Consider the following 115,343-nt stretch of genomic DNA (forward strand, 5'->3'; position numbering starts at 1 on the left):
ATCGCCTTGGCCGCGCCTTCTCCGAGCAGTTCCACGGCCCGCTCGGCGGTCAGCCGTTCGGTGCCGGCCGGTCCGGGCTCGGCGGAGAGCGCGGGGGCGGGGAACCAGGTGTCGAGGACGGTGCCGTCCTCGGTGAGGGTGGCGAGGCCGGCGGCGACGGCGCCGGTGGTGCGAGGGGAACTGGGGGAAGACGTGTCGGTCATGCTCCGAACTTAACGGTCCCGGCGGGGCGCGGGCGAACCGGTCCCAGGTGACGGGCGCGCGGAGGAAACACTCACGCGCTCGGCCTACGGCGGGATCGGGACCTGCCGCCGGGTTCGCCGCCGTCATCAGCCGCCGGGTTCGCCGGCGTCAGCAGCCGTCGGGATCAGCCGCGTCAGCATCTCGCGCGTGTACTCGACGTCGTACACCGCGTCCGTGAGCAGCACCTGAAGACAGATCCCGTCCAGCAGCGCGACCACCGCCCGCGCGATGTCGGGATCGGTGCGCCCGGCCACCTCGTCCCCGAGCGCGGCACACCACTCCCCGGCGACCGGGCGCAGCGCGGGCCGCCGCAGCGCCGCGAGATACAGCTCGTACTCCAGCTCCACGCCGGTACGGTCCCCGGCCAGCCACTCCCCGGTGATCCGGGCCAGCTCACCGGCGATGTCGCACCCGGGATCCGCGAGGGCGCCGCTCTCCCGGACGGCCGCCGCGAAGCTCTCGTTGGTCTGCCGCAGCGCGGCGATCAGCAGTTCGTCGAGCGAGGCGAAGTGGTACGTGGTGGAGCCGAGCGGCACATCGGCCTCGGCAGCGACGGTGCGATGGCTCAGTCCGGCGATACCGCCGCGCCCGACCACCCGGATCGCGGCGTCGATGATCCGCTGGCGCCGTTCGGGGTCGTAACGACGGGTCATCAGTGGGCTCCTCCGAGGTTGAGCACGACGACGCCCGCGATCACGAGGGCGATGCCGATCAGCTTCGTCGGCGCCATCGACTCGTTCATGAAGACCATGCCGATGGCGGCGATGGCCGCCGTGCCGACACCGGCCCAGATCGCGTAGGCGGTGCCGATGGAGATGGTCTTGAGGGTCTGGGCGAGCAGCGCGAAGGCGATGACATAGCCCAGCACGGTCACCAGCGAGGGCCACAGCCGGGTGAACCCCTCGCTGTACTTCATGGCCGACGTGGCGGCCACCTCCGCCGCGATCGCCGCGGCCAGCAGTCCGTATCCCATGCGTACAAGGGTACACATCGATGTGTACAACCGTACACACCCGCTGTCCACACCCACCGGTTACGGTGTGCCGTCCGGATCGGAGCGGCGGGGAGCGGGGCAGAGCGGTGGCGCAGGGCACGACGGGGTGGGGCGGCGGTGGCGGGTACGGAGGCGGACCCGGCGGACCGTACGGAGGCGGACCGTACGGAGGCGGGCCCTACGGCTGGGGCGGCTGGACGCCGCCCCCGCCACCCCCCCAAGCCCGGGGTGATACCCCTCGGCCCGCTCGGCCTCGGCGAGATACTCAACGGCACGTTCGCCACGATGGGCCGCTACTGGAAGCAGCTGTTCGGGGTGGCCGCGGTGGTGTACGGCGCCGCGACGGCGGCCGTCGCGATCGCGCTGGCCGTCGCCTATGCCACCGTCGGGGACCGGCTGCGCGAGGTCATCGACACTCCGCGCGGCGTGGATCCGTCCTGGACCGATGTCCGGCCGCTGCTGATCGCGTTCGGCTGTGTCTGGCTCTTCGGCATGGCGGTGCTCGTGGCATCCAACGCGTTCGTCCAGGCCACCTGCCCCTCGGTCGTGCAGAGCGCCGTCCTGGGCCGCCCGACCACCTTCGGCGCGGTCTGGCGCCGGGCCCTCGCCCGGTTCCCCGCGGTTCTCGGCGCCGTCCTCCTCAGCGGGCTGATCGCCGTCCTGCCGGCGGCGCTGTTTCTCCTGGCCTTCGTCGTCACACTGATCACCTCCATCACCCTGGACGGCTCCCCCGACCAGCTGTTCTGGCTGATCCCGCTCGGCTTCCTCGGCGCTCTGGCGCTCACCCCGCCGGCGATCTGGCTCTGGGTCCGGCTCAGCCTGGCCCCGGCGGTCGCCGTCATCGAGTCCCGCGGCCCGCTCGCGTCCCTGCGCCGCTCGGCCGACCTGGTACGGGGTTCCTGGTGGCGGATCTGCGGCATCTCGCTGCTGGCCTTCGCCATGGCGGCCTTCGCCGGTCTCGTCCTCCAGCAGCTGGTGAACGCGGTGACGGCCGTCGGGGGCCTGCTGACCCCGTCCACTCTCGGCGGCGACCCGACCGTCGGACAGGTCCTGGTGGCCGTGAGCGGCTATCTGGTGCTGTTCATGGTCGCCCAGCTGATGACGCAGCTCATCACGACGACCTTCCCCCAGCTGGTGCTGAACCTGCTCTACGTCGACCGGCGCATCCGCACCGAGAACCTGGCCCCCACCCTCGCCGAGGCCGCCCGTACACCGCCCCAGGGCTGAGAACCGCCCGTGGAAACACGAGAGGGCCCCATGATCCGGCCGGGATCACGGGGCCCTCTCGGGCGGTCCGACGCTCAGACGTTGAAGCCCAGCGCGCGCAGCTGCTCGCGGCCGTCGTCGGTGATCTTGTCAGGACCCCACGGCGGCATCCAGACCCAGTTGATCTTGAGCTCGCTGACGATGCCGTCCGTCGCCGCCTTCGCCTGGTCCTCGATCACATCGGTCAGCGGACACGCCGCCGACGTCAGGGTCATGTCCAGGGTGGCGATATTGGAATCGTCGATATGAATGCCGTAGATCAGACCGAGGTTGACGACATCGATACCCAGCTCGGGGTCGACGACGTCGTACAGCGCCTCGCGGACCTCGTCCTCCGAGGCCGGCTTGATCGTCAGGGTCTCGTTCTCGCTCATGCCGTCTCCTTCGTCGCGCTGTCGCCCAGGGCCTGGGCCGTCGCGTCCTTCCACGCCATCCAGCTCAGCAGCGCGCACTTCACGCGGGCGGGATACTTCGAGACACCGGCGAACGCGACCGCGTCCTCCAGCACCTCTTCCATCGCGTCGTCGGGTTCGAGCTGCCCCTTCGACTGCATCAGCTCCAGGAAGGTGCCCTGGATCTTCTGCGCCTCGGCCAGCTCCTTGCCGACCAGGAGGTCGTTCAGTACGGATGCGCTGGCCTGGCTGATCGAGCAGCCCTGGCCCTCGTACGACACATCCGCGATCCGCGAACCCTCGTACCGCACACGCAGCGTGATCTCGTCACCACACGTCGGATTGACGTGGTGCACCTCGGCGTCGCCGTCCCGGAGACCGCGCCCGTGCGGGTGCTTGTAGTGGTCCAGGATGACGTCCTGGTACATCGAATCCAGCTTCACGAACTGCCCTGCCCCTCAGGTCCTCATCCGAAGAAGTTACGGACGTGCTCAAGCCCTTCGGCCAGAGCGTCGACCTCGGCCGGAGTGGAGTACAGATAGAAAGACGCTCGTGTGGTCGCGGGAATTCCGTACCGCAGGCAGACCGGGCGGGCGCAGTGGTGGCCGACCCGGACCGCGATGCCCTGTTCGTCGAGGACCTGGCCCACATCGTGGGGGTGGATGTCGCCGAGCGTGAAGGAGATCGTGGCGCCGCGGTCCTCGGCCGTCTCCGGGCCGATGATCCGCAGGTCGGGGACCTCCAGCAGCCGCTTCACCGCGTACTCGGTGATGGCGTGCTCATGCGCGGCGATCTTGTCCATGCCGATCGCGGTGAGATAGTCCACGGCCGCGCCGAGGCCGACGGCCTGGGCGATCGGGGGCGTACCCGCCTCGAACTTGTGCGGCGCCGGGGCATAGGTCGACGAGTGCATCGACACGGTCTCGATCATCTCGCCGCCGCCCAGGAACGGCGGCAGGTCCTCCAGCAGCTCCTGGCGGCCCCAGAGAACGCCGATCCCCGTCGGGCCCACCATCTTGTGGCCGGTGAAGGCGACGAAGTCGGCCTGGAGCGCCTGTACGTCGAGCACCTGGTGCGGGGCCGCCTGCGAGGCGTCGACGCAGACCAGCGCGCCGACCTCCTGCGCGCGCCGGATGATCTTCTCGACCGGGTTCTGGGTGCCCAGGATGTTGGAGACCAGCACAAAGGAGACGATCTTCGTCTTCTCCGTGATGATCTCGTCGATGTTGGACAGATCGAGCCGGCCCTCGTCGGTGATGCCGAACCACTTCAGCTTCGCGCCCGTGCGCTGCGAGAGCAGCTGCCAGGGCACGATGTTGGAGTGATGCTCCATCTCCGTGATGACGATCTCGGTCTCGTGGTCCACCCGGTAGGGCTCGTCCGCCCAGCCGAGCATGTTCGCCACGAGGTTGAGCGACTCGGAGGCGTTCTTGGTGAAGATCACCTCGTCGCGGCTCGGCGCGTTGATGAAAGCGGCGACCTTGTCACGGGCGCCCTCGTACAGCGCCGTGGCCTCCTCGGCGATGGTGTACACGCCGCGGTGGACATTCGCGTTGTGCCGCTCGTAGTACGCGTTGAGCGCGTCGAGCACCTGGCGCGGCTTCTGCGAGGTCGCCGCGGAGTCCAGGTACACAAGCTTCTTGCCGTCGTGGATCACCCGGTCGAGGATCGGGAAATCCTTACGGATCGCCTCGTCGAGCAGACGGTCCGATGCTGTGAGAAGGCCCGGCAGCTGTGTCACGCGGTGACGCCACCCTTCGCGTATGCCTCGTAGCCCTCGTTCTCCAGCTTGTCCGCCAGCTCCGCACCGCCGGACTCGGCGATCCGGCCCTGTGCGAAGACATGCACGAAGTCGGGCTTGATGTAGCGGAGAATCCTCGTGTAGTGCGTGATCAGCAGGGTGCCGACCTCGCCGCTCTCGCGGACGCGGTTGACGCCTTCGGAGACCACGCGCAGCGCGTCGACGTCGAGACCGGAGTCGGTCTCGTCGAGGATCGCGATCTTGGGCTTGAGCAGTTCGAGCTGAAGGATCTCGTGCCGCTTCTTCTCACCGCCGGAGAAGCCCTCGTTCAGATTGCGCTCGGCGAAGGAGGGGTCCATCTGAAGACGCTCCATGGTCTCCCGGACCTCCTTCACCCAGGTGCGCAGCTTGGGGGCCTCGCCGCGCACGGCGGTGGCGGAGGTGCGCAGGAAGTTGGAGACCGAGACACCGGGGACCTCGACGGGGTACTGCATGGCGAGGAAGAGCCCGGCGCGGGCGCGCTCGTCGACGGTCATCTCCAGGACGTCCTCGCCGTCCAGGGTCACGGTGCCACCGGTGATCGTGTACTTGGGGTGGCCCGCGAGGGAGTAGGCGAGGGTCGACTTGCCGGAGCCGTTGGGGCCCATGATGGCGTGCGTCTCGCCCTGCTTGACGGTCAGATCGACGCCCTTGAGGATCTCGCGGGGGCCGTTCTCCGCCTCGACGGAGACGTGCAGGTCGTGGATTTCAAGCGTTGCCATGGGTGACTCAGGACTCCTGGGTGACGGAGACGAGCACATCGTCCCCTTCGATCTTTACGGGGTAAACGGGGACGGGGCGCGTCGCGGGCAGGCCGGACGGCTTTCCGGTACGGAGGTCGAAGCTGGAGCCGTGCAGCCAGCATTCGATCATGCAGTCCTCGACCTCGCCCTCCGAGAGCGACACGTTCGCGTGCGAGCAGATGTCATTGATCGCGAACACCTCGCCCTCGGTACGGACGAGGGAGACGGGCGTGCCGTCGAGTTCCACCCTCTTCGGGGTGTCCTCCTCCAGCTCACCAAGCCCACAGACTCGGACGAAGGCCATCAGACTGACGCCTCCAGCTCCGCCTCGATCGAGGCCATCAGACGTTCCTCGACATCCGGCAGGCCGATCTTCTGGACCAGCTCTGCGAAGAAGCCGCGGACCACCAGCCGGCGGGCCTCGGTCTCCGGGATACCGCGGGCCATCAGGTAGAAGAGCTGCTCGTCGTCGAACCGGCCGGTGGCGGAGGCGTGCCCGGCGCCGGCGATCTCGCCGGTCTCGATCTCCAGGTTCGGCACCGAGTCGACCCGGGCCCCGTCCGTGAGGACCAGGTTCCGGTTCATCTCGTAGGTGTCGGTGCCCTCGGCCGCGGCGCGGATGAGTACGTCACCGATCCATACGGCGTGCGCGTCCGCGCCCTGGAGCGCGCCCTTGTAGGCCGCGTTGGACTTGCAGTGCGGGACGTTGTGGTCGACGAAGAGCCGGTGCTCCTGGTGCTGGCCGCGGTCGGTGAAGTAGAGACCGAACAGCTCGGCCTCGCCGCCGGTGCCCGCGTACCTCACATGCGGCTGGAGCCGTACGAGATCGCCGCCGAAGGTGACCACGACCGACTTGAACGAGGCGTCGCGGCCGACCAGCGCGTTGTGCTGGGCGACATGGACGGACTTGTCGTCCCAGTCCTGTACGGAGACGACGGTCAGCTTGGCGCCGTCCCCGATGAGGAAGTCGACATTGGCGGCGAGCACTCCGTCGCCGGTGTGGTCGATGACCACGACCGCCTCGGCGAAGGTGCCCAGCTCGATGATCTGCTGGCCGTACGAGACCCCGCCCTCGCCGCGGACGGCGATCCGGATCGGCTCGCTCAGCACGGTCTCCTTGGGCACCGAGACGACCGAGGCCTTCTCGAACGAGGAGTACGCCTGGGCGGCGACCCGGTCCACCGGGATCCCGGCCTTGCCGATCCGCGCGTCGTCACGGCCGACGGTCTCGACGATGACGCCCTCGGGGGCGGTCACCTCGACCGTGACGCCGCCGTCCTGCGCGACGGCGGTGCCGTCGTGCAGACCGCGCAGCCGTTCCAGCGGCGTGAACCGCCACTCCTCCTCGCGGCCGTGCGGGACGGGGAAGTCCGCCACGTCGTAGGAGGGGGGCGCGCTCATGCGCGTGGCGACGGTCGACTCGGCGGCCACCGCGATCGAACCGGCGGTCGTGGAACCCGCCGGAATGTTCTGAGCCTCAGCCATGGCTGTCGTCGTGCTCTCTCTCTGCCTCTGCGTAAGGGATTACGGGCGCTGCTGGTCGGGCGAGGGCCTGGCGGCGGTCAGCCGACGGACCCCTCCATCTGCAGCTCGATCAGCCGGTTGAGCTCCAGCGCGTACTCCATGGGCAGCTCCTTGGCGATCGGCTCCACGAAGCCGCGGACGATCATGGCCATGGCCTCGAACTCGGAGAGACCGCGGCTCATCAGATAGAAGAGCTGGTCCTCGGAGACCTTGGAGACGGTCGCCTCGTGGCCCATGGACACGTCGTCCTCGCGGACGTCCACGTACGGGTAGGTGTCGGAGCGCGAGATGGTGTCCACCAGCAGCGCGTCACAGAGCACATTGGACTTGGAGCCCTCGGCGCCCTCGCCGATCTCGATCAGACCGCGGTACGAGGTACGGCCGCCACCGCGCGCCACCGACTTGGAGACGATGTTCGACGAGGTGTGCGGGGCCATGTGGACCATCTTGGCGCCGGCGTCCTGGTGCTGGCCCTCGCCCGCGAAGGCGATGGACAGGGTCTCGCCCTTGGCGTGCTCGCCCATCAGGTAGACGGCCGGGTACTTCATGGTGACCTTGGAGCCGATGTTGCCGTCGACCCACTCCATGGTCGCGCCCTCGTAGGCCACGGCGCGCTTGGTGACCAGGTTGTAGACGTTGTTCGACCAGTTCTGGATCGTCGTGTAGCGGCAGCGGCCGCCCTTCTTGACGATGATCTCGACCACGGCGCTGTGCAGCGAGTCCGAGGAGTAGATCGGGGCGGTGCAGCCCTCGACGTAGTGGACGTAGGCGTCCTCGTCGACGATGATCAGCGTCCGCTCGAACTGGCCCATGTTCTCCGTGTTGATACGGAAGTAGGCCTGGAGCGGGATGTCGACGTGCACACCCTTCGGCACGTAGATGAACGATCCGCCGGACCACACGGCCGAGTTCAGCGAGGCGAACTTGTTGTCGCCGACCGGGATGACCGTGCCGAAGTACTCCTGGAAGAGCTCCGGGTGCTCCTTGAGCGCGGTGTCCGTGTCCAGGAAGATGACGCCCTGCTCCTCCAGGTCCTCACGGATCTGGTGGTAGACGACCTCGGACTCGTACTGGGCCGCGACACCGGCGACGAGGCGCTGCTTCTCCGCCTCCGGGATGCCGAGCTTGTCGTACGTGTTCTTGATGTCCTCCGGCAGTTCCTCCCAGGAAGCCGCCTGCTTCTCGGTGGAGCGCACGAAGTACTTGATGTTGTCGAAGTCGATGCCGGACAGATCCGAGCCCCAGTTGGGCATGGGCTTCTTGTCGAACAGGCGAAGACCCTTGAGCCGCAGCTTCAGCATCCACTCCGGCTCGTTCTTCTTCTCCGAGATGTCGCGGACGACGGCCTCGGACAGCCCGCGCTTGGCGGCGGCGCCTGCGGCGTCGGAGTCGGCCCAGCCGAATTCGTACGTGCCCAGGCCCTCAAGCTCAGGGTGGGCAGTCTCCGTGGGGAGCGTCATGCGGGGTTCCTCCCGGCTGTGCTTTCAGAAGCGTGATGAGTGGTCTGTGGGGGTTGCTGTGGGTGCTGTGGGTGTTGGCTGGCGCGGGGAATGAAGGTCGTGCAGACCCCGTCGCCATGGGCGATGGTGGCCAGCCGCTGCACATGGGTCCCGAGCAGCTGGGAGAAGAATTCCGTCTCCGCCTCGCACAGCTGGGGGAACTGCTCGGCGACGTGCGCGACCGGGCAGTGGTGCTGGCAGAGCTGCTCGCCCTGTCGGTTCGGCGCGCTACGCGCCGTAGCAGCGTACCCGTCGGTGCTCAGCGCCTCGGCGAGTGCCTCCGTACGCTTCTCCGGCTCGGCGGCCTCGACCGCCTGCCGGTAGCTCTCGGACTGGCCTGCGATACGGGCGCGGGCGAAGGCGGCGACGGCCGCCTCACCCCGCTCGCCACCGCCGGCGGCGGCCGCGATCCAGCGCAGGGCGTCGGCGGCGAGCTGGTCGTAGGACTGGTCGAAGGCATCCCGGCCGCAGTCCGTCAGGGCGAACACCTTGGCCGGCCTGCCGCGCCCGCGTGAGCCGTAGACCCGCTGGTCACGTGGCTCCACCACGGAATCGGCCGCCAGTGCGTCAAGATGGCGCCGGACGGCCGCCTGGGTGAGCCCGAGGCGTCCTGCCAGCTCGGAGACCGTGGACGGGCCGTGGTCCAGGATGGAGCGCGCGACCCGGTTGCGAGTGGAGTGCTCGCCGGTCGCGAGTTCCTCCTGGGAAGCCTCGCCCACGTATTTCACAACGCCATTGTTGCGTAATTCATCCGGCCCTGACAACCGAGGTGGAAATCGGCTTCCGGTGCCCTTCGTCACTAAGGGTTACCTTATTTTTAGGGCTCGGTTCGCCTCCGGGAAGGCGGCGCCCGGTGGCCGGGGCCTCCGGATGGCGTGGAACCGCCGTTTCGCCCCCGCGGGATTGAGGCCCCTCCCGGCTGCCTAGACTTCCCGGCATGTACAGCGACTTCCCGGGTGACCGGCTGCCCGAAAGCGGCTCCGCCGCGGGCCGGACCTCCGGAGAGCCGGTCGTCGAGGTACGGGGCCTGGTCAAGCGGTACGGGGCCAAGACCGCGGTGGACGGCCTGGATCTCGCGGTCGGCGCCGGTACGGTCACCGCCGTCCTCGGCCCCAATGGAGCCGGCAAGACCACCACGGTCGAGATCTGCGAGGGGTACCGCGCGCCGGACGCCGGGACCGTACGCGTCCTCGGTCTGGACCCCGTCGCGGACGCCGCCCGGCTGCGCCCGCGCATCGGCGTGATGCTCCAGTCCGGTGGCGTGTACTCCGGTGCGCGCGCCGACGAGATGCTCCGCCACATGGCCCGACTGCACGCCCGCCCGCTCGATGTGGACGCGCTGATCGAACGGCTCGGCCTCGGCGGCTGCGGCCGTACCACCTACCGGCGGCTCTCCGGCGGCCAGCAGCAGCGGCTCGCGCTGGCCCTGGCCGTCGTCGGCCGCCCCGAACTGGTCTTCCTCGACGAGCCGACCGCCGGTCTCGACCCGCAGGCCCGCCGCTCCACCTGGGATCTCGTGCGCGAGCTGCGCTCCGACGGGGTGGGAGTGGTGCTGACCACGCACTTCATGGACGAGGCCGAGGAGCTGGCCGACGATGTGGTGATCATCGACGCGGGCCGGGTCATCGCCCAGGGCAGCCCCGAGGAGCTGTGCCGCGGCGGCGCGGAGAACACCCTGCGTTTCACCGGGCGCCCCGGGCTCGACCTCGGCTCCCTGCTCAAAGCCCTGCCGGACGGCACCACCGCCGACGAGCTGTCCTCGGGGGTGTACCGGATCACCGGCGGAGTCGATCCGCAGCTGCTCGCGACGGTGGCCTCCTGGTGCGCGCAGCACGGCGTCATGGCGGACGGCATCTCCGTGGAGCGGCACACGCTGGAGGACGTCTTCCTCGAACTGACCGGCAAGGAGCTGCGTTCATGAGCACCAGCACGAGCGGTACGAGTGCGCGCGGCGCCTGTGCGCGGGGTGCCGGCACCTACGCCCCCGCGCCCGGCGCGGCCCCGCTGGCGCGCATGATCGCGGCACAGACGGCGTTCGAGACGAAGCTGCTGCTGCGCAACGGCGAGCAGCTGCTGCTGACGGTGATCATCCCGTCGCTGCTGCTGGTGCTCTTCTCGACGGTGGACATCATCGACACCGGCGCGGACAGGGCGGTGGACTTCCTGGCCCCGGGCGTGCTCGCGCTGGCCGTGATGTCCACGGCGTTCACCGGCCAGGCCATCGCCACCGGTTTCGAGCGGCGGTACGGGGTGCTCAAGCGGCTCGCGGTGTCCCCGCTGCCGCGCTGGGCCCTGATGACCGCCAAGACGCTCTCCGTGCTGGTCACCGAAGTGCTCCAGATCGTGCTGCTGACCGTGATCGCGTTCGCGCTCGGCTGGTCTCCGGAGGGCAGCCCGTTCGCCGTGCTGCCGCTGCTCGTGCTGGGCACCGCCGCGTTCTCCGGGCTCGGGCTGCTGATGGCCGGCACGCTCAGGGCCGAGGCGACGCTGGCCGCCGCGAACCTGGTCTTCCTGCTGCTCCTGGTGGGCGGCGGGGTGATCGTGCCGCTGGACGAGTTCCCGGACGCGGCGCGCTCGGTGCTCGGGCTGCTGCCGATATCGGCGCTCTCCGACGGACTGCGCGAGGTGCTCCAGCACGGCGCCGCGCTGCCGTGGGGCGACCTCGGGACCCTCGCCGTCTGGGCCGCGCTCGGCCTCGGCGCGGCGGGCGCGTTCTTCCGCTGGGAGTAGCCGGGAGCAGCTGGGAGCAGGCCGGAGCGGGTGACCGGGACCGCCGGGAAGCGGCATACGTACCCCTCGTGAAAAGCTGCACAAGCTCCGTCCTACGATGGTGGCCGTGTTGACCCCCCTCGCGTATATCGCCCAGCGCTGGACGCCCTCACCCCGTACGCTCCAGCGCGCCGCGCTCACCGCCGTCGTGATGAGCGTCGTCATCGTCGTCACCGGCGGCGCTGTCCGGCTGACCGGTTCGGGCCTCGGCTGCGACACCTGGCCGAAGTGCACGGACGACAGTCTCTTCGCCACACCCGAGCAAGGGCTGCACGGCGCGATCGAGTTCGGCAACCGCATGCTGACCTATGTGCTGTGCGCGGCGGTCGGCTGGGCGATCATCGCGGCGCGCTCCACCAAGCCGCGCCGGCGCGGGCTGACCCGGCTCGCCTGGTCGCAGTTCTGGATCGTCATGGGCAACGCCGTGATCGGCGGGATCACGGTGTGGATGGACCTCAACCCGTGGACCGTCGCGGGGCATTTCTTCCTCGCCAACATCCTGCTCACCGTCACCACGCTGACCTGGCTGCGTACCCGCGAGGGCGACGGCACCCCCCGGCCGCGCGTCCCGCGCCCGGTGCGCAAGCTGTCCTGGGCGCTGGTGGGCGCCGCCGCGGTACTGATCGCTGCGGGTACGGCGGTGACGGGCTCGGGTCCGCACGCGGGCGACAGCAGCGATGTGCCCAGGATGCCGTTCGACTGGGCCACCGCCGCCCATGTGCACGCGGTGTTCGCCTGGATCGTCTGCGCGCTGGCGGTGGCGATGTGGCTGGTGCTGCGGGTGGTGGACGCCCCGGCCGACACCCGGGCGCGCGCCCGCGATCTGCTGCTGGTGCTCCTCGCGCAAGGCGGCATCGGCTACGTGCAGTTCTTCACCGACCTCCCCGAAGTCCTGGTCGGCGCCCATATGTTGGGCTCCTGCCTGGTGTTGATCTCCGTACTGCGGCTGGCGATGAGCCTGCGCGAGCGGCCGCGGACGGCGACGGAGATCCCCGCGCAGTCGGACCCCACGCTGTCGGCGGTCTGAGCGGCGTCGGCCATCTGAGCGGCCGGACCGAGAGACACAACTACGGAGCACAACTACGGAGCGTCCGGCAGCCCGTAGAGCCGGTGGGCGTTGCCGGCCGCGATCATCCCGGCGACGCGCTGGGCGTCCCGTAACGCCCACGCGCCGTCCCCGACCCAGCCGCCGAGGACCCGCTCCACCGCCTCCCGGAACACCTGGGCGCCCACCACATGCAGCTCCGGCAGCCCGCGCGCGCCGCTGGAGAAGAGCAGCTTCCCGAACGGCGCGAGCTCCAGGATCTCCGCGAGCACGGACGCGGCTCCGGGCCCGGTCCGTGCGAGCACGGGCCCCAGATCCGCGTACACATGCGGGAAGACGCTCGTCAGATGGGCCGCGTGCCGGTGGTACGGATAGCCGTTCAGCAGGACGAGATCGGTGCCGAGCCCGGCGGTGGCCGCCGCGAAGCCGGTGAGCGCCCCGGGGTCGGCGTGGCTTTCCGGCGGATATGTGTCGGCGCCGCCGCAGGCGTGCAGTTGCAGCGGCAGCCCCGAGCCGACCGCCGTCCAGAGCAGATGGCGCAGCAGTACGGGATCGGTGAGCGGACCACCGGCCCGGCGCCCGGCCAGCCAGCGCCCCGCGGCGCCCCGTACCTCCCCCGCTCCCGGTGGCTCGGGCGACGCGGCGAGGCCGGTCCTGGCCCCGGCGACGGAGCTGAAGGCGACGGCCGAGTCCGCCGCGGCGTGCACGGATTCGGCGAGACCGGCCAGGAAGGTGCCGGCTCCCCCCGAGACATCCGCGACCCGTTCGGCCAGCGGTTCCAGCCGGACGATCTCCCGCGCCTCGGCCGCGCCCGTCGCGGCGATCTCGGCGGGCCCGGTCAGATCGCCGGGCAGTCCGGTGTCCACCAGATAGGTGGAGATCCCGGTGGAGCGCAGCAGCCGTCGTCCGGTTTCGAGTACGCCCAGCTCCCGGCGGCGGGCGAGATAGCGGGCCGGTGGGCAGTGCGGTTCCAGATCGAGCAGCGGCGGGCACCAGCGCCGGACGGCGAACCCGGTCTGGGTGTCGAAGAACGTGGTGCCCGGCGCGGGCGCGCGCGCCGCCCCGCCGAGCTGGGCCTCGAAGGTGGCGAGGCCCAGCTCCGTACGGAGCACGCCGTGGCAGTACTGGTCCACCAGGGACGCTGTTTCGATCATCGGGTTTCCCGTCGTGGACCGTACTCCTACTGTCCTAACGGGTAACTCGCGCCCGGGTGGCGCCTGCCGGGAGGCGCGCTGGAGGAGTGAGCCGGTCCGGTCCGGGCTCTCAGATCTCGCGGCCGCCGAGCTGGAGTCCGGCCATCCGCTTCCATTCGTACGGTCCCGTGCGCACCTTGGCGGCGAACTCGCCGTCGAAGGATTCGTGCAGCGTCAGCCCCGCCTTCTCGGCGGCGCCGCTCGCGATGGCGTGCGAGGGAGCGACGAGATCGCCCCAGCCGCCGTCCGCGCCGACCAGCACGATGCGCGTACCGGCCTGTCCGAGATACGCGAGCTGCCCCTCGGCGCCGCCGTGCCGTCCGGCGAAGGCGCCGATCTGCTTCGCCAGCCGGGCGGCCCGGCGCTCGTCGCGCGCCTTCCGCCGGGCCAGGGCCCTGGCCTCGTCGGCGTCGTCGCTCTGCTCTGTCTGCTGGGTCTCTGCCATGAACGGGATGCTACCCACGGGTAGCCCAACCGACGACGGGTGGGACGCGTGGCCTTGACCACGCGTCCCACCCGTCGGTGGAGCGGACAACCCCTCAGCAGGGCCGGGGAAGCGCCTCGGCGCTCAGCGCAGGAAGGGATCCACGGCCACGGCCACGAAGAGCAGCGACACATAGGTGATGGACCAGTGGAACAGCCGCATCTCCTTGAGCTTGGCGCCCGTCTCACCGGCCTTGGCGCGCGACTGGAGTCCATGCGCCTCCCAGAGCCAGTAGCCGCCGGACACCAGCGCGACCGCCGTATAGAACCAGCCGGTGTATCCCAGGGGGGTCAGCAGCAGCGAGACCGCGACCATCACCCAGCTGTAGAGGACGATCTGACGGGCCACGACCTGGTTGCTCGCGACGACCGGGAGCATCGGGACACCCACGCGCGCGTAGTCGTCCTTCACCTTCATGGAGAGCGGCCAGTAGTGCGGCGGCGTCCAGAAGAAGATGACGAGGAAGAGGATGACGGCGGCCCAGGACACCGAATTGGTGACCGCCGACCAGCCGATCAGCACCGGCATACAGCCCGCGATACCGCCCCAGACGATGTTCTGCGAGGTACGGCGCTTGAGGATCATCGTGTAGACGATGACGTAGAAGAGCAGCGCGCCCAGGGCGAGGCCCGCGGACAGCCAGTTGACGAGAAGTCCGAACCAGAGGGTCGAGACCACCGTCAGCGTCAGGCCGAACACCAGCCCCTCGCGCGGCGAGACCATGCCGGTGACCAGGGGGCGCTGCGACGTACGGTCCATCAGTGCGTCGATGTCGCGGTCGATGTACATGTTCAGCGCGTTGGCGCCACCGGCGGAGAGATAGCCACCGACACAGGTGGTGAGCACCAGCCACAGATCCGGCACGCCTTGCGCGGCCAGGAACATCACCGGAATGGTGGTGATGAGCAGCAGTTCGATGATCCGCGGCTTGGTCAGCACCACGAATGCCTTGACGCGGGCGCCGAACGGCCGATGGCCGCCCGAGCTCGGAGTCAAGGCGACCCCTGCGGGTCGGGACTCGACGGCCGTCACGCACACCCCTGACAGAGAAATCCCAGCAAGCTCCGGGCGTGAAGGCCCGGTAAAGACTTGCGCGTACCACGCCACTCTAGACGTTGCCCATACGCCGATCTCCGCGGGGGTCCGTCGCGCGAAACCGGGTGGAAACACCCTCCCGGAACGGTCCCCACGACCTGCCGGAAGGTGAACTCCCGAGCGCCGGGAGGCGAACTCTCCGGGCGCACCGCACCCTGGAAACACGCTCGGAAAGATGACTGTCGCTGCGGGTAGGCTCGACAGCGAACCGGTGCGCCCTCAGACACCGGAATTCGATCATGTGGAGAGGAGCCCTGACTCAGGGTGAGCACCAAGCCGACCACCACAGACCTCGAGTGGACCGAATCGGACCGCCGGGCAGTCGACACCGCCCGCGTCCTGGCCATGGATTCCGTACAGAAGGTCGGCAACGGCCATCCGGGTACGGCCATGAGCCTGGCCCCCGCCGCGTATGTGCTCTTCCAGAAGCTCATGCGGCACGATCCCGCCGACGCGCAGTGGACCGGCCGAGACAGGTTCATCCTCTCGGCGGGCCACTCCTCCCTGACCCTGTACATCCAGCTGTACCTGGCCGGATACGGAGTGGAACTCGAAGACCTGGAGTCCTTCCGTACATGGGGTTCGAAGACCCCGGGCCACCCGGAGTACGGGCACACCGTCGGTGTGGAGACCACCACCGGTCCGCTCGGACAGGGTGTCGCGAACGCGGTGGGCATGGCGATGGCCGCCCGGTACGAGCGCGGTCTGTACGACCCGGAGGCCGCGCCCGGCACCTCCCCGTTCGACCACACCATCTGGGCGATCGCCGGTGACGGCTGCCTCCAGGAGGGCATCTCGGCCGAGGCGTCCTCGCTGGCCGGCCACCAGAAGCTGGGCAATCTGGTCCTGCTCTGGGACGACAACCACATCTCCATCGAGGGTGACACCGAGACCGCGGTCTCCGAGGACACCCTCAAGCGGTACGAGGCGTACGGCTGGCATGTGCAGCGCGTCGAGCAGCTGCCCAACGGCGACCTCGACCCGGCGGCTCTGTACGAGGCCCTGAAGGCGGCGCGGGCGGAGACCGGGCGCCCCTCGTTCATCGCGGCCCGCTCGATCATCGCGTGGCCCGCCCCGCACGCGCAGAACACCGAGGCGGCGCACGGCTCCGCGCTCGGCGACGAAGAGGTCGCTGCCACCAAGAAGGTGCTCGGTTTCGACCCGGAGAAGTCCTTCGACGTCTCCGCCGATGTGCTCGCGCACACCCGCGAGGCGCTCGACCGCGGCCGTGAGGCGCGTACCGAGTGGGAGAAGACCTTCGCCGCCTGGCGTACCGCCAACCCGGAGCGCGCGGCGACATTCGACCGGGTCAGGGCCGGCGAACTGCCCGCGGGCTGGGAGGAGAAGCTTCCCGCCTTCGAGACCGGCAAGTCCCTCGCCACGCGCGCCGCGTCCGGCAAGGTGCTCCAGGCGCTCGGTGAGGTCATCCCCGAACTGTGGGGCGGCTCCGCCGACCTCGCGGGTTCGAACAACACCACCATCGACAAGACGTCGTCGTTCCTCCCGGTGGGCAACCCCCTGCCGGAGGCCGACCCCTACGGCCGCACGGTGCACTACGGCATCCGCGAGCACGCCATGGGCTCGACCATGAACGGCATCGCGCTGCACGGCAACACCCGTATCTACGGCGGCACTTTCCTGGTGTTCTCCGACTACATGCGCCCGGCGGTGCGGCTCGCCGCGCTGATGCGGGTGCCGGTCACCTATGTCTGGACGCATGACTCGATCGGTCTCGGCGAGGACGGTCCGACCCATCAGCCGGTCGAGCACCTCTCCGCGCTGCGGGCCATCCCGGGTCTGAACATCGTCCGCCCCGCCGACGCCAACGAGACGGCGATCGCCTGGCGCGAGATCCTCAGGCGACACGACAAGGGCGCTCCGCACGGTCTGGCGCTGACCCGCCAGGGTGTGCCGACGTACGACGCCAACGACGAGGCGGCCAAGGGCGGTTACGTCCTGTTCGAGGCCGAGGGCGGCGCTCCCCAGGTCGTGCTGATCGGCACCGGCTCCGAGGTGCAGCTGGCCGTCGAGGCGCGTGAGCTGCTTCAGTCCGCCGGTATCCCGACCCGGGTGGTCTCGATGCCGTCGGTCGAGTGGTTCGACGAGCAGGACCAGGAGTACAAGGACAGCGTTCTGCCGCCCGCCGTCAAGGCGCGGGTGGCGGTCGAGGCCGGTATCGGGCTCACATGGCACCGCTTCGTGGGCGAGGCCGGACGCATCGTCTCGCTGGAGCACTTCGGCGCTTCGGCCGACGGCAAGGTCCTCTTCCGCGAGTTCGGCTTCACCGCGGACGCGGTGGCCGCGGCAGCACGGGAATCTCTGGCGGCTTCGGCGCGCTGACGCCTTTATACGAACAGTAGGAGATGCAACTCTCATGACAGACGCACTCAAGCGCCTCTCCGACGAAGGCGTCGCGATCTGGCTCGACGACCTCTCGCGCAAGCGGATCACGTCCGGCAACCTGGCCGAACTGCTCGATCAGCAGCACGTGGTGGGCGTCACCACCAACCCGTCGATCTTCCAGAAGGCGATCTCGGGCGGCGACGGATACGAGAGCCAGCTGACCGACCTCGCCGCCCGCAAGGTCACCGTCGAAGAGGCCATCCGCATGATCACCACGGCGGACGTCCGGGACGCCGCCGACATCCTGCGTCCGGTCTTCGACGCGACGCAGGGCCAGGACGGCCGGGTCTCCATCGAGGTGGACCCGCGGCTGGCGCACCACACGAAGGCGACCATCGCCGAGGCCAAGCAGCTCGCCTGGCTGGTGGACCGTCCGAACACCCTGATCAAGATCCCGGCGACCAAGGCGGGCCTGCCGGCGATCACGGAGACGATCGGCCGGGGCATCAGCGTCAATGTCACGCTGATCTTCTCGCTGGAGCGCTACCGCGAGGTCATGGACGCCTACATCGCGGGTCTGGAGAAGGCCCAGGCCGCCGGCCTGGATCTGTCCAAGATCTACTCGGTGGCGTCCTTCTTCGTGTCCCGTGTGGACACCGAGATCGACAAGCGGCTCGACGCGCTGGGCACGCCCGAGGCCAAGGAGGCCCGCGGCAAGGCGGCCCTGGCCAACGCGCGGCTCGCGTACGAGGCGTACGAAGAGGTCTTCGCCACCGAGCGCTGGGCGGCCCTGGACCGGGCTCAGGCCAACAAGCAGCGTCCGCTGTGGGCCTCGACCGGCGTCAAGGACCCGGCGTACAAGGACACGCTGTACGTCGACGAGCTGGTGGCTCCGCACACGGTGAACACCATGCCGGAGGCCACGCTCGAAGCCACCGCGGACCACGGCCGGATCACCGGTGACACGGTGCGCGGTACGTACGACCAGGCGCGCGCGGACCTCGAAGCCGTCGCGAAGCTGGGCATCTCGTACGACGAGGTCGTCCAGCTGCTGGAGGACGAGGGCGTCGAGAAGTTCGCGACCTCCTGGAACGACCTGCTCAAGTCGACCGAGGCGGAGCTCAAGCGCCTCGCCCCTTCGGAGGGCTGATCCCTTGACCGCAACCCACGGAGCGAATCCGCTCCGTGACGCCGCGGACCGACGGCTCCCGCGTATCGCGGGGCCGTCGGGCCTGGTCATCTTTGGCGTCACGGGCGATTTGTCCCGAAAAAAGCTGATGCCCGCCATCTACGACCTGGCCAACCGCGGTCTGCTGCCGCCGGGCTTCTCGCTCGTCGGCTTCGCACGCCGTGAGTGGCGGGACGAGGATTTCGCGAAGGAGGTGCACGACGCCGTAAAGGAGCACGCGCGCACGCCGTTCCGGGAGGAGGTCTGGCAGCAGCTCATCCAGGGGATGCGCTTCGTCCAGGGCGACTTCGGCGACGACGACGCGTTCGAGAACCTGAAGGCGACGATCGCCGATCTCGACAAGTCGCAGGGCACGGGCGGCAACTTCGCGTTCTATCTCTCCGTGCCGCCGAAGTTCTTCCCGCAGGTCGTCCAGCAGCTCAAGAAGCACGGGCTGGCCGACCAGACGGAGGGCTCCTGGCGGCGCGCCGTCATCGAGAAGCCCTTCGGGCACGACCTGGCGTCCGCGCAGGATCTGAACAAGGTCGTCCACGAGGTCTTCCCGTCCAACGAGGTCTTCAGGATCGACCACTATCTGGGCAAGGAGACCGTCCAGAACATCCTGGCGCTGCGGTTCGCCAACACCCTCTTCGAGCCGATCTGGAACCGGTCGTATGTCGACCATGTCCAGATCACCATGGCCGAGGACATCGGTATCGGCGGCCGGGCCGGCTACTACGACGGTATCGGCGCCGCCCGTGACGTGATCCAGAACCATCTGCTCCAGCTGCTCGCGCTGACCGCGATGGAGGAGCCCGCCTCCTTCGACGCGGACGCGCTGGCCGCGGAGAAGACCAAGGTGCTGGGCGCCGTGCGGCTGCCGAAGGATCTCGGCGAGGGCACGGTGCGCGGGCAGTACGCCGCGGGCTGGCAGGGCGGCGAGAAGGCCGTCGGCTATCTCCAGGAAGACGGCATCGACGCCAGGTCGAAGACCGACACCTATGCCGCGGTGAAGCTCCAGATCGACAACCGCCGCTGGGCGGGCGTCCCGTTCTATCTCCGTACCGGCAAGCGGCTCGGCCGCCGGGTCACCGAGATCGCGGTGGTCTTCCAGCGCGCGCCGCACTCCCCCTTCGACCACACGGCCACGGAGGAGCTGGGGCAGAACGCCCTGGTCATCCGCGTCCAGCCGGACGAGGGCGTGACCATGCGATTCGGCTCCAAGGTGCCCGGCACCTCGATGGAGGTCAGGGACGTCTCGATGGACTTCGCGTACGGCGAGTCCTTCACGGAGTCCAGCCCCGAGGCGTACGAACGGCTCATCCTCGATGTGCTGCTCGGCGACTCGAATCTCTTCCCGCGCGTGGAGGAGGTCGAGCTGTCCTGGAAGATCCTCGACCCGATCGAGGAGTTCTGGGACACGCACGGCAAGCCCGCGCAGTACGAGTCCGGGACCTGGGGTCCGGTCGAGGCGGACGACATGCTCGCACGAGACGGACGGAGCTGGCGCCGGCCATGAAGATCGACCTTACGGACACCACGTCGAGCAAGATCAACAAGGCGCTGGTGCAGGGGCGGAGGGCGATCGGCACCCCCGCCGTCGGCATGGTCCTCACGCTGGTTCTCGTCACCGACGAGGAGAACCAGTACGACGCGCTCAAGGCCGCCAACGAGGCGTCCCGCGAGCACCCGTCGCGCAAGCTGGTCGTCGTCAAGCGTGTCTCGCGCTCGCCGCGCGACCGGGCCAAGGCCCGGCTCGACGCCGAGGTACGGGTGGGCGCGGACGCGGGCACCGGCGAGACGGTCGTCCTGCGGCTGTACGGCGAGGTGATGGACCACGCGCAGTCGGTGGTCCTGCCGCTGCTGCTGCCCGACGCACCGGTCGTCGTGTGGTGGCCGGTCAGCGCTCCGGTCAACCCGGCCAAGGACGCGCTGGGCAGGCTGGCGCAGCGCCGGGTGACCGACACGTACGCCGCCGAGAATCCGGTGGCGGAGCTGTCGGCGCGCGCCGACGCCTACACCCCGGGCGACACGGATCTGGCCTGGACCCGGATCACGCCGTGGCGCTCGATGGTCGCGGCCGCCCTGGACCAGGTGGCCTGCGATGTCACCGCGGTGGAGGTGGAGGGCGAGGAGCACAACCCGAGCTGCGAACTGCTCGCCATGTGGCTCGCCGACCGGCTGCACGTACCGGTCAAGCGCAGTATCTCCAAGGGTCCAGGGCTCACGGCCGTACGGATGGAGACGACCTGCGGGCCGATCAAGCTGGACCGCGCGGACGGCTCGCTGGCGACGCTCTCCATCCAGGGGCAGCCGGACCGGGCGGTGGCGCTGAAGCGCCGGGAGACCTCGGAGCTGATCGCCGAGGAGCTGCGCCGGCTGGATCCGGACGACACCTACGCGTCGGCGCTGCGGTTCGGCGTGGACCGGCTCAGTGATGTGACGGGCTCGTCGTCGAAGACGGCCGGTGCCGGCGCTACGTCCGGTTCGAAGCCCGCCACCACGGCCACGCCTGCCGCCATGCCCAAGAAGGCGGAGTCGAAGTGAGCGCTCCGCAACTGGTCGTCCACCGCGACAAGGAGCTGATGGCGCAGGCCGCGGCGGCCCGGCTGATCACGAAGATCGTGGACGCCCAGGCCGCCCGCGGCTCCGCCTCCGTCGTTCTGACGGGCGGGCGCAACGGCAACGGTCTGCTGGCCGCGCTGGCCACGGCGCCCGCGCGCGACGCGGTCGACTGGGCGCGGCTCGATCTGTGGTGGGGCGACGAGCGGTTCCTGCCGGAGGGCGACCCGGAGCGGAACATCACCCAGGCGCGGGAGGCGCTGCTCGACTCGGTGCCGCTCGACCCCTCGCGGGTGCATGTGATGCCGGCCTCGGACGGCCCGTACGGCAGTGACGTGGAGGCGGCGGCCGCCGCGTACGCCACCGAACTCGCCGCCGCGGCCCGCCCGGAGGACCACGGTCCCGTGCCGACCTTCGACGTTCTGATGCTGGGGGTCGGGCCCGACACGCATGTGGCCTCGCTCTTCCCCGAGCTGCCGGGCGTACGGGAGACCGAGCGCACGGTGGTCGCCGTGCACGGCGCTCCCAAGCCGCCGCCGACCCGTATCTCCCTCACCCTGCCCGCGATCCGCGCGGCGCACGAGGTGTGGCTGCTGGCGGCGGGCGAGGACAAGGCGAGGGCGGCGGAGATCGCCCTGTCCGGCGCGGGGGAGATCCAGGCGCCCGCGGCGGGGGCGTACGGCCGCAGCCGCACGCTGTGGCTGCTGGACGCGGCGGCGGCCTCGGCGCTGCCCCGCGCGCTCTACCCGCCGGCTTCCGCGTAGGTCATGACCTGGGGCCCGTCCGGCGGATCTTCGCGGGACGGGCCCCAGGGCGTGTCCTACGTTTCGCGAGGCGTCCCGTACTGGTCCGGTTCCGGTTGCGGCTCCGGTTCCGGTTCCGGTTCCGGTTCCAGGAAGGGTGTCAGCAGGCCCGGGACCGCCTCGTCCGCGAAGGACAGGCCCTCGTCGCGCGCGGCGTCGTACACGTGGTACGCGCCCTCGCCCGCGGCCGTGGTCGCCGTCAGCGTCAACAGGCCCGCGCGGCGCTGAAAGTACGACTGTCTGACCGTCCAGCCGATCACGCCGCCGCGCTGAAGGGCGACCGTCGTCCTGCGCAGTGTGCCGGAGCGGGCCACGAGATAGCCGCCGCTGAGGCCATGGCCCAGGTTGCGGTAGGCGTCGAGGGCGAACACCACCGCCACCGGCAGCGATATCACCGCACAGACCGCCGCCACGGCGAGCAGCACATCGGTCAGCAGCAGGCCGAGGACGGCCAGGACGACGACCGGGAGCAGCGCGTACGCCAGGGACCAGCGCAGCCGGCGCCCGCGCGCGGCACGCGGGTGCGGGCGCAGGGTCACGCTGCTGGTCGGGGAGACGGGCTCGCGCAGGACCCGCGCCGCCACCGCGTCGGCCAGCGCCCGGGGCGCGGCGGGCAGCAGGGTCTTCTTGTCGCTGCGCATGTCCTCTTCCTCCTGGGCGAAGCCGGTGGCGACCGCGTCGACCCTGGCCGCGCCGGCCATCCGGACGCCGAGCGGCTCGACCAGCTCCACACCGCGCAGCCGGCGCTCCTCGATGGAGACGGAGCGGGAGGTCAGCAGCCCGCGGCGGACCCGGAGCGTACGGCCCGGCTCCCGCTCAAGGCGGTAGTTCCACCACATCTCGACCCACAGGCCCAGCGCCCCTATGGCGCCCGCGAGCGCCAGCACGACGAGCAGGACCAGGCTCCCCCAGAGGATCGAGACGGCCCGGAAGTAGTCGCCCAGCCAGGCGAACAGCCGCAGCTGCACACCGAACCATTCGCTGAGCTGCACCAGCCCTCCGGCCGCCGAGGCGCCGAGCAGCGGCGCGGCGAAGGAGAGCGGTGCGTAACGGATCCACCGCCGGTCGAAGGAGGCCAGCGTGGAGTCGTCGTACGCCCCGGGCTTCCCGGGTGCCCGGTCGAGCAGTTCCCTTCTGAGCCGCTCGCCCTCGGCGCGGGTGACGGGGTCGAGTTCCAGCGTGGATTCCCCGGCGCCGGTCTGCTCGCCTGTACCGATCCGGACCTTGACCAGTCCGAGGACCCGGAGCAGGGGATGGGCCGTCAGATCGACGCTGCGGATCCGCTCGCGGGCCAGTGACCGGCGTCTGAGCAGGAAGAGCCCGGTGTGGAGCTCGGCGCGCTCGGGCCCTATTCGGTAGCGGGTGCGGCGCCACCGTATGTAGTCCCCGCCGGTGCCGCAGACGATCAGCAGCGCGGCGCCGGCCGACACCCAGCCGACCGACTTCAGCGGCCCCATCCCGCCGGCCATACCGACGGCGGCGGGCACACCGGCGCCGATGACGACCCCGGCCATGATCACCGCGGTGACCAGGAGCGTACGCCGGTCCAGCCGCCGCCACTGAGCCACCGCTTCCCCGTCCGCCTCCGCGGGCCCCCCGAGCCCCGGCGGCTCACTCATGTCGCGTCCCCCGGAGTGGCCTGTGTGATGTGTGTCAGCCGCTCGGCCAGCCCGGCGGCCAGCTCATGGTCGAGTCCTTCGATCCGCACGGCGCCCTTGGACGACGCGGTCGTGACGATCACCGTGGAGAGCTTGAACAGCTGCTCCAGCGGACCGCGCACGGTGTCCACGGTCTGGATCCGGGACATCGGCGCGATCCGCCACTCCTGCCAGAAGAAGCCGGTGCGGACATAGACCGCCTCGTCCGTCACCTCCCAGCGGTGGACCCTGAACCACCACGCGGGTATCAGGGCCGCACAGGCCAGCCCGAGCACCGCCAGCACGACGGCGGGGACCAGCAGCCAGACCCGTGCCGGGGAGATGAGCACCGCCAGCAGGGCCAGCACCCCCACCGGGCCCGCCGTCAGCAGCAGCCACTGCGTACGCCACCAGCCGACGGCGCGTCTGTCCAGCGTGTTGTTCGGCGGCCGCAGCCGTCGGGCCCCCTCCCCCGTCATCGGCTCAGCGCCCCCGCAGCGAGCGGTACGCCTCGACCAGCGTGGACGTCGAGGAGTCCAGTCCCTCGGCCGGCTCGTCGCCGGTGAGGACGGGCTCGATCTTCTTGGCGAGGACCTTGCCCAGCTCGACGCCCCACTGGTCGAAGGAGTCGATGTTCCAGATGGCGCCCTGGACGAACACCTTGTGCTCGTAGAGCGCGATCAGCTGGCCCAGGACGGACGGGGTGAGCGCCTCGGCGAGGATCGTGGTCGTCGGGTGGTTGCCGCGGAACGTCTTGTGCGGCACCAGCTGCTCGGCCACCCCCTCGGCCCGTACCTCCTCGGGTGTCTTGCCGAAGGCGAGCGCCTGGGTCTGGGCGAAGAAGTTGGCCATCAGCAGATCGTGCTGCGCGACCAGCCCGGGCGCCAGATCCGCGACCGGCCGGGCGAAGCCGATGAAGTCGGCCGGGATGACCTTCGTGCCCTGGTGGATCAACTGGTAGTACGCGTGCTGCCCGTTGGTGCCCGGCGTGCCCCAGACCACGGGCCCGGTCTGCCAGTCGACCGGATTGCCGTCGCGGTCCACGGACTTGCCGTTGGACTCCATGTCCAGCTGCTGGAGGTAGGCGGTGAACTTCGACAGATAGTGGCTGTACGGGAGGACCGCGTGCGACTGGGCGTCGAAGAACGCCCCGTACCAGACGCCCAGCAGGCCGAGCAGCAGCGGCGCGTTGGCCTCCGGCGGCGCCGTGCGGAAGTGCTCGTCGACGAGGTGGAAGCCGTCGAGCATCTCGCGGAACCGGTCGGGGCCGATCGCGATCATCAGCGAGAGCCCGATGGCCGAGTCGTACGAGTAGCGCCCGCCGACCCAGTCCCAGAACTCGAACATGTTGGCCGTGTCGATACCGAACTCGGAGACCTTCGCGCTGTTCGTGGAGAGTGCCACGAAGTGCTTGGCGACGGCTTCCTGTCCGGCCCCGAGGCCACTGAGCAGCCAGTCGCGCGCGGAGGTGGCGTTCGTGATGGTCTCGATGGTGGTGAAGGTCTTGGACGCGATGATGAACAGCGTCTCGGCCGGGTCCAGGTCCCGTACGGCCTCGTGCAGATCGGCGCCGTCGACATTGGAGACGAACCGCACCGTCAGCGCGCGGTCGGTGAAGGACCGCAGCACCTCGTACGCCATGGCGGGCCCGAGGTCGGAGCCGCCGATGCCGACATTGATCACGTTCTTGATCGGCCGGCCGGTGTGGCCGGTCCACTCGCCGGACCTGATCCGGTCGGCGAAGGCGCTCATCTTGTCGAGCACGGCGTGCACCGCCGGTACGACATTCTCGCCGTCGACCTCGATGACGGCGTCACGCGGGGCGCGCAGCGCCGTGTGCAGCACGGCGCGGTCCTCGGTGGTGTTGATCTTCTCGCCCCGGAACATCGCGTCCCGCAGCTCGGCGACCCCGGTGGCGGCGGCCAGCTCGCGCAGCAGCGCCAGTGTCTCGTCGGTCACCAGATGCTTGGAGTAGTCCAGGTAGAGGTCGCCCACCTGGAGGGTGTAGCCGGCGCCGCGCGCCGGGTCGGCGGCGAACAGCTCCCGCAGATGCGTCTGCCCCAGCTGTTCCCGGTGCTTGCCCAGTGCGTCCCACTCGGGCGTCCGGGTCAGCCTCGTACGGCGTTCCGCGTTCATCTCGGACATCAGCCCACTTCTTCTCGTGCCTGCGTGCGTGCCCTGTTGCCCGACCAACCTAATTGATCAGGGGACCCAAAGACGCGGCGCCGAGCGCGAACAGCCCGGCCGCCAGCAGAGCGGGGGTGTTGAGCCCCCAGCCGGCCGCCGCCGCGCCACCGAGCAGCGCCCCGAGCGGGGCGCCGGCGACGGCGAGCGTACGGAACGCCGCGCTGATCCGGCCCAGCGTCTCGCCGGGGCCACGCTGCTGTATCAGCGTCGCCTGGCTCACATTCCACACCATGCCCATGACGCCGAAGACACCGAGGCAGACGATCGCCACCCAGGTCTCGCGCACCGCTCCCAGCGCGACCAGACAGCCGGTCTGGACGGCCCCCGCGAGGAAGACGGCGCGTATGCGGCCCGTCCGCTCGGCGAGCCTCTTGGCGAGCAGCCCGCCCACCACGCTGCCGGCCCCGTAGGCGGTGAGGGTCCCCGCGTAACCGCCGTTGCCCGCGTCCAGCCAGCCCGTGACATGCAGGACGAGTGTCGCGATCATGGCGCCCATCCCGATATTGCAGAACGTCGTCGCCAGACACAGCCCGCGCAGTGTGCGATCCCGCCACAGGGCGCGTATCCCCTCGGCGATCTCGCCGCGCAATGTGGAGCCCGCCTTCCGGCGCCCCCGCTCCGGCGGCTCGGCCCGTAGCGTGGCGATCAGCAGCGCGGCCACCCCATAGGTGAGCGCGTTGGCCGCGTGCGGTGTCGCGACGCCGACGAGCAGCAGCGCGGGCACCAGCGGCGCCGCGAGAAAGCCGCCGGCGATCTGCTGTCCGGTCATCAGCCGGGCATTGGCACTGCCGAGCGACGGGCGCGCCACCAACGACGGCAGCAGCGCCGTGGCCGCGTTGTCGAACAGCGTCTGGAGCGTGGTCAGGACGAAGGCGAGCGCCAGCAGCAGCGCGATCGACGCCTGGCCGAGGGCGACGGCCGCCGCGAAGGCCGCCATCAGCACGCCCCGCACCAGATCGACGCTCCACATCGCCCGCCGCTGGTCGACCCGGTCGGCGAGCGCGCCGCCGAGCAGTCCGAACAGCAGCCACGGCACATAGCCGCAGGCCGTCACCGAGGCGATCAGCAGCGGATCGTCCGTGAGCGAGGCGGCGAGCAGTGGGAGGGCGGCCGTTCGCAGCGCGTCACCGAACCGCGAGACGACCGCGGCCGACCACAGCCGTCCGAAACCGCCGCGCCACGCGGGCGCCGTCGCGTCCACAGCTTCGAGCGCCGTCACAACTCCCCCTTCCGGTCGGCTGATTCAGACCGTAGGCGGTGCCACTGACAACGCGACCACGTCATCCAACACCCCGGAAGGGGGCAAAGCAGGACAGAAACGGTTCGGCCGGACACCTGTTGGGTGTCCGGCCGGAATAGCTGTCTAGATCTCGCCGCGCAGTTTGGCGAGCGCTTCGGCGAGGATCGCTTCGCCGTCCGCGTCGCTGCGCCGTTCCCGTACATAGGCGAGGTGTGTCTTGTACGGCTCGGTGCGCGGCGGGTCCGGCGGATTGTCCCGGTCCTGACCGGCCGGGAATCCGCAGCGCGGGCAGTCCCACGTCTCCGGAACCTGCGCGTCACTGGCGAAGCTCGGCACCGTCTCGTGCCCGTTCGAGCACCAGAAGGAGATGCGCAGGCGGGGCGCGGACTCGCCACGCTCGGCCTCACCCATCGGCCCCGCTCCGACCCGGCTTCCCCGGATCGCGTTGCCACTTGCCACGGTCGTAACTCCCTGCGTGATGGTGCCGCAAAGCATCGAGAGGCAGCTCCGCTGCCGGGCGCCCCAGTCTACGTAAGGCCCAACGCGCGTCCAGTGAAGGGAGTTACCCCCCTGCCGACGGGCGCGGAACCCATGATAGGCCGCGCCCGCGCCGCCGTACCGTGCGTACGGTCAGCTGTCCAGCTTGAGCACCAGACCGAGAACGACAATGCACGCGAACCACAGCAGACCGACAACCACGGTGATGCGGTCGAGGTTACGCTCCGCGACGGAGGAACCACCGACGGACGACTGCATTCCGCCACCGAACATGTCGGAGAGGCCGCCGCCCTTCCCCTTGTGCATCAGCACCAGCAGCATCAGCAGCAGGCTGAAGACGATGAGGGCGATCGAGAACCCCATAACCACGGCTGGACCAACTTCCTCGGACTGACAGGACCGACAGGACTGAAAACGAACCACTGAGAACGAACGACACAGGACGAACAGAACGAACAGCACGAAACGTACGACGGGGACCGACCGGCCGCCTCCGATACGCATGGTCGCGCCACACATATACGGACGGCGTCCATTCGGCCCCCGCCAGGGTACGACGGATCCGTGCTACCGCATACTTACTGGTCGCGGAAGCGTACGATCTTGACGAACTCGTCGGCGTCCAGCGCCGCCCCGCCCACCAGGGCACCGTCCACATCGGGCTGCGCCATGATCGCGGCCACGTTCCCGGACTTCACCGAGCCGCCGTACTGGATACGGACCGCGTCGGCCAGCTCCCGCGAGTACAGCTCGGCCAGCCGGCCGCGGATCGCCCCGCAGACCTCCTGGGCGTCCTCCGGGGTGGCGACCTCGCCGGTGCCGATGGCCCACACCGGCTCGTACGCGATCACGACGGACTCGGCCTGATCGGCCGGTACGTCCTTGAGACCGCCGTCGAGCTGGCTCAGGGTGTGCTCGACCTGCTGACCCGCCTTGCGGATGTCCAGGCCCTCGCCGACACAGAGGATCGGGGTCAGACCGTGCTTGAACGCGGCCTTCACCTTGGCGTTGCAGATCTCGTCCGTCTCGGCGTGGTACTGCCGTCGCTCGGAGTGGCCCACGGCGACGTAGGTGCACTTCAGCTTCGACAGCATCGGGCCCGAGATCTCACCGGTGTACGCGCCGGAGTCATGCGCCGAGATGTCCTGGGCGCCGTACTTGATCTTGAGCTTGTCGCCGTCGACCAGGGTCTGTACGGACCGCAGGTCGGTGAAGGGCGCCAGGACGGCGACCTCGACGGCGTCGTAGTCCTTGTCGGCCAGCGCGAAGGCGAGCTTCTGGACATGCGCGATGGCCTCAAGGTGGTTGAGGTTCATCTTCCAGTTGCCCGCCATCAGCGGGGTCCGGCCGGCCTTTTCGGATGAAGCAGTCATACGGGGGTCAGTCCTCCAGTGCCGCGAGGCCGGGGAGCGTCTTGCCCTCAAGATATTCGAGGCTCGCGCCGCCACCGGTCGAGATATGGCCGAATGCCTTCTCGTCGAATCCCAGGATCCGGACGGCGGCGGCGGAGTCGCCACCGCCGACGACGGAGAAGCCCGGGGAGTCGACGAGCGCCTGGGCGACGGCCTTGGTGCCCTCGGCGTAGTCGGGGTGCTCGAAGACGCCCATGGGACCGTTCCAGAAGACGGTCTCCGCGTCGGCGAGCTTCGAGGCGTACAGCCGGCCGGTCTCGGGGCCGATGTCCAGGCCCATCTGTCCGGCCGGAATGGCGTCCGCGGCCACCGTCGTGGGGTGGGCCGGGGCCTTGGTGGCGAGGTCGGGGAACGTGGCCCCGACCCGGACGTCCACGGGGAGCACGAACTCCACCCCGCGCTCGTCGGCCCGGCGCAGATACTCCTGGACCGCCGGGATCTGGTCCTCCTGGAGCAGCGAGGAGCCGGTCTCGTACCCCTGCGCCTTGAGGAAGGTGAAGACCATGCCGCCGCCGACCAGGATGCGGTCGGCCTTCTCCAGGAGATGGTCGATGACCGCGAGCTTGTCGGAGACCTTGGCGCCGCCGAGGACCACGGCGTAGGGCCGCTTGACGTCGTCGGTGAGCTTCCTGAGCACCCCGACCTCGGTGGCGATCAGATAGCCCGCGGCGTGCGGCAGGCGGGCCGGCAGGTCGTAGACGGAGGCGTGCTTGCGGTGCACGGCTCCGAAGCCGTCGCCCACATAGAGGTCGGCCAGCTCGGCGAGCTGGTCGGCGAAGGCGCCGCGCTCGGCGTCGTCCTTCGAGGTCTCGCCCGGGTTGAAGCGGAGGTTCTCCAGGACGGCGACCTGGCCGTCGGAGAGGGCCGCGACCACGGCCTCGGCGGACTCGCCGACCGTGTCGGTCGCGAACGCCACGTCGGCGCCCAGGAGTTCACCGAGGCGCGTGGCGGCGGGGGCGAGCGAGAAGGCGGGGTCCGGGGCGCCCTTGGGGCGGCCCAGATGGGAGGCGACGATCACCCGGGCGCCGGCTTCGGCGAGCCTGGCGACCGTCGGCTGTACGGCCCGGATGCGGCCGTCGTCGGTGATGGTGGTGCCGGCGAGCGGCACGTTGAGGTCGGCGCGGACGAATACGCGCTTTCCGGCGACCCCTTCGGCGAGAAGTTCGTCGATCGTCTTCATCTGCTGCGGGACTCCTTGGGATGTCTGGACAGGCCAACAGGGCTCGAACAGCGCCGCTTGTGCGCCGACCGAGCCCTGTCGCTCATACCGAGATGCCTACCGGCCCTGAACTCAGCGGCTCTGAATCAGAGCTGGTCGCCGACGAAGACGGTCAGGTCGACCAGACGGTTGGAGTAGCCCCACTCGTTGTCGTACCAGCCGATGACCTTGACGTTCTTGCCCTGGACCATGGTCAGGGAGGAGTCGAACGTGCAGGAGGCGGGCCAGTTGACGATGTCCGAGGAGACGATCTGGTCCTCGGTGTAGTCCAGGATGCCCTTGAGCTGGCCCTCGGCGGCCTTCTGGAACGCGGTGTTGACCTCGTCCTTGGTCACCTCGCGCTCCAGCTCGATGACCAGGTCGGTGACGGAGCCCGTCGGGACCGGGACACGCATCGCGATGCCGTCGAGCTTGCCCGCCAGCTCCGGGATCACCAGCGCGGTGGCCTTGGCGGCACCGGTGGTGGTCGGGATGATGTTCTCCGCGGCGGCGCGCGCACGGCGCAGGTCCTTGTGCGGGAAGTCCAGGATGCGCTGGTCGTTGGTGTACGCGTGGACCGTCGTCATCATGCCCTTGACGATGCCGAAGTTCTCCAGAAGAACCTTGGCCATCGGCGCCACACAGTTGGTGGTGCAGGAGGCGTTCGAGATGACGTGGTGGTTGGCCGCGTCGTACTTGTCCTGGTTGACGCCCATCACGATGGTGATGTCCTCGTCCTTGGCCGGAGCCGAGATGAGGACCTTCTTGGCGCCACCCTCGATGTGCTTGGCGGCGTCGGCCTTCTTGGTGAAGATGCCGGTCGACTCGATGACGATGTCGACACCCAGCTCACCCCAGGGGATGTCGGCCGGGTTGCGCTCCGAGAGCACCTTGATGGTGTGGCCGTCGACCGTGATCGTGTCGGCGGTGTGGGTCACCTCGGCCTTGAGGCGGCCCAGGATGGTGTCGTACTTCAGCAGATGCGCCGTGGTCGCGGTGTCACCCAGGTCGTTGACAGCCACGATCTCGATGTCTGCACCCTGCTCCAGCAGCGCGCGGAAGTAGTTACGACCGATGCGGCCAAAGCCGTTGATGCCTACGCGGATCGTCACGAACCGATCTCCTCGTTGGTACGCCGGGTTTCGACGCCGGCGAGTTGTATGGGATGTCCCCGACCGCTTATGACCCTACCCCTCCATGGGCCGCGCGGTGACATCGAGTGGCCCCCGCGGGCCCGCGGCGGCCCGAACCCGTTGATACGGGTTGACGAGCCACCGCGGACCCGGTGCCCAGGGGCTCAGCGCCGCAGGGCGCGCAGCGCCTTGCCGAGCAGCGCCGCGCGCTCCCCGGCGTCCGGGACATGCTCCAGACCGAAACCGAAGAGAACGGTGTTACGCGTAGTGACCGAGGCGTACGAGGTGAACAGCTCCTGGGAGCGCGCCCAGTCCCCCGCCACGACCGGGCTGCCGGCCGGCGCCCCGGGCGTGGTCCAGACACCGAGGGAGGTCTCGAAGCCCTCGGAGTCGCGGTCAGCGCCGCCCACCACGAGCCTCGCGTCGTCCGCGAAGACCCCGCGGCCACCGCTGCCGGGGTCAGTGATGTAGCCGAGCGAGATCTCGGCCTTCTTGCCCGCGTAGGCGCTCAGATCGAAGGAGACCTGACGCCAGCCGTTCGAGCTGCCGGTGAAGCTGTTCCAGGAACCGCTGGTCCCGGTCGCCGCGCAGCCGTCCGCGCCGAGGGTCAGATAGTGGGCGAGGAAGGGATGGCCCTGGAGGAAGAACCCGGCCGCGCACTCGGCGGGGACGGCCGAACTGGTCGCACCGCCGGCCTCGGGAAGGGTGGTCCAGTCCTCGGCCCCCGCGGTGCGTGCCTCCAGGACGGCGTGGTCGTATCCCTGCTCCGTGTTCCAGTTGAGCGCGAAGCGGAGCGCGGGCTTGTCGGCGGCGCTGACACCCGTGAGATCGACGGTGCGGGTGAGCCGGCTCCAGTCGTTGTCCTGGTGGAGGGCCGCCGCCATCCACTGCCCCGCGTAGGGGGCGTACGGGTTGGTGACCCCCGTGTACGAGCCCGACTGGGCGCTCTTGAACTGCGGGAACTCCTTCGGGTCGAGGACGTCGGAGGTGACGTTGTAGGAGCCCGCGGGGTCCAGCGGGTTGCCGGGCAGCCCGGCGAGCGATCCGGCCGCTCCCGCGAGCGATCCGGTACCGGTGAAGCCGGTGGCGCCCGGCACGGTCGTCCGTCCGTAGGCGCCCAGGTAGTACTGGCTGAAGTCGTCGGTCAGGGTCCGTCCGACCTGGGCGTTGCCGCCCGCGCGCCGGCCTGCCTCGACCAGCTTGCCGCCCTCGTTGAGGAAGGCGCGCAGGGCCAGCTGCGTGGGGCCGCCCGGGGCCGCCGCGCCGGTGTAGTGGACCGCGGTGGAGAAGTGACTGAGAACGCCCAGCGGGTGGGGTGCGCCCTGGGTGGCGACATCCCAGACGGCCGCGGTACGGCCGTTGGCGCGCAGGGCGTCGGTGTAGGCGCGCAGTTGCTGCGCGGGCGCGCCCTCCTCGGCGATCACGAGCGTGTCGGCGCGGGGGCGTTCGGCCACGGTGTAGCGGAAGTGCTCGCTGGTGGTGGGCTTTCCGCTCTTCGTCCGTCCGGTGAACCAGACCTCGACCGTGTCACCCGGACGAGCGTCCTCGATCTCGGCGCGGTACTCGTCGAAGTGGAGGTTGTCCTCGCCTCCGTACGTGTCACCGCCCTTCCAGGGCTTCAGGTCCTCGTCGTGCGTACGGCCGCCGTTGACGCGGTAGTTGAGCTCCTTGTCCCGGACCGACTTGCGGGCGGTGACGGAGACCTCCTGGTCGGCGCCGCGCGCGTACGAGGTGGTGAACGGGTCGGGGGTGAAGTCGGGGGCGGCCATTCCGACCGCGGAGGAGGGCTGGTCGGGGTGGGCGGCGGTCTCGGCGACGGAGAGCGCGAAGGGGACGTTCTTGGCGAACTCGTCCTGGATCAGCTTCTCGTCGTCGGGGAAGTTGAAGCCGGACCGGCAGTCCCTGGCCTCCCAGGCGTCATTCGGGTCGAGGGCGGACGCGGTCTGGCAGGTGGTCATCTCCGGGGTGAACATCATCGTTCCGTTGACGTTCGCCGCGTGCCCGTCGGCCTCACCGTTGGTGGTGTACAGCTCGGAGGAGACCTGCGGGTAGTAGCCGGGGACCGCGGGGTTCTCGGGGGTGCCTGCGAGTGCCTTGTAGAGCACGTCGTCGGGTGTCGGGGTGGCGACCTGCCAGCCCACGCCGTAGAGCAGCAGTTCCGCGGCGGAGTGGTAGTTGATGCCGTAGTCGAAGCCGATGCGCTTCTGGAAGCGGTCGATCGCCTGGGTCTCGGGCTCGGAGCCGGGGCCGGCGCCGCGGTAGGTCTCACTCGCGGGCCGGGGCGAGGAGCCCTCGTCGTCGTAGCCCCACTTGTAGGGGAAGTTCCGGTTGAGGTCGACGCCGTCGCCGGCGGCGATCTTTCCGTCGCCGTCCACGTCCCGGAGGTTCTTGCGCCACAGCCGGGCGCTGTCCGAGCTGTGGGTGTAGTCGTAACCGTCGGGGTTGGCCGAGATGACGAACCACAGTTCGGTGGAGTCGACGATCTTGGTGATCCGCTGGTCCTTGCCGTAGTTGTCGACGTAATGGTGCATCAGCCGACGGGTCATCTCGGGAGTGATCCACTCCCTGGCGTGCTGGTTGGACATGTACAGCACGGACGGCTTGGCGCCGTCCTTGGTCGTCCGCGCCCCCTTGCTGAGCTTGAGGGCGAGGATGTCCTGGCCGCCCAGGCTCTTGCCGATGGAGACGACCTTGGCGATCCCGGGGTTGGCCTGCCCGGTCTCGACGATTTCCTCCTGGAGGTTGCCCGCGCCGCTGTACGGGCGGAACACCCCGTCCCCCGCCGCCCGCAGCCGGGCCTCGGCCTTCGCGGGGACCTTCCGTTCGGTGGCCTCGACGCCCTGCTTCGCGAGGGCGCGCGCCTGCGCGTCGGTGAGGAACAGCTCGACATTCGCCGTCCCCTTGTCGGGAGCCCGTTCCGTCAGTTCATGGGCGTCCTGGCCGGCCGCGAGAAGCAGCGGTATCTGCTCCTTGGTGACCTCGGCGTCGAAGACCTTCACCGCGTCCGCGTCCGGTGCCGCCTCGGCTCCCGGCGCGGCTCCGGGCCGTGCCTGGGCGATGGGTGCCGCCGTGATGCCCGCCAGCAGCAGCGCGCCCGCCGCGAGGATCGATCCCGCTCTTCGTCTCATGTGCCCCCCTTGCTGTTGTCTGCCACATCCGTGGACAGACGCCAGGCTCACCACCCTCCATGATCATGTCAAGGGTGTGTCAATGGGCGGCAAAATGCCTGCTGCCGACACCTATTCGGCGCCGGCAGCGGGCAGTTGGGGACAGCGGGCCGGACGAGCCGGTCCGAAGCGGCGTCATCCGCACCCGGGCGGAGGGGACTTCGGACTCACCCGTCCGGCTCAGCCGACGAGGCCGTCGGCCAGATCCTCGCTCAGATTGGACTCCGTACCCGGAATCCCGAGGTCCTGTGCGCGCTTGTCGGCCATGGCCAGCAGCCGCCGGATCCGGCCCGCGACCGCGTCCTTGGTGAGCGGCGGGTCCGCGAGCGCGCCCAGCTCCTCCAGGGAGGCCTGCTTGTGCTCCATCCGCAGCCGGCCCGCGGCGGCGAGATGCTCGGGCACCTCCTCGCCCAGGATCTCCAGCGCGCGCTGCACCCGGGCGCCGGCCGCGACCGCGGCCCGCGCGGAGCGGCGCAGATTCGCGTCGTCGAAGTTGGCGAGGCGGTTGGCCGTGGCGCGGACCTCGCGGCGCATCCGCCGCTCCTCCCACGCCAGCACCGACTCATGGGCACCGAGCCGGGTCAGCAGCGCGCCGATCGCGTCGCCGTCCCGTACGACCACCCGGTCCACCCCGCGCACCTCACGGGCCTTGGCCGCGATCTGGAGCCTGCGGGCGGCACCGACCAGCGCGAGGGCCGCCTCGGGTCCCGGGCACGTCACCTCCAGCGAGGAGGAGCGGCCGGGCTCGGTGAGCGAGCCGTGCGCCAGGAACGCGCCGCGCCAGGCAGCCTCCGCGTCACAGGTGGCACCGGAGACGACCTGCGGGGGCAGTCCGCGGATCGGGCGGCCCCGGCCGTCGACCAGCCCGGTCTGCCTGGCCAGCTGATCACCGCCCGTAATCACCCGTACGACGTAACGGCTGCCGCGGCGCAGTCCGCCCGGGGCCATCACGACGAGCTCGGAGTTGTGCCCGAAGATCTCCAGGATGTCCTTGCGGAGCCGTCGCGCGGCGATGCTGGTGTCCAGCTCCGCCTCGATCACAATGCGGCCGCTCACCAGGTGCAGCCCGCCCGCGAACCGGAGGATCGCCGAGACCTCAGCCTTCCTGCAGCACGTCCGGGTGACGGGGAGGCGGGCGATCTCGTCCTTCACCGCTGGCGTCATCGCCATGGGCCGATCCTTCCATGCATCCGAAAAATACGGTCGTACGCGGCTGCCAACAGCTCCGGATCATGGACCGGGGAACCATCGGGCGCTGCCACCGGCGCCAGCTCGACCGCGGCACCGAACCGCTTGGCGGCATCGGAGAGTGATTCGCGGTCGGGCACGGCGGCCTGGTCGGCCAGCACCGCGTCCAGGGCGAGTTTAGGGGCGTGTCGCCCCAAAACCTCCAAATGACGCTGCGGTGAGAAGCCTTCGGTTTCACCGGGTTGAGGCGCGAGGTTCAGCGAGAGGACCCGGCGTGCCTTCGTCTCGACGAGCGCGTCGAGCAGTTCGGGCACCAGAAGATGCGGAATCACCGAGGAGAACCAGGAGCCGGGGCCGAGCACGACCCAGTCGGCGTCCAGCACCGCGGCGACCGCCTCGGGGACGGCCGGCGGGTCGTGCGGCACCAGATGGACGGACTGCACCTCACCGCGGGTGAGCGCGACGGTGGCCTGGCCGCGCACCGTGTCGATCCGGTCCGGGCGCGCCGGGTCATGGCCCCGTACGAGCGCTTGAAGCTCCAGCGGTACGGCGGACATGGGCAGCACCCGGCCGTGCGCGCCCAGGAGTTTGCCGACCAGATCGAGGGCCTGCACATGGTCGCCCAGCTGCTCCCAGAGGGCGACGATCAGCAGATTGCCCACCGCGTGCTCGTGGAGGTCGCCCTGCGACTGGAAGCGGTGCTGGATCACCCGCGCCCAGGTCTGTCCCCAGTCGTCGTCACCGCAGAGCGCCGCCAGGGCCTTGCGCAGATCGCCGGGTGGCAGGACACCCAGCTCCTCCCTGAGCCGGCCGCTGGAGCCGCCGTCGTCGGCGACGGTGACGACGGCGGTGAGATCGCCGGTGATCCTGCGGAGCGCCGCGAGGGAGGCGGACAGGCCCATTCCGCCGCCGAGCGCGACGACCTTGGGCTGAGCGCCGCGCCCCCGCGCCGACAGCGCGGGGACACCCCTGCGCAGCCGGCGCATGCGGAAGGTGCGTCCGGTCACTCGCGCCCCATGTCCCGGTGGACGACGACGGTCTCGATGCCTTCGGAGGCGAGGCGCGCGCCGAGCCGCTCGGACATGGCGACGGAACGGTGCTTGCCGCCGGTGCAGCCGACTGCGACGGTCACATAGCGCTTGCCCTCGCGGCGGTAGCCCGTGGCGATCAGCTGGAGCAGTTCGGTGTAGCGGTCGAGGAACTCCTTCGCGCCCGGCTGGTTGAAGACATACGCGGACACCTCCTCGTTGAGTCCGGTGAAGGGCCGCAGCTCGGGGACCCAGTGCGGGTTGGGCAGGAAGCGGCAGTCCACCACCAGGTCGGCGTCGACCGGCAGACCGTACTTGTAGCCGAACGACATGACGGTGGCCCGCAGCTCCGGCTTCTCGTCCCCGGCGAACTGGGCGTCCATCTTGGCGCGCAGCTCATGGACGTTGAGACTGGAGGTGTCGATCACCAGATCCGCGTCACCGCGCAGCTCGCGCAGCAACTCCCGCTCGGCCTCGATGCCGTCGACGATCCGGCCGTCGCCCTGGAGCGGGTGCGGACGGCGTACGGATTCGAAGCGGCGCACCAGCGCCTCGTCGGAGGACTCCAGGAAGACGACCCGCCGGGTCACCTGCTTGGCGTCGAGGTCGGCGAGCGATTCGCGGAGGTTGTCGAAGAACCGCCGCCCGCGTACGTCGACCACCACCGCGATCCGCGCCACATTGCCCTGCGAGCGGGCACCGAGCTCCACCATGGTGGGGATCAGCGCGGGCGGCAGATTGTCCACCACGAACCAGCCGAGGTCCTCCAGACACTTGGCCGCGGTGCTGCGGCCGGCGCCCGACATACCGGAGATGATCACCAGTTCGGGGATGGCCGCCTCGACGGCGTCACCCGTCTCGTTTGTGATGCCCGTACTCACGTGCCCTGCTCCGTCCCGGTCGTGCTCAGTCATGCGTGCTGCCCCCGTCGTCTTCCATGATCTCTCCTGTCGCCGTGTTCACGGCGGGTGCCGCCGGGGCCGCCTTGGCGAAGGCCACGACGACGGACTCGGCCGTTTTGCGACCCACGCCCGGAACCTCACAGATCTGGTCGATTGTCGCCTGCCGCAGCTTCTTCACCGAGCCGAAATGCTTGATCAGCGACTGTTTCCGGGACTCGCCGAGGCCGGGCACATCGTCCAGTGGGCTGGACCTGACGCGCTTGGCCCGCTTGGCCCGCTGGTACGTGATGGCGAAGCGGTGCGCCTCGTCCCGTACGCGCTGGAGCAGATAGAGCCCCTCGCTGGAGCGGGGCAGGACCACCGGGTCGCTCTCGCCCGGCACCCAGACCTCTTCGAGGCGCTTGGCGAGACCGCAGACGGCGACATCGTCGATGCCCAGCTCGTCCAGGGCCCGCTGGGCCGCCGCGACCTGCGGCTGTCCGCCGTCGACGACCACCAGCTGGGGCGGGTAGGCGAAGCGCTTGGGGCGGCCGTCGTCCTCACGGCCGGGCTGTCCCAGCCGCTCCAGCGGGCCCGACCCGTCCGAGTGCGCCCCGGACTCCTCGGGCTCCCCGGACTCGTCGGACTCCTCGGACCGATCCTGCCGCTCCGGTTGCTCCGGCCACTCCCCGGTCCGCTCCTTCTCCTGGAGATAGCGCCGGAAGCGCCGCCCGATGACCTCGTGCATCGACCGGACGTCGTCCTGGCCCTCGAACCCCTTGATCTGGAACCGGCGGTATTCACCCTTACGGGCGAGGCCGTCCTCGAAGACCACCATGGACGCCACGACATCGTCACCCTGGAGATGGGAGATGTCGTAGCACTCGATGCGCAGCGGCGCGCTGTCCAGACCAAGGGCCTCGGCGATCTCCTCCAGGGCCCGGGAGCGGGTGGTGAGATCGCTGGCGCGCTTGGTCTTGTGCAGGACCAGCGACTGCTGGGCATTGCGCCCGACCGTCGCCATCAGGTCCTTCTTGTCACCGCGCTGCGGAATCCGCAGCGAGACCTGGGACCCGCGGCGCTCGCTGAGCCACTGGGCGACGGCCTCCGCGTCCTCCGGCAGGGCGGGGACGAGCACTTCCTTGGGGACGGCGTCGCCGCTCTCCTCCCCGTACAGCTGCTGGAGCGCGTGCTCGACGAGCCCCGCCGTCTCCACGGCCTCGACCTTGTCGGTGACCCAGCCGCGCTGTCCCCGCACCCGGCCGCCGCGGACATGGAAGATCTGTACGGCGGCCTCCAGCTCGTCCTCGGCCACCGCGATGAGGTCCGCGTCCGTGGCGTCGGCGAGCACGACCGCGTTCTTCTCCATCGCGCGGCGGAGCGCGCCTATGTCGTCCCGCAGCCGGCCCGCCTTCTCGTACTCCATCTCCTCGGCGGCCTCCGTCATCCGCTGCTCGAGCCGGCGGATGTACGTGCCGGTGCGGCCGGCCATGAAGTCGCAGAACTCCTCGGCCAGTTCACGGTGTTCCTCGGGGGTGACCCGGCCGACGCAGGGCGCCGAGCACTTGCCGATGTAACCGAGGAGACAGGGGCGGCCGGTCCGCGCGGCGTTCTTGAACACCCCGGCGGAGCACGTCCGTACGGGAAAGACACGGAGCATCAGATCGACGGTCTCGCGGATGGCCCAGGCGTGTCCGTAGGGACCGAAGTAGCGCACGCCCTTCTTCTTGGCGCCGCGCATCACCTGGACCCGGGGGAACTCCTCGTTCAGCGTGACGGCGAGGAACGGATAGCTCTTGTCGTCGCGGTACTTGACGTTGAAGCGGGGGTCGTACTCCTTGATCCAGGAGTACTCCAGTTGAAGCGCCTCGACCTCGGTGGAGACGACGGTCCACTCGACGGACGCGGCGGTGGTGACCATGGTTCGGGTACGCGGGTGCAGACCCGCGAGATCCTGGAAGTAGTTGGCGAGCCGCTGCCGCAGGCTCTTCGCCTTCCCGACATAGATCACCCGCCGGTGGTCGTCACGGAACCTGTAGACCCCCGGCGAGTCGGGGATCTGTCCCGGCTTGGGGCGGTAGCTGGAGGGGTCGGCCATGCCGTCCACCCTACTGTCGGGGACCGACAGCAGGGCCCGGCCGGGGTACCCCCCGGGACCGTCAGGCCCGGGGCCCCGCGATGAGCTTGCCGCCCTCCGCCGTGACCGGGACCTCGGGCAGTGACGCGGTCGCCGGTCCCTGTATGGCCTTGCCGGTGGTGACATCGAACTTGCTGCCGTGGCACGGGCAGTCACCCACCGTGCCCTCCAGCTTCTCCAGGAGACAGCCCGCGTGGGTGCACTGCGCGCTGAACGCCTTGTACTCCCCCTTCGCGGGGCAGCTCACCACCAGCCGCTGGTCCCGGTAGAGCTTCGCGCCGCCGACCGGCACATCCGCCGCCGCGCCGAGGTCGACGGGTGCGGTGGGGGTGGGGTTCTCGGCGTGGCCCAGCTTCGATCCGGTGGAGCAGGCCGCCACCCCCAGCCCGGCCGCACCGGCGAGCGCGGCGCCCTTCAGCACGGTGCGGCGAGGGGCGGACGGGCCGGCCATGATGGCTCCACTGGGTCGGAGGTCGGTGACATACGCGACGATACCGGGGCCGTTCCGGCGGCCCTTCAGCGGCTGTCTTCTCGGCGGCGGGCGCCCGTGCGGCGCCCGCCCCCGAGGAACGCCCCGACCGCCGTCCGGAAGCCCTCCGGGTCCTCGGTCCAGGGCAGGTGTCCGGCGCCCGCCAGCGTCGTCCTCGTCACGTCGGGGAGCGCGCTCTCCAGCGAATCCACGGACCACCGGGGCCGGATGTCGTCCTCCCCGTCCACGATCAGTACGGGGACCCGCAGGGCGGCGCACCGCTCCCGGAGCCCGCGGGTGGCCTCGGGCCGTCGCAGCTCCGCGCCGATGGTGGCGTTGCAGGCGTGGTTGACGCCGAACCACGGGGTCGCCATGGCCTCGGCGTGCGCGAGGGCGCGGTCGCGATCGGTGAAGTCCACCGACCACTGGAGGATCGCGTACTCCCGGTCCTGCGCGTCCGTACGGCCGTCGCCGAGGCCGCGCAGTTCCTCCCAGTGTTCCCGGTGGTCCCGGCGCTCACCGAGCCTACGGAGGAACGCCTCCTTGTACGCCGGATGCCAGGTGGAGTCGGCGTCGATGCCGGTGCCCGCGACATAGATCAGCCCGCTGACCCGGGCGGGATGCGCCAGTGCGTACGCGAGGGCCAGCCGCGCGCCCCAGGAGTGGCCGAGCAGCGTGACCCGGTCCAGCCCGAAGTGGCGCCGGACGGCGTCGAGATCGGCCACGGAGCGGTCGGTGCTGTACGGCCCCGAGCGCTGGGAGCGGCCGCAGCCCCGCTGGTCCCAGCGGTACGCCGGGGTGCCGGGGAGCAGCGCGGCCGGCTCCTCCAGGGTGTCCCAGAGGCCCGGCCCGCCATGGCAGAGGATCACCGGCTCTCCGGCGCCGCCGCCCGTGCGGGATGCGCCACCGCCCGTGCGGGTGGCCCAGAGCCGTACCCCGTCGTCCGTCGGAACCGTCTCGTCCCTGTCGCCCGTCACGGCTGTCTCGTCCATCCCAGGATTGTGCCGAGTCCGGGAGGGACGGGACAGCCGCTTGACGAGGCGGAGCCGGTGCGGGAGACGCGCGCCTGTGCGGGAGACGCGCCGGGTCAGGGGGTCAGGCGCGGCGCGAGCGCGCGGCGGTCTTCTTCGCCGCCACCGCCTTGGCCGGCGCCTTCTTGGCCGCCGTCTTCCGCGTCGTGGCCTTCTTCATCGGCGCCGCGTCGCTGATGCTCTCGGCGTCCAGGATGTCCCGCAGGAACTTTCCGGTGTGGCTGGCCGGGACACCGGCCACCTGCTCCGGGGTGCCCTCCGCGATCACCAGACCGCCGCCGTTGCCGCCCTCCGGTCCCATGTCGATCACCCAGTCCGCCGTCTTGATGACGTCCAGGTTGTGCTCGATCACGATCACCGTGTTGCCCTTCTCGACCAGTCCGGAGAGCACCGTGATCAGCTTGCTGATGTCCTCGAAGTGCAGACCGGTCGTCGGCTCGTCCAGGACGTAGACCGTGCGGCCGGTGGAGCGCTTCTGCAGCTCGCTCGACAGCTTCACCCGCTGCGCCTCACCGCCCGAGAGGGTCGGCGCGGACTGGCCCAGCCGGACATACCCGAGGCCGACCTCGTTGAGCGTCCTGAGGTGCCGCGAGATGGTCGGGACGGCCTCGAAGAAGTCCAGGGCCTCCTCGATCGGCATGTCCAGGACCTCGGCGATGGACTTGCCCTTGTAGTGGACCTCCAGGGTCTCCCGGTTGTAGCGGGCTCCATGGCAGACCTCGCACGGGACATAGACGTCCGGCAGGAAGTTCATCTCGATCTTGATCGTGCCGTCACCCGAGCAGTTCTCGCAGCGACCGCCCTTGACGTTGAAGGAGAAGCGTCCGGGGAGGTAGCCGCGGACCTTGGCCTCCATCGTCTCGGCGAAGAGCTTGCGGACATGGTCGAAGACACCGGTGTACGTGGCCGGGTTGGAGCGGGGCGTACGGCCGATGGGCGACTGGTCGACATGGACGACCTTGTCGACCAGATCGTCGCCGTCGACCCGGGTGTGCCGGCCGGGCACCGACTTCGCGCCGTTCAGCTCGCGCGCCAGATGCGTATAGAGGATGTCGTTGACCAGCGTCGACTTACCGGAGCCCGAGACTCCGGTGATGGCCGTGAACACACCCAGCGGGAAGGACACATCGATGTCCCGCAGATTGTTCTCCCGGGCGCCGTGCACGGTGAGCTGCCGGCCCGGGTCGATCGGCCGGCGGATGCCCGGGGTCGGGATGGCCTTCTTCCCGGAGAGGTACTGGCCGGTCATCGACTCCTTGTTGGCCAGCAGCCCCTTCAACGGTCCCGAGTGCACGACCTTGCCGCCGTGCTCACCGGCGCCGGGGCCGATGTCGACCACCCAGTCGGCCACCTTGATGGTGTCCTCGTCGTGCTCCACGACGATCAGGGTGTTGCCCATGTCACGCAGCCTGACCAGGGTCTCGATCAGCCGGTGGTTGTCCCGCTGGTGCAGACCGATGGACGGCTCGTCCAGTACGTACAGCACCCCGACCAGCCCCGAGCCGATCTGCGTCGCGAGCCGGATCCGCTGGGCCTCGCCGCCGGAGAGGGTCCCGGCCGCGCGGTTCAGCGAGAGATAGTCCAGGCCCACGTCGACCAGGAACTTCAGCCGCTCGTTGACCTCCTTGAGCACCCGCTCGGCGATCGTCTTGTCACGGTCGTTCAGCTTGAGCTCGGCCAGGAAGTCGGCGCAGTCGCTGATCGACAGCGCGGAGACCTCGGCGATGGACTTCTCCATGACCGTGACCGCCAGGACGATCGGCTTGAGCCGGGTGCCCTCACAGGTCGGGCAGGGCACCTCGCGCATATAGCCCTCGAAGCGCTCCCTGCTGGTGTCGCTCTCCGCCTCCGTGTGCCGCCGCTTGACGAAGGAGACCGCTCCCTCGAAGGCGGGGCTGGTGTAGGCGCGCTCGCGGCCGTACCGGTTCCGGTAGCGGACCTCGACCTGGGTCTTGTGGCCGTACAGCAGGGCCTTCCTGGCGCGCTGCGGCAGTCCGGCCCACGGGATGTCCGTACGGAATCCGAGCGCCTTGGCGAGGCCGCCGATCTGCCGCCCGAAGTACTCCTTCGTATGGCCGTGGGACCAGGGGTGGATGGCGCCCTCGTCGAGGGACTTCTCCTCGTCGGGGACGATCAGCTCCGGGTCGACCTCCATGCGCGTACCGATACCGGTGCAGTCGGGGCACGCGCCGAAGGGCGAGTTGAAGGAGAAGGAGCGGGGCTCCAGCTCCTCGAAGGAGAGATCGTCGTACGGGCAGTACAGATGCTCGGAGTACATCCGCTCGCGCTCGGGGTCGTCCTCGGGGAGATCCACGAAGTCGAGCACGACCATGCCGCCGGAGAGACCGAGCGCGGTCTCGACCGAGTCGGTCAGCCGGCGCTTGGCGCTGTCCTTCACCGTGAGGCGGTCGACCACCACCTCGATGGTGTGCTTCTCCTGCTTCTTGAGCTTGGGCGGCTCGCTGAGCTGGATCGTCTGCCCGTCGACCCTGGCCCGGCTGTAGCCCTTGGTCTGGAGATCGGCGAAGAGATCGACGAACTCGCCCTTGCGCTCACGGATGAGCGGCGAGAGGACCTGGAACCTGCTGCCCTCCGGCAGTTCGAGCACCCGGTCCACGATGGCCTGTGGCGACTGCCGGGAGATCGGCCGGCCGCACTCGGGGCAGTGCGGCTTGCCGATCCTGGCGAAGAGCAGCCGGAGGTAGTCGTAGACCTCGGTGATCGTGCCGACCGTCGAGCGCGGGTTGCGCGAGGTCGACTTCTGGTCGATGGAGACTGCCGGGGAGAGCCCCTCGATGAAGTCGACATCCGGCTTGTCCATCTGACCGAGGAACTGCCGGGCGTACGAGGAAAGGGACTCCACGTACCGGCGCTGTCCCTCGGCGAAGATCGTGTCGAACGCGAGAGAGGACTTGCCCGACCCGGAGAGCCCGGTGAAGACGATGAGGGAGTCACGGGGGAGGTCGAGCGACACGTTCTTGAGATTGTGCTCGCGCGCGCCACGGACGATGAGACGGTCGGCCACGCCGGTCCGCACCTTTCTGAAGAGAACCAGGGGCGGAGCCCCCTTCCCACACTAATGGGGGTCGCCAGAACGATGGATGTGCCAGTGGTCGATTGCCGGGCTTCGGAGCGCCGGGCGGGATTGCCTATATGCCAGGATGCCTCCCCTGAGCCTATAGCACGTGCATTCGATTTACGGCGGCCCTGCGCCGTCTTCACCCGATCGGGTGGCGGCGCTATCGTCGGCGGCATGATCGATCACGAGCGTGACCTGGCGGCTGTACGTGAGGCGACGGACCGGCTCCTCAGCGCAGCCGCCGAACTGGACAACGCGGCCCTCGCCGCGCCGTCACGGCTCCCGGGCTGGAGCCGGGGACATGTGCTGGCACATCTCGCCAGGAACGCGGACGCACTGGTCAATGTGCTCGAAGGCCGGCCCATGTACCGCGACGCCGAAACGCGCGACGCCGACATCGAGCGGGACGCGGCGCGACCTCTGGACGTCCAGCTCACCGATGTACGTAACACCGCCGAGGCCTTCCAGCATTCCGCGGCCGCCCCCGCGGACTGGACGCGCGTCGTCACGATGCGCAATGGCGTCACGGATGTGGCGGCCCGCCTTCCGTTCCGCCGGCTGATCGAGATCGAGCTGCACCATGTCGATCTCGGCATCGGCCGCGAGCTGGAGGATCTGTCCGAGGAGTTCACCGAGCGCGAGACCGCCTTCCTCGTGGAGCGGTTCTCCGGGAACGCCGCGGTCCCGCCGCTGGCCCTGACCGCGACCGACGGGCGGACCTGGCGCACGGGTGGTACGGAGGGCACCCCGCTCGCCGTGAGCGGACCGGCCCCGGACCTGATGGGCTGGCTCGCGGGCCGCGGGGACGGGACCACGCTGAAGTCTCCGGACGGCCCCCTGCCCGTACTGCCCCCGCTATAGGCTGATCCGTATGACGTACAGCGGAGCGGTGAAGGTCGGCGGACCGGCGGACGTGCATGAACTGCCCGCCCTGATGATCTCCAAGGTCGCCGTCGGGCCGATGGACAACAACGCCTATCTGCTGCGCTGCCGGGCCACCGGTGAGCAGCTGCTGATCGACGCGGCCAATGACGCCGGCACGTTGCTCACACTGATCGGTGACGACGGCATCGCGTCCGTCGTCACCACGCACCGCCATGGCGACCACTGGCAGGCGCTGGCGGAGGTCGTGGCGGCCACGGGCGCGCGGACGTACGCGGGGCGCTACGACGCCGAGGCCATCCCCGTGCCCACCGATGTCCCGGTCGAGGACGGGGACACGATCCGGGTCGGTGAGATCGAACTCACCGCCCTGCATCTGGTGGGCCACACCCCGGGCTCGATCGTGCTGGTCTACGACGACCCGCACGACCACGCGCATCTGTTCACGGGCGACTGTCTGTTCCCCGGCGGCCCCGGGAAGACCGGGACCCCCGCGGACTTCACGAGCCTGATGGACGGGATCGAGACCAAGATCTTCGCGACCCTGCCGGACGAGGCGTGGATCTACCCCGGCCATGGCAACGACTCCACCCTCGGCGCCGAGCGCCCGCACCTCGCGGCCTGGCGGCTGCGCGGCTGGTGACCCGCCGCTGACGAGCGGGGGTCGTCGCAGTGAGGCCGTCGCAGCCGGGGGCGGCCCGCCGATAACCACTCGATCCCTGGTGGGCCGCGTCCCTACGATCGCGCCATGCCGATCCCCGCGTATCCGCCCAAGCCCCGTCCCGGCGACCGGATCGGGGTGGTCTCGCCGTCCTCCGGGCTGCCGGGGCAGTTCCCGCTGCCGTACGAACTGGGTCTCGACCGGCTGGCGAAGGACTTCGGACTGGTGCCCGTCGAGTATCCGGCGACCCGGAAGATGGGGTCGACGCCACAGGAACGGGCCGACGACCTCCACGCCGCCTTCGCGGACCCGACGGTCAAGGCGGTGATGGCGAGCATCGGCGGGGACGATCAGATCACCGTACTGCCGCTGCTGGACCGGGAATTGATCCGGGCCCACCCCAAGCCGTTCTTCGGCTTCAGCGACAACACCAATCTGCTGGCGTATCTGTGGAACACCGGGATCGTCGGCTATCACGGCGCGAGCGTGATGTGCGAGCTGGGCCGGCCGGGTGCGATGGATCCGCTCACCGCGGAGTCCCTGCGGGCCGCGCTGTTCACCTGCGGCCCGTACGAGCTGCGCCCCGCCGAGCGATTCCGCGATGTGGACGGCGACTGGGCGGACCCGGCGAGGCTCGCGGTCGAGCCGGAGACCCGGGCGGGCGACGGCTGGACCCTGCACGGGCCGGAGCGGGTGGTGGAGGGCCCCAGCTGGGGCGGGAATCTGGAGATCCTCTCCTGGCTGCTGATGGCGGACCGGGAGATTCAGGCCGACCTCTCCGCCTACGACGGCTGTGTGCTGCTGCTGGAGACCTCGGAGGAGATGCCGGCCGCCGAGGAGGTGTTCCGGATCCTGCGGAACATGGGCGAACGCGATCTGCTGCGGCGCTTCCCCGCCCTGCTGATGGCGCGTCCCAAGACATGGTCGTTCGCGCGGCCCCACGGCCCGGAGGAGGCGGCCCGGTACGCGCACGAACAGCGGGCGGCGGTCCTGCGCGCGCTGGCGGCGTACGCCCCGGACACCATGGCCGTCTTCGATGTGGACTTCGGCCACACCGACCCTCAGCTGGTCATCCCGTACGGCGGCACGGTGCGGGTGGACGGGCCCGCGCGGCGTATCAGCGTCACGTACTGAGGCCGGGTACCGAGCCGTACGGAAAGGCTGTACGGGAACGCGGAAGGGGGCGAGCGGCAGTGCTGCCGCCCGCCCCCTCCTTTTCCGCGAGGATCAGGCTGTCACGCGAGGATCAGGCCTCGATGCTGTCCTTGCTGTCCTTGCTCTCCTGGCCGTCCTTGCCGCTCTCCGTCGTGAGAGCGGCGGCCGCGTCCCGCTCCGCCTGCTTCTTCGAGGCGATCAGGCTGGTGATCGTGGTGATGATCAGGACACCACAGATGACCGCCAGCGAGACCGGAATGGAGATCTCGGGGACATGCACCCCGGTCTCGTGCAGCGCGTGGAGCACCAGCTTCACACCGATGAAGCCGAGGATGACCGACAGGCCGTAGCTGAGGTGCACCAGCTTCTTCAGCAGCCCCCCGATGAGGAAGTAGAGCTGCCGCAGACCCATCAGGGCGAAGGCGTTGGCGGTGAAGACGATGTACGGGTCCTGGGTCAGACCGAAGATCGCGGGGATGGAGTCCAGCGCGAACAGCACGTCGGTGGTGCCGATGGCCAGCATGACCACCATCAGCGGGGTCAGGATCCGCTTGCCGTTGTTCCGGATGAAGAGCTTGGTGCCGTGGTACCTGTCGGCGACCCCGAAGCGCTTCTCGATGGACTTGAGGAGACGGTTCTCCTCGAACTCCTCGTCCTCGTCGTCGGAGCGCGCCTCCTGGATGAGCTTCCAGGCGGTGTAGATCAGGAACGCGCCGAAGATGAAGAAGACCCACGAGAAGCTGGCGATGATCGCGGCTCCTGCCGCGATGAATATGGCGCGCAGCACCAGGGCGATCAGCACACCGATGAGCAGCACACGCTGCTGCAGATGCGAGGGAACCGAGAACTTCGCCATGATCAGGACGAAGACGAAGAGATTGTCGACACTGAGCGACTTCTCGGTGATGAATCCGGCGAAGAACTCGCCGGCCGCCTGGCCCGTGCCGAACACCATCAGGCCGACGCCGAACAGCGCGGCGAGGGCGATCCAGACAATCGTCCACGTACCGGCTTCCTTCATCGACACGTCATGGGGCTTGCGCCCGATGAAGAAGTCGACAGCGATAAGGGCGGACAGACCAAGAATGGTCAGCACCCACAAGGTCAAGGAAACGTCCACTGTGCCTCCGGCTTCGTACGGCTATCGATCAGCGTCGTCGCTGCCGGAGGTCTCTTCCACCCGGGCGGCTTCCGCCGCTCCCCGGGCCGACGCCCCGGGATCGATGGCGATCCGTATTGACGGGCACGTCGCGATGTGGGAGTACTCCCCTCCGCTGCAAAGAAGAGTACAGGAAGAACCAAGAAAAGGTAAAAAGATCAGTGGACGGCCGTCACTTGTGCGGTGCGGGCCTGGTCAGCGGCGCCAGGCGCGGCGAGCGGACGCCACCTGTTCGAGGACCTGGAGGAGCACCCCGCTGCCCGGCGGCACCGCGGGAGGTTCGTAGGTCCAGGCGTGGCCCACCCAGGGATCGGCGAGGTGATCGTCCGGGACGGGGGTGACCCGCAGCAGCGTCCGCCAGAGCGGATCCAGCAGCGGTCCGTATCCGCTCGCGTCCTCGCGGTCCGCGACCATCAGCAGATGCACGCCGACCGCCGGCCCCTCGTCCGCGAGATAGCGCAGCTGGGTCACCGCGCGGTCGTCGAAGCCATGCGGGAAGTCATTGACGATCAGCAGCTGCTCGGCGGTGTCCAGACCGGGCGGCAGGGACTCGGCGGCCCCGCCGCGGACCGCCATCTGCACGAGGTCCACGCGCTGGGTGAGTGTCGCGAGGACGGTCGCCACTCCCCCGGCGCCCGCCGCCGGCGGCCGGTCGAGCACGCCGGACGAGGTCAGCGGGGCCAGTGAGCGCGCGCCCGAGCCCGCCGGATCGATCACATGGACGGTGAACTCGCCGGGCGGGTAGGCGGCCAGCAGACGCGCGGCATGGGCGACCGCGGTGTCCATGGCCAGCCCGCGCAGCTGGGCGTCGTCCATCATCAGCGCGGCCTCGGAGCCGGATCGGCCGCTGTCGACCCAGAGCCCGCGCTCCAGGGGCAGCCGCACCAGCATCGGTATCCGAAGATCGGGGCGCTCGGGCAGATGGACATCGCCGAGGCGCAGCGCCATCGGGATCTCCATCGGAACGCGGTAGGCGTGCCAGACGGGGTTGTCCCAGCGGGCGTAGGCGGGCGGCAACGCGGGCTCGACGACCTCGGACTCGGCGACGAGCTGGGCCAGATCGCGGTCAAGGACCTCGCGCGCCTGGCCCGCGAGCTGGTCGTGCTTGGCACGGGCGGCCTCGCGGGCGGCGTCTCCCGCTCCGCCGATGCGATGACGGGGGTCGGAGAGGACGCGGTCCAGCTCCTGGTCGAGCCGGGACTCGGCGAAGTCCATGGCGCTGCGGTACGCGGCGGTCGTACGGGCCAGGTCCTCGAACATGCCCCAGACCTGGTTGTAGAGGCGCTCGTCCATGGACCAGCCCGTGGCGTCGCCCGCGACGGGGCGGGGCGGCCGGCCGGGCTGGGCGGGCACCGCGGCCGGGGGCGGAGTCGGCGGCGTGGACGTACGGCGGCCCGGATGCGTGTAGTTGACGGCCCCGCCCGCGCCGGACTGCGGACCCGCGGACGACGGCGGTCCCGACGCCGGCGGTCCGGCGGACGGTACGGTCCCGGGCGTGGACCCCGAGGGTGTGGCGGGCCCCGGGGCGGGAGCCAGGGGCAGCCCCTCGGACCTGCGCCGCCTACCGTCCGTCCCACCCGGCAGCGGGGTCTGTACGGCGCTGGCCAGATGGCGGGCCACCGCCTCCTGGATACCGGCGGCGAAGGCGCGGGCCTGCGGCAGTCCCTGGTCGCCGAAGAGCTCGGCGAGGCCGCCCGCGTACCCCTGGCCGACGGCCCGGACCTTCCAGGCCCCCTGGCGGCGGTAGAGCTCCAGGGCGACGACGGCGGTCTCGGAGTCCAGTCCGGTGAGGGTGAAGCTGGCGACCTCGGCGCCCTCGGTGGAGGTGACCGCCGCGAAGGGGGCCGCGGTGGCGCCGAAGCGGTCGGGGCCACCGATGCCCTCGGGGAGGGCGAGCAGCACACGGACCAGATGCACCCGCGGCGGCAGGGCGTCCAGATCGACATGGAAGCGCAGGGCCGCGGCGGCCTGGCGGGAGACCTCGATGCCCGGGAGGGAGGGCGAACCGGGGTGGACGATCCACTCCGCGCCGCCCACGGTGCCCTGGGCGTCCGCGAGCGTGGCACAGGGCATGACCGGTGCGCCGGCCGTCACCCGGATCTCCAGTCGGGTGTGGGGCAAGGGGTGGTTCTGCCCCCGGACCAGCTCGGCCGTCATCGCCTCTGTCCCCTATCGATTGCGCGTCGGTGTCGCGTCGGTGTTCAGGTGTGGTGGTACGGCCCAGTACGGGTGTTCTGTTGCGGATGCCCGGTGCGGGGGTACTTCTGTGCGACCGCAGAGGCGCAGCCCCCGGTGGCCTGCGCCGGCCTCCGGGAGCTGCGCTTACTCGACGACGCCGTCGCCGTGTCCTACAGATGCGGCAGGATCGACGGCATCAGGTCCTGGAACGTACGGCCGTTGGCCGGGTTGCCGAGGGCCGTCATCTGCCAGCCGGAGCCCACGCGGTGGACCTTCGCCATGATCTGCGCGGTGTACTGGCCCCCGCCGTCGAGCGTGTAGCGGGCCAGCTCCTGGCCGTTGGTCTCGTCGACGATGCGGCAGAAGGCGTTCTGGACCTCCTGGAACGTCTGGCCGGTGAACGAGTTCACCGTGAAGACGATCTGGTCGATATGGACCGGGATCCGCTGGAGGTCGACGAGGATCGCCTCGTCGTCGCCGCCCTGGCCGGCGCCGCCGACCAGATTGTCACCGGTGTGCCGTACCGAGCCGTCGTCGCTGACGAGATGACGGAAGAAGACCACGTCGACCGGCTGCTTGTCGGCGAACAGCACCGCCGAGGCGTCCAGGTCGATCTCGCGGGTACGGGACCCGAACAGGCCCCGGCGCGGGGCGGCCTGCCAGCCGAGCCCCATGCGCACGGCCGTCAGGGTGCCGCCGCCCTTCTTCTCCAGGCTGATGGCCTGACCCTTGGTCAGATTGACGCCAGGGCCTCCGGGCGTACCGCCCTTGGATACGTCCACCACGCGCTGTCCCCTCTCGAATGGTTCCCCCGCAACCGTCCGTGTGCGGTTGCGCAGCACCCTACGCAGTCACAAGGACATTGCAGGAGGCTTGGACCGTTTTTGTGTCGGTCTTGCAACACACCGCGTGTCCCGGTGTGTCAGGCCAGTCCCACTTCTCTCATCTGCCGCAATTCCTTCTTGAGTTCGCTCACTTCGTCACGCAGCCGCGCGGCGACCTCGAACTGGAGCTCGGCCGCGGCGGCCCGCATCCGGTCGGTCATCTCCTCGATGATCCCGGCCAGTTCGGCGGCGGGCCGGTCGGTGAGCACCGCGCCCGTCGTCCCCGCCTTGCCGCCCTTCGCGGGCTTCGCCCCGAGCGAGGGGACCGGGGCCTTGGCGGGCTTGCCGTCCTTCGACTTCCGGTAGCCCGTGCCGAGCAGGGCCTCGGTGTCGACCTCCTCGCGCGCGATGGTCGCGACGATGTCGTTGATCTTCTTGCGGAGCGGCTGGGGGTCGATACCGCGCTCGGTGTTGTAGGCGATCTGCTTCTCCCGGCGGCGGTTCGTCTCGTCGATCGCCTGCGCCATCGCGGGGGTGATCTTGTCCGCGTACATATGGACCTGGCCGGACACATTGCGCGCGGCCCGCCCGATGGTCTGGATGAGCGAGGTGCCCGAGCGCAGGAAGCCCTGCTTGTCGGCGTCGAGGATCGCCACCAGGGAGACCTCCGGGAGGTCGAGGCCCTCGCGGAGCAGATTGATGCCGACGAGGACGTCGTACTCACCGGCGCGCAGCTCACGCAGCAGCTCGACCCGGCGCAGGGTGTCGACATCGCTGTGCAGATAGCGCACCTGGATGCCCAGCTCCAGGAAGTAGTCGGTGAGGTCCTCGGCCATCTTCTTGGTGAGCGTGGTCACCAGGACGCGCTCGTCCTTCTCGGCGCGCTCGCGGATCTCATGGACCAGATCGTCGATCTGGCCCTCCGTGGGCTTGACGACGACCTCGGGGTCGATCAGGCCCGTGGGACGGATGATCTGCTCCACGAAGCCGTCGGAGCGGGACAGCTCGTACGTGCCGGGAGTGGCGGAGAGATAGACGGTCTGGCCGATCCGCTGCTGGAACTCCTCCCACTTCAGCGGGCGGTTGTCGAGCGCGGACGGCAGCCGGAAGCCATGGTCGACCAGGGTCCGCTTGCGGGACGCGTCGCCCTCGTACATCGCGCCGATCTGCGGCACGGTGACATGCGACTCGTCGATGACCAGCAGGAAGTCCTCGGGGAAGTAGTCGAGGAGGGTGTTGGGCGCGGAGCCGGGCGCGCGGTCGTCGAAGTGCATCGAGTAGTTCTCGATCCCCGAGCAGGAGCCGATCTGGCGCATCATCTCGATGTCGTAGGTCGTGCGCATCCGCAGTCGCTGGGACTCCAGCAGCTTGCCCTGCTTGTCCAGCTCGGCCAGCCGGGACTCCAGCTCCTGTTCGATCCCGTTGACCGCCTTCTCCATGCGCTCGGGACCGGCCACGTAGTGGCTCGCCGGGAAGATGTACAGCTCTTCGTCGTCGCTGATGACCTCGCCGGTGAGCGGGTGCAGCGTGGACAGCGCCTCGATCTCGTCGCCGAACATCTCGATACGGACGGCCAGCTCCTCGTAGACCGGGAAGATCTCGATGGTGTCGCCCCGGACCCGGAAGGTGCCCCGGGTGAACGCGAGGTCGTTGCGGGTGTACTGGATGTCGACGAAGCGCCGCAGCAGCTGGTCCCTGTCCAGCTCCAGGCCGACCTTCAGCGGCACCATCCGGTCCACGTACTCCTGGGGCGTACCGAGACCGTAGATGCAGGAGACCGAGGCGACGACGACCACATCGCGCCGGGTGAGAAGGGAGTTCGTCGCGGAGTGGCGCAGCCGCTCGACCTCCTCGTTGATGGAGGAGTCCTTCTCGATGTAGGTGTCCGACTGCGGGACGTACGCCTCGGGCTGGTAGTAGTCGTAGTACGAGACGAAGTACTCGACGGCGTTGTTGGGCAGCAGCTCACGGAATTCGTTCGCCAGCTGTGCGGCCAGGGTCTTGTTCGGCGCCATCACCAGCGTGGGGCGCTGGAGCTTCTCGATCATCCAGGCGGTCGTCGCCGACTTTCCCGTGCCGGTCGCGCCGAGCAGGACGACGTCCTTCTCGCCCGCGCGGACACGCCGCTCCAGGTCGGCGATGGCCGTGGGCTGGTCGCCGCTGGGCTGGTAGGAGCTGACGACCTCGAAAGGCGCCACCGTACGTTCGATCTTGGAAACGGGCCGCATGGATCCACCGTACGACCCCGCACTGACAGTGGGACGGCGAGCGGCCCCGGATCACCCGGAGTGAGCGAGAGTTCACCCAGGTCACCAGTCGTGGAGGTCCTGGGAGCCGCGGCGCGCGGACCTGGCGGCCGCACGGTCGGCGTGCTCGCGAAAAGCCGGCCGCGGCCGGATCCGCTGCGCGGGCACCCCCTGGCGCCCGCACGGCCCGGTCACGGCCGCCGCGGAGCGTGACCGTTCGCGGCGGCCCGTCACCAGCAGCGGGTCGACCAGCACCGCCACGCCGGCCAGCAGCAGGAAGAAGGCCGGGCCGACCAGCATCGGGGCCAGCAGTTCGGCGGGCGGGGCGCCGCCCGACTCGCCGACGGCGCCGCTCAGATGGACATGGACCGCGGCCATCGCGGTGTAGTGCATCCCGGTCGACGCGACGCCCATCACCGCGCTGGCGGCCAGACCGGCCAGAAATCCGCGGTGCGAGACGACCACCCAGAGGGCCGCCGTCGTCATGATGACGGCGATCATGACGGAGAGCGCGACGGTGAAGGTGTCGTATCCGACGCGGCCGTGCAGCCTTATGCCCGCCATGCCGAGGTAGTGCATGGTGGCGAAACCGAGGCCGGTGATGGTGCCGCCGGTGACGAGGGTCATCGGGGTCGTGCCCCGGTAGCCGACGATGAAGATCCCCACCCCGACCATGACGATCCCCACGACGAGGCTGGCGAATGTCGTGAGCCGGTCGTAGCCGATCGGCACCTCCGAGACGTCGAACCCCATCATCGCGATGAAGTGCATCGTCCAGACGCCGGAGCCGATCGCGGCCGCTCCCAGCGCGAGCCCGCCCGGTTTCCAGGAGCGCCTGGTGCGCAGGGATCTCGCGGTGCAGCGCAGCCCCAGAGCCGCGCCGAGACAGGCCATGAGAAAGGCCGCCACGGGTGTGACGAGACCGTAGCTGAATCCGTCGATCGTGCCCTGCATAGCGATATGCCCCTCGCCCCTCGTTCTCCCTGTGCGAAAGCGCCGGCTCGGGCGAGGGTAGGACGGCCGGCCCGGTAAGCAAACAGGCCACCGGCGATTTGTCGACACGATACGGCGTGCCCCCGTGGTAGGGGGCGGCCTTTCGCGGGTGTGGCTTCATGGTCTCACCCCATCCTCGCGGTCCATGGCGTGACTTCACGTTGTGGCCAACCTTCGCCTGTCCCCTGTTGGCCGCGGGCTGCCACGCTCTGGCCGACTGTCATCGCACGACCTGTCATCACACGACCCGTCATCGCACGACACGAGGAGTACACGTGTACGCACGCACCTCAGTGACAACGGCCGCCGCACTGCTGGGAGTCACCGCACTGGTTCTGCCCGGCGCCGCCACCGCGAACGCGGGCCCGGCCGCCGAGCCCAGGGGCGGGAGCCCGGTCGTCATCGCGCACCGCGGCGCCTCCGCCTATGCCCCGGAGAACACGCTCGCGGCCGTCGACGCGGCCGGTGACCTGGGCATCGACTGGGTGGAGAACGACGTCCAGCGCACCAAGGACGGCCGGCTGGTGGTGATCCACGACGACAATCTCCGGCGGACCACCAATGTGGAAGAGCTCTTCCCCGACCGGGCCCCCTGGAAGGTGAAGGACTTCACGGCGGCGGAGATCGCCCGGCTGGACGCGGGCAGCTGGTTCGGCGAGCGGTGGGCGGGCGAGCGCGTACCCACGCTGAAGCAGTACCTGGACGCCGTTGAGGCCAACCGGCAGAAGCTGCTCCTGGAGATCAAGGCCCCCGAGCAGTACCCCGGCGTCGAGAAGGACATCCTGCGGGTGCTGCGCCAGGAGGGCTGGCTGAGCCGCGCGCACGTGAAGAAGAAGCTGGTCATCCAGAGCTTCAGCGCGGACAGCGTCCGTACGGTGCACCAGCTGCGCCCGGACCTCGTCACCGGCTTCCTCGGCGCTCCGGCGGTGGCCGATCTGCCCGCGTACGCCGCGTTCACGGACCAGATCAACCCCGCGTACGGAGCGCTCACCGGTGACTACGTGGCCGCGGTGCACCGGCTGAAGGGCCCGAAGGGCAAGCGGCTCACGGTGAGCACCTGGACGGTCAACGACGCGGCGGGCGCGGTGCGGGTCCGGGATCTCGGTGTGGACGGGATCATCACCAACAACCCCGACGTGGTGCGGGACGCGGTGGGCTGAGGCCGCGGACCGGTCCCAGGACCGTTGTCAGTGGTGGCCCGTACCGTGGTCGGCATGAACAACTACGGGCAGTCGCCGGTGGAATGGACGGTCGTGTCCACCGGCATCGGGCCACTGCTGCTGGCCGCCACCGGCCAGGGGCTGGTGAGCGTGGTCTTCCATGCCCACGGGCCGGTGCGGGAGCAGGCGCTCGGACAGCTCAGGGACCGGCTGGGCACCGAGCCCGCCGAGTCGGCGTCGGGGCTGCTGGCCGAGCCGATACGCAGGCTGTCCGCGTACTTCGCGGGCGAGCTGCGGGAGTTCGGGCTGCCGCTGGACTGGTCGTTCACCACGGGCTTCAACCGGCAGGTGCTGCGCGAGCTGGCGACGGGCGTCCCGTACGGCACGGTGGTCGGGTACGGCGATCTGGCCGAGCGGGTGGGGCAGCCGGGGGCCGCGCAGGCGGTCGGCGCGGCGATGGGTGCCAATCCGCTGCCCGTGGTGGTGCCGTGTCATCGCGTGGTGGAGAGCGATGGCGGGATAGGCGGCTTCGGGGGCGGCCTCGAAACGAAGCGGCGGCTGCTGGCCCTGGAAGGCGTGCTCCCGGAACCGCTCTTCTGACTCTTACCAGCACCCCGAACTGGTCGGATCGTGTGCATATACCGACACTTGTCCGCTTTGCGTGCCGGGCTTAGGCTTATGTGTGGAGAGCACCGCGCGTAGGGCCCGGCGGGCAGTGGACGTCGGTCCCCGGCGTCCCGTACCGGCAGGCACTTCGGCCGGACCGCCCGAGCGGTAGCCGACTCCATCGCACACAGGCCGAGTCATCCGCTGGACGAGAAGAGCCGAAGGGACGGCGAGTCAGGATGAGCGGAGGAAACAAGGCAGTCGAGTACATCAAGCCGGGTGAGGTGGATGTGAGGACCACCGACTACCCGACGCTCGAACTTCAGGACGGGCCGGGTGTGGCCCCCGCGAACGTGGGCCGGAAATGCCGCCACGGCGTCATCCTCAAGGTGCTCGCGACCAACATATGCGGCAGCGATCAGCACATGGTACGCGGCCGGACCACGGCCCCCGAGGGGTTGGTTCTCGGCCATGAGATCACCGGCGAGGTCATCGAGCGCGGCCCCGACGTCGAGTTCATCGATGTCGGCGATGTCGTGTCGGTGCCCTTCAACATCGCCTGCGGCCGCTGCCGTAACTGCAAGGAGCGCCAGACCGGTATCTGTCTGAACGTCAATCCCGCCCGTCCCGGCGCGGCGTACGGCTACGTCGACATGGGTGGCTGGGTCGGCGGACAGGCGCAGTACGTGATGGTGCCGTACGCGGACTTCAATCTGCTCCGCTTCCCCGACCGGGACGCGGCGCTGGAGAAGCTGCTGGATCTGACGATGCTGTCGGACATCTTCCCCACCGGCTACCACGGCGCGGTGACGGCGGGCACGGGCGTCGGTTCCACGGTGTATGTCGCGGGCGCGGGACCTGTCGGTCTGGCCGCGGCGGCCTCGGCGCAGTTGCTCGGCGCGGCGGTCGTCATCGTCGGCGACCTGAACGCCGAACGGCTCGCGCAGGCCCGCAGTTTCGGCTGTGAGACCGTCGACCTCACCAAGGGGTCGGTCGAGGACCAGATAGCCCAGATCCTGGGCGTGCCCGAGGTCGACGCCGCGGTCGACGCGGTCGGCTTCGAGGCGCGGGCGCACGGCAAGGACTCCAAGGAGGCTCCGGCGACCGTCCTCAACTCCCTGATGGGTGCCGTCAGGGCGGGCGGCGCGCTCGGTATCCCGGGGCTGTACGTCACCGACGACCCGGGCGGTATCGACGAGGACGCCAAGACCGGCACGCTCAAGGTCCGGCTGGGCCTGGGCTGGGCGAAGAGCCACACGTTCAGCACGGGACAGTGCCCGGTGATGAAGTATCACCGGGGCCTGGCGATGGCGATCCTGCACGACCGGGTCCACATCGCGAAGGCGGTGAACGCCACGGTGATCTCGCTGGAGGACGCCCCGCGCGGCTACGAGGAGTTCGACCACGGCGCCAGCCGCAAGTACGTGCTCAATCCGCATGGAGCGCTGGACGGCGTGGTGGCCGCCTGAGTGATTCCCGAGCGGGAGTGATTCCCGAGCGGTGGAGGGCGCGGTCGGCACCGCGCCCTCCTCGGGCACGTCCCGAGGAGGGAACGTCGCAGTAGCGCCGTTCACCCGCGCGTCGACGTTTGCGTCCGCGCGGGATGTGCCATGGATGGGGACATGCCAGACATCACTTCGCAGCTCTTCCCCGAGGTTTCGCAGCTCTCCTCCGAGGTACGGGAGGCGCTCGCCGCGCACCGTCCCGTGGTCGCCCTGGAGTCGACGATCATCGCGCACGGACTGCCGCGCCCGCGCAATCTGGCGGTCGCGGCGGAGCTGGAGGCGCTCGTACGGGCCGGCGGCGCCGTACCCGCCACGGTCGCCGTGCTGGACGGCCGGCCCCGGGTGGGCCTGTCCAAGGACCAGTTGGAACGGGTCGCCCAGGACGACTCCGTACGGAAGCTGGGCCATCGCGATCTGGCGCCCGCGCTCGCGGCGGGGGCGAGCGGCGCCACGACCGTCTCCGCCACGGCGTTCCTCGCCGCGCGGGCCGGGATCCGGGTCTTCGCGACGGGCGGTCTCGGCGGGGTCCATCGCGACTGGACCGACACCCAGGACGAGTCGGCCGATCTGCGCCTGCTGGCCAGGACCCGGATCACCGTGGTGTGCGCGGGCGTCAAGTCGATCCTCGACGTACCGGCGACGCTCCAGCGGCTGGAGACGCTGGGTGTCGGCATCCTCGGCTACGGCACCGACCGGTTCCCCGGCTTCTATCTGACCTCGTCCGGTGAGCCGGTCGACTGGACGGTCCGCACGCCCGAGGAGGTCGCGGCGGTGATGGACGCCCAGGACGCGCTCGGCGGCCCGGAGTCGGCGCTCATCGTCGCCAACCCCGTGCCGGAAGCGGAGCAGTTGGATCCGGAGCAGCACGACCGAGTGCTCGCGGAGGCGCTGACGGAGTGTCATGAGCGGGGAATCAGCGGCCAGGCCGTCACCCCGTTCCTGCTCGACCAGCTGATGCGCCGCACGGGCGGCGCCTCGCTGGAGGCCAACCTCGCGGCGGTGCGCGGCAATGTGTGGCTCGCGGCGCGCATCGCGGCGGCACGGTCGGCGCAGGGCCCCACCGCGCAGGGCCCCACCGCGCAGGGCCGGACCGCGCAGGGCCGGACCACGGGGGACGGATGAGCACCGGTGCCGGAGGCGGTGCGCTGCTGGTGATCGGGGATGTGGTCACCGATGTGGTGGCGCGGTACGGCACCCCGCTCGCGCACGGTACGGACACGGCCGCCGAGATCCGGGCGCTGCCCGGCGGCGCCGGGGCCAACGCGGCCTGCTGGGCGGCGCACTCCGGGTGCGCGGAGGTGCGGCTGCTGGCACGGGTGGGGACGGAAGCGCGGGAGTGGCACGAGGAGCGGCTGCGGCGGGCGGGGGTACGTACCCATCTCGTCGTCGACGACCTCGTGCCGACCGCGACGGTGATCTGCCTGGTCGACGCCTCCGCCGAGCGCACCCTGCTCACCGACAGCGGCGCGGCGCTGCGGCTGTCTCCCGCCGACTGGTCACCGTCCCTGCTGGACGGGGTGGGCCGGCTGCATCTCTCCGGCTATCTCTTCTTCGCGGACACCAGCCGTCAACTGGCGCTCGCCGCGAGGGAAGCGGCTGAGGAGCGGGGCGTCCCGGTGAGTGTGGACCCCGCCTCGGCGGGTTTCATCAAGGAGCTGGGCGTGGACCGTTTTCTGACGGCGGTCGAGGGCGTGGAGACACTGCTCCCGAACGCGGACGAGGCCAGGCTCCTCACCGGGCTGACGAACGCGACGGATGCCGCCGCCGCGCTGAGCCGTCGGGCGGGGGTGGCGGTGGTGACCCTGGGCGGGGACGGCGCGCTGGTGGCGGAGGCGGGGGCCGTCACGGCCCGGGTACCGCCGGTCCCGGCCCGCGCCCGGGACTCGACGGGCGCGGGCGACGCCTTCACGGGCGCGTTCCTCGCGGCCCGGCTCGCGGGGGCGGACCCGGTGGCGGCCGCGACAGCGGGCTGCCGGGCGGGGGCACGGGCGGTCGCGACGGTGGGCGGCCGGCCCTGACGCAGCCGCTGTTCGAGGCCGCCCCGCCGAAGCCGCTACGCGAGGCCGCCCCACGCCGGATGGCGCGGATCATCCGTCCGTACGACCACATCGGCGGCCTCGGCCGGATCCACCTCCTGCTCGTAGCGCTCGAAGGCGGGAAGTGTCCACCGTTCGCTCTCGTCGGTACGGCGCCGGAGCGCGGCCGGTGACAGCCGCAGATGCACCGTGAGGTCGAACGGGAACCAGTGCCCCAGCAGCAGCGGACCGTGCAGCACCAGCACACCCCCGGGCGCGAGTTCGCTGTGCGGGCTGCGGGTCGCCCGGTCGGTGGCGGGGTCCCAGAGATCGGGCAGGACCCGCCCGGTGCCGCCGGGCTCCAGCGGCCCGAAGACCTCCCGCCACAGCGCCCCCGTGTCGAACCAGCCGCTGTAGTACGTCTCCGGATCCTCGCGGCCGTACTCGTACCGCAGCGACGCCGGCCGCAGGAATCCGCCGGTGCCGATGACCAGTACCGACCGGCCGCGTATCCGAAGCGCCTCGGCGAGCGCGTCGGCCCGCTCCCCGGTCCCGGCGGCCGGTGCTCCGTCGATGGCGACACGGAGCCAGGGGCCGCCGTCCGCCGCCCCGGTCTCCAGCACCCGCTCGGCGACGGCCTCGGTCAGCCGCTGCCAGGTGATCGCTTCGAGTCGCACCCGACCATCATCGTCCAGCGGCGCGCGGTCATGGCGGGCCGGCCCCGTACCCGACCCGCCCCGCCCCGCCTTCAGATGTCAGCCACGTCCGGCACATCCCAGATGCCGACCCCGTCAGCCACGGGAAGTGCCTGCTCGGCCCAGATGGTCTTGCCGCCCGAGCCCTGGCGAGTGCCCCAGCTCCGTGTGAGCTGGGCGACGAGCAGGAGTCCGCGGCCCCCCTCGTCGAACACCCGGGCCCGGCGCAGATGCGGGGCGGTGTTGCTGCCGTCCGAGACCTCGCAGATGAGGCTGTGGTCATGGATGAGCCGGAGCTGGATGGGGGCCTGGGCATAGCGGATGGCGTTGGTGACCAGTTCACTGACCACCAGTTCCGTGGTGAAGACGGCGTCCTCCAGCCCCCAGGCGGCCAGTTGTCCCGCGACGTCCCTGCGCGCCTGGGCCACGCCGGCGGGATCGCAGTCCAGCTCCCACGTGGCGACCTGGCTCGCGTCGAGCGCGCGGGTACGGGCGAGGAGCAGGGCGACGTCATCGGCGGGGCGGCCGGAAAGCAGCGCCTTCAGTACGTTGTCACAGATGTCCTCCAGCGGCGCGGCGGGGTGGGAGAGAGCGGTGCGCAGCGCGGCGAACGACTCGTCGAGGCCGCGCTCGCGCGATTCGACGAGGCCGTTGGTGAACAGGACGAGCACACTGCCCTCCCGCAGTTCCACCTCGACGGACTCGAAGGGCAGAGTGCCGAGGCCGAGCGGCGCCCCGGCGGGCAGGTCGAGGAAGGAGACGGTGCCGTCCGGGGTGACCATCGCGGGCTGCGGATGTCCGGCGCGCGCCAGGGAGCAGCGACGGGACACCGGGTCGTAGACCGCGTAGATACAGGTGGCGCCGACATCCCCGGCCCCCTCGGCCGCGGCGCCCGGGGCCTGTCCGCCCGACGCCTCCGCGGCCAGATGGTTGACGAGGTCATCGAGGTGGGTGAGCAGTTCATCGGGTGGCAGATCGACATCGGCCAGGGTGCGTACGGCCGTACGCAGCCGGCCCATCGTCGCCGACGCCTGGACGCCATGGCCGACCACATCGCCCACGACCAGGGCCACCCGGGAGCTGGACAGCGGGATCACATCGAACCAGTCGCCGCCGACCCCGGCGCCCGAGTCGGCGGGCAGGTAGCGGAAGGCGAACTCGACCGCCGCGTGTTCCGGCAGCGCGCGCGGCAGCAGGCTGCGCTGGAGGGCCAGCGCCGTGTCGCGTTCGCGCGTGTAGCGGCGGGCGTTGTCGATACATACGGCGGCCCGCGCCGTGATCTCCTCGGCGAGCAGCAGATCGTCCAGCTCGAAGGGGGCCGGGCTGCGATGACGCGAGAAGGTGGCCACGCCGAGGATGGTGCCGCGGGCGCGCAGCGGGACGGCCATGTGCGAGTGGAACCTGAACGCGCGCATCTTGGCCGCGCGCCTCGGGTCCATCGTCTCCCATCGGGCCACGGAGGAGTCCGTCACCTGCCTCATGACGCCGCGCTGGAGGAACAGGGCCTCGGCGGGGGGTGAGCTGTCCGGGTAGTAGGAGATGTCCCCCACCTCGACCACGGCTTCGGGGGCGCCCTCCAGGACGGACCGGAGGGCGACGCGCCGCAGTCTCACCTGGCCGGGCCGCGGGCCGGTGAAGTGTTCCGCGCCGCCTCTGGGGTCCTCGGGGAGCAGATCGACCGTGACGAAGTCGGCGAGCGCGGGGACCGCGACATCGGCCAGTTCCCGCGCGGTGCTCGCGACGTCGAGGGCGCTGCCGATGCGCGTACTGGCCTCGTTCACCAGGAGCAGCCGCTGCTGGGCGCGGTTCTGCCGGGTCCTGTCGTGTACCGCCGAGGCCACCCCGCTCTTCCGGCCCTCGGCGTCCCAGAGCGGGGCGATGGAGATCGCCCAGGCGAACTCGCGGTCGTGGCCGGGCAGCCGCAGCGAGGATTCGAGATGCTGTGGTTCGCCGGTCTCCAGCACCCGCAGCATGTGCCGCTCGATGTTGTCGACCTCGGGGGCGGGCATGGCCTCGGGCAGCCGCAACCCGCGCACGTCGTCCCCGAGGAGGCCCATCAGGCTCTCCATGTCCCCGCTCACGTGCCGCAGCCGCAGATGTGTGTCGTAGATGGCCATCGCACAGGGAGACTGCATGAATTCGGCTTCGGACAGCTGCGGGCCGTCGGAGTGCGGGCCCGTGTGCGTCCGGGCCAGCGGGGAGACGAGGAGCCAATCGGTGGCGCCCGCGTCCGTCGTCAGGCGGTGTGCCAGCAGCCGTACGTCCAGCCGCTGCCCGTTCCGGTGCAGCAGCGTCACCGTCCCGCTCCATCTGTCCGGCAGGGCGGCCGGGTCCAGCGTCGCCGGATCGAGCGCGCCGGTGCGGGACAGCGCCGTCGCCCCGTCGGCGAGCAGTGCGGCGGCGGGCCGTCCGACGATCTCCGACGGCCGGTGGCCGAGCAGCCTGTGGGCACCCTCGCTCCACTCCGTTACGGTGCCCCGGGCGTCGATGACCGCCTTCGCCGTGGCCGCCTCGTCAAACGGATCGGTCTCGTGGAGATCGGCCTCCGGGGGATCGTTCGACCGGACGGGCTGGTCGTCCCGCCCGGAGTCCGGTCGCCTCATCGTCGCTCATCTCACCCTGCCCGGACCCGAGCGCCGGGGAGCAAGGTCCCGGCCCCGGCGGGCCTCCAGTGGCTCCAGTGGCTACTGACCCTCCAAGTATGACATCGGTGACGAATAATGCTATTTCTGTCACCTTCCATGGCGAAGGGACGGACTCCCGCCCGCTCACTCGCCACGTAGCACCTTGGCCAGCGGCCCGTCACCCGACACCTCGATCCGCCCCTCCCGCACTCCGTCCCCCACCGTCAGCGCGCCGCCGCTCAGCTCGCGGCAGGTGTCGGCGTCGAGCACGAGACGGGCGTCCGGACTCTCCGCCGGCCCGTCGCCGTACACCGGGTCGCCCGCTCCGAGCCGTACATGGAACGCCCCTTCGTCCAGCCGGACTTCCACCACGCCCTCCCCCGACCCACCGCCCGCACCCGAGCCCGCCGGGCCCGACAGCCCGTCCAGCACCGGCAGCAGCGGTACGGCGAACCAGTGCGCCCGTACGGCGTCGGTGGGCCTGCGCTCCTCCAGCGCGGGCGCGCCCCACTCCGCCAGGGCCGTGAGCACCGGCAGCAGCCCCCGCCCGCGCTCGGTCAGCTCGTACACATACGCCCCGGCCGGGGGCGGCAGCTTGCGGCGCAGGGCCAGATCGTCCCGCTCCATGTCCTTGAGCCGGGAGGCGAGCACATCCGTGCTGACACCCGGCAGATCGGCGTGCAGATCGGTGTACCGGCGGGGGCCCGCCAGCAGCTCCCGGACGATCAGCAGGGTCCAGCGGTCACCCACGGAGTCGAGGGCACGGGCGGTGGCGCAGTACTGGTCGTAGCTTCGGCGACGTGACATGTGACGGATTCTAGACATGTTGTTGGACTTTCCAAGCTCGGACTTGGTAAAACCAAGTATCGCACCAAGGTCTGGGAGGCCACGGCATGGAATTCCGGCAGTCGAGCAAGCTCAGCGAGGTCTGCTACGAGATCCGCGGCCCGGTGATCGAGCACGCCGACGCCCTGGAGGAGGCGGGCCACAGCGTGCTGCGTCTGAATACGGGCAACCCCGCGCTCTTCGGGTTCGAGGCGCCGGAGGAGATCCTCCAGGACATGATCCGGATGCTGCCGACGGCACATGGCTACACGGACTCGCGCGGTGTCCTCTCCGCGCGCCGTGCCGTCGCCCAGCGCTACCAGACCATGGGACTGCCCGAGGTCACGGTCGACGACGTGTTCCTCGGCAACGGCGTCTCCGAGCTGGTCTCGATGGCCGTGCAGGCGCTCCTGGAGGACGGCGACGAAGTCCTGATCCCGGCCCCCGACTTCCCGCTCTGGACCGCCGTGACGACGCTGGCGGGCGGCCGTCCCGTGCACTATCTCTGCGACGAGTCCGCGGAGTGGTATCCGGACCTGGACGACATGGCGTCGAAGATCACCGACCGTACGAAGGCCGTCGTGATCATCAACCCCAACAACCCCACCGGCGCGGTCTATCCGCGCGAGATCGTCGAGGGCATCCTCGATCTCGCCCGCCGTCATCAGCTCATGGTGTTCGCGGACGAGATCTACGACCAGATCGTCTATGACGACGCGGTCCATCACACCGCCGCGGCCCTCGCCCCCGATCTGGTGGTCCTCACCTTCAGCGGACTCTCGAAGACGTACCGCGTGGCGGGTTTCCGCTCGGGCTGGCTCGTCGTCACCGGCCCCAAGCAGCATGCCCGCAGCTATCTTGAGGGCCTGACGATGCTCGCCTCGATGCGGCTCTGCCCCAACGCGCCCGCGCAGTACGCCATTCAGGCCGCGCTCGGCGGCCGGCAGTCGATCAAGGACCTCACCGCGCCGGGCGGCAGGCTGTACGAGCAGCGCGACCGCGCCTGGGAGAAGCTCAACGAGATCCCCGGGGTGTCCTGCGTGAAGCCGAAGGGCGCGCTGTACGCCTTCCCCCGGCTCGACCCCAAGGTGCACAGGATCCACGACGACGAGCGGTTCGTGCTGGATCTGCTGCTGCGGGAGAAGATCCAGGTGGTACAGGGAACGGGGTTCAACTGGCCGCGCCCCGACCACTTCCGGATCCTGACGCTCCCCTACGCGGACGATCTCGACGCCGCCATCAGCCGGATCGGCCGCTTCCTGAGCGGCTACCGCCAATGACGGACAACGGACAGCGGACAACGGGCAACGGGCAAAGGAGCGGACCCGGGGGCGTAGCCGGCCCCCGGGCCCTGAGATGCCGCCCATCGGGCACGCCGGCACGTTTAAGAACCCAGGTCAGTCATGAAGTCGCCGCGTCCTGCCTTTGGACCACCGCGCATCGAGCTGCGCAGGCCGGACTTGAACCGGCATTTCGACGTCCGGGGCCTGGGCCCGTTCGATCCGGCGATCGGCGGCGAATGCTGAGTCTGGAGCAAGAGTCTGAGATTGATCGCGGTCTGCCTCTGCCAATTGGGCTACCGCGGCCCGCCCATCCGTGCGGATGTGCCGCGGGGAGGGCTCGAACCTCCACTGGAACCGCGCTATCACGACAAGCCTCAGTTTCAGCTTGCGCTCCTCGCGCACCCCGGCCGCCCTCAAGGGCAGGCCGGGGAATCATTGAGGCTACCCGAACAGGTAGCCGAACACCGCGTCCCCCACCCGCTGGTCGGTGACCTCGGCGCCATTGGCCTCCTCACGGGCGAACTTGACCGCCTGCTGGAGCTTCTCGACCCGGTCGAGCAGCTCGTTCACCCGCCGCGCCGGCAGCGCGCCGCTGAACTTCACCGTGGTCCAGTACCCGACCGGTATGTCCTCGTAGTACACCTCGACCTGGGCCGGGTGCTTCTCCGTCGCCTCGGCCTTCACATGGTTACGGGGGACCTTCTTCGTACGGAGCGTCCGTACCGCCTCCGTCTTCCACGCGTCGGTCGACGGGTCCTGGCTCCAGGACTCCGACGCGTCGAGGACCGGCAGCTTGCGCACAAAGGTGTTCAGATCCGTCAGCTGCTTTTCGAGGAAGAGCAGATAGGCCACGGGTACGTCGCTCACCAGCACCCGTCCGTCGACGGTGACATCGGCGCGCGCCGTGCAGTTCGCCCAGTCCTTGGTGGCGGTCACATCGAACAGCCGCGTCAGGGTCTTCGCGGTCTCGCGCAGTACGTCCTCGGCCTTGACCTGGACCCGGGTGGACTCGGGCGGAAGCTGCTCGCCCTCCTCGTCCTTGGTCTGGTACGTACGCGAGATACCGGCCAGCAGCGCCGGCTTCTGGAGGCCATGATGAGCCGCCGTCAGGTCCTGATGCGCCTTGGACTTGACGCCCTTCTCCACTGCGATGATCTGATTGAGTTTCGCCACAACAGGGACGTTAGCAAGGCAAACACCCGCCATCGAACGAATTACCGGACCGCCGAAAGCCTCAACGTCCTGCCCGGATACCCGAGTTGCCGATCCGTCAACTCCTCACAGTTCGATGGGGAGATGGCGCGGCCCGCGCAGCATGGCGTTGCGCCGGTAGGGGGGCGGGTCCTGGAGGAGGCGCGCGGTCCCGAGGCTGGGGATCAGTGCGCCCAGGGCGATCTGGGCCTCGATCCGGGCCAGCGGTGCGCCGAAGCAGAGGTGGATACCGCTGCCGAAACCGAGATGCTGGTTGTCCTGGCGGGTCGGGTCGAAGCGCTCCGGGTCGCGGAACCGCCTGGGATCCCGGTTGCCGGCGGCCAGCGCGAGCACGAGCGTTGTCCCCCTGGGGATGGTGGTGCCCGCGACCTCGATAGTGGCGAGGGGGACGCGTTCGCGCATATGGACCGGAGGCTCGTAGCGCAGCAGTTCCTCCACCGCGCTCGGCAGCAGGCCGGGTTCCCGGCGCAAGCGGTCCAGTTGGTCGGGGTGGCGCAGCAGGGTGAGCACTCCGTTGGTGATGAGGTTGACCGTTGTCTCATGGCCGGCGATGAGCAGCAGTACGGCCGTGGCCGCCAGTTCCTCGTCGGTGAGCCGCTTGGCCGGGTCCGGTTCGTTGACGAAGGCGGAGAGCATGTCGTCCGTCGGGTGGCCGCGGCGCTGCCCGGCGAGGTCCAGGAGGTATCCGCCCATCTCCGCCCGCGCCTTCGGGCCCGTCTCTTCCGGTGGGCCGGCGTCCTTCTCCGCCCTGACATCGGCGGAGGCGATGATCGCGTCGGACCAGGTCCGGAAGAGCGGCTCGTCCTCACGCGGGACACCGAGCAGTCGGCAGATGACCGTGACGGGCAACGGATAGGCGAGGTCGTCGACGATGTCGATCTGCTGACGGTCCTTGAGCGTCTCGATCAGCTCTTCGGTGATCCGGGCGATCTCGCCGCGCATCCCGTCGACACGGCCCGGGCTGTGCGGTGGGCCGAACGGCCGCATGGCCAGACCGCGCAGCCTCTGGTGCTCGGGGTCGTCGAGCCGCAGGAACGGCGGCTTGGGCCCCTCCTCGGCCCAGCCTCCGGACGCGGCGGGGCGATTGCGGGGGTCGGCGCTGATCCGGGGGTCGTGGAGCAGGGCGGCGATGTCGTGGTACGTGCCGACCAGGTAGCTGCCGTCCTGCTGCCGGGCCACGCCCGCCTCGCGGAGTTCCGCGTACAACGGGTAGGGGTCGGGGCGGTTGGCGTAGTCGGTGATCCGCTCCAGCAGGTTGTCGACGGCCATGCGGGGGCTCCTTGTGGACGGGCAGGGACGACGGGGTCAACCGGCGGGCCGCACCACGGTCAGCCGGCGGTCCAGCAGATGACCGGTGAGCGCGACGGTGGGACCGTGGGAAAGCCCCTTGGGATCCGGCACGTTGGAGGGGACCGGGAACTCGGTCAGCGGCGCGAGACCATCGGCCGCGCCGGGGCCGGGCGGGAACGGGGCGGCGGTCTCGATCAGGTTCTGGTAGTACTCAAGCGACTTGGCCATGTCGACGGTGACCGCGGCGGTCACCCGGCCCTGGTGTCCGTAGACCATCGCCAGACGGCGCTCTTCGAGCGACCCCTGCGCGATGACCACCTGGTCGGAGAAGGTCGGGACGCCGACGGACTTGATGCTGAGCCCGAACTGGCTCGACCAGAAGACCGGGACCGCGAGGTGCGGCCTCCGCCGCGGTCCGGGGTTCACCATGTTGTGCGCGGCCACCCGGGCCTGCGCGACCGCGTTGCCCCAGTGCTCCAGGGCGATCAGCTGGTACTCGAAGAGCGGATGCGGGAAACGCGCCACATCGCCGGCCACGAAGACGTCGTCGGTGACGATCCCGTACATGTTGAAGACGCGGCACCCCGCGTCGCAGGCGACCCCGCGCGGGCCCGCGGCCAGTCCGGAGTCCGCGATCCACTCCGTGTTGCGGATCGCCCCCATGGCGACGACGCACACGTCCGCGTCGACGCGGCTGCCGTCGGACAGGTCCGCACCGGTGAACCGGCCGTTCCCGCGCAGCGCCGTCACCGTCACCCCGCACCGCAGATCCACGCCGTGGGCCCGTTGCATGCCGGCCGCGAGCTTCGCCAGCGTTCCGCCGAGCGCGCCCACCAGCGGCGCGGGACCGCGTTCCGCGACCGTGACCTCGATGCCCCGCTCCCGGCAGGCCGAGGCGATCTCCGAGCCCGTGAAGCCCCCGCCGATCACCAGCACCCTGCGCGGACCGGCCGCCAGCCGCTCGGCCAGAAGAGCGGCGTCGTCGCGGGTGCGCAGGGTGAACACCCCGTCGAGGGCGGCCTCCTCCGGGTTGTGCCAGGGCCGCGCCCGGGTCCCGGTGGCGATCAGCAGCCGGTCGAAGGGCAGGGACTCGCCGTCGGACAGAAGCACCCGCTTCCCGACCGGATCCAGCCCGGTGGCACGCACCCCGAGCCGCCACTGCGCCTCCGGGTCCCGGTGGATCGGCAGTCCGGTGGCGTCCGCGGCCACCTTCCCGAGCAGCACCTGCTTGGACAACGGCGGTCTGTCGTAGGGCGGATGGAGCTCGTCCCCGACGATGGTCAGTGAGCCGGTGAAGCCCTCCTCGCGCAGCGCCTCCGCGGCGCGCAATCCGGCCAGCGACGCGCCGACGATGACGATCCGCCCGTGCCACAGGTCATCGGGCACCGACACTCGCCTCCTCCCCCACCAAGATGGCCTGGACGGGGCACGCCGCCGCTGCCTGACGTACGCGTTCGAGCTGGTCGTCGGGGACGGCCGGGTTGTACAGCAACGCCTCGTCCCCGAACAGCTCGAACACCTCCGGCGCGAGAAACACGCATTGCGCGTAGCCCTGACAGCGCGTGAGGTCCACCACCAACCGCATCCCGAGCCACTCCCTCCAGCGCACCGGTGTCCGGTCTCTTTCTAGCCCCGGGAAGGACCGGGCGCTCGGCCGACTACGCCACCGGGGTTCCGGCACGGCGCGGCGGACCCGGAGGATTTCCGGAACGGACGGCCCGGCGGACTCGGCTTTCCGGACGGACGGCCCGGCGGACCCGGCTTTCCGGACGGACGGCCCGGCTCCGAAAGCCCGGCTCGGAACGGCCCGGCTCGGGGCAGCCGGAACCGGGCGGCTCAGAACCGTACGGGATCCTCAGATCCTTTCACTTGGCATGGACCTGCCCATGATCCTCGGCTACGCTCCGGCTGGCACCGCCTGAGAGCGCTCTCAGTCGCCTGCTGTTCCACCCCCACCATGCTGGAACACAGAAGGGCCACATCCCTTGAGACGTACGACAGTGATACGCACGGGTCTGTCCGCACTCCTCCTCCTCGGCACCTGGGCCGCCGCCGGGCTCGCACCGGCCGCCGCCGCCCCCTCTCCCACCGCCGAGGCCCCGGCCTCCGCCAGTCTGCTCACCGCCATGCAGAAGGATCTGGGCCTGACGGAGAGTCAGGCCAAGGCACGGCTGGCCGCGGAGAAGACAGCGACGGCCGTCGAGAGCAAGGCGAAGCGCGCGGCGGGAGCCTCGTACGGCGGCTCCTGGTTCAACCCGGACAGCGGCACGCTGACCGTCACCGTCACCAGTGCGCGGAAGGCCGACGCCGTACGGGCGACCGGCGCGACCGTGCGGCTCGTCGAGCACAGCGCGCGGCAGCTCGACGCGGCCAAGGAGCGGATCGACGAGCTCTCCGCGCCGGCCGGTGTCAGCAGCTGGCATGTAGACCCCAAGGCGAACCGCGTCGTGGTCAATGTCGTCGCGGCGCAGAAGAACGACAACGATGTCCGTGACTTCCTCGACCGCGCGCGGCAGGCCGGCCCCGTCACGGTCAAGGAGACCGCCCAGGCTCCCCAGACCTTCGCCGCGGGCACCGTCGGCGGCGACCCGTACTACACGGGCAACGTCCGCTGTTCCATCGGCTTCTCCGTATACGGCGGCTTCGTCACGGCGGGCCACTGCGGCCAGACCGGCGCGTCGGTGAGCGGCTGGGACGGCTCGTACATCGGCAACTTCCAGGGCTCGTCCTTCCCGGACAACGACTACGCGTGGGTGAACGTCGGCAGCGGCTGGTGGACCGTCCCCGTGGTCCTCGGCTGGGGCTCCGTCTCCGACCAGCTGGTCCGCGGCTCCAACGAGGCCCCGATCGGCGCCTCGATCTGCCGCTCCGGCTCCACGACACACTGGCGCTGCGGCAACCTCCTGGCCAAGAACGAGACCGTCAACTACAGCCAGGGCGCCGTCCACCAGATGACCAAGACCAGCGTCTGCGCCGAGGGCGGCGACTCGGGCGGCTCGTTCATCAGCGGCGACCAGGCCCAGGGCGTGACCTCCGGTGGCTGGGGCAACTGCAGCAGCGGCGGCGAGACCTGGTACCAGCCGATCAACGAAATCCTGGGCCGCTACGGCCTGACACTCCACACCGCCTGACCCGTCACAGGGCCTGACCCTTCACCGGGCCCGGCCGCCGACTCCGCCTGTCCTGAGAGGAGATCAGCCCCTCGGGCAGGCGGACACGGCGGCCCACGAGGCCGGGGGTACGGAGCGAGCGCGCGCGGCGGTACGGCGCGGTCGTCCCGTACCCCCGGCTTCGCTCGTTCCAAGGGCGTCCCTCCGCGTCACCGCTCGGCGAATGCCCCTCCGCGTCACCGGCCGAGCAGCGCCGTCAGGGCGCCCACCGGGTCGGTGTCGGGGGTTCCCCGGGGCCACCAGTCCTCTTTGTCCCGGTCCGACTCATACCCGTACCAAAGAGCGTCGCGGCCGAAGCGGAGTTGAAGGGACGGGGTGGAGAGGCGGTTGCGCCAGGGGCGGAAATGAGGGAAGTCGGCGGCGGCCAGGGCGGGTCGGGCACGGTCGAAGGGGCCGGCGGGCGGGTCCCAGGGCTCTTCCAGTACGGCGAGGCCCGCCAGGCCGCCCTGGCGCCAGGCCGCCACGGCGCGGGACAGGTCGGTGGGGGTGCGGTCGAGCGCGGTGGCCAGGTCCCGGTAGAGGGCGCGGGTGGACGCGGTCAGCCCGGAGCCGGGATGCGCGGCGGCCAGCCGTACCGCGTCCTGCCAGGGGGTGAGGGCGCCGATGGGGTCGAGGCCGGTGGTCAGGAACGTATGGGCGCGGGCCGCCGCTTCGGTGGCGAGCAGGTCGAGAGCGAGCGGGTCGGGCGCGCCGGGGGTCCCCGGATAGACGGGCGGGCGGCCCGGCTGAGCGGGGACGGGGAACGGCGGCGGCAGCATCGGCCGCGTCCGTGTCGCGAGGGCGGCACGCGCGTCGACCGTGGGCATCGGCGGCGCGGCGGTGGTCCGTTCGGCCGCCGAGCGGGTGGCGTTGCGCCGGGTGAGATCGGCCAGCACCTCCTGTTCGCCCCGGCCGCGCATCAGGAACAGGACGAACGGGTCCTCGTCGAGGAGTCGCGCCGTCTGGTAGCAGAGGGCCGCCGCGTGCTTGCACGGGTAACCGTCGTCCGGGCAGGAGCAGTCGGGGGTCAGATCGCCCCCGGTGGGGAGCAGATCCGCCGACGCCGCGAGGGTGTGCGGCATGTCCTTGTCGAGCAGGGCGGCGATGTGGTCGGGGCGGGCCGCCGCGGCGTCGAGAAGATCCTCCCAGCCGGTGTCGTCGAGGGTGCGGAGGCGGATCTCCGTACGGTACGGGCGGGGCCGCGAACCATGGACGTACGCCATGACCCGGCCCGGCGTGACGGTGATCGCGTCGACATGGCCTCTGCCCGCGTAGGCACGACCCCGCTGGAGGCGGGCCGTGTCGAGCGCGGTGTCCTCCATGGACTCCACCCACGCGTTGCCCCACCAGGTGGTGGCGAAGTCGCCCGAGGCGCCCGGTCGCGGGGGCAGCGCGGGGAACGTACGCCGACGGTCGTCGTGCCTCGGGGCGACGGCGCGGCGCGCGGTCATGACAGCCTCCGCAAAGAAACCAGATCCGCGAGATCCCGGTCGGTCAGCTCGGTCAGCGCCGCCTCGCCGGAGCCGAGGACCGCGTCGGCCAGCGCCCGCTTGGACGAGAGCATGTCGGCGATCCTGTCCTCGACCGTGCCCTCCGCGATCAGCCGGTGGACCTGGACGGGCTGGGTCTGGCCGATGCGGTACGCGCGGTCCGTGGCCTGTTCCTCCACGGCCGGGTTCCACCAGCGGTCGAAGTGGATGACATGGCCGGCCCTGGTCAGATTGAGACCGGTGCCCGCCGCCTTGAGGGAGAGGACGAAGACCGGGACCTCGCCGGACTGGAACCGGTCCACCATGCGCTCGCGCTCGGCGACAGGCGTGCCGCCGTGCAGAAGCTGGGACGGAACGGCGCGCGCCGTGAGATGCGCGGAGAGCAGCCGCGCCATCGATACGTACTGGGTGAAGAGAAGGACGGAGCCGTCCTCGGCGAGGATCGTGTCGAGCAGCTCGTCGAGGAGGGCGAGCTTTCCGGAACGGCCGGTGAGCCGGGCCGTGTCCTCCTTCAGATACTGCGCGGGGTGGTTGCAGATCTGCTTGAGGGCGGTGAGCAGCTTCATGACGAGGCCGCGGCGCGCGATGCCCTCGGCCGCCTCGATCGCGGCCATCGTCTCGCGGACGACCGCCTCGTAGAGCGACGCCTGCTCGCGGGTGAGCGCGACGGGATGATCGCTCTCCGTCTTGGGCGGCAGCTCGGGCACGATCCCGGGGTCGGACTTCCTTCGGCGCAGCAGGAACGGCCTGACCAGCCGGGACAGCCGCTCCACCGCCTCCTCGTTCGCCACGTCCTTGACGCCGGCGTCCTTCGCGTTCTCGACGTTCTCGACGATCCGCGCGTGCCGGGCCCGGAACGCCTTGAGCGGGCCGAGCAGCCCGGGGGTGGTCCAGTCGAGCAGCGCCCACAGCTCGGACAGGTTGTTCTCGACGGGCGTGCCCGTGAGCGCGATCCTGGCGGGCGCCGGGATCGTACGGAGCGCTTTGGCGGTCGACGAGAAGGGGTTCTTGACGTGCTGGGCCTCGTCGGCCACGACCATCCCCCAGCCGTGCGCGGCCAGCGCGTCGGCGCTGCTGCGCATCGTGCCGTATGTGGTGAGCACGAAGCCGCCAGGGCCCCTGGCCCCCGAGGCACCGTCCTCCGGGACCCCGTCCCCCGAGATCCCGGGCAGGGTCCGCCCGGCGCCGTGGAACCGGTGTACGGGGACACCGGGCGCGAACCGGGTGATCTCCCGCTGCCAGTTGCCCAGGAGTGAGGCCGGGCAGACGACGAGCGTGGATGCGGTGCGGGCCCGGTGCAAATGGAGGGCGATGACCGTGACCGTCTTGCCGAGGCCCATGTCGTCCGCGAGACAGCCGCCGAGACCGAGGGAGGTCATCAGATCCAGCCAGGCGAGACCGCGCAGCTGGTAGTCGCGCAGGGTGGCGGCCAGAGCGGGCGGCTGGGCGATCGCGGCGGCACCGGTGGTGAGGCGGTCGCGCAGCGCGGCCAGCGCACCGGTCGGGACCGCTTCCACCACCTCGCCGTCCACCTCGGCGGTACCGGTCAGGGCGATGGCGAGCGCGTCCACCGGCTCCAGCAGCCCCAACCCCCGCTTGCGCGCCTTCCGTACGAGGGCCGGATCGACGACGACCCACTGGTCACGCAGCCGCACGATCGGCCGGTGCGACTCGGCGAGCGTGTCCATCTCCCGCTCGGTGAGGGGATCGCCGTCGAGCGCCAACTGCCAGTTGAATCTGAGCAGTTCCGCGCTGTCGAAGAACGGCGTGCCGTCGGTGGCCGAGCCGGGCGCGGGGCGGACGACCGCGGCGGCGGTGAGCGTACGGGCCAGCTCCCTCGGCCAGTGGACGGCGACGCCCGCGGCGGCGAGGCGGGCCGCTCCCGGGCCGAGCAGTTCGTACAGCTCGTCCTCGGAGAGCGCCAGCGCGTCGGGGACATCCCGCTCCAGCAGCCGGGCGAGTGGCGTCCAGACGCGCGCCGCGCGGCGGAGGGCGAGCATGGCGTCGATCCGGGCGCGCGGGCCGAAGCCCTCGTCGCCATGCCCGGCCCAGAGCCGCGAGGCGTCGATGACCAGGGTCGGGTCGGCCAGACTGTGGATCTGGACGAGAGCGGCGCCGGCCCGCCGGACGATCTGGGACTCGTCGGCGCCGGGCCCGATGCCGGCGCCCACGCCCGCGCTCCGGCCGGGGGCAGTTTCTTGGTCGGGCTGATCGGGCTGATCGGGCTGATCGGGCTGATCGGGCTGATCGGGTTGGTCAGGCTGGTCGAAGACGTCGTACGCGGAGAGGTCGAGGCGCAGCGAGACCCGTACCCCCGCGTCCATACCCGCCGCCGCCTCCGCGGCCCAGGTCCTGGCGCCCGGCAGATGCTGCGCCTCCTTGGCGGCGAACGGCGCGCCCGCCGCATAGGCGGCAGCGGGCGTACGCGGCAGGGAATCCGCCACCGCGTCCAGGAACGCCCGTACCAGGGCCTCCGGGTCGGGCAGCTGGAGCGGGCTCAGATCCGAGACCGGTACGGCATGGGCCTCGGGGGGCATGGCCGCGGCGATGGCTCTCAGCTGCGCGATGTCATCGGCGTCGAGCGGTCCGGCACGCCAGGCGTCGTGGTCCGACGCGGTGAGACCGGGCAGCAGTCTGCCGCGCCCGGCCAGCTGGAGCGCGTGCAGCGCGGCGGCGCCCCAGCACGCGGCGGCGGGATGCGCGGCCCTGTCGCGCCGGGCACGCACCAGCAGCGGGATGGCGTCGGCTACGGACAGCAGCACGGCCGGGACGGTACGGGTATGGACAGCGCCCCCGCCGTCAGCGCCCTCCCCGCCGTCGCCCCGAAGCCGTACGACTGTCAGCTCCCCGGGTCCGAGCCCGACCCCACCCGGACCACCCGGACCACCCGCACCGGCGGGCAGCTCTCCGTCCGGGGACCAGAAGGCGACCCGGCCCTCGCGCGGAAGCCCGGCGGGCAGGAAGACGGCGGCGCAGCGGGCCAGGGCCGCCACCGAGGCATGCGCGGCCAGAGGGGTGGAAATGTGGGTGGATCGCACCACGGTCATCGACTCCCTCCCTGCCCGGGTCACCTCAGGATCTGATTCCTCTGCGAGTCTAGGCCGGGGGTCTGACAGTCGATCTCGATATGGCGTTTCCGCAGCTCAGCGAGTGACCCGGCGGCGGGCAACGGAAAGGACGACCCCACGGTGCTCGACCGTGGGATCGTCCGCTTTCTCCGGTTTTCGAGCATCGCCGGACGGGCCGCCGAACGGTGAGGACCGGACGGTCGGGAACGGACTCAGACGGGCTGCGCGTCCTGCCGCTCCGGCGGCTTCTCGTCCAGCGGTGATGTCGAGGTGGGAACGGACGACGCCGTGGGCCGCGCGCTGGGGACCGCCTCCGGTGCGACGGCGGGAGCGGGAGCGGTGGCCGCGGCGAGTTGGTCGGCGGCGGGTTGGTCGGCGGCGGGTTGGTCGGCGGCGGGCTCGTCGGAGGCCGACTGGTCGGCGGGGAGCGACGGGGTCGCCTGCACGGCTCCCGAGACCGCCCGCACGGCCTGGACCGCCTCGGCCGGTGTGGCACGTTCGAGGAAGCGCAGCAGTTCGACGGGGAAGGGCAGGACGAGTGTCGAGTTCTTCTCGGCGGCGACCGCCACGACCGTCTGCAACAGCCGCAGCTGAAGCGCGGCGGGCTGGCCGGACATCTGCTTGGCCGCCTCGGCGAGCTTCTTCGACGCCTGCAGCTCCGCGTCCGCGTTGATCACTCGGGCACGGCGCTCCCGGTCGGCCTCGGCCTGGCGTGCCATCGACCGCTTCATGGTCTCCGGCAGCGACACGTCCTTGATCTCGACGCGGTCGATCTGGACGCCCCAGCCGATCGCCGGGCTGTCGATCATCAGCTCCAGGCCCTGATTCAGCTTCTCCCGGTTGGACAGCAGATCATCCAGATCGCTCTTGCCGATGATCGACCGCAGAGACGTCTGCGCCATCTGCGACACCGCGAACCGGTAGTCCTCCACCCGGACCAGCGCTTCCGCCGCGTCGATCACCTTGAAATAGATCACGGCGTCCACGCGCACGGTCACGTTGTCCCGCGTGATGCCGTCCTGGGCGGGCACCGGCATCGTCACGATCTGCATATTGACTTTGTGCAGCTTGTCCACGAACGGAACGATCGTGGTGAATCCGGGTCCTCGGATTCCTTCCTGCAGCCTGCCGAGGCGGAAGACCACGCCTCGTTCGTACTGCCTGACGACCCGCGCGGCTGCCAGCGCGTACAGCCCGCACGCGCATACCGCCGCTATGACAGCTATGACCAGTTCCTCGACCATCTTGGGCCCCCTGACGACGCCGGACCGAGGTGCTGATTACCACGGTATGCCTTGCAAGACCAGGGGTCGAGAAGCGTGCGCCGGGGGATACCGGCCCGTAGGCCCTGTCCGAGGCGCCGGACGGCATAGCCCGCCCGGCCGCGCATCTGGTGCCGCCGTCCCGGGGATCCGGCAGTGTGACCAGCAGGCTCATCAGCACCCCCACCCCCACCCTCCCCTCCCCTCCCCCGGACACCCGCCGGCACCCCCGCACACTCGTGGCCGCGCACTCCGCACAGACGAGGACCCGCTCATGTCCGTGACCCATCACCGGCGCCTCGGCATCGCTGCCGGGGCCGCGTTCCTGACCGTCACCGTCACGGGCTGCTCCGGCCTCGGCCGGACCGCCGTGGGAACCATGACGTACGACACCCCGCGCGGCCGGCATGTCCAGGTCTCCAACCCCCTGGTCACGGGCTGCCACCGACTCGCTCCCGGCGGCGCCGTCTCGGCCACGAACCGCACCCTGGTCGACTTCGTGATGTACGGGACGCCCGACTGCACGGGCAGGGGCACGACGTACCTCGCCACCACGCTGTCCGATGTGATCGCCCCCGGCGAGGGACCGTGGCGCAGTTACACCATCGTGCACTGACACCACGCGCGGGCCGCCACAAGAGGGTCAAAAGCCGCGAACAGGGGTAGGGGGCTCATGGGGCCGTAGGGCCGCATGGGAGGTGGAGAGTCATGCGCACCGGGAGTGAGCCTGTCACCGCGCGCAGTCCGCTGCGGACCCGGTTCTGGCTGAGCGTATGGGGCCTGATCTGGACCGCCTTCGGAACGACGGCGTTCGCGATCACCGGGCGCTTCGGGTGGGCACTCGCCTGTGGCGTGCTGCTGCTGATCGTCCTCACGAATATGGTCCTGGTCGTGCGGCACCTCAGGCAGGGGTCGCGCTATCAGCCGGGGAGGGACGTCCCGCCGTACGAGCCGGGGAGCCATGGCTCCGACCCGGATCGCGAGCGGAGTCTCGACCATGATCTCGGCAGTCGTGTCCGCGAGTGGCTGCGCGAGCCGGACCCCGCGCAGCGCGGCGGCCGTGCCCGCCATCACAGCGCGCACGGTCACCACCCATGACCCCCGCCGGTACGGTCCCCCCGCCGGTACGGTCAGTCGCCAGGACGGTCGGTCGCACGGTCAGTCGTCGGCGCGCGGCTCCACGTCGAACTGGGCCGCCTTCACATACTCCGGTTTGGGATCCAGCGCCGCCGCCAGCCTGAAGTGGCGTTTCGCCTGCTCGGGCCGTCCTGAGCGCTCATAGGTACGGGCCAGCGCGAAATGGGCGAACGCGTTGTCCGGCTCCCGCTCCAGCACCAGCTCGAATTCGAGCTCCGCGGGCCGCAGTTGAGCGGCGGCGAAGAACGCGCGGGCGCGCAGCAGCCGCGCCGCGGTGTTCTCCGGATGGGCCGCGATCACCGAGTCGAGCAGCTTCACGGCCCCGCGCGGATCCCGCGCGGCGAGAAGCTGCTCCGCCGCGCGATAGTCGATGACGTGGGTTTCCGGACTCTCGGGCACGGTCGCATCCTTCCCTAGCTGCGCGCGTTCAACGCCGTGCATGACGACGCTATTCCTCGTATCGGCCCGCGCCGACGGTCAGCTCCCGGTCGCAGCGCGGTCCCTCAGCGTCTGCCACACCCGTCTGACCTGCGGTTCCAGCCGCTCCAGCGGACCGTCGTTGTCGATCACGACATCCGCTGCGGCGCGGCGTTGCTCGCGGGTGGCCTGGGCCGCCATGCGGTTACGGGCCTCGGTTTCGGCCATTCCCCGCAGCCGCACGAGCCGGTCGAGCTGGGTCTCCGGCGAGGCGTCCACGACAACGACCACGTCATACAGCGCCGCCATGCCGTTCTCGACGAGCAGCGGCACATCGTGCACCACGATCGAATCGGGTCCCGCCGCCTTCTCCAGTTCGGCGGAGCGTGCGCGGACCAGCGGGTGCACGATCCCGTTCAGCGCCCGCAGGCGGTCCGGATCGCCGAAGACGATCCCACCGAGTTTCGGCCGGTCGAGAGCGCCGTCCGGAGTCAGTACCCCCGGTCCGAATTCGGCCACCACGGCCGCGAGGCCGGGCGTCCCCGGCTCCACCACTTCGCGCGCGATCCGGTCGGAGTCGATCAACACCGCTCCGTAACTGGTCAACAGGCGCGAGACCTCGCTCTTTCCCGCACCGATTCCGCCCGTGAGTCCCAACCTCAGCATGCGGTCAGCCTAGGCCCTGTCTGACAAATAGCGCCGTCCGCCCGGAGGGCGGGGCTCGCGGGGCCGGGACAGGTGCCGGGACCGGTGCCTCAACAGCGAAGGGCCGTACGGCTCCCGAAGGAATCCGTACGGCCGCTCGCCCCTGACTCGGGCCGGCCGAGCATCCGGCCCGGACAGCGCCTACGCGCCGCCCTCGCCTTCCCGTTCCGCGAGGAACTTCTCGAACTCGCGGCCGATCTCATCGGCGGACGGCAGCTCCGCGGGCTCGGCGACCAGGTTGCCGCGGGTCTCCGCGCCCGCGACCGCGTCGTACTGGTGCTCAAGCCCCCGCACCATCGTGACCAGTTCTTCGTCCCCCTCGCCCAACTGCCGCTCGATCTCGGTCTGGGTGCGCTGCGCCTCCGTACGGAGCGAGTGCGCGACGCTCGGGAGCACCAGGCCGGTCGCGGCCGTGATCGCCTCCAGGGCGGTCAGCGCCGCGTCGGGGTACGAGGACCTGGCGACATAGTGCGGTACGTGCGCGGCGACGCCGAGTACGTCGTGGTCCGCCTGCATCAGCCGGTACTCGACCAACGACTCGGCGCTGCCCGGCACCTGCGCCTCGTCGAACGGGCTGCGGTGGCCCGGCATGAGGTCGGTGCGGTTGCCGTGCGGGGTCACACCCACGGGGCGGGTATGGGGAACACCCATCGGGATGCCATGGAAGTTGACCGAAAGACGTACGCCGAGGCGCTCGACGATCTGTCGTACGGCCGTCGCGAAGCGCTCCCACTCCACATCCGGCTCGGGTCCGGACAGCAGCAGGAACGGTGCGCCGGTGGCGTCCTGTACGAGCCGTACGTCGAGCGTCGGCGTCTCGTAGTCGGCCCAGCGGTCGCGCCGGAAGGTCAGCAGCGGGCGCCGTGCGCGGTAGTCGACCAGCCTGTCGTGGTCGAAACGGGCCACCACCTGATGGGGCAGCGACTCCAGCAGGTTCTCGACGATCTGGTCGCCGGTCTCACCCGCGTCGATATAGCCGTCGAAGTGGTACAGCATGACCAAGCCCGCCGACTCCTGCGCCAGTGCCATGTCGACGACGGCGAGGCCCTTGGGCTCCCATTCGTACAAACCCTGCGGATCAAGCACGATTACCGCTCCTCCTCGTGTTCATAACGAAGAACGCCCCACAGGGCGCGGGCATTCCCCGCCCCCTGCGGAACTAACCCCGAGACGCGACACTCACGCGTGACCCGGGCCGGCGGCCTCGCCGTTCCCGTTCATGTTCATGAACACCCCGACAAGGGTGCCCAGTTCGCACCAGCAGGAGGCATCACGACCGCCAACTGCGGCATTCCGGCGGGTCTTGGTCCAGACCTTGACATGCCCAGGACGCGTCCCTACCGTCACGGGACAGCAAGAACGTTCATGGACGCGACCATCGTCCACATAAGAGAACAGAATCCCCCAGGACTCGGATCGCGTCGGACCTCAACGCACCTCAGCGCACCTCATCGGACCTCAACGGACCTCAACGGACCTCAACGGACCTCAACGGACCTCAACGGGAAGGCTCCCCCCATGCGCATCCGTACGCTGCTTCCTGCTCTGCTGACCCCCCTGCTCGCCACCGGCGCGCTGTCCCTGCTCGTCGCCCCGACCGCCGGGGCCGCGCCCGCCGGCGCCGCCGCGGTCATCCAGGTCTCGACCGCCGCCGAGCTCAAGTCGGCCCTGACCGCGGCACGTCCCGGCGATACGATCCAGCTCGCCGACGGCACGTACAAGGGGAACTTCAAGGCGACGACGCCCGGCACCGCCGGCTCCCGTATCACCCTCACCGGTTCGTCCGCCGCGATCCTCACCACCGGCGGCGGGGGTTACGGTCTGCACCTCAACGGGGCCGGCTACTGGACCGTCAAGGGCCTCACCGTCACCAACGCCCAGAAGGGCATCGTGACGGACGGGGCCAACGGGGTCGTCATCGACTCCGTGACCGTCCACAACCTGGACATGGAGGGCGTGCACTTCCGCCAGTCCAGCAGCGACGGCGTCCTGAAGAACTCACGGATCTACAACACCGGCAACGACGGCCGGGGCATGGGCGAGGGCGTATACGTCGGCAGCGCCAACACCCTGTCCGACCGCAGCGACAACGCCCAGATCCTCAACAACACCCTCGGCCCGGACATCGGCGGCGAGAACATCGACATCAAGGAAGGCACCACCGGCGCGCGCGTCATCGGCAACACCTTCGACGGCAGCGGCCTCACCGGCGCCAACTACGACGACTCCTGGGTCGACGTCAAGGGCAACAACGTCCTCGTCGAGGGCAACACCGGCAAGAACACCACCAACAACGGCTATGAGACGCACACCCAGCAGAGCGGCTGGGGCTGCGGCACGGTCTTCCGCTCCAACACCTCGGATCTGCGCGGCTCCTCGGGCGCCAACCAGCTCGCCATCAATGTCACCAACAACAGTTCGAGCTGCCGTACCACCGTCTACGGCAGCAACACCGTGACCGGCGGCAAGGGGCTGACGAACATCACCGTCACCCCCTGATCCACCACCCCCGGGTCCCCGCCGGCCCCGCGCACGCGTAAGGCCCGCTCCCCCGAGGGGGAACGGGCCTTACGTTCAGCTACCTACGCCATCCACGAACGGGACCGGAGCGTCAGCTCTGGCCACCGGCCAGCTTCTCGCGAAGGGCGGCCAGCGCCTCGTCCGACGCCAGGGCGCCGGAGTTGTCCGCGGACTCCGAGGAGTACGAGCCGCCACCGGAGGCGGCCGGAGCGCTGCCCCCGCCGGCGGGCGCGGCAGCACCCTCGGCAGCGGCGGCCTCGTCGGCCTCGCGGGACTTGATGACCTGGGCCTGGTGCTGCTCGAAGCGCTGCTGCGCCTCGGCGTACTGGCCCTCCCACGCCTCACGCTGGGTCTCGAAGCCTTCGAGCCAGTCGTTGGTCTCGGGGTCGAAGCCCTCGGGGTAGATGTAGTTGCCCTGGTCGTCGTAGGACGCGGCCATGCCGTAGAGCGTCGGGTCGAACTCGACCGAGGCCGGGTCGCTGCCGAAGGACTCGTTGGCCTGCTTCAGCGAGAGGCTGATGCGGCGGCGCTCCAGGTCGATGTCGATGACCTTGACGAAGATCTCGTCGTTGACCTGGACGACCTGCTCCGGGATCTCCACGTGGCGCTCGGCCAGCTCGGAGATGTGCACCAGGCCCTCGATGCCCTCGTCGACACGGACGAACGCGCCGAACGGAACGAGCTTGGTGACCTTGCCCGGGACGACCTGACCGATCTGGTGCGTCCTGGCGAACTGCTGCCACGGGTCTTCCTGCGTCGCCTTGAGCGACAGGGAGACACGCTCGCGGTCCATGTCCACGTCGAGCACCTCGACGGTGACTTCCTGGCCGACCTCGACAACCTCGGAGGGGTGGTCGATGTGCTTCCAGGACAGCTCGGAGACGTGCACGAGACCGTCGACGCCGCCGAGGTCCACGAACGCACCGAAGTTGACGATCGAGGAAACGACGCCGGAGCGGACCTGGCCCTTCTGCAGGGTCGTGAGGAAGGTCTGGCGGACCTCGCTCTGGGTCTGCTCCAGCCAGGCACGGCGGGACAGGACCACGTTGTTGCGGTTCTTGTCCAGCTCGATGATCTTGGCTTCGAGCTCCTTGCCCACGTAGGGCTGGAGGTCACGGACGCGGCGCATCTCGACGAGGGAGGCCGGCAGGAAGCCACGGAGGCCGATGTCGAGGATGAGACCACCCTTGACAACCTCGATGACGGTACCGGTGACGATGCCGTCCTCTTCCTTGATCTTCTCGATCGTGCCCCAGGCGCGCTCGTACTGCGCACGCTTCTTGGACAGGATGAGACGGCCTTCCTTGTCCTCCTTCTGGAGAACCAGGGCCTCGATCTCATCGCCCACGGCGACGACCTCATTGGGGTCGACGTCGTGCTTGATCGAAAGCTCGCGAGAGGGGATGACGCCTTCGGTCTTGTAACCGATGTCGAGCAGGACCTCGTCCCGGTCGACCTTCACGATGACGCCGTCGACGATGTCGCCGTCGTTGAAGTACTTGATCGTCTCGTCGATCGCGGCGAGGAAGGCTTCCTCGTTACCGATGTCGTTGACCGCAACCTGCGGGGTGGTGGCGGTGGTCTCGGTGCTGCTCGTCATGTGGGAAAGGGCTCCGGTGCGGACAGTGAGTCGTAGGTACTGCTACGCCGTGAGCCTGTATCGCCTCTGCAGAAGCCGGACAGCCAAGGAAGCGCCGGCCCCGGACAGTAGGGAAAGCGCCTCGACAACCGAGGGAACTTACATACAGATGCGAGCGCGGCTGCTACGTCTGAGGCGCGCAAGCCCGCAGCGCAACCTTTAGCATACGGGGGCAGCCGGGCACGGTCAATGCGCGAAGGCGCACACCCGGGGCGGAACTTCTCATACCCGGCACAACCAGCGTTCCATGAGGCCAGGACGGCCCCATGCCGACTCCTCGCACACTACGACGACGGACACGATGATCCAAGAGCACGTACCCGAAACCGTTCGCGAAACCGCCGACGAGACCGTTCTCGAAGGCGCCACCGCCGCGCCTGAAGACACGCCTGAAGACACGCCTGAGGACACGCGCGAAGACACGCCGGAGGACACGCCCGGAGCCGAGCCCGAGGCGACACGCCGCGACAGCGGGGCCACGGAGAGCAGCCGGGCCAACCGCGGCTGGTGGGACCGGAACGCGGACGACTATCAGATCGAGCACGGCACCTTCCTCGGCGACGACCGTTTCGTCTGGTCTCCCGAGGGGCTCGACGAGGTGGAGGCCGGCCTGCTGGGTCCCCAGGAGTCCCTGCGGGGACTGGACATCCTGGAGATCGGGGCGGGCGCGGCGCAGTGCTCGCGCTGGCTGGCGGCGCAGGGCGCGCGCCCGGTGGCGCTCGACCTCTCCCACCGCCAGCTCCAGCACGCGCTGCGGATCGGCGAGGGCCGCTCGCTGAGCTTCCCGCTCGTGGAGGCGGACGCGGGAGCGCTGCCGTTCCGGGACGGCTCCTTCGATCTGGCCTGCTCCGCCTATGGCGCCATTCCCTTCGTCGCCGATCCGGTGGGCGTGTTCCGCGAGGTACGGCGCGTGCTGCGGCCGGGCGGACGCTGGGTCTTCTCCGTCACGCACCCGGTCCGCTGGGCGTTCCCGGACGAGCCGGGTCCCGAGGGCCTGTCGGTCGCGGCCTCGTACTTCGACCGCACACCGTATGTGGAGCAGGACGAGGAGGGCCGCGCGGTCTATGTGGAGCACCACAGGACGGTCGGCGACCGGGTGCGGGACGTGGTGGCGGCCGGATTCCGGCTGATCGATCTGGTCGAGCCGGAGTGGCCGGCCTGGAACACCCAGGAGTGGGGCGGCTGGTCCCCGCTGCGGGGGAGCCTGATCCCGGGCACGGCGATCTTCGTCTGCGTACGGGACTGACCGAGAGGGCTCGCGGAACCGCGGAACCGCGGGACTGCGGAACCGCCAGGACTGCGGGACTGCGGGGCTTCGGGACCGCGGACCGGGCGGGGGCCGTACGGGGTCGTGCGCGCGTACGGCCCCGTACGACACTGTGCGGGTGATCCGCGACGACATCCTCGGCAGTCTGCCCGTGCACACCGCCGTCCCCGCCCTGGAGCGGGCCCTCGACGAGCACGGGTGCGCGGTGCTGTGCGCGCCTCCGGGGACGGGCAAGACGACGCTGGTGCCGCTGGTGCTGGCGGGGCTGCTGGGGGACGGCTCCGCGCCACGACCGCTACGACGGGTGATCGTCGCCGAGCCGCGCCGGATCGCCGCGCGCGCGGCGGCGCGTCGGATGGCCTGGCTGCTCGGGGAGCGGGTCGGGGAGCGCGTGGGGTTCACGGTGCGCGGGGAGCGCGCGGTGGGGCGCGCGACGGTGGTGGAGGTGGTGACCACCGGGGTGCTGCTCCAGCGGCTCCAGCGCGACCAGGAGCTGGCCGAGGTCGATGTGGTGATCCTCGACGAGTGCCATGAACGGCATCTGGACGCGGACACGGTGGCCGCGTTCCTGCTGGACGTACGGGCCGCGCTACGGCCGGAGCTGCGGCTCGTCGCGGCGTCGGCGACGACCGACGCGGCCGGATGGGCGCGGCTGCTGGGCGACGCGCCGGTGGTGGAGGCGCGGGGCGTGACGTATCCGGTGGAGGTGGTCTGGGCGCCGCCCGGCACGCCCGTACGGCCGCCGCACGGGATGCGGGTCGATCCGGCGCTGCTCACGCATGTGGCGTCGGTGGTCCGGCGGGCGCTGGCAGAACGGGACGGCGATGTGCTCTGCTTCCTGCCCGGTGTGGGGGAGATCGGCCGGGTGGCGGGGCTGCTGGGGGACGCGGGGGCCGAAGTCCTCCAGGTGCACGGACGCGCGTCGGCCGCCGCGCAGGACGCGGTCCTGGCGGGATCGGCGGGCTCGGGCGACCGTCGCGTCGTACTGGCCACGGCGGTGGCCGAGTCGAGCCTGACGGTCCCGGGCGTACGGATCGTCGTGGACGCGGGGCTGGCGCGCGAGCCGCGTACCGATCACGCGCGGGGGCTGAGCGCGCTCACGACCGTACGGGTGTCGCAGGCGGGTGCGCGGCAACGGGCGGGCCGGGCCGGTCGTGAGGCGCCCGGCACGGTCTACCGCTGCTGGGCGCAGGCCGAGGACGCCCGGCTGGCCCGCTTCCCGTCTCCCGAGATCAAGGTCGCGGATCTGGCGGCGTTCGCGCTCCAGGCCGCGTGCTGGGGCGACCCGTCGGCGGCGGGTCTGGCGCTGCTCGATCCACCGCCCGCCGGAGCGCTGGCGGCGGCGCGTGCCGTGCTGGCCGCGATCGGCGCGGTGGAAACGGTGGAAGGGGCCGAGGCCGGGAACGGCGACCGGGACCGGGACGGGGTCAGTGGCGGGCGGGTCACGGAGCGGGGTGTACGGATGGCCAGACTGGGGCTGCACCCCCGGCTGGCCCGCGCCCTGCTGGACGGTGCGCCCGAGGTGGGCACGCGGCGGGCGGCCGAGGTGGTGGCCCTGCTGAGCGAGGAGCCGCCGCGCGCGTACGGGGACGATCTCGCGGCGGCGTGGCGTACGGCCCGCCGGGGCGAGGACGGTTACGCGGCGCGCTGGCGCCAGGAGGTACGGCGGCTGGAGCGCGCGCCGGAACTGACCGGGTCCACGGGAGGCCGGGGTGCCGGGTCCGACGACGCCGTCGCCGGGCTGATCGCCGCGCTCGCCTTTCCCGAGCGCGTGGCGCGGGCCCGCGGTGAGGGCGCCTGTCTCATGGTGTCGGGCACCGGCGGCGAACTGGCCGAGGGCTCCCGGCTGCGCGGCGCGCCCTGGCTGGCGGTGGCGGTCGCCGACCGTCCCGCCACGGCCGCTTCCGCGCGGGTACGGCTCGCCGCGGTCATCGACGAGGACACCGCGCGGACCGCGGCCGGCCGGCTGCTGGTGGCGGGCGAGGAGGTGCGCTGGAAGGACGGCGATGTCGTCGCCCGGGAGGTGGAGCGGCTCGGTGCGGTCGAGCTGTCCGCGCGTGCCCTGCGGGCGCCGGACGGCCGGCTGGTGCGTGGCGCGCTGCTGGAGGGGCTGCGCCGCGAGGGGCTCGGGTTGCTGAACTGGACCCGGGACGCGCGGGGGCTGCGCGATCGACTGGGCTTTCTGCACCGGGAGTTGGGCGGCGGCTGGCCCGATGTCGCGGACGCCGCGCTGCTGGCTCGCCCGGACGCGTGGCTGGAGCCGGAGCTCTCCAGGGCCCGGCGCCGGTCGGATCTCGGCCGGCTGGACGCGGGACAGGCGCTGCGCCGGCTGCTGCCCTGGGCGACGGGCGAGGCGGCGCGGCTGGACGAGCTGGCGCCGGAGCGTATCGAGGTGCCGAGCGGTTCGCGGGTCCGGGTGGAGTACGGCGGGCCGGGGCCCGTACTGGCCGTGAAGCTCCAGGAGTTGTTCGGTCTGCGCGAGACCCCGGAGGTCGCGGGGGTGCCGGTGCTGGTGCATCTGCTGTCCCCGGCGGGCCGGCCGGCGGCGGTGACGGCGGATCTGGCGTCCTTCTGGCGCGAGGGCTATCGCGCGGTACGGGCGGAGCTGCGGGGCCGCTACCCGCGCCATCCATGGCCGGAGGACCCGTCGACGGCGGTGCCCACGCGCCGTCCGAACCAGCGGCGTTGAGCGCGGACACGCCGCCGCCCTCCGGCGGATCGCGCGGAGGGCGGCGGTGTTCGGTGCCTCTGGGACGGCAGGGACTACGGGGTCTCCGCCGGCGGAGCGGTGACCTTCAGCTCGACGGTCAGCGTCGCGCCGCCCTCGGTCTCGATCCGGAGCAGGAACGTGCCTGTCGTGTCGTCCGCGTAGATCTTCGGGAGCAGGAGGACGCCGTCGGCGTCGGTCTCCAGGTCCGTCAGCTCACGGAGCGGATTGCCGGCCGCGTCCTTGAAGTAGGGCCCGTCGGCGCGCGGCGCGGAGCCGCCCGCGGCCGTGATCATGGTGGCGGTCGCGGCGACACCCGACGCGGCCTCCCCCTTGTAGGTGGCCTCGACCGAGATCCGGTCCTCGAACGCGGTGCCGGACTCGGCCGTCAGCTCCTCGTCACCGGTCCTGGTGAGTCCGTCCGCCTGACGGGCCGTCACCGACGCGGTGTACTCGACGTCCGCGACCCCCTTGACGTCCACACTGGCCCGGATCGCGAACTCGCCCGTCTGCTCGCCCGCCTCGACCGGCGGGGCGGTCGCCGTGCCGTCCTCGCCGGTGCTGAGGGTCAGCGCGGACTTGCCGGACACGAAGCGGGCGTCGGTGTCGCCGACGATCTCGAACCGCACCGGGACATCCGCGACGGGCTCGCCGGCCGCGTCCACGGCGCGTACCGAGGTCCGTTCCGTGAACTGGCTGCCCGCCACGGCCGTGAGCGTGCCCGTGTCGGTCTTCTCGATCCGCTCGACGACGGGCTTCGGGGCGGGCGTGGTGGGCGGCGTGGTGGGTTCCGTGGAGGGGGGAGGAGTGGTCGAACCTCCGCCCGGCGTGGACGGGTTGCCCGAGTCGCCGCCGGGGGTGGCCGGGTCGCTGGGCTTGGGCGGCTTCGGCGCTTCGGGGCTGGGCGGCGGGGTCGGGCTCGGTGAGGGGCCCGGGTCGGCGGGGCCGGTGCCGACGGGCAGCACGCCCGTACCGTCCGGGACCTCGTGCGTGCCCTTGTTGTAGTACTCGAACCAGGTCAGGACGGTGCTCAGATACTCCTGCGAGCGGTTGTAGCTGAGGATCGCCTGACGGAGATCGGCGTCGACGGACAGATCGCGGTCCGCGTGGCAGAGGTACTCCGCCGCCGCGAGCGCCGCGTCGTAGATGTTGTTGGGGTCCTTGCGGCCGTCGCCGTTGGCGTCCTGGCCCCAGGTCGCCCAGGTGGACGGGATGAACTGCATCGGGCCGACCGCGCGGTCGTGCGTCGAGTCGCCGTCGTACGCGCCGTTGTCGGTGTCGGAGATGTTCGCGAAGCCGATGCCGTTGAGCACCGGGCCGAGGATCGGCGACGTGGTGGTGCCATTGGCGTCCACCCGGCCGCCGCGCGCCTGGCCCGACTCGACCTTCCCGATGGCGGCGAGCAGTTGCCAGGGCAGATTGCAGCCGGGCTTGCTCTCCGCGAGGGCCTGCTCCGCCTGCTTGTACGCGGCCAGCACCGTGGCCGGTATGCCCGCTTCCGCCGGACCTGTACCGATGGCGGCCGGCAGATCGATCGAGGTGCTGGGCCCGTCGGGCGTGGTGAGCGGCGGAAGCTCGGTGTAGTACGGGGAGTTGCCGGTCGCCGTCGAACCGGCGGGCGGGTTCGCGTCGGCGGCCGACTGGGCACCGCCCGGGTCGGTGGGGATGGCGCCCGGTGCTTGGGAAGCGGAGAGGGCCGCGATGGCGGCGGCGGCCACCGCGGTGGTGGTCGCTCCTCTGCGCAGGCGCCTGCCGAATAGCGCGGACATATGTCTGGCCCCTCCCGTGGACGGCTGTTCGCGCTCCCCGCGCGAGGACTCAGGCGACCCTATGTCAACTCGTGGCCCCAGCACACTGGTCCATGACCGCTTTTCACCAGTTCGCCACCTGTGAGTCGCCCCGATGCCCGAAGAGACCCCTCCCCAGGGCACCTGGACGGGTGAGTCGGGGCACTTCCGGCCTCATGGGAGGCGCCCCGGGCATCGCCCGGGGCGCTCTGGCCGGCTCTTGTCAGCTCTCGTCAGTTCTCGTCAGCTCTTGTCAGTTCTCGTCAGTGGGCCGCCGACTCCCAGTCCCCGCCCACACCCACCGACACATCGAGCGGCGCGCGCAGTTCGACCGCCGTCGACATCTCGCGGCGCAGCAGCTCCTCCACCGGCTCGCGCTCGCCCGGCGCGATCTCCAGGACGATTTCGTCATGGACCTGGAGGAGCATCCGGGAGGTCAGTCCCGCCTCGGCCATCGCACGGTCGACCTTGAGCATGGCGACCTTGACGATGTCCGCCGCGGTGCCCTGGATGGGGGCGTTGAGCGCCATCCGCTCGGCCATCTCCCTGCGCTGCCTGTTGTCGCTGTTGAGGTCCGGGAGATAGCGGCGGCGGCCGAGCATCGTCTCCGTATAGCCGGTGGCCCTGGCCTCCACGACCGCGCGCTGCAGATAGTCCCGTACGCCCCCGAAACGCTCGAAGAACGTGTCCATCAGGGCGCGTGCCTCGGCCGCCTCGATGTTCAGCTGCTGCGAGAGCCCGAACGCCGAGAGTCCGTAGGCCAGTCCGTACGACATCGCCTTGATCTTGCGGCGCATCTCGGGGTCGACCGCGGACTTCTTCACCCCGAACACCTGGGAGGCGACGGTCGTGTGCAGGTCCTCGCCGGAGGTGAAGGCCTCGATCAGCCCGGCGTCCTCGGAGAGATGGGCCATCACGCGCAGTTCGATCTGGCTGTAGTCGGCCGTCATCAGCGACTCGTAGCCCTCGCCGACGACGAAGCCGCGCCGGATCGCGCGGCCCTCGTCGGTGCGGACCGGGATGTTCTGCAGATTGGGATCGGTGGAGGAGAGCCTGCCGGTCGCCGCCACCGTCTGGTTGAAGGTCGTGTGGATACGGCCGTCGGCCGCGATCGTCTTGATCAGGCCCTCGACCGTCACCCGCAGCTTGGCCTGCTCGCGGTGGCGCAGCATGATCACCGGAAGTTCGTGCTCGGTCTGGGCGGCCAGCCAGGCGAGCGCGTCGGCGTCGGTCGTATAACCGGTCTTGGTCTTCTTCGTCTTGGGCAGGCCCAGCTCACCGAAGAGGACTTCCTGGAGCTGCTTGGGCGAGCCGAGGTTGAACTCATGGCCGACGGCGGCGTGCGCCTCCTTCACGGCCTGCTGCACGGCGCCCGCGAACTGCTGCTCCATGGCCTCCAGATGGGCGCGGTCGGCGGCGATGCCGTGCCGCTCCAGCCGGGCGAGCAACTCGGAGGTGGGCAGCTCCACATCCAGGAGGAGTCCGGTGGCGCCGACCTCGCCCAGCCGCTCGGTGAAGGCGTCACCCAGATCGAGGACGGCGCGGGCCTGTGCCATCAGCGCCTCGGCCTCGGCCTGCTCGTCGGTCCCGAAGGCGAGCTGTCCGTCGGCGGTGGCCGGGGCCAGCTCCCGGCCCAGGTATTCGATGGCGAGGGCGTCCAGCGCGAAGGAGCGGCGGCCGGGCTTGACCAGATAGGCAGCCAGAGCGGTGTCCATCGTGACGCCGCCGACCCGCCAGCCGTGCTCGGGGGCGACGCGCATCGCGCCCTTCGCGTTGTGCATCACCTTGGGCCTGGCCTCGTCGGCGAGCCAGGCCGCGAAGGCCCGCTCGTCGGCCTCGTCCAGCCGCGTCGGATCGAACCAGGCCGCCGCGCCGCCGGCCGCGGCGAGCGCGACCTCGCTGACGCTGCCCGTACCCAGCGACCAGGTGTCGGCCGTGGCGACACCGAGCGGCTGCGCGCCGTGCTCCGCGAGCCAGGGCGCCAGCTCGCCGGAGGCCAGCACCGAACCGTCCAGCTCCACCCCGGCGGCCGGCGCCGGGGCCTCGTCCTCGGCGGCGCCGGGATCCACCGCGAGCAGCCGCTCGCGCAGGCTGGGGTTACGGATCTCCAGGACTTCGAGCACGCCGATCAGGGCCGTACGGTCGTACGGAGCGCGCTCCAGCTCCTGCGGGGTCTTGGGCAGCTCGACATCGCACGACAGCTCCGTGAGCCTGCGGTTGAGCCTGACCGACTCCAGGTGGTCCCGGAAGTTCTGCCCGGCCTTGCCCTTCACCTCGTCGGCGCGCGCGACCAACTCGTCGAACGAGCCGAACTGGTTGATCCACTTCGCCGCGGTCTTCTCACCGACGCCCGGGATGCCGGGGAGATTGTCGGACGGGTCGCCGCGCAGGGCCGCGAAGTCCGGGTACTGCGCGGGGGTCAGTCCGTACTTCTCCTGGACCTTCTCCGGGGTGAAACGGGTCAGTTCGGAGACGCCCTTGGTGGGGTACAGCACCGTCGTGTGCTCGCTGATGAGCTGGAACGAGTCCCGGTCGCCGGTGACGATCAGCACCTCGAAGCCCGCGGCCTCGGCCTGGCGGGCGAGCGTCGCGATGACATCGTCCGCCTCGAACCCCTCGATCGCGAACCGGTCCGCGCGCATCGCGTCCAGGAGCTCGCCGATCAGCTCGACCTGCCCCTTGAACTCGTCGGGCGTCTTGGAGCGGTTGGCCTTGTACTCCGGGAACTCCTCGGAGCGCCAGGTCTTGCGGGACACGTCGAAAGCGACGGCGAAATGCGTGGGCGACTCGTCACGCAATGTGTTCGCCAGCATGGACGCGAAGCCGTAGATGGCGTTCGTCGGCTGGCCGGTCGCGGTCGTGAAATTCTCCGCGGGCAGCGCGAAGAACGCCCGGTACGCCAGGGAGTGCCCGTCCATGAGGAGCAGGCGAGGACGGTTGTCTGCGGTCTTCTTCGATGCTGTCTCAGCCACGTACCCGATCCTGCCACGTCGCACTGACAATCCCGGCCGCCCGACCGTCCGCGACGGCCCTGTACCCGTCTCGGCCCGTCCCCATCCGCCCTTGGCGCGTGACGAGTCAGACATGGGCCGGACGTATCGTGGCCAGGGAGACGTGAGAGGATTGTCTACTGTAGACAATCGGATTCAGCCTCACTGAGTTCATAGGAGAGCGTGATGGCCAGCAAGCCGCCGGCAGGCGATCCGGTCCAGGATTCGCCGCAGGTAACGGCCCCCAAGCACGCCGCGGCGGGGATTCCCGCGGTCGCGCATTCCCTGCTCATCTCGCACCAGCAGATGGGGACGCGCCGGACCGCGCGGACACTCCTGAAGGTCAACCAGAAGAATGGTTTCGACTGCCCCGGCTGCGCCTGGCCCGAGGGCGACCACCGGCACACCGCCGAATTCTGCGAGAACGGCGCCAAGGCCGTCGCGGAGGAGGCGACCGTCCGCAGGGTCACGCCGGAGTTCTTCGCCGAGCACCCCGTGTCGGATCTCTTCGGGCGGAGCGGCTACTGGCTCGGCCAGCAGGGCCGGATCACCCATCCCATGTATCTGCCCGAGGGCGCCGACCAGTACGAACCCATCAGCTGGGAGCGCGCCTTCGCGATCATCGCCGAGGAGCTCAACGCCCTCGCGTCACCCGACGAGGCCTGCTTCTACACCTCGGGGCGCACCAGCAACGAGGCCGCGTTCCTCCTCCAGCTCTTCGCGCGCGAGTTCGGCACGAACAACCTGCCCGACTGCTCGAACATGTGCCACGAGTCCTCCGGCTCCGCCCTCTCGGAGACCATCGGCATCGGCAAGGGCAGCGTCTCCCTCGACGACATGCACCAGGCCGATCTGATCATCGTCGCCGGCCAGAACCCGGGCACCAACCACCCCCGGATGCTCTCCGCGCTGGAGAAGGCCAAGGCCGCCGGCGCGAAGATCATCTCGGTGAACCCGCTGCCCGAGGCCGGTCTGGAGCGGTTCAAGAACCCCCAGACACCGCTCGGCATGATCAGGGGCGCCTCCCTCACCGACCTCTTCCTGCAGATCCGCATCGGCGGCGACCAGGCGCTGTTCCGGCTGCTCAACCGGCTCGTCCTGGAGACCCCGGGCGCCGTCGACGACGCGTTCATCGAGGAACACACCCACGGGTACGAGGAGTTCAGGGCCGCCGCGCTCGCCGCCGACTGGGACGAGACCCTGGTCGCCACCGGTCTCCAGCGGGCCGAGATCGAGAAGGCCGCCGAGATGGCCCTCGCCTCGAAGCGCACCATCGTCTGCTGGGCGATGGGCCTGACCCAGCACAAGCACTCCGTGCCGACCATCCGCGAAGTCGTCAACTTCCTGCTGCTGCGCGGCAATATCGGCCGCCCCGGCGCCGGGGTCTGCCCGGTGCGCGGACACTCCAATGTGCAGGGCGACCGCACGATGGGCATCTTCGAACGGCCCGATCCGGCCTTCCTCGACCGTCTGGACCAGGAGTTCTCCATCACCTCGCCCCGCCACCACGGTTACGACGTGGTGCGCTCCATCGAGGCGATGCGCGACGGCGACGCCAAGGTCTTCTTCGCCATGGGCGGCAACTTCGTCGGGGCGACGCCCGACACCGAGGTCACCGAGGCCGCGATGCGCCGGACCCGGCTGACGGTGCATGTGTCCACCAAGCTCAACCGCTCGCACGTGGTGACGGGCGTACGCGCGCTGATCCTGCCCACACTCGGCCGTACCGACAAGGACATCCAGGCCGGCGGCAAGCAGATCGTCACCGTCGAGGACTCCATGGGCATGGTGCACGCCTCGCGCGGCAACCTGCCGCCCGCCAGCCCCCATCTGCTCTCCGAGCCCGCCATCATCACCAACATGGCGCGCGCCGTCCTCGGCCCCTCCTCGACCACGCCCTGGGAGGACTTCGAGAAGGACTACGCGAACATCCGGGACCGGATCGCGCGCGTCGTCCCCGGTTTCGAGGACTTCAACGCGCGGGTCGCCCGCCCCGGCGGCTTCGAACTCCCGCACGCGCCCCGCGACGAGCGCCGCTTCCCCACCGCCACCGGCAAGGCCAACTTCACCGCCGCGCCCGTGGAGTACCCCAAGCTGCCCGAGGGGCGGCTGCTGCTCCAGACGATGCGCTCGCACGACCAGTACAACACCACCATCTACGGGCTGGACGACCGCTACCGGGGCATCAAGGGCGGTCGCCGCATTGTCATGGTCAACCCCGACGACGCGCGCGAACTCGGGCTCGTCGACGGCGCGTTCACCGACATCGTCAGCGAGTGGAAGGACGGTGTGGAGCGCCGGGCCCCGGGCTTCCGGGTGGTGCACTACCCGACCGCCCGCGGCTGCGCCGCCGCTTACTACCCGGAGACCAATGTGCTGGTGCCGCTCGATGCCACGGCCGACACGAGCAACACCCCGACGAGCAAGTCCGTCGTGGTGCGCTTCGAGTAGTGGTGCTCTTCGGACAGCTCCGGACAGGGGAATGAACCGGCCGGGCTAAGCGTTCGCTCAGTCATCTGATATGCAGGACGGTGCACAGAGCACGCATCCCGTATGCCATCACCGCAGCCGATCGGAGCCGGGCCCATGGGTGAGCAGCCCTCCACGAAGTTCCCTCAGGAGATCGTCGACGAGTACGCCGCGCTCGGCGTCGACCTGCCCGCGCTCTTCTCCGCGGGCCATCTCGGCACGCGCATGGAGGTACGGATCGTCGAGGCCGCCGCGGAACGCGTCGTCGGCACCATGCCGGTGGAGGGCAACACCCAGCCGTACGGACTGCTGCACGGCGGCGCCTCCGCCGTTCTCGCCGAGACACTCGGCTCCATCGGCGCCATGCTGCACGGCGGCACGAGCAAGCTCGCCGTGGGCGTGGACCTCAACTGCACCCACCACCGGGGCGTACGGAGCGGACTGGTCACGGGCGTCGCCACCCCCGTCCACCGCGGCCGGTCCACCGCGACATACGAGATCGTCATCACCGACGAGCGGGACAAGCGGGTCTGCACCGCCCGGCTGACCTGCCTGCTCCGCGACGCGGACACCGCACAGGACCAGAGCGTGTAGACAACGTCCGGCCCGCACCTTCCCCGAGGGCGCGTACGGGAATGCCCGTACGCGCCCTTGTGCATGCCCGAAGCACCGCCTACCCTGCGCCCATGACCACGGCCGGACAGTGCGGGCTCCGCCCGGCCGCCCGATGCTCGCTCGCACTCTGCGCCGCCCTCCTCGGCGGCGCGCTGACCGGTTGCGGCGGTGGCGGGGCGGCCGCGCCCGACCCGGACGCCACCCCCTCGGTCCACCGCACCACCCCCGCCGAGCTCTGCACCGCGCTCGTCTCGTACTGGGCGAAGGAAGCCCTCAAGGGCTCCGAATGGGCAGGGCTCGACTGGGAACAGAAGGGGCTGTCCAATGAGCAGTACGCCATCCACGAAGAGGTCGTGGCCGCGGCGCGCGCCGAGCGGACGAAGCACGGCGACGCGGCGGCAGGGGCCCTGATCGACCGCAGGACCGCGGAACGGTGCGCCGCCATGAACGGCGCCACCGGCAGCTCCGAGAACTGGCGCGAATCGGACTGGACACCGCCCGGACAACGCCCCCGACCCCCCGTCCCGCGTCACGCTGTGTAACAACCGAGTGAACGGGGACTCTCCCGCCGCCCGCATGCACATCCCCGCTGCCCGCTTTCCCGGCCTCCGGTGCCCGATTGAGCGGTCAGCACCAAAATGGGCCCAAGTACCTTAGCGGAACTGGGCGTTCTCACCATGTGGTCAGTTTGAGAAAGCGGGGAAACGCCCCAAAAGTCCCGGCTCTCGCCGCCGAGCGTTGGCCCGGGCATAACAAGACAGTCACATCCTTCGCGCACCACTCCACGACTCCCTCACCTGCGCTTAGAGTCACGGCCAGTCACCGCGCCGCCAGGCACGCACCCAGTGCGCTCCACGCGACTGAACCCGTGTCCCGGCGAACGCGAACGGCACCTCAGCAGAGGAGGCCGCGCCAGGGAAAGGATTCATCGTGCGACACCGTTCCTTGCTCATCCTCACCACCGTGATCACCACGGGAGCGCTCACACTCACCGCTTGTGGTTCTCGCGACGAAGGCAAGAGCACCGGCGCGAGCGACAAGATAACCGTCGTCATCGGTGTCGACGCGCCGCTCACCGGTTCGCTGTCCGCGCTCGGCCAGGGCATCAAGAACTCGGTCGACCTCGCCGCCAAGACCGCGAACAAGACCAACGAGGTCCCCGGCGTCGAATTCAAGATCGAGGCCCTCGACGACCAGGCCGTCCCGGCCTCCGGCCAGGCCAACGCCACCAAGCTCGTCGGCAACAAGGACGTCCTCGGCGTCGTCGGCCCGCTGAACTCCGGCGTCGCCCAGTCGATGCAGGGCGTCTTCAACTCCGCCAACCTCCTCCAGGTCTCCCCCGCCAACACCAACCCGTCGCTGAGCCAGGGCGACAACTGGGCCAAGGGCGACCTGAAGCGTCCCTTCGCGTCGTACTTCCGCACGGCCGCCACGGACGTCGTCCAGGGCAAGTTCGCCGCGCAGTACTACTACAACGACGCCAAGAAGCGGAAGGTCTTCGTCGTCGACGACAAGCAGACCTACGGCGCCGGCCTCGCCGCGATCTTCTCCGAGGAGTTCAAGCGCCTCGGCGGCACGGTCGTCGGCACCGACCACGTCACGGTCAAGGAGACCGACTTCTCCTCCACCGCCGACAAGGTCAAGGCCGCGGGCGCGGACTCCGTCTACTTCGGCGGCCAGTACCCCGAGGGCGGACTGCTCTCCGACCAGATCAAGAAGACGGGCGCCAAGATCCCCACCATGGGTGGCGACGGCATCTACGACCCGAACTTCATCTCGGCCTCCGGTGAGTCCAACGACGGTGACTTCGCCACCTCCATCGGCTACCCCGTGGAGAAGCTCGACACCGCCAAGAAGTTCATCGCCGACTACGCGGCCGAGAACTACAAGGACCCCTACGCGGCCTACGGCGGCTACTCCTACGACGCCGGCTGGACGATCATCCAGGCCGTCAAGGCCGTCGTCGCCGCCAACGACGGCAAGCTCCCCGACGACGCCCGCAAGCAGGTCGTCGAGGCCACCAGCAAGGTCAGCTTCGACGGTGTGACCGGCAAGGTCTCCTTCGACGAGTACGGCGACACCACCAACAAGCAGCTGACCGTCTACAAGGTCGAAGGCGGCGCCTGGAAGGACGTCAAGAGCGCCACATTCGAGGACTGACCTCCCGGACACAGCCCCCACACCACGACCGGACCGCGCGAGGGCGCAACAGCGCCCTCGCGCGGTGTCATATCCGACACGCTCATCGGAGGCCCTGCGGTGAACGAACTGCCGCAACAGCTGGCCAACGGCCTTGCCCTCGGTGCCCTTTACGGCTTGATCGCCATCGGGTACACCATGGTCTACGGCATCGTCCAGCTCATCAACTTCGCCCATGGCGAGATCTTCATGATCGGGGGCTTCGGTGCCCTCACCACCTACACCTGGCTCCCCGGCGGAACCTCCCTGCTGGTGGCGATCCCGCTCATGATCATAGGTGGCGCCATAGCCGCGGTGGCCGTGGCCACCGCCGCCGAACGCTTCGCCTACCGCCCCCTGCGCGGAGCACCCAGGCTCGCGCCGCTGATCACCGCGATCGGCCTGTCCATCACACTGCAGCAGCTCATCTGGGCCTTCTACCCCGATGCCAAGAAGGCCGTCAGCTTCCCCGAATTCAAGGGTGAGTCCTTCCAGCTGACGGACAACCTCTACATCCAGCGGGCCGACGCGTTCATCTTCGTCCTCGCCCCCCTGTGCATGCTCGCCCTCGGACTCTTCGTCTCCAAGAGCCGCAGCGGACGCGCCATGCAGGCCACGTCCCAGGACCGGGACACCGCCAAGCTCATGGGCATCAACACCGACCGCATCATCGTGATGGCCTTCGCCATCGGCGCCGCCTTCGCCGCGGTCGCCGCGGTCGCCTACGGACTCGACAAGGGCCAGATCAACTTCGAGATGGGCTTCCTCCTCGGACTCAAGGCGTTCACCGCCGCCGTCCTCGGAGGCATCGGCAATATCTACGGAGCCATGGTCGGCGGCGTCGTGCTCGGCCTCGCCGAAGCCATGTCGATCGCCTACATCGAGGAAATCCCCGGCATGCAGCAGCTCGGCGGCGGCGCCTGGGCCAACGTCTGGGCGTTCGTACTTCTCATCGTCGTACTCCTCGTCAGGCCACAGGGCCTGCTCGGTGAGCGCGTCGCGGATCGGGCGTGAGAACTATGACCGACACAGCCTCCTCCCGCACCACGCGGCTGCGGGTACTCACCCTCGCCGGCGGCATCGCCACCGTAGCCAGCACCTTCCTCTCCTGGACCTACACCACCGAGTTCCCCGGCGACCTCACCGTCTACGGCTACCCGGGCGGCCTCCAGCTCCTCACCCTCACCGCCGGACTGCTCACCGCGCTCTTCGCGCTCTCCGCGCTCGGCGTCAGGGGCCTGCGCTGGCTCACCCCCACCGGCTCCACCAAGGCGCTCCAGATGCTCGCCCTCGGCGGGCTGGCCACCACCTGGTTCACCGTCATCGCCATCGCGGTCGAACTCGGCGGAATCGTCAACCTCGAACCCGGCGGATTCGTCGCGGCCGTCGCCACCGTCATCCCGGTCGCCGCGGCCTTCCTGCTCCCCGACGACACCCGCAAGGCCACCCGGCCCAAGGAACTCTCCTCCTGGGCAGAGATCCTGATCATCGTCGCCGCGTTCGCCATCGGGCTCTTCGTCTTCACCTACGGCATCGACACCGAGTACGCCGAACTCTTCACCGGCTACCTCCTCACCGTCGGATTCACCGCCACCGCGCTCTTCAAGGCCGGCCTCATCGCCCGCCTCAACGGGCTCACCACCAAGTACCGGATGATCGCCGTCTCGGCCGCGTTCGTCGCCGCCGCGGCCTTCCCCTTCACCCAGAGCACCGACCAGTTCACCCTGATCGCGGTCAACATCCTCATCTTCGCGACCGTCGCCCTCGGACTGAACATCGTCGTCGGCCTGGCCGGCCTGCTCGACCTCGGATACGTCGCGTTCCTCGGCGTCGGCGCCTACACGGCGGCCCTCGTCTCCGGAACCACCGCGTCCGTCTTCGATGTGCACTTCCCCTTCTGGGCCGCCGTCCTCACCGGCGCCGTCGTCTCCCTGGTCTTCGGCGTCCTCATCGGCGCCCCCACCCTGCGACTGCGCGGCGACTACCTCGCCATCGTCACCCTCGGCTTCGGAGAGATCTTCCGTATCGCCGTCGGCAACCTCGACGGCGTCTCCGGCCCCCGCATCACCAACGGCCCCAACGGTGTCCCGAACATCCCCGACCTCAACTTCTTCGGGTACAACTTCGGCGAATCCCACACCATCTTCGGCATCGAACTCGGCTCCTACGCCAACTACTACCTGCTGATGCTGCTCGCCATGATCCTTGTGGTGATCGTCTTCAGCCGGGCGGGCAACTCCCGCATCGGCCGCGCCTGGGTCGCCATCCGCGAGGACGAGACCGCCGCCACCGCCATGGGCATCAACGGCTTCCGCGTCAAACTCATCGCTTTCGCCCTCGGCGCCACCCTCGCCGGCCTCGCCGGCACCGTACAGGCGCATGTCCAGCACACCGTGGTCCCCGAGATGTACGTCTTCGCCGGACCCGTACCGCCGAACTCCGCCTTCCTGCTCGCCGCCGTCATCCTCGGCGGCATGGGCACCATCACCGGTCCCCTCATCGGCGCCTCGCTGCTCTACCTCATCCCGGCGAAGCTCCAGTTCCTCCAGGACTACCAGCTCCTCGGCTTCGGAATCGCGCTCATCCTCCTCATGCGCTTCCGCCCCGAAGGGCTCATCGCCAACCGGCGCGCACAACTCGAATTCCACGAGACCGACCAGCTCGACGTACCCGACGACAAACCCGGCGCGGGCGTCAGCACCGCCAAGGCGGGGGCGTGAACGACATGACCACCACGACCACGAGCACCCGGACCACCGTGCTCGACGCCAGCGGCGTCACCATGCGCTTCGGCGGACTCACCGCCGTACGCTCCGTCGACCTCCAGGTCAGCAGCGGCGAGATCGTCGGCCTCATCGGCCCCAACGGCGCCGGCAAGACCACCTTCTTCAACTGCCTCACCGGGCTCTACGTACCCACCGAAGGCACGGTCAGCTACAAGGGCACCGTCCTGCCGCCCAAACCCCATCTGGTCACCCAGGCGGGCATCGCGCGCACCTTCCAGAACATCAGGCTCTTCGCCAATATGACCGTCCTGGAAAACGTCCTCGTCGGACGCCACACCAGGACCAAAGAGGGCCTCTGGTCCGCGCTCCTGCGCGGCCCCGGCTTCAAGAAGGCCGAAGCCGCCTCCCATGAGCGCGCCATGGAACTCCTCGAATTCATCGGCCTCCAGGACAAGGCCGACCACCTCGCCCGCAACCTCCCCTACGGCGAACAGCGCAAGCTCGAAATCGCGCGCGCCCTCGCCAGCGACCCCGGCCTGCTGCTCCTCGACGAGCCCACCGCCGGAATGAACCCGCAGGAAACCCGCGTCACCGAAGACCTCGTCTTCGCCATCCGCGACCAGGGCATCGCCGTACTCGTCATCGAGCACGACATGCGCTTCATCTTCAACCTCTGCGACCGCGTCGCCTGCCTCGTCCAGGGCGAGAAGCTCGTCGAAGGCACCGCGGAAGTCGTCCAGGGCGACGAACGCGTCATCGCCGCCTACCTCGGCACCCCCTTCGACGGCGCCCCGGGCGCCGAGGAAGTCGCCGAGGTCGAGGCGGCCGAAGCGGACGCGCACAGCAACACCAGCACCACCGGTTCGGAAGGGGACGCGAAGTGACCGCACTCCTGGAGGTCGAAGACCTCAAAGTCGCCTACGGCAAGATCGAGGCGGTCAAGGGCATCTCCTTCAGCGTCGAAGCCGGCCAGGTCGTCACCCTCATCGGCACCAACGGTGCGGGCAAGACCACCACCCTGCGCACCCTCTCCGGGCTCCTCAAGCCCGCCGGCGGGCGCATCACCTTCGACGGGAAGCCCCTCTCGGGAATCCCCGCGCACAAGATCGTCGCGCTGGGACTGGCCCACTCCCCCGAGGGCCGGCACATCTTCCCCCGGCTCACCATCACGGAGAACCTCCAGCTCGGAGCGTTCCTCAGGACCGACAAAGCCGGCATCGAGAAAGACATCCAGCGCGCCTACGACCTCTTCCCCATCCTGGGCGAACGACGGAAGCAGGCCGCGGGCACCCTCTCCGGCGGCGAGCAGCAAATGCTCGCCATGGGACGCGCGCTGATGTCCCAGCCCAAGCTGCTCATGCTCGACGAGCCCTCCATGGGCCTCTCCCCGATCATGATGCAGAAGATCATGGAGACCATCGTCGAGCTGCGCCAGCAGGGCACGACGATCCTGCTCGTCGAACAGAACGCCCAAGCGGCGCTCTCACTTGCCGACCAGGCCCATGTCATGGAAATCGGCAAGATCGTCCTCTCCGGCACCGGACAGGACCTGCTGCACGACGAGTCCGTGCGCAAGGCGTACCTGGGCGAGGACTGACCCCTCATACGTCAGGAGGCCCGCCCCCGAGCGAACCGGGGCGGGCCTCCTGACGTAGGTACGTAGGTACGTACGGTAAGCGCCGCGGGCCTACTGGCCGCCCTTCGCCGCCTTCTTCTCCGCCGCCTTCTTCTCCGCCGCGTCCTCGATGACCGCCTCCGCCACCTGCTGCATCGACATCCGACGGTCCATCGACGTCTTCTGAATCCACCGGAACGCCGCCGGCTCCGTCAGCCCGTACTGCGTCTGCAGCACCGACTTCGCCCGGTCCACCAGCTTCCGCGTCTCCAGCCGCAGCGTCAGATCCGCGACCTCCCGCTCCAGCGTCTTCAGCTCCGTGAACCGCGACACCGCCATCTCGATGGCCGGCACCACATCACTCTTGCTGAACGGCTTCACGAGATAGGCCATGGCCCCCGCGTCCCGCGCCCGCTCCACCAGATCCCGCTGCGAGAACGCGGTCAGCATCAGCACCGGCGCGATGGACTCCTCCGCGATCCTCTCGGCGGCGGAGATCCCGTCCAGGACGGGCATCTTCACATCCAGGATCACCAGATCCGGCCGATGCTCCCGCGCGAGCTCCACGGCCCGCTCACCGTCCCCGGCCTCGCCGACGACCGAATAGCCCTCTTCCTCAAGCATCTCCTTGAGATCGAGACGGATCAGGGCCTCGTCCTCAGCGATGACGACACGCGTCGTCAGCGGCGGAACATGCGACTTGTCGTCATCGTCGACGGGCTGGGGCGACTCGGGGGCGGTCACGGGGGCTCCTCGTTCCAGACAGGGTGCTGCTCCCCATGAGCCTACCGAGCTGCGGTAAAGTAGGCCCGAGCGGGGGACCCCAATCCCTTGCATTCTCAGGCCCCAGTACTCCAACTGGTTAGAGAGGCCGCTCTCAAACAGCGGACAGTGTGGGTTCGAATCCCACCTGGGGCACTTTCCTTTAATTCCAAGGTCGCGTGCGAACGCGCCGCGACCGCGTGTTACTTCGGACTGTCGTCCTCGCCGATGTGGTGTACGCGCACCAGGTTCGTGGAGCCCGCGACGCCCGGCGGGGAGCCCGCCGTGATGACGACGATGTCGCCCTTGTCGCAGCGGCCGATCTTCAGGAGATGGTCGTCCACCTGCGCGACCATCGCGTCCGTCGAGTCGACGTGCGGGCCGAGGAAGGCTTCCACGCCCCAGGTGAGGTTCAGCTGGGCGCGGGTGGCCGGGTCCGGGGTGAAGGCGAGCAGGGGGATCGGGGAGCGGTAGCGGGAGAGGCGCTTGACCGTGTCGCCGGACTGGGTGAAGGCGACCAGGAACTTCGCGCCCAGGAAGTCGCCCATCTCGGCCGCCGCGCGGGCCACCGCGCCGCCCTGGGTGCGGGGCTTGCTGCTCTCGGTGATCGGGGGGAGGCCCTTGGCGAGGAGGTCTTCCTCGGCGGCCTCGACGATGCGGCCCATGGTCTTGACCGTCTCGATGGGGTATTTGCCGACGCTGGTCTCGCCGGAGAGCATCACCGCGTCCGTGCCGTCGATCACCGCGTTGGCGACGTCGGAGGCCTCGGCCCGGGTCGGGCGGGAGTTGTCGATCATCGAGTCGAGCATCTGGGTGGCGACGATGACCGGCTTGGCGTTGCGCCTGGCCAGCTTGATGGCGCGCTTCTGGACGATCGGCACCTGCTCCAGGGGCATTTCGACGCCGAGGTCGCCTCGGGCGACCATGATGCCGTCGAACGCGGCGACGATGCCGTCGATGTTCTGGACGGCCTGCGGCTTCTCGATCTTCGCGATGACGGGGACCCGGCGGCGCTCCTCGTCCATGATGCGGTGGACGTCGTTGATGTCGTCCCCGTTGCGTACGAAGGAGAGCGCGATGACATCGGCGCCGACGCGCAGCGCCCAGCGCAGGTCCTCGACGTCCTTGTCGGAGAGCGCGGGGACGGAGACGGCCACGCCGGGGAGGTTGAGGCCCTTGTTGTCGGAGACCATGCCGCCCTCGATGACGAGGGTGTGGACGCGGGGTCCGTCGACGGAGGTGACTTCGAGGGTGACCTTGCCGTCGTCCACGAGGATGCGCTCCCCGGAGCTGACGTCGGCGGCGAGTCCCTCGTAGGTGGTGCCGCAGGTGTGGCGGTCGCCTTCGAGGGGTTCGACGGTGATGGTGAATTCGTCGCCGCGTTCAAGGAGTACGGGTCCTTCGCGGAACCGGCCGAGGCGAATCTTCGGACCTTGAAGGTCGGCGAGGATTCCGACGCTGCGGCCGACTTCTTCCGCGGCTTCCCGTACGCGCTGGTAGCGCTCCTCGTGCTCGGCGTAGCTGCCGTGGCTGAGGTTGAGTCTGGCGACGTCCATTCCGGCTTCGACCAGTGCCTTGATCTGGTCGTACGAGTCGGTGGCGGGCCCCAGGGTACAGACGATCTTTGCTCGGCGCATATATCGAGAGTAGGGCTTACCGACCGGTAGGGAATTGGCGCGGCATGACGACTCAACAACCTTTACATGAAGGGTTATTGACAAGGCTTGAATGGGCGCGGGGGTGCTCCTATGAGCATTTCTTCGGCGTCAAATCGGGGGGCGTCATCGTGAAGCGCGCGTTCACCTGCGCGTAGACGGTCTGGCGCTGTGGTTCGAGGTCGAGCACGGGCGCCGCGTCGGCCGCTTCGGCGGCTCCGTAGCCGCTGCGGCTGCGGAGGCCACCGGGCGCGGCCGGCATTCCGTACGCGGCGGTGTTCTCCGCGCCGAGGTCGGCCAGCTCGACCAGGGCGGCGAGCCGGGCGCCGAGGGCCTCGGCGTATTCCCGGGCGCGCTGGACGGCTTCCCGTACGGCCTGGCGCCGGGCGTTGCCGTGGGCCGGCGAGTCGGGGCGCAGCGCCCACCAGGGTCCGCTGACCTGGGTCAGTTCGAGGTCGGCGAGACGGGTGGTGAGTTCACCCAGAGCGGTGAAGTCGGCCAGTTCGGCGGTGAGATGAACACGGCCGTGGTAAGCGCGGACGCGTTCGCCCCGGCCGTGTTTGGTGAGTTCGGGGCTGATGGAGAATGCCCCGGTCTCCAGTTTCTCGACGGCGTCGCCGTAGGACTTGACGAGTGCGAGTACTTCTCCGTTGCGACGGGTGAGGTCGTCGAGGGCGGTGCGCCGGTCGGTGCCGCGCGCGCTGATGGCGATGCCGATTCTGGCGATCTCCGGGTCGACCTCCAGCCGTGCTTCACCGCGGACGGCGACCCTCGGCGTCTCGGGGGTGCCATAGGGCGCGGCGGGGGGCGGTGCGTCGGCGGTGGTCACGGGCGGCTCCCTCGTGGAACGGCTGCGGCTGCGGCTACGGCCGCGCGGTCGGCTTCGGCGTCCGCTCCACTGTCGCACCCGGGTACGACAGCCGGGGCGACAACAGGGTGCGACAACCGGGTGCGACAACCGGCAGTCATCTGATCGCAACCCCCTGGGGGTGTTGCCGACGCCTCGTCTGAGCCAGAATCTACGCGCGTTGTGCACGTATCGACGCAATGTTCCGAGTGAGAAGAGAAGGAAATGCCGCTGAACCGTAGGACGTTCCTGGGCACCTCGGCTGCCGCCGGCGCGGGTGCCGCGCTGGCGGGGGCGACGACACCGGCGGAGGCCACCGGCCATGCTCCTGGCCCCGTCCATGGACGTCCGCTCAAGCGGTACTCGTTCACCGTGCTGGGGACCACCGATCTGCATGGCAATGTCTTCAACTGGGACTACTTCACCGACAAGGAGTTCGACGACTCCGCCCACAATGATGTCGGCCTGGCGAAGATCTCCACGCTGGTCGACCGGATCCGTAAGGAGAAGGGCCGCGAGAACACGCTGCTGATCGACGCGGGTGACACCATCCAGGGCACCCAGCTGTCGTACTACTACGCCAAGGTCGACCCGATCACCGCGAAGCGCGGTCCGGTCCATCCGATGGCGCAGGCGATGAACGCGATCGGCTATGACGCGGCGGCGCTCGGCAACCACGAGTTCAATTACGGAATTCCGGTGCTGCGGAAGTTCGAGGAGCAGTGCCGTTTCCCGCTGCTCGGCGCCAACGCGCTGGACGCGAAGACCCTGAAGCCGGCTTTCGCGCCGTATGTGATCAAGAAGCTGCGGACGCCGCACGGCCGTGATGTGCGGGTGGCCATCCTCGGGCTGACGAACCCCGGCATCGCGATCTGGGACAAGGCGAACGTCCAGGGCAAGATGACGTTCCCGGGTCTGGAGGAGCAGGCCGCGAAGTGGGTGCCGAAGCTGCGTTCGATGGGCGCGGACGTGGTCATCGTCTCCGCGCACTCCGGTACGAGCGGGACGTCCTCGTGGGGTGATCAGCTGCCGCATGTGGAGAACGCCGCGACGCTGGTGGCGGAGCAGGTGCCGGGGATCGACGCGATTCTCGTCGGGCACGCGCACGCCGAGATCCCGGAGCGCCGGGTGGTCAACAAGAAGACCGGCAAGGAGGTCGTCCTGTCCGAGCCGCTCAAGTGGGGCCAGCGGCTGACGCTCTTCGATTTCGATCTGGTGTGGGAGCGGGGCTGCTGGACGGTCGAGAAGGTCGGCTCGCAGGTCCTGAACTCCAACACGGTCCCCGAGGACAAGAAGATCACCGGGCTGCTCTCCGACGAGCACCGCAAGGTCGTGGCGTATGTCAACCAGGTGATCGGTACGTCCACGGCCCCCATGTCCACGGTCGACGCGCCGTGGAAGGACGAGCCGATCATCGATCTGATCAATCATGTGCAGACGGAGACGGTGAAGGCGGCGCTGGCGGGCGGCGAGTGGGCGGCGCTGCCGGTGCTGTCCCAGGCGTCGTGCTTCTCGCGTACGGCGGCGATCCCGGCCGGCCAGGTGACGATCAAGGACGCGGCGGGGCTGTACCCGTTCGAGAACACCATGGAGGCGCGGCTGCTGACCGGCGCGCAGATCCGGGCGTATCTGGAGTACTCGGCGCGGTACTACGTGCAGACGGCGGCGGGTGCGCCGGTGGACACGTCGAAGCTGACGAACGCCGACAACACGCCGGACTACAACTACGACGTGGTGTCCGGGCTGACGTATGACATCGACATCGCGAAGCCGGCCGGGTCGCGGATCGTGAACCTCAGGTTCGAGGGCAAGGATCTGGACCCGGCGGCGAAGTTCGTACTGGCCGTCAACAACTACCGGGCGAACGGCGGCGGGAACTTCCCGCATGTGGCCGCCGCGCAGCAGCTGTGGGCCAATTCGGACGAGATCCGCAACACGATCATCGGATGGGTGCAGGCGGCGGGCACGGTCGACCCGGCGACGTTCGCCTCGGTGGACTGGAAGCTGACGCGGGACGGCACGCCGGTCTTCTGACCGGTCGCGTCACCTTCTCCGGGCGTACGCAGGCGTGTGTCAGCGTACTTCGGTGAGCGGGACCAGACCCCTCGGTGCGGGCACCGTGCGGGTCCGGTCCCGTCCGTCGAGTCCGAAGCTGGTGAACGCGGTGCGCCGGGGCAGGGGGTAGGACTCCTTGCCGGTGAGGTGGTTGAGGATGGTGGCGCTGCGCCAGGCCGCGAGCCCGAGGTCGGGCGCGCCGACGCCGTGGGTGTGCCGTTCGCCGTTCTGGACGTAGACGGAGCCGGTGACTCCGGGGTCCAGGATCATCCGGTGGTGCTGGTCGATCCGGGGGCGTCCCGAGCTGTCCCGGCGCATGTACGGGTCGATTCCGGCGAGGATCCGGTCGAGCGGACGCTCCTGGTAGCCGGTGGCGAGGACGACGGCGTCGGTGGTGAGCCGGGACCTGGACGCCTGTTGGGCGTGTTCCAGATGGAGTTCGACCTTGGTGGTGGCGACGCGTCCCGCGGTACGGACGGAGACGCCCGGTGTGAGGACGGCGTCGGGCCAGCCGCCGTCCAGGGTGCGCCGGTACAGCTCGTCGTGGATGGCGGCGATGGTGTCGGCGTCGATGCCCTTGTGGAGCTGCCACTGCCGGGGGATCAGATCGTCGCGTACATGCTCGGGCAGGGCGTGGAAGTAGCGGGTGTAGTCGGGGGTGAACTGCTCCAGGCCGAGCTTGGAGTACTCCATGGGCGCGAAGGCCTCGGTGCGGGCCAGCCAGTGGATCCGCTCGGCTCCGGTGGGCCTGGCGCGCAGCAGATCGAGGAAGATCTCGGCGCCGGACTGTCCTGATCCGATGACGGTGATGTGTCCGGCGGCGAGCAGCCGGTCGCGGTGGTCGAGATAGTCCGCGGAGTGGATGACCGGCACGGCGGGGGCTTCGACGAGTGGTTTGAGCGGCTCGGGGATGTACGGCTCGGTGCCGATGCCGAGCGCGATATGGCGGGCGTGGGCGCGGCCGAGTGCTTCGACCTCGCCGTCCTGGTCGAGCTGGGTGAAGTCGATCTCGAACAGGTCGCGTTCGGGGTTCCAGCGGACCGCGTCGACCTGATGGCCGAAGTGGAGTCCGGGGAGTTGTTCGCTGACCCAGCGGCAGTACGCGTCGTACTCTGCGCGCTGGATGTGGAAGCGCTCGGCGAAGTAGAAGGGGAAGAGCCGGTCGCGGGCCCGCAGATAGCTGAGGAAGGACCAGGGGCTGGCGGGGTCGGCGAGGGTGACCAGATCGGCGAGGAAGGGAACCTGGAGGCTGGCGCCGTCGATGAGCAGGCCGGGATGCCAGCGGAAGACGGGGTTCTGGTCGAAGAAGGTGGTGGCGAGTCCGCCGCGGACTCGGTCGGCGAGTGCGGCGAGGGAGAGATTGAACGGGCCGATGCCGACACCCACCAGGTCGCGCGGCTGAGTGAGGTCGGTTGGCTGGGCGATCATCGGCGGGTGCTGCCTTCCACGAGTCGGGCACCCGGGGGGTCCGGGGGTCGGAGTTGGTGCCTACGGAGCACAACGAGCTCACCCGCGTGGAGTATTGGCGCCCGGCGCAGGACGCCGGAAGTCGGCTGAAAACGCTCGTGGATCCGGCGTGCGCGACGCGACTGAGCGTGTAGGCGTACGCCGGATCACGGGCGGATCGCCCGCCGGTCCCGGTCCGGAGACGGCCGCCGGTCCCGGGCCCGGTCCGGAGCCGCCCGCCGGGCCCGGTCCGGAGCCGCCCGCCGGTCCTCGTCCGAAGCCGGCGGCCGGCCGGCCAGGGTCGTCAGGGGTGGTCAGGAGCCGGTACGGACCCGCAGCGCCCGCCGCAGGTCGTCGAGCTGGTCGACGAGCTTGCGGCGCAGCGCCGGGATCATCTCCGCGGTGTCCAGACAGGTCCGGCCGAGCCCCAGTGACTCCTCGTCGACCGCGTACACCGGGAAGGCGTAGCGGCCCGCCGCGTCGGCGATGGCCGGTCCGCGCCGGTCGGCGAGCGCGACGGCGTCGGTGTAGTAGCGCGGCACGTACTCCCGTACCAGCGTGGCCTGTTCGGGCTGCCAGAAGCCCTGGGCGGTGGCGGTGAAGAGGTAGTTGGAGAGGTCGTCGCTCTCGAAGAGCCGCGCCCACGCGCGGGCCTTGGCCGCCGGGTCGGGCAGGGCCGCGTGACAGCGGGCGGCGCCTTCCTGGCCGGTCGCGCTGGGATCGCGGGCCAGTTCGGCGTCGATGGCGGCGGGGTCGACGGCGCCGAGGACGGCGAGCCGGGTGAGGACGCGCCAGCGCAGCTCGGGGTCGAGCTCGGGGCCGCCGGGGACACTGCCGGATTCCAGCCATTCCCGGAGGGTGTCGGGCTGGGTGGCGGCGTCGATGAAGTGGCGTACGGCGGTGAGGCGCAGCCCGGGGTCGTCGCCGTCCTCGGTGCGGCGGATCAGGTCGCGGGAGAGCGCGGTGAGGGTGGCGAGGGCGACCGGCCGGTCCGTGTCGGACAGATAGCGGTCGGTGATCTGGACGGCGGCGAAGGCCAGCACGCCCTGGACGACGGCGAGGTCCTTCTCCTGTGGCAGATGGACGCGGGCGGCGTCCAGATAGGCGGTGGGGGCGAGGTCGCCGTCGCGGACCATGTCGCGGGCCGCGTTCCAGACGACGGTGCGGGTCAGCGGGTCGGGGATGCCGGAGAGGGCGCGCAGCGCGGTGTCCCAGGACGCGGCGTCGAGCCGGACCTTGGCGTAGGTCAGGTCGCCGTCGTTGAGGACGACGAGGGCGGGCCTGCGGCCGGGCGCGGTGACGGGCTCGGTCAGCGGAAGGTCGAGTTCGAGCAGGTCGCGCCGGGTCAGCCGGGCGGGTTCCGCGGGGTCGAGGTCGTACGCCCCGACGGTGACGCGGTGCGGGCGGCTGCCGTCGCGTACGACGTCGAGGGTCCAGCCGGCGCCGCTGTCGGTGTCGGTTTCGGAGATCCGCGGGGTGAGGGTGTCGACGCCGGTCGTGCGCAGCCACCGCTCGGCCCAGGCGTGTACGTCACGGTCGGTGGCGTGGGCGAGGGAGTCGATGAAGTCGGCGAGGGTGGCGTTGGCGAACTTGTGCCGGGCGAAGTGGGTGTTGATGCCGGCGAGGAAGTCCTTCTCACCGAGCCAGGCGACGAGCTGGCGCAGCGCGGAGGCGCCCTTGGCGTAGGAGATGCCGTCGAAGTTGAGCAGCGCGGAGGCGGTGTCGGGGACGGCGTCGGGATCCGGGGCGACGGGGTGGGTGGAGGGCCGCTGGTCGGCGTCGTACCCCCAGGATTTGCGGCCGATGCCGAAGTCGACCCAGGTGTCGGTGAAGCGGGTGGCTTCGGTGAGGGTCTGGTAGCCCATGTACTCGGCGAAGGACTCGTTCAGCCAGATGTCGTCCCACCAGGCGAGGGTGACGAGGTCACCGAACCACATGTGGGCCATCTCGTGGGCGATGACCATGGCGCGGGTCTGGCGTTCGGTGTCGGTGACGGCGGAGCGGTAGACGAACTCGTCGCGGAAGGTGACGAGTCCGGGGTTCTCCATGGCGCCGGCGTTGAACTCGGGGACGAAGGCCTGGTCGTACGAGTCGAAGGGGTACGGCTCGGTGAACTTCGCGTGGTACCGGTCGTAGCAGGCGCGGGTGATGTCGAGGATCTCCTCCGCGTCGGCGTCGAGGTGGGGCGCGAGGGAGCGGCGGCAGTGGATACCGAACGGCAGTCCGGCGTGTTCGGTGCGTACGGAGTGCCAGGGGCCCGCGGCGATCGCGACGAGATAGGTGGAGATGAGCGGGGTGGCGGCGACGGTCCAGTGGCCTCGGTCGGTCCGGGTGGCGACGCCGTTGCCGAGGACGGTCCAGTCGTCGGGCGCGGTGACGGTCAGCTCGAAGACGGCTTTGAGATCGGGCTGGTCGAAGGCGGCGAAGACGCGCTGGACGTCGTCCATGAACAGCTGGGTGTAGACATAGGTCTCGCCGTCGGCGGGGTCGGTGAAGCGGTGCATGCCCTCGCCGGTGCGGGAGTACCGCATCGCGGCGTCGACGCGCAGCTCGTGCTCCCCGGCGGTGAGCCCGGTGAGCGGGAGCCGGTTCCCGACGAGCGCGGCCGGGTCGAGCGGCCGGCCGTCGAGGGTGACGGAGCGCAGGGTGTCGGGCTTGAGTTCGACGAAGGTGTCTCCGGCGGCCAGGGCGGTGAACGTGATGACCGTGCGGGAGTCGAAGGTGTCCTCGCCGGTGGTCAGATCGAGTGCGATCGTATACCGGTGGACATCGAGGAACTGGGCTCGGGTCTGCGCTTCGTCGCGCGTCAGTACGGACATGGGGGCCATGCTGCCTGATCTGCCGCGAGCGGCGCATCAGGGTTCATTGCGCTCTGAGCGCACGCGCGGCGGGGCCCTCAGCCGGTGCCGCCGCGTGTCTCGTCCGCGATCGTCTCGTGGTGCCGGATGACTTCGGCGATGATGAAGTTGAGCAGCTTCTCGGCGAAGGCCGGGTCCAGTCTGGCGCTCTCGGCGAGTTCCCTGAGCCGGGTGATCTGGCGGGATTCGCGGGCCGGGTCGGCGGGCGGGAGCTGGTGTTCGGCTTTGAGCACGCCGACCTGCTGGGTGCATTTGAAGCGCTCGGCGAGCATATGGACGACGGCCGCGTCGATGTTGTCGATGGACTCGCGCAGGCGGTTCAGCTCGGCCCACACCGCCTCATCGACGCCGGGGTGGTCGGTTCCGGGGTCACTCGTGGTCATGGTCGAGCAGCGTAGATGAGCGCGGCGCGATGGTCGGCGGGTGATCAGGATGCGGGATCTCGTTGCTCCAGCCGCCGGGGACCGCGCGCCCCTGCTGCTCGCGGAAGCGGATGGGCGGAATGCCGACGCGCCGGGTGAACAGCCGTGAGAAGTACGCCGGGTCGTCGTACCCGACGCGCCGGGCGACCGCCGCCACGGGCAGCTCGGTCGCGGCGAGCAGTTCCTTGGCACGGCCGAGGCGGATGCCCAGCAGATAGTCCTTGGGGCTGCATCCTGCGGCCCTGCGTACGGCCGTGCGCAGTTCGGCGGGGGTCATGCCGTGACGGGCGGCGTGTTCGGCGACCGAGAGTGTCCGGCAGGCGTCGCGGGCCAGTGTCCGGAGGACCGGGTCGCCCTCGGCGTCGGTGTCGGCGCGTGCCCGCCGCAGCGCGACGAGCAGTTCATGGACGGCGGCGCCGGTCTCGACTTCGAGCAGCGGGTTGCCCCGGCGCGCGGCGCGGGCGATGCGCGCGATGGCGGCCCGTGCGCCCGTCGCGTCGGAGAGCGCTACGACGGGCCGGTCCGGCTCTATGTAGCCGAGTTCCGTGTAGGTGGCGGTGGCGGGTCCGGTGAAGTCGACGAAGCTCTCGTCCCAGCCGTGCTCCTCGTCGGGTCCGTAGTGATGGGTGGTGCCGGGTGTCAGCCAGAGCAGCGCGGGCGCGCTGACGGGGGTGTGCCGTCCGTCGGCCGCGCGGAACCAGCCGCTGCCCGCGCTGATCACGACGGCCACATGGTGATCGAGGGTGCGCGGCCCTACCGCCGGCAGACGGCCGTGCTGGAGCCCGACGCCGAGGCAGACGAGCCCGAGCCGGTGGTGGACCGGGCTGGGGGTGAAGTACCGCATCCAGGTGTGATACATCCGCTCCCACCTCATCTGTTGTTCCTCTGTGCGCCACGCGCGCGCCGCCGGTCGTGCGGTCGTGCGGTCGCGTCAGCTTCGTCCAAACAGAGGTGATCTTTGTCCATGGACCGTGCCACCGCCAGAGGGAGAGGCTGAGCCGCGTGGCAGGAGCCGCGTGGCAGGAGCCTCGGAACGGGAGAGCGGGGACGGTGACTGAGTCGGTGGCTGAGTTCATGGTGGGGGACGAGGACTTTCTGCTGGACGGACGGCCGGTGCGGCTGCTCTCCGGGGCGCTGCACTACTTCCGGGTCCATGAGGAGCTGTGGGGCCACCGGCTCGGGATGCTGCGCGCCATGGGCCTCAACTGTGTGGAGACCTATGTCCCGTGGAATCTGCACGAGCCGGAACCCGGCCGCTACCACGACGTGGCCGCGCTCGGCCGGTTCCTCGACGCGGCGCGCGAGGCGGGGCTGTGGGCGATCGTCCGGCCGGGCCCGTACATCTGCGCCGAGTGGGACAACGGCGGGCTGCCGCACTGGCTGACCGGCCCGCTGGGCGCCCGGGTACGGACCAGGGACATCGGATATCTGACCCAGGTGGAGCGGTGGTTTCGCGAGCTGCTTCCCCAGGTCGCCGAGCGCGAGATCGGCCGGGGCGGTCCGGTGATCATGGTGCAGGTCGAGAACGAGTACGGGAGTTACGGCTCCGACCGGGACTATCTGGTCCGGCTGACCGAGCTGACGCGGGCGTGCGGGATCTCCGTACCGCTGGTGACCTCGGACGGCCCCGAGGACCATATGATCACCGGCGGTTCGGTCCCCGGGCTGCCGGCGACGGTCAACTTCGGCTCGGGAGCGCGCGCCGCCTTCGAGACGCTGCGCGGGCACCGCCCCGACGGGCCGCTGATGTGCATGGAGTTCTGGTGCGGCTGGTTCGACCACTGGGGCGGTGAGCATGTCGTACGGGATCCGTCGGACGCGGCCGGGGCGCTGCGCGAGATCCTGGAGTCCGGCGCCTCGGTCAATGTGTATATGGCGCACGGCGGTACGAACCTCGCGGGCTGGGCGGGCGCGAACCGGTCCGGTGAGCTGCACGACGGCGCGCTGCGGGCGGACGTCACCTCCTACGACTACGACGCGCCGATCGACGAGGCGGGCCGGCCGACGGAGAAGTTCTGGCGGTTCCGCGAGGTGTTCGCGGACTACCGGAGCGGCCCGCTGCCCGAGCCACCGCGGCCACGCCCCGCCCTGGCCGGCCCCGTACGCGCCGCGTTCACCTCGTGGGCGCCGCTGGAGGAGGTCATGGAGACGCTGGGCGGACCGGAGTCGGAGACGGCGCTGCCGCCCACCTTCGAGGAGCTGGGCGTGGACCGCGGTCTGGTGCGCCACCGGCTGGCGGTGCCCGGCCGCCGGGCGCCCCGGACGCTCACGCTGGCCGGGCTGCGCGATCTGGCCGTGGTGTACGTGGACGGGGTACGGGCGGAGGTGCTCGACGGGGAGAACGCGGCCCTGGCGAAGCCGGTGGCCGGTCCCGCGTCCGTCGAGATCTGGGTGGAGTCGCTGGGCCGGGTCAACTACGGGCCGCGCCTGGGCGAGTCCAAGGGCATCACGGGCGGGGTGCTGCACGAGCGGCAGTATCTGCACGGCGTACGGTCCCGGGGGCTGCGCCTCGACGCCTTCGACGACGCGCGGGCGGTGACGGAACTCCCGTTCCGCGCCCTGGACGGCGAGGCGGGACGGGGGCTCTACCGCGCCGCCTTCGAGGTCGCGGGCGCGGGCGACGCCCGGCTCACGCTCCCCTCCTGGGCCCGGGGCTTCGTCTGGGTGAACGGCACCTGCCTGGGCCGCTACTGGTCGCGGGGCCCGCAGGAGTCGCTGTACGTGCCCGGTCCGGTGCTGCGCGAGGGCGCCAACGAGGTGTGGGTGCTGGAGCTGGAGGCCGCGGGCGAGCCATACGTACAGCTCGCCACGTACTGAGATGAAGGGCCGGTCCCGGTGGCGTGCCCGGGACCGGCCCCTTCACCGGCTCAGGCTTCCCGCACCTCGAACGTGTCGAGCGTGAACTCCGCCTTCCCGTCGTCGCCCGTCTTGCGCAGCCCGACCCACGCCTCGCCCCGCTCCGGCGCGGTGAACTCGTAGCTCAGTACGGTCGGTTCGGTCGCGACGGGCAGCGCCACACGCGCCAGCTCCCGCTCCGCGGGCTCGTCCACGGCCGTGACCCAGGCGTACTGGCCCGCCTTCTCGTTCTCGTACCGGAACGAGACCCGGTAGCGCCTGCCCGGCTCGAAGCGGACGGTGTGCTGGACGGTCCGGTAGACCAGTCCCCCGTTCTCACCGCGCGACTTGAGCGATTCGGTGCCGTCGATGACATCGTCGATCGCCTTGCCGTTCCAGCCGCGCTGGGTGAACGGCGCGTGCCGCTGGGCGATATGCGTACGGGGGTCGGTGGCGCCGCCCGCGTCCCCCTTCACGAAGACGCCCCATCCCTGCGGCACCCGTTGGAAGTCCTCGAAGGCGACCGTGCCCGGCTTGACGGTCGGCCGGGCGGGGACGATCCGTACGTTGTCGAACCGCACCCGCGCCCCGCCCTCCGCCGCGCGCAGCGTGAGCCGGACCCGCCCGCCGCCCTCCGGGACGGTGAAGTAGGTGAACATCCGCTGGAAGCGGCTGCCGTGCTTGCGGTCCGCGGCGACATAGTTGCCCGCGGTGGAACTGTCGGTCCAGTTGACGGCCGTGACGCCGTCGGCGGTACGGACCTCCAGGGCGGCTCTGCGCCGGAGCCCGGCCGTCTCACCGACCTCGACCTGTACGGACGCCGCGTATGTGCCGGGCGCCAGCCGCTCCAGACGCCGGCCGACCGCCGCCGCCGCGCCCGCGCCGATCACCAGCTCGTAGTCGCCGAGGGCGCTCCGTTCCACGGCGGCCGGGCCGCTGACGGTCCAGCCGTCCAGCGCGCCGGAGTGGAAACCCGGGTCGTGGAGCGGGGTGGCCTGGCCCCAGTCCGGGTCCGCCGGCTGCTGCCGGACCCGGCTCCGGTACAGCACATACGGCTGTCCCGCCTCGGCGTCGAGCGTCACCCGGCCGTCGCGTACCGGTATGTCGCGCACATGGACCCGGCCCTGGTCGGTGAGCCGGTACAGGACGGCCTTCGACAGCCCCGCCCAGCCGCGCGGCAGCCGCCAGTCGCCGCTGCCGCCCGTCGGGTTGTAGTGGTAG

93 protein-coding genes, 1 tRNA gene and 1 pseudogene (2 of these 95 running past the window's edge) are annotated in these 115,343 nt (G+C 70.2%); 35 read left to right on the plus strand and 60 right to left on the minus strand.

Features of this window, described 5'->3' with window-relative positions:
- The 3 genes from dapD to M1203_RS17310 all read right to left on the minus strand — a co-directional run.
- Positions 1-203 carry the beginning of a 2,3,4,5-tetrahydropyridine-2,6-dicarboxylate N-succinyltransferase gene (gene dapD / locus M1203_RS17300; protein ID WP_249950626.1) on the minus strand. Its footprint begins 796 nt before the window's first position, so 203 of the gene's 999 nt are visible here — the first part of the coding sequence; its start codon is at positions 201-203; its stop codon lies beyond the left edge, outside the window.
- Between the two features lie 126 nt (positions 204-329).
- Positions 330-896 (minus strand): TetR/AcrR family transcriptional regulator, encoded by a 567-nt coding sequence (locus tag M1203_RS17305; RefSeq protein WP_249950627.1) that lies wholly within the window; start codon positions 894-896, stop codon positions 330-332.
- A complete protein-coding gene (locus tag M1203_RS17310) occupies positions 896-1,216 on the minus strand; it encodes a multidrug efflux SMR transporter (RefSeq protein WP_249950628.1) in 321 nt (106 codons plus the stop codon). The genes M1203_RS17305 and M1203_RS17310 overlap by 1 nt, the downstream gene beginning before the upstream one ends.
- A 249-nt stretch (positions 1,217-1,465) precedes the next feature.
- Here M1203_RS17310 and M1203_RS17315 point away from each other — a divergent pair, with 249 nt between their 5' ends.
- Positions 1,466-2,464 (plus strand): oxidoreductase, encoded by a 999-nt coding sequence (locus M1203_RS17315; RefSeq protein ID WP_249950629.1) that lies wholly within the window; start codon positions 1,466-1,468, stop codon positions 2,462-2,464.
- Positions 2,465-2,538: 74 nt separating this feature from the next.
- Here the strand turns inward: M1203_RS17315 and M1203_RS17320 are convergent, their stop codons facing one another.
- The 8 genes from M1203_RS17320 to M1203_RS17355 form a co-directional block, all read right to left on the minus strand.
- Positions 2,539-2,877: a metal-sulfur cluster assembly factor gene (locus M1203_RS17320; protein WP_030353687.1), complete on the minus strand. Its 339-nt coding sequence runs from the start codon at positions 2,875-2,877 to the stop codon at positions 2,539-2,541.
- Entirely contained in the window at positions 2,874-3,338 is a 465-nt protein-coding gene (gene sufU, locus M1203_RS17325) for a Fe-S cluster assembly sulfur transfer protein SufU (RefSeq protein ID WP_030353686.1), read from the minus strand. The genes M1203_RS17320 and sufU overlap by 4 nt, the downstream gene beginning before the upstream one ends.
- 23 nt (positions 3,339-3,361) lie before the next feature.
- The gene (locus M1203_RS17330; RefSeq protein WP_249950630.1) at positions 3,362-4,636 is read right to left on the minus strand and encodes a cysteine desulfurase; all 1,275 of its coding nucleotides are present in this window, start codon (positions 4,634-4,636) and stop codon (positions 3,362-3,364) included.
- Positions 4,633-5,397, minus strand: coding sequence for a Fe-S cluster assembly ATPase SufC (gene sufC, locus M1203_RS17335; protein ID WP_249950631.1), 765 nt, complete (start codon positions 5,395-5,397; stop codon positions 4,633-4,635). The genes M1203_RS17330 and sufC overlap by 4 nt, the downstream gene beginning before the upstream one ends.
- Before the next feature lie 7 nt (positions 5,398-5,404).
- Positions 5,405-5,722, minus strand: coding sequence for a bifunctional 3-phenylpropionate/cinnamic acid dioxygenase ferredoxin subunit (locus M1203_RS17340; protein WP_249950632.1), 318 nt, complete (start codon positions 5,720-5,722; stop codon positions 5,405-5,407).
- On the minus strand, positions 5,722-6,903 hold the full coding sequence (gene sufD, locus M1203_RS17345) for a Fe-S cluster assembly protein SufD (RefSeq protein WP_249950633.1): 1,182 nt from the start codon (positions 6,901-6,903) through the stop codon (positions 5,722-5,724). The genes M1203_RS17340 and sufD overlap by 1 nt, the downstream gene beginning before the upstream one ends.
- Positions 6,904-6,980: 77 nt before the next feature.
- Entirely contained in the window at positions 6,981-8,402 is a 1,422-nt protein-coding gene (gene sufB / locus M1203_RS17350; RefSeq protein ID WP_249950634.1) for a Fe-S cluster assembly protein SufB, read from the minus strand.
- Entirely contained in the window at positions 8,399-9,169 is a 771-nt protein-coding gene (locus tag M1203_RS17355) for an ArsR family transcriptional regulator (RefSeq protein WP_249950635.1), read from the minus strand. The genes sufB and M1203_RS17355 overlap by 4 nt, the downstream gene beginning before the upstream one ends.
- 209 nt (positions 9,170-9,378) lie before the next feature.
- Here M1203_RS17355 and M1203_RS17360 point away from each other — a divergent pair, with 209 nt between their 5' ends.
- The 3 genes from M1203_RS17360 (at position 9,379) to M1203_RS17370 (ending at position 12,237) form a co-directional block, all read left to right on the plus strand.
- A complete protein-coding gene (locus M1203_RS17360; RefSeq protein WP_249950636.1) occupies positions 9,379-10,362 on the plus strand; it encodes an ABC transporter ATP-binding protein in 984 nt (327 codons plus the stop codon).
- The gene (locus tag M1203_RS17365) at positions 10,359-11,171 is read left to right on the plus strand and encodes an ABC transporter permease (protein ID WP_249950637.1); all 813 of its coding nucleotides are present in this window, start codon (positions 10,359-10,361) and stop codon (positions 11,169-11,171) included. The genes M1203_RS17360 and M1203_RS17365 overlap by 4 nt, the downstream gene beginning before the upstream one ends.
- Before the next feature lie 97 nt (positions 11,172-11,268).
- On the plus strand, positions 11,269-12,237 hold the full coding sequence (locus tag M1203_RS17370) for a heme A synthase (protein WP_249950638.1): 969 nt from the start codon (positions 11,269-11,271) through the stop codon (positions 12,235-12,237).
- A gap of 53 nt (positions 12,238-12,290) precedes the next feature.
- On the opposite strand, the gene M1203_RS17375 is transcribed toward M1203_RS17370, so the two are convergent.
- From M1203_RS17375 to M1203_RS17385, 3 genes are all read right to left on the minus strand, one after another.
- On the minus strand, positions 12,291-13,409 hold the full coding sequence (locus M1203_RS17375) for an amidohydrolase (protein WP_249950639.1): 1,119 nt from the start codon (positions 13,407-13,409) through the stop codon (positions 12,291-12,293).
- A gap of 109 nt (positions 13,410-13,518) precedes the next feature.
- On the minus strand, positions 13,519-13,893 hold the full coding sequence (locus tag M1203_RS17380; protein WP_249950640.1) for a hypothetical protein: 375 nt from the start codon (positions 13,891-13,893) through the stop codon (positions 13,519-13,521).
- A gap of 123 nt (positions 13,894-14,016) precedes the next feature.
- Positions 14,017-14,964, minus strand: coding sequence for a heme o synthase (locus M1203_RS17385; protein ID WP_249950641.1), 948 nt, complete (start codon positions 14,962-14,964; stop codon positions 14,017-14,019).
- 327 nt (positions 14,965-15,291) lie between these two features.
- On the opposite strand from M1203_RS17385, the gene tkt reads away from it, so the two are divergent.
- The 5 genes from tkt to pgl are packed head-to-tail and all read left to right on the plus strand — an operon-like array spanning position 15,292 to position 21,864.
- A complete protein-coding gene (tkt, locus tag M1203_RS17390) occupies positions 15,292-17,367 on the plus strand; it encodes a transketolase (RefSeq protein WP_249950642.1) in 2,076 nt (691 codons plus the stop codon).
- A gap of 34 nt (positions 17,368-17,401) precedes the next feature.
- A complete protein-coding gene (gene tal / locus M1203_RS17395; RefSeq protein WP_249950643.1) occupies positions 17,402-18,520 on the plus strand; it encodes a transaldolase in 1,119 nt (372 codons plus the stop codon).
- A gap of 4 nt (positions 18,521-18,524) precedes the next feature.
- The gene (gene zwf / locus M1203_RS17400) at positions 18,525-20,057 is read left to right on the plus strand and encodes a glucose-6-phosphate dehydrogenase (protein WP_249950644.1); all 1,533 of its coding nucleotides are present in this window, start codon (positions 18,525-18,527) and stop codon (positions 20,055-20,057) included.
- Complete coding sequence (gene opcA, locus M1203_RS17405) at positions 20,054-21,085, plus strand: glucose-6-phosphate dehydrogenase assembly protein OpcA (RefSeq protein WP_249950645.1); 1,032 nt, start codon at positions 20,054-20,056, stop codon at positions 21,083-21,085. The genes zwf and opcA overlap by 4 nt, the downstream gene beginning before the upstream one ends.
- The gene (pgl, locus tag M1203_RS17410) at positions 21,082-21,864 is read left to right on the plus strand and encodes a 6-phosphogluconolactonase (protein ID WP_249950646.1); all 783 of its coding nucleotides are present in this window, start codon (positions 21,082-21,084) and stop codon (positions 21,862-21,864) included. Before opcA ends, pgl begins: the two co-directional genes overlap by 4 nt.
- A gap of 56 nt (positions 21,865-21,920) precedes the next feature.
- Here pgl and M1203_RS17415 read toward each other — a convergent pair whose 3' ends face one another.
- The 17 genes from M1203_RS17415 to uvrA all read right to left on the minus strand — a co-directional run bounded on the left by M1203_RS17415 (position 21,921) and on the right by uvrA (position 44,134).
- Positions 21,921-23,522, minus strand: a complete 1,602-nt coding sequence (locus M1203_RS17415) for a PH domain-containing protein (protein WP_249950647.1) — start codon at positions 23,520-23,522, stop codon at positions 21,921-21,923.
- On the minus strand, positions 23,519-24,019 hold the full coding sequence (locus M1203_RS17420) for a PH domain-containing protein (RefSeq protein WP_249950648.1): 501 nt from the start codon (positions 24,017-24,019) through the stop codon (positions 23,519-23,521). The genes M1203_RS17415 and M1203_RS17420 overlap by 4 nt, the downstream gene beginning before the upstream one ends.
- A gap of 4 nt (positions 24,020-24,023) precedes the next feature.
- On the minus strand, positions 24,024-25,676 hold the full coding sequence (gene pgi / locus M1203_RS17425) for a glucose-6-phosphate isomerase (protein WP_249950925.1): 1,653 nt from the start codon (positions 25,674-25,676) through the stop codon (positions 24,024-24,026).
- Between the two features lie 58 nt (positions 25,677-25,734).
- Complete coding sequence (locus M1203_RS17430; RefSeq protein ID WP_249950649.1) at positions 25,735-26,946, minus strand: MFS transporter; 1,212 nt, start codon at positions 26,944-26,946, stop codon at positions 25,735-25,737.
- 144 nt (positions 26,947-27,090) lie between these two features.
- Positions 27,091-27,426 (minus strand): RNA polymerase-binding protein RbpA, encoded by a 336-nt coding sequence (locus tag M1203_RS17435; protein ID WP_078615979.1) that lies wholly within the window; start codon positions 27,424-27,426, stop codon positions 27,091-27,093.
- A 171-nt stretch (positions 27,427-27,597) separates the two neighbouring features.
- Entirely contained in the window at positions 27,598-27,828 is a 231-nt protein-coding gene (gene secG / locus M1203_RS17440) for a preprotein translocase subunit SecG (RefSeq protein ID WP_030353663.1), read from the minus strand.
- 215 nt (positions 27,829-28,043) lie between these two features.
- Positions 28,044-28,838 carry a triose-phosphate isomerase gene (gene tpiA, locus M1203_RS17445; protein WP_249950650.1) on the minus strand — a complete coding sequence of 265 codons (795 nt, stop codon included), beginning with the start codon at positions 28,836-28,838 and terminating at the stop codon, positions 28,044-28,046.
- Between the two features lie 7 nt (positions 28,839-28,845).
- The gene (gene pgk, locus M1203_RS17450) at positions 28,846-30,057 is read right to left on the minus strand and encodes a phosphoglycerate kinase (protein WP_249950651.1); all 1,212 of its coding nucleotides are present in this window, start codon (positions 30,055-30,057) and stop codon (positions 28,846-28,848) included.
- A 125-nt stretch (positions 30,058-30,182) separates the two neighbouring features.
- Positions 30,183-31,187, minus strand: a complete 1,005-nt coding sequence (gap, locus tag M1203_RS17455) for a type I glyceraldehyde-3-phosphate dehydrogenase (RefSeq protein ID WP_249950652.1) — start codon at positions 31,185-31,187, stop codon at positions 30,183-30,185.
- A gap of 185 nt (positions 31,188-31,372) precedes the next feature.
- The gene (locus M1203_RS17460) at positions 31,373-34,336 is read right to left on the minus strand and encodes a M14 family metallopeptidase (RefSeq protein WP_249950653.1); all 2,964 of its coding nucleotides are present in this window, start codon (positions 34,334-34,336) and stop codon (positions 31,373-31,375) included.
- Positions 34,337-34,555: 219 nt separating this feature from the next.
- Positions 34,556-35,545, minus strand: coding sequence for a DNA-binding protein WhiA (whiA, locus tag M1203_RS17465; protein WP_030353658.1), 990 nt, complete (start codon positions 35,543-35,545; stop codon positions 34,556-34,558).
- Positions 35,536-36,570 carry a uridine diphosphate-N-acetylglucosamine-binding protein YvcK gene (yvcK, locus tag M1203_RS17470; RefSeq protein ID WP_249950654.1) on the minus strand — a complete coding sequence of 345 codons (1,035 nt, stop codon included), beginning with the start codon at positions 36,568-36,570 and terminating at the stop codon, positions 35,536-35,538. The genes whiA and yvcK overlap by 10 nt, the downstream gene beginning before the upstream one ends.
- A complete protein-coding gene (gene rapZ, locus M1203_RS17475; protein ID WP_249950655.1) occupies positions 36,567-37,505 on the minus strand; it encodes an RNase adapter RapZ in 939 nt (312 codons plus the stop codon). Before rapZ ends, yvcK begins: the two co-directional genes overlap by 4 nt.
- Positions 37,498-39,570, minus strand: coding sequence for an excinuclease ABC subunit UvrC (gene uvrC, locus M1203_RS17480; RefSeq protein ID WP_249950656.1), 2,073 nt, complete (start codon positions 39,568-39,570; stop codon positions 37,498-37,500). Before uvrC ends, rapZ begins: the two co-directional genes overlap by 8 nt.
- Positions 39,571-39,631: 61 nt before the next feature.
- Positions 39,632-40,060 carry a Rieske (2Fe-2S) protein gene (locus M1203_RS17485; RefSeq protein WP_249950657.1) on the minus strand — a complete coding sequence of 143 codons (429 nt, stop codon included), beginning with the start codon at positions 40,058-40,060 and terminating at the stop codon, positions 39,632-39,634.
- 65 nt (positions 40,061-40,125) lie between these two features.
- The gene (locus M1203_RS17490) at positions 40,126-41,070 is read right to left on the minus strand and encodes an alpha/beta fold hydrolase (RefSeq protein WP_249950658.1); all 945 of its coding nucleotides are present in this window, start codon (positions 41,068-41,070) and stop codon (positions 40,126-40,128) included.
- Between the two features lie 103 nt (positions 41,071-41,173).
- Complete coding sequence (gene uvrA / locus M1203_RS17495; RefSeq protein WP_249950659.1) at positions 41,174-44,134, minus strand: excinuclease ABC subunit UvrA; 2,961 nt, start codon at positions 44,132-44,134, stop codon at positions 41,174-41,176.
- A 228-nt stretch (positions 44,135-44,362) separates the two neighbouring features.
- Between uvrA and M1203_RS17500 the strand changes: the two genes are divergently transcribed.
- The 3 genes from M1203_RS17500 (at position 44,363) to M1203_RS17510 (ending at position 46,865) form a co-directional block, all read left to right on the plus strand.
- Positions 44,363-45,049, plus strand: a complete 687-nt coding sequence (locus M1203_RS17500) for a maleylpyruvate isomerase family mycothiol-dependent enzyme (protein WP_249950660.1) — start codon at positions 44,363-44,365, stop codon at positions 45,047-45,049.
- Positions 45,050-45,059: 10 nt separating this feature from the next.
- Positions 45,060-45,713, plus strand: coding sequence for an MBL fold metallo-hydrolase (locus tag M1203_RS17505; protein ID WP_249950661.1), 654 nt, complete (start codon positions 45,060-45,062; stop codon positions 45,711-45,713).
- A gap of 105 nt (positions 45,714-45,818) precedes the next feature.
- Positions 45,819-46,865: a S66 peptidase family protein gene (locus tag M1203_RS17510; RefSeq protein ID WP_249950662.1), complete on the plus strand. Its 1,047-nt coding sequence runs from the start codon at positions 45,819-45,821 to the stop codon at positions 46,863-46,865.
- Between the two features lie 112 nt (positions 46,866-46,977).
- On the opposite strand, the gene M1203_RS17515 is transcribed toward M1203_RS17510, so the two are convergent.
- From M1203_RS17515 to M1203_RS17535, 5 genes are all read right to left on the minus strand, one after another.
- Positions 46,978-48,006 (minus strand): TerC family protein, encoded by a 1,029-nt coding sequence (locus M1203_RS17515; RefSeq protein WP_249950663.1) that lies wholly within the window; start codon positions 48,004-48,006, stop codon positions 46,978-46,980.
- A 234-nt stretch (positions 48,007-48,240) separates the two neighbouring features.
- On the minus strand, positions 48,241-50,202 hold the full coding sequence (locus tag M1203_RS17520) for a TerD family protein (RefSeq protein ID WP_249950664.1): 1,962 nt from the start codon (positions 50,200-50,202) through the stop codon (positions 48,241-48,243).
- Positions 50,203-50,393: 191 nt separating this feature from the next.
- On the minus strand, positions 50,394-50,960 hold the full coding sequence (locus M1203_RS17525) for a TerD family protein (protein WP_030353647.1): 567 nt from the start codon (positions 50,958-50,960) through the stop codon (positions 50,394-50,396).
- 185 nt (positions 50,961-51,145) lie between these two features.
- Positions 51,146-53,275: an excinuclease ABC subunit UvrB gene (uvrB, locus tag M1203_RS17530; protein ID WP_249950665.1), complete on the minus strand. Its 2,130-nt coding sequence runs from the start codon at positions 53,273-53,275 to the stop codon at positions 51,146-51,148.
- An 81-nt stretch (positions 53,276-53,356) separates the two neighbouring features.
- Complete coding sequence (locus tag M1203_RS17535; protein ID WP_249950666.1) at positions 53,357-54,247, minus strand: MHYT domain-containing protein; 891 nt, start codon at positions 54,245-54,247, stop codon at positions 53,357-53,359.
- 314 nt (positions 54,248-54,561) lie between these two features.
- On the opposite strand from M1203_RS17535, the gene M1203_RS17540 reads away from it, so the two are divergent.
- The 5 genes from M1203_RS17540 to M1203_RS17560 all read left to right on the plus strand — a co-directional run bounded on the left by M1203_RS17540 (position 54,562) and on the right by M1203_RS17560 (position 59,575).
- Positions 54,562-55,446: a glycerophosphodiester phosphodiesterase family protein gene (locus M1203_RS17540; protein ID WP_249950667.1), complete on the plus strand. Its 885-nt coding sequence runs from the start codon at positions 54,562-54,564 to the stop codon at positions 55,444-55,446.
- Positions 55,447-55,500: 54 nt separating this feature from the next.
- Positions 55,501-56,046 carry a methylated-DNA--[protein]-cysteine S-methyltransferase gene (locus M1203_RS17545; protein WP_249950668.1) on the plus strand — a complete coding sequence of 182 codons (546 nt, stop codon included), beginning with the start codon at positions 55,501-55,503 and terminating at the stop codon, positions 56,044-56,046.
- Positions 56,047-56,291: 245 nt separating this feature from the next.
- Entirely contained in the window at positions 56,292-57,521 is a 1,230-nt protein-coding gene (gene fdhA, locus M1203_RS17550; protein WP_249950669.1) for a formaldehyde dehydrogenase, glutathione-independent, read from the plus strand.
- Positions 57,522-57,674: 153 nt separating this feature from the next.
- On the plus strand, positions 57,675-58,679 hold the full coding sequence (locus M1203_RS17555; protein ID WP_249950670.1) for a pseudouridine-5'-phosphate glycosidase: 1,005 nt from the start codon (positions 57,675-57,677) through the stop codon (positions 58,677-58,679).
- Positions 58,676-59,575 carry a carbohydrate kinase family protein gene (locus tag M1203_RS17560; RefSeq protein ID WP_249950671.1) on the plus strand — a complete coding sequence of 300 codons (900 nt, stop codon included), beginning with the start codon at positions 58,676-58,678 and terminating at the stop codon, positions 59,573-59,575. The genes M1203_RS17555 and M1203_RS17560 overlap by 4 nt, the downstream gene beginning before the upstream one ends.
- A 35-nt stretch (positions 59,576-59,610) precedes the next feature.
- Here M1203_RS17560 and M1203_RS17565 read toward each other — a convergent pair whose 3' ends face one another.
- The 3 genes from M1203_RS17565 to M1203_RS17575 all read right to left on the minus strand — a co-directional run bounded on the left by M1203_RS17565 (position 59,611) and on the right by M1203_RS17575 (position 63,716).
- Positions 59,611-60,249 carry a uridine kinase gene (locus M1203_RS17565; RefSeq protein ID WP_249950672.1) on the minus strand — a complete coding sequence of 213 codons (639 nt, stop codon included), beginning with the start codon at positions 60,247-60,249 and terminating at the stop codon, positions 59,611-59,613.
- 71 nt (positions 60,250-60,320) lie between these two features.
- Complete coding sequence (locus M1203_RS17570) at positions 60,321-62,870, minus strand: SpoIIE family protein phosphatase (RefSeq protein WP_249950673.1); 2,550 nt, start codon at positions 62,868-62,870, stop codon at positions 60,321-60,323.
- 165 nt (positions 62,871-63,035) lie between these two features.
- The gene (locus M1203_RS17575) at positions 63,036-63,716 is read right to left on the minus strand and encodes a winged helix-turn-helix transcriptional regulator (RefSeq protein ID WP_374403243.1); all 681 of its coding nucleotides are present in this window, start codon (positions 63,714-63,716) and stop codon (positions 63,036-63,038) included.
- A gap of 68 nt (positions 63,717-63,784) precedes the next feature.
- On the opposite strand from M1203_RS17575, the gene M1203_RS17580 reads away from it, so the two are divergent.
- Positions 63,785-64,996: a pyridoxal phosphate-dependent aminotransferase gene (locus M1203_RS17580; protein WP_249950675.1), complete on the plus strand. Its 1,212-nt coding sequence runs from the start codon at positions 63,785-63,787 to the stop codon at positions 64,994-64,996.
- A 444-nt stretch (positions 64,997-65,440) separates the two neighbouring features.
- Here the strand turns inward: M1203_RS17580 and M1203_RS17585 are convergent, their stop codons facing one another.
- The 4 genes from M1203_RS17585 to M1203_RS17600 all read right to left on the minus strand — a co-directional run bounded on the left by M1203_RS17585 (position 65,441) and on the right by M1203_RS17600 (position 69,086).
- On the minus strand, positions 65,441-66,172 hold the full coding sequence (locus M1203_RS17585; protein WP_249950676.1) for a hypothetical protein: 732 nt from the start codon (positions 66,170-66,172) through the stop codon (positions 65,441-65,443).
- A gap of 105 nt (positions 66,173-66,277) precedes the next feature.
- Complete coding sequence (locus M1203_RS17590) at positions 66,278-67,480, minus strand: cytochrome P450 (RefSeq protein WP_249950677.1); 1,203 nt, start codon at positions 67,478-67,480, stop codon at positions 66,278-66,280.
- 36 nt (positions 67,481-67,516) lie between these two features.
- Positions 67,517-68,887 (minus strand): FAD-dependent oxidoreductase, encoded by a 1,371-nt coding sequence (locus M1203_RS17595; RefSeq protein WP_249950678.1) that lies wholly within the window; start codon positions 68,885-68,887, stop codon positions 67,517-67,519.
- Positions 68,877-69,086, minus strand: a complete 210-nt coding sequence (locus M1203_RS17600) for a ferredoxin (protein ID WP_249950679.1) — start codon at positions 69,084-69,086, stop codon at positions 68,877-68,879. Before M1203_RS17600 ends, M1203_RS17595 begins: the two co-directional genes overlap by 11 nt.
- A gap of 415 nt (positions 69,087-69,501) precedes the next feature.
- On the opposite strand from M1203_RS17600, the gene M1203_RS17605 reads away from it, so the two are divergent.
- Positions 69,502-70,632, plus strand: a complete 1,131-nt coding sequence (locus tag M1203_RS17605) for a S1 family peptidase (RefSeq protein WP_374403368.1) — start codon at positions 69,502-69,504, stop codon at positions 70,630-70,632.
- Positions 70,633-70,847: 215 nt separating this feature from the next.
- On the opposite strand, the gene M1203_RS17610 is transcribed toward M1203_RS17605, so the two are convergent.
- The 3 genes from M1203_RS17610 to M1203_RS17620 all read right to left on the minus strand — a co-directional run bounded on the left by M1203_RS17610 (position 70,848) and on the right by M1203_RS17620 (position 76,452).
- Positions 70,848-72,101 (minus strand): SWIM zinc finger family protein, encoded by a 1,254-nt coding sequence (locus M1203_RS17610; RefSeq protein ID WP_249950681.1) that lies wholly within the window; start codon positions 72,099-72,101, stop codon positions 70,848-70,850.
- The gene (locus tag M1203_RS17615) at positions 72,098-75,187 is read right to left on the minus strand and encodes a DEAD/DEAH box helicase (protein WP_249950682.1); all 3,090 of its coding nucleotides are present in this window, start codon (positions 75,185-75,187) and stop codon (positions 72,098-72,100) included. Before M1203_RS17615 ends, M1203_RS17610 begins: the two co-directional genes overlap by 4 nt.
- A gap of 233 nt (positions 75,188-75,420) precedes the next feature.
- Positions 75,421-76,452, minus strand: a complete 1,032-nt coding sequence (locus tag M1203_RS17620; protein WP_249950683.1) for a slipin family protein — start codon at positions 76,450-76,452, stop codon at positions 75,421-75,423.
- A gap of 292 nt (positions 76,453-76,744) precedes the next feature.
- Between M1203_RS17620 and M1203_RS17625 the strand changes: the two genes are divergently transcribed.
- A complete protein-coding gene (locus M1203_RS17625) occupies positions 76,745-77,086 on the plus strand; it encodes a hypothetical protein (protein ID WP_249950684.1) in 342 nt (113 codons plus the stop codon).
- 92 nt (positions 77,087-77,178) lie between these two features.
- Positions 77,179-77,436: pseudogene (locus tag M1203_RS17630) on the plus strand (DUF6343 family protein); the annotation flags it as partial.
- A gap of 192 nt (positions 77,437-77,628) precedes the next feature.
- Here M1203_RS17630 and M1203_RS17635 read toward each other — a convergent pair.
- The 3 genes from M1203_RS17635 to M1203_RS17645 form a co-directional block, all read right to left on the minus strand.
- Complete coding sequence (locus M1203_RS17635) at positions 77,629-78,006, minus strand: tetratricopeptide repeat protein (RefSeq protein WP_249950685.1); 378 nt, start codon at positions 78,004-78,006, stop codon at positions 77,629-77,631.
- Between the two features lie 78 nt (positions 78,007-78,084).
- Positions 78,085-78,690, minus strand: a complete 606-nt coding sequence (gene coaE, locus M1203_RS17640; RefSeq protein ID WP_249950686.1) for a dephospho-CoA kinase — start codon at positions 78,688-78,690, stop codon at positions 78,085-78,087.
- A 180-nt stretch (positions 78,691-78,870) separates the two neighbouring features.
- Entirely contained in the window at positions 78,871-79,815 is a 945-nt protein-coding gene (locus M1203_RS17645; protein ID WP_249950687.1) for a PAC2 family protein, read from the minus strand.
- A 432-nt stretch (positions 79,816-80,247) separates the two neighbouring features.
- Between M1203_RS17645 and M1203_RS17650 the strand changes: the two genes are divergently transcribed.
- Positions 80,248-81,228 carry a right-handed parallel beta-helix repeat-containing protein gene (locus tag M1203_RS17650; RefSeq protein ID WP_249950688.1) on the plus strand — a complete coding sequence of 327 codons (981 nt, stop codon included), beginning with the start codon at positions 80,248-80,250 and terminating at the stop codon, positions 81,226-81,228.
- Between the two features lie 112 nt (positions 81,229-81,340).
- Here M1203_RS17650 and rpsA read toward each other — a convergent pair whose 3' ends face one another.
- A complete protein-coding gene (gene rpsA / locus M1203_RS17655) occupies positions 81,341-82,849 on the minus strand; it encodes a 30S ribosomal protein S1 (RefSeq protein WP_030353622.1) in 1,509 nt (502 codons plus the stop codon).
- A gap of 340 nt (positions 82,850-83,189) precedes the next feature.
- Between rpsA and M1203_RS17660 the strand changes: the two genes are divergently transcribed.
- Entirely contained in the window at positions 83,190-84,134 is a 945-nt protein-coding gene (locus M1203_RS17660; RefSeq protein WP_249950689.1) for a class I SAM-dependent methyltransferase, read from the plus strand.
- A 139-nt stretch (positions 84,135-84,273) separates the two neighbouring features.
- On the plus strand, positions 84,274-86,844 hold the full coding sequence (hrpB, locus tag M1203_RS17665) for an ATP-dependent helicase HrpB (protein ID WP_249950690.1): 2,571 nt from the start codon (positions 84,274-84,276) through the stop codon (positions 86,842-86,844).
- 74 nt (positions 86,845-86,918) lie between these two features.
- Here hrpB and M1203_RS17670 read toward each other — a convergent pair whose 3' ends face one another.
- Positions 86,919-88,631: a lytic transglycosylase domain-containing protein gene (locus M1203_RS17670; protein WP_249950691.1), complete on the minus strand. Its 1,713-nt coding sequence runs from the start codon at positions 88,629-88,631 to the stop codon at positions 86,919-86,921.
- Between the two features lie 281 nt (positions 88,632-88,912).
- Positions 88,913-91,621: a DNA polymerase I gene (gene polA, locus M1203_RS17675; protein WP_249950692.1), complete on the minus strand. Its 2,709-nt coding sequence runs from the start codon at positions 91,619-91,621 to the stop codon at positions 88,913-88,915.
- Positions 91,622-91,825: 204 nt separating this feature from the next.
- Here polA and M1203_RS17680 point away from each other — a divergent pair, with 204 nt between their 5' ends.
- The 8 genes from M1203_RS17680 to M1203_RS17715 all read left to right on the plus strand — a co-directional run bounded on the left by M1203_RS17680 (position 91,826) and on the right by M1203_RS17715 (position 101,224).
- Positions 91,826-94,090: an FdhF/YdeP family oxidoreductase gene (locus M1203_RS17680; protein ID WP_249950693.1), complete on the plus strand. Its 2,265-nt coding sequence runs from the start codon at positions 91,826-91,828 to the stop codon at positions 94,088-94,090.
- Positions 94,091-94,225: 135 nt separating this feature from the next.
- On the plus strand, positions 94,226-94,702 hold the full coding sequence (locus tag M1203_RS17685; protein WP_249950694.1) for a PaaI family thioesterase: 477 nt from the start codon (positions 94,226-94,228) through the stop codon (positions 94,700-94,702).
- Between the two features lie 92 nt (positions 94,703-94,794).
- Complete coding sequence (locus M1203_RS17690; RefSeq protein ID WP_249950695.1) at positions 94,795-95,265, plus strand: hypothetical protein; 471 nt, start codon at positions 94,795-94,797, stop codon at positions 95,263-95,265.
- Positions 95,266-95,653: 388 nt separating this feature from the next.
- On the plus strand, positions 95,654-96,883 hold the full coding sequence (locus M1203_RS17695) for a branched-chain amino acid ABC transporter substrate-binding protein (RefSeq protein ID WP_249950696.1): 1,230 nt from the start codon (positions 95,654-95,656) through the stop codon (positions 96,881-96,883).
- Between the two features lie 99 nt (positions 96,884-96,982).
- Complete coding sequence (locus M1203_RS17700) at positions 96,983-97,915, plus strand: branched-chain amino acid ABC transporter permease (RefSeq protein WP_249950697.1); 933 nt, start codon at positions 96,983-96,985, stop codon at positions 97,913-97,915.
- A gap of 5 nt (positions 97,916-97,920) precedes the next feature.
- Complete coding sequence (locus tag M1203_RS17705; RefSeq protein ID WP_249950698.1) at positions 97,921-99,621, plus strand: branched-chain amino acid ABC transporter permease; 1,701 nt, start codon at positions 97,921-97,923, stop codon at positions 99,619-99,621.
- A gap of 5 nt (positions 99,622-99,626) precedes the next feature.
- Positions 99,627-100,511, plus strand: coding sequence for an ABC transporter ATP-binding protein (locus M1203_RS17710; RefSeq protein WP_249950926.1), 885 nt, complete (start codon positions 99,627-99,629; stop codon positions 100,509-100,511).
- Positions 100,508-101,224: an ABC transporter ATP-binding protein gene (locus tag M1203_RS17715; protein ID WP_249950699.1), complete on the plus strand. Its 717-nt coding sequence runs from the start codon at positions 100,508-100,510 to the stop codon at positions 101,222-101,224. The genes M1203_RS17710 and M1203_RS17715 overlap by 4 nt, the downstream gene beginning before the upstream one ends.
- Before the next feature lie 90 nt (positions 101,225-101,314).
- On the opposite strand, the gene M1203_RS17720 is transcribed toward M1203_RS17715, so the two are convergent.
- Positions 101,315-101,986, minus strand: coding sequence for an ANTAR domain-containing response regulator (locus M1203_RS17720; RefSeq protein WP_249950700.1), 672 nt, complete (start codon positions 101,984-101,986; stop codon positions 101,315-101,317).
- Between the two features lie 99 nt (positions 101,987-102,085).
- On the opposite strand from M1203_RS17720, the gene M1203_RS17725 reads away from it, so the two are divergent.
- Positions 102,086-102,160: transfer RNA gene (locus M1203_RS17725), tRNA-Leu, on the plus strand.
- A 47-nt stretch (positions 102,161-102,207) separates the two neighbouring features.
- Here M1203_RS17725 and pyk read toward each other — a convergent pair.
- Complete coding sequence (gene pyk / locus M1203_RS17730; protein ID WP_249950701.1) at positions 102,208-103,641, minus strand: pyruvate kinase; 1,434 nt, start codon at positions 103,639-103,641, stop codon at positions 102,208-102,210.
- Between the two features lie 109 nt (positions 103,642-103,750).
- Complete coding sequence (locus tag M1203_RS17735; RefSeq protein WP_249950702.1) at positions 103,751-104,488, minus strand: SIMPL domain-containing protein; 738 nt, start codon at positions 104,486-104,488, stop codon at positions 103,751-103,753.
- 243 nt (positions 104,489-104,731) lie between these two features.
- On the opposite strand from M1203_RS17735, the gene M1203_RS17740 reads away from it, so the two are divergent.
- A complete protein-coding gene (locus tag M1203_RS17740) occupies positions 104,732-106,540 on the plus strand; it encodes a bifunctional UDP-sugar hydrolase/5'-nucleotidase (RefSeq protein WP_249950703.1) in 1,809 nt (602 codons plus the stop codon).
- Positions 106,541-106,579: 39 nt separating this feature from the next.
- On the opposite strand, the gene M1203_RS17745 is transcribed toward M1203_RS17740, so the two are convergent.
- The 4 genes from M1203_RS17745 to M1203_RS17760 form a co-directional block, all read right to left on the minus strand.
- The gene (locus M1203_RS17745; RefSeq protein ID WP_249950704.1) at positions 106,580-107,989 is read right to left on the minus strand and encodes a lysine N(6)-hydroxylase/L-ornithine N(5)-oxygenase family protein; all 1,410 of its coding nucleotides are present in this window, start codon (positions 107,987-107,989) and stop codon (positions 106,580-106,582) included.
- A gap of 332 nt (positions 107,990-108,321) precedes the next feature.
- On the minus strand, positions 108,322-110,826 hold the full coding sequence (gene pepN, locus M1203_RS17750; protein ID WP_249950705.1) for an aminopeptidase N: 2,505 nt from the start codon (positions 110,824-110,826) through the stop codon (positions 108,322-108,324).
- Between the two features lie 77 nt (positions 110,827-110,903).
- A complete protein-coding gene (locus M1203_RS17755) occupies positions 110,904-111,248 on the minus strand; it encodes a chorismate mutase (protein WP_249950706.1) in 345 nt (114 codons plus the stop codon).
- Complete coding sequence (locus M1203_RS17760) at positions 111,235-112,146, minus strand: AraC family transcriptional regulator (RefSeq protein ID WP_249950927.1); 912 nt, start codon at positions 112,144-112,146, stop codon at positions 111,235-111,237. Before M1203_RS17760 ends, M1203_RS17755 begins: the two co-directional genes overlap by 14 nt.
- 203 nt (positions 112,147-112,349) lie before the next feature.
- Between M1203_RS17760 and M1203_RS17765 the strand changes: the two genes are divergently transcribed.
- Positions 112,350-114,104: a beta-galactosidase family protein gene (locus tag M1203_RS17765; RefSeq protein ID WP_249950707.1), complete on the plus strand. Its 1,755-nt coding sequence runs from the start codon at positions 112,350-112,352 to the stop codon at positions 114,102-114,104.
- Positions 114,105-114,154: 50 nt separating this feature from the next.
- On the opposite strand, the gene M1203_RS17770 is transcribed toward M1203_RS17765, so the two are convergent.
- Positions 114,155-115,343, minus strand: the final stretch of a protein-coding gene (locus M1203_RS17770; protein ID WP_249950708.1) for an endo-alpha-N-acetylgalactosaminidase family protein. The gene runs 1,955 nt beyond the window's last position; the window shows 1,189 of its 3,144 coding nt (coding positions 1,956-3,144); the start codon falls outside the window, past its right edge; its stop codon occupies positions 114,155-114,157.

This window comes from Streptomyces sp. 35G-GA-8 (assembly GCF_023534745.1).
GTDB lineage: Bacteria > Actinomycetota > Actinomycetes > Streptomycetales > Streptomycetaceae > Streptomyces.

Excerpts from the sequence above, each read along its gene's own strand:
- M1203_RS17305 (WP_249950627.1), bottom strand. The coding sequence starts at position 896 with ATGACCCGTCGTTACGACCCCGAACGGCGCCAGCGGATCATCGACGCC.
- M1203_RS17310 (WP_249950628.1), bottom strand. The coding sequence starts at position 1,216 with ATGGGATACGGACTGCTGGCCGCGGCGATCGCGGCGGAGGTGGCCGCC.
- M1203_RS17320 (WP_030353687.1), bottom strand. The coding sequence starts at position 2,877 with ATGAGCGAGAACGAGACCCTGACGATCAAGCCGGCCTCGGAGGACGAG.
- sufC (WP_249950631.1), bottom strand. The coding sequence starts at position 5,397 with ATGGCAACGCTTGAAATCCACGACCTGCACGTCTCCGTCGAGGCGGAG.
- M1203_RS17340 (WP_249950632.1), bottom strand. The coding sequence starts at position 5,722 with ATGGCCTTCGTCCGAGTCTGTGGGCTTGGTGAGCTGGAGGAGGACACC.
- sufD (WP_249950633.1), bottom strand. The coding sequence starts at position 6,903 with ATGGCTGAGGCTCAGAACATTCCGGCGGGTTCCACGACCGCCGGTTCG.
- sufB (WP_249950634.1), bottom strand. The coding sequence starts at position 8,402 with ATGACGCTCCCCACGGAGACTGCCCACCCTGAGCTTGAGGGCCTGGGC.
- M1203_RS17360 (WP_249950636.1), top strand. The coding sequence starts at position 9,379 with ATGTACAGCGACTTCCCGGGTGACCGGCTGCCCGAAAGCGGCTCCGCC.
- M1203_RS17365 (WP_249950637.1), top strand. The coding sequence starts at position 10,359 with ATGAGCACCAGCACGAGCGGTACGAGTGCGCGCGGCGCCTGTGCGCGG.
- M1203_RS17370 (WP_249950638.1), top strand. The coding sequence starts at position 11,269 with ATGGTGGCCGTGTTGACCCCCCTCGCGTATATCGCCCAGCGCTGGACG.
- M1203_RS17375 (WP_249950639.1), bottom strand. The coding sequence starts at position 13,409 with ATGATCGAAACAGCGTCCCTGGTGGACCAGTACTGCCACGGCGTGCTC.
- M1203_RS17380 (WP_249950640.1), bottom strand. The coding sequence starts at position 13,893 with ATGGCAGAGACCCAGCAGACAGAGCAGAGCGACGACGCCGACGAGGCC.
- tal (WP_249950643.1), top strand. The coding sequence starts at position 17,402 with ATGACAGACGCACTCAAGCGCCTCTCCGACGAAGGCGTCGCGATCTGG.
- opcA (WP_249950645.1), top strand. The coding sequence starts at position 20,054 with ATGAAGATCGACCTTACGGACACCACGTCGAGCAAGATCAACAAGGCG.
- M1203_RS17415 (WP_249950647.1), bottom strand. The coding sequence starts at position 23,522 with ATGAGTGAGCCGCCGGGGCTCGGGGGGCCCGCGGAGGCGGACGGGGAA.
- M1203_RS17420 (WP_249950648.1), bottom strand. The coding sequence starts at position 24,019 with ATGACGGGGGAGGGGGCCCGACGGCTGCGGCCGCCGAACAACACGCTG.
- pgi (WP_249950925.1), bottom strand. The coding sequence starts at position 25,676 with ATGAACGCGGAACGCCGTACGAGGCTGACCCGGACGCCCGAGTGGGAC.
- secG (WP_030353663.1), bottom strand. The coding sequence starts at position 27,828 with ATGGGGTTCTCGATCGCCCTCATCGTCTTCAGCCTGCTGCTGATGCTG.
- tpiA (WP_249950650.1), bottom strand. The coding sequence starts at position 28,838 with ATGACTGCTTCATCCGAAAAGGCCGGCCGGACCCCGCTGATGGCGGGC.
- pgk (WP_249950651.1), bottom strand. The coding sequence starts at position 30,057 with ATGAAGACGATCGACGAACTTCTCGCCGAAGGGGTCGCCGGAAAGCGC.
- M1203_RS17460 (WP_249950653.1), bottom strand. The coding sequence starts at position 34,336 with ATGAGACGAAGAGCGGGATCGATCCTCGCGGCGGGCGCGCTGCTGCTG.
- whiA (WP_030353658.1), bottom strand. The coding sequence starts at position 35,545 with ATGGCGATGACGCCAGCGGTGAAGGACGAGATCGCCCGCCTCCCCGTC.
- rapZ (WP_249950655.1), bottom strand. The coding sequence starts at position 37,505 with ATGACTGAGCACGACCGGGACGGAGCAGGGCACGTGAGTACGGGCATC.
- uvrC (WP_249950656.1), bottom strand. The coding sequence starts at position 39,570 with ATGGCCGACCCCTCCAGCTACCGCCCCAAGCCGGGACAGATCCCCGAC.
- M1203_RS17485 (WP_249950657.1), bottom strand. The coding sequence starts at position 40,060 with ATGGCCGGCCCGTCCGCCCCTCGCCGCACCGTGCTGAAGGGCGCCGCG.
- M1203_RS17490 (WP_249950658.1), bottom strand. The coding sequence starts at position 41,070 with ATGGACGAGACAGCCGTGACGGGCGACAGGGACGAGACGGTTCCGACG.
- M1203_RS17500 (WP_249950660.1), top strand. The coding sequence starts at position 44,363 with ATGATCGATCACGAGCGTGACCTGGCGGCTGTACGTGAGGCGACGGAC.
- M1203_RS17505 (WP_249950661.1), top strand. The coding sequence starts at position 45,060 with ATGACGTACAGCGGAGCGGTGAAGGTCGGCGGACCGGCGGACGTGCAT.
- M1203_RS17510 (WP_249950662.1), top strand. The coding sequence starts at position 45,819 with ATGCCGATCCCCGCGTATCCGCCCAAGCCCCGTCCCGGCGACCGGATC.
- M1203_RS17520 (WP_249950664.1), bottom strand. The coding sequence starts at position 50,202 with ATGACGGCCGAGCTGGTCCGGGGGCAGAACCACCCCTTGCCCCACACC.
- uvrB (WP_249950665.1), bottom strand. The coding sequence starts at position 53,275 with ATGCGGCCCGTTTCCAAGATCGAACGTACGGTGGCGCCTTTCGAGGTC.
- M1203_RS17535 (WP_249950666.1), bottom strand. The coding sequence starts at position 54,247 with ATGCAGGGCACGATCGACGGATTCAGCTACGGTCTCGTCACACCCGTG.
- M1203_RS17545 (WP_249950668.1), top strand. The coding sequence starts at position 55,501 with ATGAACAACTACGGGCAGTCGCCGGTGGAATGGACGGTCGTGTCCACC.
- fdhA (WP_249950669.1), top strand. The coding sequence starts at position 56,292 with ATGAGCGGAGGAAACAAGGCAGTCGAGTACATCAAGCCGGGTGAGGTG.
- M1203_RS17555 (WP_249950670.1), top strand. The coding sequence starts at position 57,675 with ATGCCAGACATCACTTCGCAGCTCTTCCCCGAGGTTTCGCAGCTCTCC.
- M1203_RS17560 (WP_249950671.1), top strand. The coding sequence starts at position 58,676 with ATGAGCACCGGTGCCGGAGGCGGTGCGCTGCTGGTGATCGGGGATGTG.
- M1203_RS17570 (WP_249950673.1), bottom strand. The coding sequence starts at position 62,870 with ATGAGGCGACCGGACTCCGGGCGGGACGACCAGCCCGTCCGGTCGAAC.
- M1203_RS17575 (WP_374403243.1), bottom strand. The coding sequence starts at position 63,716 with ATGTCTAGAATCCGTCACATGTCACGTCGCCGAAGCTACGACCAGTAC.
- M1203_RS17580 (WP_249950675.1), top strand. The coding sequence starts at position 63,785 with ATGGAATTCCGGCAGTCGAGCAAGCTCAGCGAGGTCTGCTACGAGATC.
- M1203_RS17590 (WP_249950677.1), bottom strand. The coding sequence starts at position 67,480 with ATGGCCGTCGACAACCTGCTGGAGCGGATCACCGACTACGCCAACCGC.
- M1203_RS17600 (WP_249950679.1), bottom strand. The coding sequence starts at position 69,086 with ATGCGGTTGGTGGTGGACCTCACGCGCTGTCAGGGCTACGCGCAATGC.
- M1203_RS17610 (WP_249950681.1), bottom strand. The coding sequence starts at position 72,101 with ATGACCGCGCGCCGCGCCGTCGCCCCGAGGCACGACGACCGTCGGCGT.
- M1203_RS17615 (WP_249950682.1), bottom strand. The coding sequence starts at position 75,187 with ATGACCGTGGTGCGATCCACCCACATTTCCACCCCTCTGGCCGCGCAT.
- M1203_RS17620 (WP_249950683.1), bottom strand. The coding sequence starts at position 76,452 with ATGGTCGAGGAACTGGTCATAGCTGTCATAGCGGCGGTATGCGCGTGC.
- M1203_RS17625 (WP_249950684.1), top strand. The coding sequence starts at position 76,745 with ATGTCCGTGACCCATCACCGGCGCCTCGGCATCGCTGCCGGGGCCGCG.
- coaE (WP_249950686.1), bottom strand. The coding sequence starts at position 78,690 with ATGCTGAGGTTGGGACTCACGGGCGGAATCGGTGCGGGAAAGAGCGAG.
- M1203_RS17650 (WP_249950688.1), top strand. The coding sequence starts at position 80,248 with ATGCGCATCCGTACGCTGCTTCCTGCTCTGCTGACCCCCCTGCTCGCC.
- rpsA (WP_030353622.1), bottom strand. The coding sequence starts at position 82,849 with ATGACGAGCAGCACCGAGACCACCGCCACCACCCCGCAGGTTGCGGTC.
- M1203_RS17660 (WP_249950689.1), top strand. The coding sequence starts at position 83,190 with ATGATCCAAGAGCACGTACCCGAAACCGTTCGCGAAACCGCCGACGAG.
- M1203_RS17670 (WP_249950691.1), bottom strand. The coding sequence starts at position 88,631 with ATGTCCGCGCTATTCGGCAGGCGCCTGCGCAGAGGAGCGACCACCACC.
- M1203_RS17680 (WP_249950693.1), top strand. The coding sequence starts at position 91,826 with ATGGCCAGCAAGCCGCCGGCAGGCGATCCGGTCCAGGATTCGCCGCAG.
- M1203_RS17685 (WP_249950694.1), top strand. The coding sequence starts at position 94,226 with ATGGGTGAGCAGCCCTCCACGAAGTTCCCTCAGGAGATCGTCGACGAG.
- M1203_RS17690 (WP_249950695.1), top strand. The coding sequence starts at position 94,795 with ATGACCACGGCCGGACAGTGCGGGCTCCGCCCGGCCGCCCGATGCTCG.
- M1203_RS17705 (WP_249950698.1), top strand. The coding sequence starts at position 97,921 with ATGACCGACACAGCCTCCTCCCGCACCACGCGGCTGCGGGTACTCACC.
- M1203_RS17710 (WP_249950926.1), top strand. The coding sequence starts at position 99,627 with ATGACCACCACGACCACGAGCACCCGGACCACCGTGCTCGACGCCAGC.
- pyk (WP_249950701.1), bottom strand. The coding sequence starts at position 103,641 with ATGCGCCGAGCAAAGATCGTCTGTACCCTGGGGCCCGCCACCGACTCG.
- M1203_RS17740 (WP_249950703.1), top strand. The coding sequence starts at position 104,732 with ATGCCGCTGAACCGTAGGACGTTCCTGGGCACCTCGGCTGCCGCCGGC.
- M1203_RS17745 (WP_249950704.1), bottom strand. The coding sequence starts at position 107,989 with ATGATCGCCCAGCCAACCGACCTCACTCAGCCGCGCGACCTGGTGGGT.
- pepN (WP_249950705.1), bottom strand. The coding sequence starts at position 110,826 with ATGTCCGTACTGACGCGCGACGAAGCGCAGACCCGAGCCCAGTTCCTC.
- M1203_RS17755 (WP_249950706.1), bottom strand. The coding sequence starts at position 111,248 with ATGACCACGAGTGACCCCGGAACCGACCACCCCGGCGTCGATGAGGCG.
- M1203_RS17760 (WP_249950927.1), bottom strand. The coding sequence starts at position 112,146 with ATGTATCACACCTGGATGCGGTACTTCACCCCCAGCCCGGTCCACCAC.